Source organism: Streptomyces sp. H39-S7 (assembly GCF_027158205.1).
Classification (GTDB): domain Bacteria; phylum Actinomycetota; class Actinomycetes; order Streptomycetales; family Streptomycetaceae; genus Actinacidiphila.
Map to the genome: position 1 here is coordinate 1,251 of NZ_JAPVLU010000005.1, position 111,778 is coordinate 113,028.

At 65.8% G+C, this 111,778-nt stretch carries 115 protein-coding genes, 17 tRNA genes and 3 pseudogenes (1 of these 135 running past the window's edge); 70 read left to right on the top strand and 65 right to left on the bottom strand.

Annotated elements, in window-relative coordinates:
• A partial coding sequence (locus O3X23_RS06115; protein WP_269270109.1) for an acetate--CoA ligase family protein occupies window positions 1–1,395 on the top strand: 1,395 nt, incomplete at its 5' end.
• Window positions 1,396–1,498: 103 nt separating this feature from the next.
• Here O3X23_RS06115 and mgtA read toward each other — a convergent pair.
• From mgtA to O3X23_RS06140, 6 genes and pseudogenes are all read right to left on the bottom strand, one after another.
• Window positions 1,499–4,168 (bottom strand): magnesium-translocating P-type ATPase, encoded by a 2,670-nt coding sequence (gene mgtA, locus O3X23_RS06120; RefSeq protein ID WP_269270110.1) that lies wholly within the window; start codon window positions 4,166–4,168, stop codon window positions 1,499–1,501.
• Entirely contained in the window at window positions 4,165–4,827 is a 663-nt protein-coding gene (locus O3X23_RS06125) for a CBS domain-containing protein (protein WP_331283880.1), read from the bottom strand. Before O3X23_RS06125 ends, mgtA begins: the two co-directional genes overlap by 4 nt.
• 128 nt (window positions 4,828–4,955) lie before the next feature.
• Window positions 4,956–5,447 (bottom strand): hypothetical protein, encoded by a 492-nt coding sequence (locus tag O3X23_RS06130; protein WP_269270112.1) that lies wholly within the window; start codon window positions 5,445–5,447, stop codon window positions 4,956–4,958.
• A 138-nt stretch (window positions 5,448–5,585) separates the two neighbouring features.
• Window positions 5,586–5,758, bottom strand: a pseudogene (locus O3X23_RS43925) (IS5 family transposase); the annotation flags it as partial.
• A 138-nt stretch (window positions 5,759–5,896) separates the two neighbouring features.
• A complete protein-coding gene (locus tag O3X23_RS06135; protein ID WP_198358243.1) occupies window positions 5,897–6,292 on the bottom strand; it encodes a hypothetical protein in 396 nt (131 codons plus the stop codon).
• Window positions 6,293–6,381: 89 nt separating this feature from the next.
• Window positions 6,382–6,617 (bottom strand): annotated as a pseudogene (locus O3X23_RS06140) (transposase family protein); the annotation flags it as partial.
• Between the two features lie 45 nt (window positions 6,618–6,662).
• Here O3X23_RS06140 and O3X23_RS44085 point away from each other — a divergent pair.
• Both O3X23_RS44085 and O3X23_RS06145 read left to right on the top strand, forming a co-directional pair.
• Entirely contained in the window at window positions 6,663–8,252 is a 1,590-nt protein-coding gene (locus O3X23_RS44085; RefSeq protein ID WP_443047785.1) for an NACHT domain-containing protein, read from the top strand.
• Window positions 8,203–9,759, top strand: coding sequence for a hypothetical protein (locus tag O3X23_RS06145; RefSeq protein WP_269270113.1), 1,557 nt, complete (start codon window positions 8,203–8,205; stop codon window positions 9,757–9,759). Before O3X23_RS44085 ends, O3X23_RS06145 begins: the two co-directional genes overlap by 50 nt.
• Window positions 9,760–11,612: 1,853 nt before the next feature.
• On the opposite strand, the gene O3X23_RS06155 is transcribed toward O3X23_RS06145, so the two are convergent.
• From O3X23_RS06155 to O3X23_RS06200, 10 genes are all read right to left on the bottom strand, one after another.
• A complete protein-coding gene (locus O3X23_RS06155) occupies window positions 11,613–11,873 on the bottom strand; it encodes a DUF7660 family protein (RefSeq protein ID WP_269270114.1) in 261 nt (86 codons plus the stop codon).
• 132 nt (window positions 11,874–12,005) lie between these two features.
• The gene (locus O3X23_RS06160) at window positions 12,006–12,197 is read right to left on the bottom strand and encodes a hypothetical protein (protein ID WP_269270115.1); all 192 of its coding nucleotides are present in this window, start codon (window positions 12,195–12,197) and stop codon (window positions 12,006–12,008) included.
• Between the two features lie 9 nt (window positions 12,198–12,206).
• Window positions 12,207–12,485, bottom strand: coding sequence for a hypothetical protein (locus O3X23_RS06165; protein WP_269270116.1), 279 nt, complete (start codon window positions 12,483–12,485; stop codon window positions 12,207–12,209).
• A gap of 202 nt (window positions 12,486–12,687) precedes the next feature.
• Entirely contained in the window at window positions 12,688–13,035 is a 348-nt protein-coding gene (locus O3X23_RS06170) for a hypothetical protein (protein ID WP_269270117.1), read from the bottom strand.
• 217 nt (window positions 13,036–13,252) lie between these two features.
• A complete protein-coding gene (locus O3X23_RS06175) occupies window positions 13,253–13,624 on the bottom strand; it encodes a hypothetical protein (protein WP_269270119.1) in 372 nt (123 codons plus the stop codon).
• A gap of 239 nt (window positions 13,625–13,863) precedes the next feature.
• Window positions 13,864–14,265, bottom strand: a complete 402-nt coding sequence (locus O3X23_RS06180; RefSeq protein ID WP_269270120.1) for a hypothetical protein — start codon at window positions 14,263–14,265, stop codon at window positions 13,864–13,866.
• 54 nt (window positions 14,266–14,319) lie between these two features.
• Window positions 14,320–14,787: a hypothetical protein gene (locus O3X23_RS06185; RefSeq protein WP_269270121.1), complete on the bottom strand. Its 468-nt coding sequence runs from the start codon at window positions 14,785–14,787 to the stop codon at window positions 14,320–14,322.
• Window positions 14,788–15,182: 395 nt separating this feature from the next.
• Window positions 15,183–15,347, bottom strand: a complete 165-nt coding sequence (locus O3X23_RS06190; RefSeq protein ID WP_269270122.1) for a hypothetical protein — start codon at window positions 15,345–15,347, stop codon at window positions 15,183–15,185.
• A 216-nt stretch (window positions 15,348–15,563) separates the two neighbouring features.
• Complete coding sequence (locus tag O3X23_RS06195; RefSeq protein WP_269270123.1) at window positions 15,564–16,124, bottom strand: hypothetical protein; 561 nt, start codon at window positions 16,122–16,124, stop codon at window positions 15,564–15,566.
• A 159-nt stretch (window positions 16,125–16,283) separates the two neighbouring features.
• On the bottom strand, window positions 16,284–16,502 hold the full coding sequence (locus O3X23_RS06200; protein ID WP_269270124.1) for a hypothetical protein: 219 nt from the start codon (window positions 16,500–16,502) through the stop codon (window positions 16,284–16,286).
• Window positions 16,503–16,656: 154 nt separating this feature from the next.
• Between O3X23_RS06200 and O3X23_RS06205 the strand changes: the two genes are divergently transcribed.
• Window positions 16,657–17,370, top strand: a complete 714-nt coding sequence (locus O3X23_RS06205; protein ID WP_269270125.1) for a hypothetical protein — start codon at window positions 16,657–16,659, stop codon at window positions 17,368–17,370.
• Between the two features lie 1,333 nt (window positions 17,371–18,703).
• A complete protein-coding gene (locus tag O3X23_RS06210) occupies window positions 18,704–19,141 on the top strand; it encodes a hypothetical protein (protein ID WP_269270126.1) in 438 nt (145 codons plus the stop codon).
• A gap of 529 nt (window positions 19,142–19,670) precedes the next feature.
• Here the strand turns inward: O3X23_RS06210 and O3X23_RS06215 are convergent.
• Window positions 19,671–20,015, bottom strand: coding sequence for a DUF1330 domain-containing protein (locus tag O3X23_RS06215; RefSeq protein ID WP_269270368.1), 345 nt, complete (start codon window positions 20,013–20,015; stop codon window positions 19,671–19,673).
• 479 nt (window positions 20,016–20,494) lie between these two features.
• Between O3X23_RS06215 and O3X23_RS06220 the strand changes: the two genes are divergently transcribed.
• Window positions 20,495–20,695 carry a hypothetical protein gene (locus O3X23_RS06220; RefSeq protein ID WP_269270127.1) on the top strand — a complete coding sequence of 67 codons (201 nt, stop codon included), beginning with the start codon at window positions 20,495–20,497 and terminating at the stop codon, window positions 20,693–20,695.
• 25 nt (window positions 20,696–20,720) lie between these two features.
• On the opposite strand, the gene O3X23_RS06225 is transcribed toward O3X23_RS06220, so the two are convergent.
• Entirely contained in the window at window positions 20,721–20,948 is a 228-nt protein-coding gene (locus O3X23_RS06225) for a hypothetical protein (RefSeq protein ID WP_269270128.1), read from the bottom strand.
• Window positions 20,949–21,056: 108 nt separating this feature from the next.
• On the opposite strand from O3X23_RS06225, the gene O3X23_RS06230 reads away from it, so the two are divergent.
• Complete coding sequence (locus tag O3X23_RS06230; protein WP_269270130.1) at window positions 21,057–22,139, top strand: tyrosine-type recombinase/integrase; 1,083 nt, start codon at window positions 21,057–21,059, stop codon at window positions 22,137–22,139.
• Window positions 22,140–22,268: 129 nt separating this feature from the next.
• On the opposite strand, the gene O3X23_RS06235 is transcribed toward O3X23_RS06230, so the two are convergent.
• Window positions 22,269–22,345: transfer RNA gene (locus tag O3X23_RS06235), tRNA-Pro, on the bottom strand.
• Between the two features lie 183 nt (window positions 22,346–22,528).
• Between O3X23_RS06235 and O3X23_RS06240 the strand changes: the two genes are divergently transcribed.
• From O3X23_RS06240 to O3X23_RS06250, 3 genes are all read left to right on the top strand, one after another.
• Window positions 22,529–22,819, top strand: coding sequence for a YiaA/YiaB family inner membrane protein (locus O3X23_RS06240; RefSeq protein ID WP_269270131.1), 291 nt, complete (start codon window positions 22,529–22,531; stop codon window positions 22,817–22,819).
• 78 nt (window positions 22,820–22,897) lie between these two features.
• The gene (locus O3X23_RS06245) at window positions 22,898–23,743 is read left to right on the top strand and encodes a DUF1206 domain-containing protein (RefSeq protein ID WP_269270132.1); all 846 of its coding nucleotides are present in this window, start codon (window positions 22,898–22,900) and stop codon (window positions 23,741–23,743) included.
• Between the two features lie 190 nt (window positions 23,744–23,933).
• A complete protein-coding gene (locus O3X23_RS06250; RefSeq protein ID WP_269270133.1) occupies window positions 23,934–24,395 on the top strand; it encodes a hypothetical protein in 462 nt (153 codons plus the stop codon).
• A 21-nt stretch (window positions 24,396–24,416) separates the two neighbouring features.
• Here O3X23_RS06250 and O3X23_RS06255 read toward each other — a convergent pair whose 3' ends face one another.
• On the bottom strand, window positions 24,417–25,028 hold the full coding sequence (locus O3X23_RS06255) for a hypothetical protein (protein ID WP_269270134.1): 612 nt from the start codon (window positions 25,026–25,028) through the stop codon (window positions 24,417–24,419).
• 96 nt (window positions 25,029–25,124) lie between these two features.
• The gene (locus tag O3X23_RS06260; RefSeq protein WP_269270135.1) at window positions 25,125–26,399 is read right to left on the bottom strand and encodes a Gfo/Idh/MocA family protein; all 1,275 of its coding nucleotides are present in this window, start codon (window positions 26,397–26,399) and stop codon (window positions 25,125–25,127) included.
• Between the two features lie 209 nt (window positions 26,400–26,608).
• Between O3X23_RS06260 and O3X23_RS06265 the strand changes: the two genes are divergently transcribed.
• The 3 genes from O3X23_RS06265 to O3X23_RS06275 all read left to right on the top strand — a co-directional run bounded on the left by O3X23_RS06265 (window position 26,609) and on the right by O3X23_RS06275 (window position 32,238).
• Entirely contained in the window at window positions 26,609–28,570 is a 1,962-nt protein-coding gene (locus tag O3X23_RS06265) for a DUF2264 domain-containing protein (protein WP_269270136.1), read from the top strand.
• 141 nt (window positions 28,571–28,711) lie between these two features.
• Window positions 28,712–31,636: a glycoside hydrolase family 2 TIM barrel-domain containing protein gene (locus O3X23_RS06270; protein ID WP_269270137.1), complete on the top strand. Its 2,925-nt coding sequence runs from the start codon at window positions 28,712–28,714 to the stop codon at window positions 31,634–31,636.
• Complete coding sequence (locus tag O3X23_RS06275) at window positions 31,633–32,238, top strand: GNAT family N-acetyltransferase (protein WP_269270138.1); 606 nt, start codon at window positions 31,633–31,635, stop codon at window positions 32,236–32,238. Before O3X23_RS06270 ends, O3X23_RS06275 begins: the two co-directional genes overlap by 4 nt.
• Here the strand turns inward: O3X23_RS06275 and O3X23_RS06280 are convergent.
• Entirely contained in the window at window positions 32,214–32,672 is a 459-nt protein-coding gene (locus tag O3X23_RS06280) for a hypothetical protein (protein WP_443047779.1), read from the bottom strand. The two genes, O3X23_RS06275 and O3X23_RS06280, sit on opposite strands and share 25 nt — an antisense overlap.
• A gap of 128 nt (window positions 32,673–32,800) precedes the next feature.
• Here O3X23_RS06280 and O3X23_RS06285 point away from each other — a divergent pair, with 128 nt between their 5' ends.
• Window positions 32,801–34,432, top strand: coding sequence for a recombinase family protein (locus O3X23_RS06285; RefSeq protein WP_269270139.1), 1,632 nt, complete (start codon window positions 32,801–32,803; stop codon window positions 34,430–34,432).
• Window positions 34,433–34,621: 189 nt separating this feature from the next.
• On the opposite strand, the gene O3X23_RS06290 is transcribed toward O3X23_RS06285, so the two are convergent.
• From O3X23_RS06290 to O3X23_RS06385, 21 genes and pseudogenes are all read right to left on the bottom strand, one after another.
• On the bottom strand, window positions 34,622–35,584 hold the full coding sequence (locus O3X23_RS06290; RefSeq protein ID WP_269270140.1) for a hypothetical protein: 963 nt from the start codon (window positions 35,582–35,584) through the stop codon (window positions 34,622–34,624).
• A gap of 61 nt (window positions 35,585–35,645) precedes the next feature.
• Window positions 35,646–36,068, bottom strand: coding sequence for a deoxycytidylate deaminase (locus O3X23_RS06295; RefSeq protein WP_269270369.1), 423 nt, complete (start codon window positions 36,066–36,068; stop codon window positions 35,646–35,648).
• Entirely contained in the window at window positions 36,065–36,322 is a 258-nt protein-coding gene (locus O3X23_RS06300) for a hypothetical protein (protein WP_269270141.1), read from the bottom strand. The genes O3X23_RS06295 and O3X23_RS06300 overlap by 4 nt, the downstream gene beginning before the upstream one ends.
• Complete coding sequence (locus O3X23_RS06305) at window positions 36,319–36,567, bottom strand: hypothetical protein (protein WP_269270142.1); 249 nt, start codon at window positions 36,565–36,567, stop codon at window positions 36,319–36,321. The genes O3X23_RS06300 and O3X23_RS06305 overlap by 4 nt, the downstream gene beginning before the upstream one ends.
• Window positions 36,564–36,797 carry a hypothetical protein gene (locus tag O3X23_RS06310; RefSeq protein WP_269270143.1) on the bottom strand — a complete coding sequence of 78 codons (234 nt, stop codon included), beginning with the start codon at window positions 36,795–36,797 and terminating at the stop codon, window positions 36,564–36,566. Before O3X23_RS06310 ends, O3X23_RS06305 begins: the two co-directional genes overlap by 4 nt.
• Window positions 36,798–36,945: 148 nt before the next feature.
• The gene (locus O3X23_RS06315) at window positions 36,946–38,772 is read right to left on the bottom strand and encodes a DNA polymerase (RefSeq protein ID WP_269270144.1); all 1,827 of its coding nucleotides are present in this window, start codon (window positions 38,770–38,772) and stop codon (window positions 36,946–36,948) included.
• A 279-nt stretch (window positions 38,773–39,051) separates the two neighbouring features.
• Entirely contained in the window at window positions 39,052–39,576 is a 525-nt protein-coding gene (locus O3X23_RS06320) for a hypothetical protein (protein WP_443047780.1), read from the bottom strand.
• Between the two features lie 75 nt (window positions 39,577–39,651).
• Window positions 39,652–41,682, bottom strand: a complete 2,031-nt coding sequence (nrdJ, locus tag O3X23_RS06325; RefSeq protein ID WP_269270147.1) for a ribonucleoside-triphosphate reductase, adenosylcobalamin-dependent — start codon at window positions 41,680–41,682, stop codon at window positions 39,652–39,654.
• A gap of 15 nt (window positions 41,683–41,697) precedes the next feature.
• Window positions 41,698–41,919 carry a hypothetical protein gene (locus tag O3X23_RS06330; RefSeq protein WP_269270148.1) on the bottom strand — a complete coding sequence of 74 codons (222 nt, stop codon included), beginning with the start codon at window positions 41,917–41,919 and terminating at the stop codon, window positions 41,698–41,700.
• Entirely contained in the window at window positions 41,903–42,463 is a 561-nt protein-coding gene (locus O3X23_RS06335; protein WP_269270370.1) for a hypothetical protein, read from the bottom strand. The genes O3X23_RS06330 and O3X23_RS06335 overlap by 17 nt, the downstream gene beginning before the upstream one ends.
• Before the next feature lie 5 nt (window positions 42,464–42,468).
• Complete coding sequence (locus tag O3X23_RS06340; protein WP_269270149.1) at window positions 42,469–43,263, bottom strand: metallophosphoesterase; 795 nt, start codon at window positions 43,261–43,263, stop codon at window positions 42,469–42,471.
• A 217-nt stretch (window positions 43,264–43,480) separates the two neighbouring features.
• On the bottom strand, window positions 43,481–43,735 hold the full coding sequence (locus O3X23_RS06345; RefSeq protein WP_269270150.1) for a DUF3310 domain-containing protein: 255 nt from the start codon (window positions 43,733–43,735) through the stop codon (window positions 43,481–43,483).
• Entirely contained in the window at window positions 43,732–43,965 is a 234-nt protein-coding gene (locus tag O3X23_RS06350) for a hypothetical protein (RefSeq protein WP_269270151.1), read from the bottom strand. Before O3X23_RS06350 ends, O3X23_RS06345 begins: the two co-directional genes overlap by 4 nt.
• The gene (locus O3X23_RS06355) at window positions 43,962–44,657 is read right to left on the bottom strand and encodes a topoisomerase (RefSeq protein ID WP_269270152.1); all 696 of its coding nucleotides are present in this window, start codon (window positions 44,655–44,657) and stop codon (window positions 43,962–43,964) included. Before O3X23_RS06355 ends, O3X23_RS06350 begins: the two co-directional genes overlap by 4 nt.
• 19 nt (window positions 44,658–44,676) lie before the next feature.
• Window positions 44,677–44,874, bottom strand: a pseudogene (locus O3X23_RS44090) (CHC2 zinc finger domain-containing protein); the annotation flags it as partial.
• Between the two features lie 121 nt (window positions 44,875–44,995).
• Window positions 44,996–45,421: an endonuclease domain-containing protein gene (locus O3X23_RS06360; RefSeq protein WP_331283881.1), complete on the bottom strand. Its 426-nt coding sequence runs from the start codon at window positions 45,419–45,421 to the stop codon at window positions 44,996–44,998.
• Window positions 45,414–45,719, bottom strand: a complete 306-nt coding sequence (locus O3X23_RS06365; RefSeq protein ID WP_269270153.1) for a hypothetical protein — start codon at window positions 45,717–45,719, stop codon at window positions 45,414–45,416. Before O3X23_RS06365 ends, O3X23_RS06360 begins: the two co-directional genes overlap by 8 nt.
• Before the next feature lie 66 nt (window positions 45,720–45,785).
• Window positions 45,786–46,586, bottom strand: a complete 801-nt coding sequence (locus O3X23_RS06370; protein WP_269270154.1) for an AAA family ATPase — start codon at window positions 46,584–46,586, stop codon at window positions 45,786–45,788.
• A 108-nt stretch (window positions 46,587–46,694) separates the two neighbouring features.
• Window positions 46,695–47,483, bottom strand: coding sequence for a RecB family exonuclease (locus O3X23_RS06375; protein WP_269270155.1), 789 nt, complete (start codon window positions 47,481–47,483; stop codon window positions 46,695–46,697).
• Entirely contained in the window at window positions 47,480–47,815 is a 336-nt protein-coding gene (locus O3X23_RS06380; protein WP_269270156.1) for a hypothetical protein, read from the bottom strand. Before O3X23_RS06380 ends, O3X23_RS06375 begins: the two co-directional genes overlap by 4 nt.
• Window positions 47,816–48,030: 215 nt before the next feature.
• Complete coding sequence (locus O3X23_RS06385) at window positions 48,031–48,522, bottom strand: hypothetical protein (RefSeq protein ID WP_269270157.1); 492 nt, start codon at window positions 48,520–48,522, stop codon at window positions 48,031–48,033.
• 549 nt (window positions 48,523–49,071) lie between these two features.
• Here O3X23_RS06385 and O3X23_RS44095 point away from each other — a divergent pair.
• The 40 genes from O3X23_RS44095 to O3X23_RS06580 all read left to right on the top strand — a co-directional run bounded on the left by O3X23_RS44095 (window position 49,072) and on the right by O3X23_RS06580 (window position 72,898).
• On the top strand, window positions 49,072–49,236 hold the full coding sequence (locus tag O3X23_RS44095) for an HNH endonuclease (RefSeq protein WP_443047786.1): 165 nt from the start codon (window positions 49,072–49,074) through the stop codon (window positions 49,234–49,236).
• Between the two features lie 4 nt (window positions 49,237–49,240).
• A tRNA-Gln gene (locus tag O3X23_RS06390) sits at window positions 49,241–49,312 on the top strand.
• Between the two features lie 76 nt (window positions 49,313–49,388).
• Window positions 49,389–49,461 (top strand) — tRNA-Asn (locus O3X23_RS06395).
• A 2-nt stretch (window positions 49,462–49,463) separates the two neighbouring features.
• Window positions 49,464–49,541, top strand: a tRNA-Ile gene (locus tag O3X23_RS06400).
• Between the two features lie 55 nt (window positions 49,542–49,596).
• Window positions 49,597–49,667 (top strand) — tRNA-Gly (locus O3X23_RS06405).
• 64 nt (window positions 49,668–49,731) lie between these two features.
• Window positions 49,732–49,804: transfer RNA gene (locus O3X23_RS06410), tRNA-Pro, on the top strand.
• A gap of 94 nt (window positions 49,805–49,898) precedes the next feature.
• Window positions 49,899–49,972 (top strand) — tRNA-Val (locus tag O3X23_RS06415).
• Window positions 49,973–49,998: 26 nt separating this feature from the next.
• A tRNA-Trp gene (locus O3X23_RS06420) sits at window positions 49,999–50,069 on the top strand.
• A gap of 4 nt (window positions 50,070–50,073) precedes the next feature.
• Window positions 50,074–50,147 (top strand) — tRNA-Glu (locus O3X23_RS06425).
• 60 nt (window positions 50,148–50,207) lie between these two features.
• Window positions 50,208–50,278 (top strand) — tRNA-Gly (locus O3X23_RS06430).
• Window positions 50,279–50,287: 9 nt separating this feature from the next.
• Window positions 50,288–50,361 (top strand) — tRNA-Leu (locus O3X23_RS06435).
• Window positions 50,362–50,363: 2 nt separating this feature from the next.
• A tRNA-His gene (locus O3X23_RS06440) sits at window positions 50,364–50,434 on the top strand.
• Between the two features lie 248 nt (window positions 50,435–50,682).
• Window positions 50,683–50,759: transfer RNA gene (locus O3X23_RS06445), tRNA-Thr, on the top strand.
• A gap of 1 nt (window position 50,760) precedes the next feature.
• A tRNA-Phe gene (locus tag O3X23_RS06450) sits at window positions 50,761–50,833 on the top strand.
• A 2-nt stretch (window positions 50,834–50,835) separates the two neighbouring features.
• Window positions 50,836–50,907: transfer RNA gene (locus tag O3X23_RS06455), tRNA-Met, on the top strand.
• A 1-nt stretch (window position 50,908) separates the two neighbouring features.
• Window positions 50,909–50,981 (top strand) — tRNA-Lys (locus O3X23_RS06460).
• Window positions 50,982–50,985: 4 nt separating this feature from the next.
• Window positions 50,986–51,059, top strand: a tRNA-Asp gene (locus tag O3X23_RS06465).
• 340 nt (window positions 51,060–51,399) lie between these two features.
• Complete coding sequence (locus tag O3X23_RS06470) at window positions 51,400–51,822, top strand: phage terminase small subunit (protein ID WP_269270158.1); 423 nt, start codon at window positions 51,400–51,402, stop codon at window positions 51,820–51,822.
• Between the two features lie 15 nt (window positions 51,823–51,837).
• Complete coding sequence (locus O3X23_RS06475; RefSeq protein WP_269270159.1) at window positions 51,838–53,409, top strand: terminase large subunit; 1,572 nt, start codon at window positions 51,838–51,840, stop codon at window positions 53,407–53,409.
• Between the two features lie 4 nt (window positions 53,410–53,413).
• Window positions 53,414–54,865, top strand: a complete 1,452-nt coding sequence (locus O3X23_RS06480; protein WP_269270160.1) for a phage portal protein — start codon at window positions 53,414–53,416, stop codon at window positions 54,863–54,865.
• 77 nt (window positions 54,866–54,942) lie between these two features.
• Window positions 54,943–55,500, top strand: coding sequence for a hypothetical protein (locus O3X23_RS06485; protein ID WP_269270161.1), 558 nt, complete (start codon window positions 54,943–54,945; stop codon window positions 55,498–55,500).
• Between the two features lie 20 nt (window positions 55,501–55,520).
• Window positions 55,521–56,588, top strand: coding sequence for a hypothetical protein (locus O3X23_RS06490; protein WP_269270162.1), 1,068 nt, complete (start codon window positions 55,521–55,523; stop codon window positions 56,586–56,588).
• Between the two features lie 565 nt (window positions 56,589–57,153).
• Window positions 57,154–57,516 (top strand): hypothetical protein, encoded by a 363-nt coding sequence (locus O3X23_RS06495; protein ID WP_269270163.1) that lies wholly within the window; start codon window positions 57,154–57,156, stop codon window positions 57,514–57,516.
• Window positions 57,517–57,866: 350 nt separating this feature from the next.
• Window positions 57,867–58,214: a hypothetical protein gene (locus tag O3X23_RS06500; protein WP_269270164.1), complete on the top strand. Its 348-nt coding sequence runs from the start codon at window positions 57,867–57,869 to the stop codon at window positions 58,212–58,214.
• The gene (locus O3X23_RS06505) at window positions 58,211–58,600 is read left to right on the top strand and encodes a hypothetical protein (protein WP_269270165.1); all 390 of its coding nucleotides are present in this window, start codon (window positions 58,211–58,213) and stop codon (window positions 58,598–58,600) included. Before O3X23_RS06500 ends, O3X23_RS06505 begins: the two co-directional genes overlap by 4 nt.
• A gap of 79 nt (window positions 58,601–58,679) precedes the next feature.
• The gene (locus O3X23_RS06510; RefSeq protein WP_269270166.1) at window positions 58,680–59,606 is read left to right on the top strand and encodes a phage tail tube protein; all 927 of its coding nucleotides are present in this window, start codon (window positions 58,680–58,682) and stop codon (window positions 59,604–59,606) included.
• A gap of 77 nt (window positions 59,607–59,683) precedes the next feature.
• Window positions 59,684–59,977, top strand: a complete 294-nt coding sequence (locus tag O3X23_RS06515) for a hypothetical protein (RefSeq protein WP_269270167.1) — start codon at window positions 59,684–59,686, stop codon at window positions 59,975–59,977.
• Window positions 59,977–60,396, top strand: a complete 420-nt coding sequence (locus O3X23_RS06520) for a hypothetical protein (protein WP_269270168.1) — start codon at window positions 59,977–59,979, stop codon at window positions 60,394–60,396. The genes O3X23_RS06515 and O3X23_RS06520 overlap by 1 nt, the downstream gene beginning before the upstream one ends.
• Window positions 60,397–60,407: 11 nt before the next feature.
• A complete protein-coding gene (locus O3X23_RS06525) occupies window positions 60,408–64,820 on the top strand; it encodes a transglycosylase SLT domain-containing protein (protein WP_269270169.1) in 4,413 nt (1,470 codons plus the stop codon).
• 9 nt (window positions 64,821–64,829) lie between these two features.
• Entirely contained in the window at window positions 64,830–65,822 is a 993-nt protein-coding gene (locus O3X23_RS06530; protein ID WP_269270170.1) for a phage tail domain-containing protein, read from the top strand.
• Window positions 65,823–65,828: 6 nt separating this feature from the next.
• Window positions 65,829–67,061, top strand: a complete 1,233-nt coding sequence (locus O3X23_RS06535; protein WP_269270171.1) for a siphovirus ReqiPepy6 Gp37-like family protein — start codon at window positions 65,829–65,831, stop codon at window positions 67,059–67,061.
• A gap of 3 nt (window positions 67,062–67,064) precedes the next feature.
• Window positions 67,065–68,132, top strand: coding sequence for a hypothetical protein (locus O3X23_RS06540; protein ID WP_269270172.1), 1,068 nt, complete (start codon window positions 67,065–67,067; stop codon window positions 68,130–68,132).
• Between the two features lie 15 nt (window positions 68,133–68,147).
• Entirely contained in the window at window positions 68,148–68,927 is a 780-nt protein-coding gene (locus tag O3X23_RS06545) for a hypothetical protein (RefSeq protein WP_269270173.1), read from the top strand.
• A gap of 4 nt (window positions 68,928–68,931) precedes the next feature.
• Window positions 68,932–69,759, top strand: a complete 828-nt coding sequence (locus tag O3X23_RS06550) for a hypothetical protein (RefSeq protein ID WP_269270175.1) — start codon at window positions 68,932–68,934, stop codon at window positions 69,757–69,759.
• 2 nt (window positions 69,760–69,761) lie between these two features.
• Window positions 69,762–70,337 (top strand): hypothetical protein, encoded by a 576-nt coding sequence (locus O3X23_RS06555; protein WP_269270177.1) that lies wholly within the window; start codon window positions 69,762–69,764, stop codon window positions 70,335–70,337.
• Window positions 70,334–70,978, top strand: coding sequence for a hypothetical protein (locus O3X23_RS06560; protein WP_269270178.1), 645 nt, complete (start codon window positions 70,334–70,336; stop codon window positions 70,976–70,978). The genes O3X23_RS06555 and O3X23_RS06560 overlap by 4 nt, the downstream gene beginning before the upstream one ends.
• A 22-nt stretch (window positions 70,979–71,000) precedes the next feature.
• Entirely contained in the window at window positions 71,001–71,567 is a 567-nt protein-coding gene (locus O3X23_RS06565) for a hypothetical protein (RefSeq protein WP_269270179.1), read from the top strand.
• A complete protein-coding gene (locus tag O3X23_RS06570) occupies window positions 71,564–71,824 on the top strand; it encodes a hypothetical protein (RefSeq protein WP_269270181.1) in 261 nt (86 codons plus the stop codon). Before O3X23_RS06565 ends, O3X23_RS06570 begins: the two co-directional genes overlap by 4 nt.
• Entirely contained in the window at window positions 71,821–72,654 is an 834-nt protein-coding gene (locus O3X23_RS06575) for a GH25 family lysozyme (RefSeq protein ID WP_269270182.1), read from the top strand. The genes O3X23_RS06570 and O3X23_RS06575 overlap by 4 nt, the downstream gene beginning before the upstream one ends.
• Before the next feature lie 22 nt (window positions 72,655–72,676).
• The gene (locus O3X23_RS06580) at window positions 72,677–72,898 is read left to right on the top strand and encodes a hypothetical protein (RefSeq protein ID WP_269270183.1); all 222 of its coding nucleotides are present in this window, start codon (window positions 72,677–72,679) and stop codon (window positions 72,896–72,898) included.
• Window positions 72,899–73,891: 993 nt separating this feature from the next.
• Here O3X23_RS06580 and O3X23_RS06585 read toward each other — a convergent pair.
• From O3X23_RS06585 to O3X23_RS06630, 11 genes are all read right to left on the bottom strand, one after another.
• Window positions 73,892–75,361: an Lsr2 family DNA-binding protein gene (locus O3X23_RS06585; RefSeq protein ID WP_269270184.1), complete on the bottom strand. Its 1,470-nt coding sequence runs from the start codon at window positions 75,359–75,361 to the stop codon at window positions 73,892–73,894.
• Complete coding sequence (locus O3X23_RS06590; RefSeq protein ID WP_269270186.1) at window positions 75,362–76,780, bottom strand: hypothetical protein; 1,419 nt, start codon at window positions 76,778–76,780, stop codon at window positions 75,362–75,364.
• Window positions 76,777–76,968 (bottom strand): hypothetical protein, encoded by a 192-nt coding sequence (locus O3X23_RS06595; protein ID WP_269270188.1) that lies wholly within the window; start codon window positions 76,966–76,968, stop codon window positions 76,777–76,779. Before O3X23_RS06595 ends, O3X23_RS06590 begins: the two co-directional genes overlap by 4 nt.
• A gap of 587 nt (window positions 76,969–77,555) precedes the next feature.
• Window positions 77,556–77,783 (bottom strand): hypothetical protein, encoded by a 228-nt coding sequence (locus tag O3X23_RS06600; RefSeq protein ID WP_269270189.1) that lies wholly within the window; start codon window positions 77,781–77,783, stop codon window positions 77,556–77,558.
• A gap of 17 nt (window positions 77,784–77,800) precedes the next feature.
• Window positions 77,801–78,139, bottom strand: a complete 339-nt coding sequence (locus O3X23_RS44100; RefSeq protein WP_443047781.1) for an Lsr2 family DNA-binding protein — start codon at window positions 78,137–78,139, stop codon at window positions 77,801–77,803.
• Window positions 78,140–78,567: 428 nt separating this feature from the next.
• A complete protein-coding gene (locus O3X23_RS06605; RefSeq protein ID WP_269270191.1) occupies window positions 78,568–79,140 on the bottom strand; it encodes an antirestriction protein ArdA in 573 nt (190 codons plus the stop codon).
• Between the two features lie 311 nt (window positions 79,141–79,451).
• Window positions 79,452–79,760, bottom strand: coding sequence for a hypothetical protein (locus tag O3X23_RS06610; protein ID WP_269270192.1), 309 nt, complete (start codon window positions 79,758–79,760; stop codon window positions 79,452–79,454).
• Between the two features lie 85 nt (window positions 79,761–79,845).
• Window positions 79,846–80,217 (bottom strand): hypothetical protein, encoded by a 372-nt coding sequence (locus O3X23_RS06615; protein WP_269270194.1) that lies wholly within the window; start codon window positions 80,215–80,217, stop codon window positions 79,846–79,848.
• 366 nt (window positions 80,218–80,583) lie between these two features.
• Window positions 80,584–80,892 (bottom strand): hypothetical protein, encoded by a 309-nt coding sequence (locus tag O3X23_RS06620; protein ID WP_269270195.1) that lies wholly within the window; start codon window positions 80,890–80,892, stop codon window positions 80,584–80,586.
• A 98-nt stretch (window positions 80,893–80,990) separates the two neighbouring features.
• Window positions 80,991–81,677 carry a hypothetical protein gene (locus O3X23_RS06625; protein WP_269270197.1) on the bottom strand — a complete coding sequence of 229 codons (687 nt, stop codon included), beginning with the start codon at window positions 81,675–81,677 and terminating at the stop codon, window positions 80,991–80,993.
• Window positions 81,678–83,594: 1,917 nt separating this feature from the next.
• A complete protein-coding gene (locus O3X23_RS06630; RefSeq protein ID WP_269270372.1) occupies window positions 83,595–84,875 on the bottom strand; it encodes a tetratricopeptide repeat protein in 1,281 nt (426 codons plus the stop codon).
• A 197-nt stretch (window positions 84,876–85,072) separates the two neighbouring features.
• On the opposite strand from O3X23_RS06630, the gene O3X23_RS44105 reads away from it, so the two are divergent.
• The 3 genes from O3X23_RS44105 to O3X23_RS06640 all read left to right on the top strand — a co-directional run bounded on the left by O3X23_RS44105 (window position 85,073) and on the right by O3X23_RS06640 (window position 87,952).
• Entirely contained in the window at window positions 85,073–85,579 is a 507-nt protein-coding gene (locus O3X23_RS44105; RefSeq protein WP_443047782.1) for an ATP-binding protein, read from the top strand.
• A 1,223-nt stretch (window positions 85,580–86,802) separates the two neighbouring features.
• A complete protein-coding gene (locus O3X23_RS06635; RefSeq protein ID WP_269270199.1) occupies window positions 86,803–86,979 on the top strand; it encodes a hypothetical protein in 177 nt (58 codons plus the stop codon).
• 100 nt (window positions 86,980–87,079) lie between these two features.
• Window positions 87,080–87,952 (top strand): aKG-HExxH-type peptide beta-hydroxylase, encoded by an 873-nt coding sequence (locus tag O3X23_RS06640; protein WP_269270373.1) that lies wholly within the window; start codon window positions 87,080–87,082, stop codon window positions 87,950–87,952.
• A 12-nt stretch (window positions 87,953–87,964) separates the two neighbouring features.
• Here O3X23_RS06640 and O3X23_RS06645 read toward each other — a convergent pair whose 3' ends face one another.
• The 5 genes from O3X23_RS06645 to O3X23_RS06665 all read right to left on the bottom strand — a co-directional run bounded on the left by O3X23_RS06645 (window position 87,965) and on the right by O3X23_RS06665 (window position 92,481).
• The gene (locus O3X23_RS06645) at window positions 87,965–88,558 is read right to left on the bottom strand and encodes a pentapeptide repeat-containing protein (protein ID WP_269270200.1); all 594 of its coding nucleotides are present in this window, start codon (window positions 88,556–88,558) and stop codon (window positions 87,965–87,967) included.
• A 485-nt stretch (window positions 88,559–89,043) separates the two neighbouring features.
• Window positions 89,044–90,276: an MBL fold metallo-hydrolase gene (locus O3X23_RS06650; protein WP_269270202.1), complete on the bottom strand. Its 1,233-nt coding sequence runs from the start codon at window positions 90,274–90,276 to the stop codon at window positions 89,044–89,046.
• Between the two features lie 54 nt (window positions 90,277–90,330).
• Window positions 90,331–90,825 carry a nuclear transport factor 2 family protein gene (locus tag O3X23_RS06655; protein ID WP_269270204.1) on the bottom strand — a complete coding sequence of 165 codons (495 nt, stop codon included), beginning with the start codon at window positions 90,823–90,825 and terminating at the stop codon, window positions 90,331–90,333.
• Between the two features lie 67 nt (window positions 90,826–90,892).
• Window positions 90,893–91,624, bottom strand: coding sequence for a helix-turn-helix transcriptional regulator (locus O3X23_RS06660; protein WP_269270206.1), 732 nt, complete (start codon window positions 91,622–91,624; stop codon window positions 90,893–90,895).
• A complete protein-coding gene (locus O3X23_RS06665; RefSeq protein WP_269270207.1) occupies window positions 91,621–92,481 on the bottom strand; it encodes a GNAT family N-acetyltransferase in 861 nt (286 codons plus the stop codon). The genes O3X23_RS06660 and O3X23_RS06665 overlap by 4 nt, the downstream gene beginning before the upstream one ends.
• A 289-nt stretch (window positions 92,482–92,770) precedes the next feature.
• Here O3X23_RS06665 and O3X23_RS06670 point away from each other — a divergent pair, with 289 nt between their 5' ends.
• From O3X23_RS06670 to O3X23_RS06695, 6 genes are all read left to right on the top strand, one after another.
• The gene (locus O3X23_RS06670; RefSeq protein ID WP_269270208.1) at window positions 92,771–93,544 is read left to right on the top strand and encodes a GntR family transcriptional regulator; all 774 of its coding nucleotides are present in this window, start codon (window positions 92,771–92,773) and stop codon (window positions 93,542–93,544) included.
• Between the two features lie 48 nt (window positions 93,545–93,592).
• Window positions 93,593–93,820, top strand: coding sequence for a 4Fe-4S dicluster domain-containing protein (locus O3X23_RS06675; protein WP_250978538.1), 228 nt, complete (start codon window positions 93,593–93,595; stop codon window positions 93,818–93,820).
• A 17-nt stretch (window positions 93,821–93,837) separates the two neighbouring features.
• The gene (locus O3X23_RS06680) at window positions 93,838–95,298 is read left to right on the top strand and encodes an ABC transporter substrate-binding protein (RefSeq protein ID WP_269270374.1); all 1,461 of its coding nucleotides are present in this window, start codon (window positions 93,838–93,840) and stop codon (window positions 95,296–95,298) included.
• A 65-nt stretch (window positions 95,299–95,363) separates the two neighbouring features.
• A complete protein-coding gene (locus tag O3X23_RS06685) occupies window positions 95,364–96,248 on the top strand; it encodes an ABC transporter permease (protein ID WP_269270375.1) in 885 nt (294 codons plus the stop codon).
• Window positions 96,245–97,048 (top strand): ABC transporter ATP-binding protein, encoded by an 804-nt coding sequence (locus tag O3X23_RS06690; RefSeq protein ID WP_443047783.1) that lies wholly within the window; start codon window positions 96,245–96,247, stop codon window positions 97,046–97,048. The genes O3X23_RS06685 and O3X23_RS06690 overlap by 4 nt, the downstream gene beginning before the upstream one ends.
• 55 nt (window positions 97,049–97,103) lie before the next feature.
• Window positions 97,104–99,839 (top strand): fumarate reductase/succinate dehydrogenase flavoprotein subunit, encoded by a 2,736-nt coding sequence (locus tag O3X23_RS06695; protein WP_269270211.1) that lies wholly within the window; start codon window positions 97,104–97,106, stop codon window positions 99,837–99,839.
• 63 nt (window positions 99,840–99,902) lie between these two features.
• Here O3X23_RS06695 and O3X23_RS06700 read toward each other — a convergent pair whose 3' ends face one another.
• On the bottom strand, window positions 99,903–101,924 hold the full coding sequence (locus tag O3X23_RS06700; protein ID WP_269270213.1) for a M3 family metallopeptidase: 2,022 nt from the start codon (window positions 101,922–101,924) through the stop codon (window positions 99,903–99,905).
• A 154-nt stretch (window positions 101,925–102,078) separates the two neighbouring features.
• Window positions 102,079–102,327 (bottom strand): DUF5302 domain-containing protein, encoded by a 249-nt coding sequence (locus O3X23_RS06705; RefSeq protein ID WP_269270214.1) that lies wholly within the window; start codon window positions 102,325–102,327, stop codon window positions 102,079–102,081.
• 114 nt (window positions 102,328–102,441) lie between these two features.
• Here O3X23_RS06705 and O3X23_RS06710 point away from each other — a divergent pair, with 114 nt between their 5' ends.
• Entirely contained in the window at window positions 102,442–103,479 is a 1,038-nt protein-coding gene (locus tag O3X23_RS06710) for a saccharopine dehydrogenase family protein (RefSeq protein WP_269270215.1), read from the top strand.
• A gap of 19 nt (window positions 103,480–103,498) precedes the next feature.
• On the opposite strand, the gene O3X23_RS06715 is transcribed toward O3X23_RS06710, so the two are convergent.
• The 4 genes from O3X23_RS06715 to O3X23_RS06730 all read right to left on the bottom strand — a co-directional run bounded on the left by O3X23_RS06715 (window position 103,499) and on the right by O3X23_RS06730 (window position 105,839).
• Entirely contained in the window at window positions 103,499–103,714 is a 216-nt protein-coding gene (locus tag O3X23_RS06715) for a DUF6126 family protein (RefSeq protein ID WP_269270217.1), read from the bottom strand.
• Entirely contained in the window at window positions 103,711–104,337 is a 627-nt protein-coding gene (locus O3X23_RS06720) for a helix-turn-helix domain-containing protein (protein WP_269270218.1), read from the bottom strand. The genes O3X23_RS06715 and O3X23_RS06720 overlap by 4 nt, the downstream gene beginning before the upstream one ends.
• Before the next feature lie 76 nt (window positions 104,338–104,413).
• Entirely contained in the window at window positions 104,414–105,436 is a 1,023-nt protein-coding gene (locus O3X23_RS06725) for a DUF6745 domain-containing protein (protein ID WP_269270220.1), read from the bottom strand.
• Between the two features lie 76 nt (window positions 105,437–105,512).
• Window positions 105,513–105,839 carry a hypothetical protein gene (locus O3X23_RS06730; protein WP_269270221.1) on the bottom strand — a complete coding sequence of 109 codons (327 nt, stop codon included), beginning with the start codon at window positions 105,837–105,839 and terminating at the stop codon, window positions 105,513–105,515.
• Window positions 105,840–105,998: 159 nt separating this feature from the next.
• Here O3X23_RS06730 and O3X23_RS06735 point away from each other — a divergent pair, with 159 nt between their 5' ends.
• The 6 genes in view from O3X23_RS06735 to O3X23_RS06760 are tightly spaced (at most 38 nt apart) and all read left to right on the top strand, a layout consistent with a single transcriptional unit that may run on beyond the window.
• Entirely contained in the window at window positions 105,999–106,955 is a 957-nt protein-coding gene (locus O3X23_RS06735; RefSeq protein ID WP_269270223.1) for an STM4015 family protein, read from the top strand.
• Entirely contained in the window at window positions 106,952–107,908 is a 957-nt protein-coding gene (locus O3X23_RS06740; protein ID WP_269270224.1) for an STM4015 family protein, read from the top strand. Before O3X23_RS06735 ends, O3X23_RS06740 begins: the two co-directional genes overlap by 4 nt.
• Complete coding sequence (locus O3X23_RS06745; RefSeq protein ID WP_269270226.1) at window positions 107,889–109,016, top strand: STM4014 family protein; 1,128 nt, start codon at window positions 107,889–107,891, stop codon at window positions 109,014–109,016. Before O3X23_RS06740 ends, O3X23_RS06745 begins: the two co-directional genes overlap by 20 nt.
• A 19-nt stretch (window positions 109,017–109,035) precedes the next feature.
• Complete coding sequence (locus O3X23_RS06750; protein ID WP_269270377.1) at window positions 109,036–109,848, top strand: STM4013/SEN3800 family hydrolase; 813 nt, start codon at window positions 109,036–109,038, stop codon at window positions 109,846–109,848.
• A gap of 20 nt (window positions 109,849–109,868) precedes the next feature.
• Window positions 109,869–111,254: an STM4012 family radical SAM protein gene (locus tag O3X23_RS06755; RefSeq protein ID WP_269270228.1), complete on the top strand. Its 1,386-nt coding sequence runs from the start codon at window positions 109,869–109,871 to the stop codon at window positions 111,252–111,254.
• A gap of 38 nt (window positions 111,255–111,292) precedes the next feature.
• Window positions 111,293–111,778: the 5' portion of an STM4011 family radical SAM protein gene (locus O3X23_RS06760; protein ID WP_269270378.1), read on the top strand. The gene runs 411 nt beyond the window's last position; 486 of the gene's 897 nt are visible here — the first part of the coding sequence; it begins with the start codon at window positions 111,293–111,295; its stop codon lies beyond the right edge, outside the window.

The following is a 111,778-nucleotide window of genomic DNA, read 5'->3' on the forward strand; positions in this document are numbered from 1 at the left end:
CGGCGTCCGGACGCCGCCGGCAGCGCGGACCATGACGTCCCGGCCACGACCCGGCAGGCGCTGTTCACCCAAGCCGGAGTCATCGCCACCCGCACCCTTGGCGAACTCCTCGACACCGCGGCCATGCTCCACTCCCAACCACTGCCGCCCGGCACCAACGTCGCCGTGGTGTCGAACTCACGCGGCGCGGGCACCATGGCAGCCGACGCCTGCCAAGCGGCCGGACTGACCGTCCTCGAACTCCCCGCCGCTTTGACCGCCGAGCTTGTCGGACTGCTTCCACACGGCGCGCAGGCCACCAATCCCGTCGACGTGACCGTCGCCGTGAGCGAGCCCGCGCTCCGTGCGTGCGTCGACCGACTCGCCGCACACGGCGCCCTGGACGCCGTCATGGTGGTCCTGGTGCCCACCGCGCTGTCCGAGGCGACCGGCGACGACCTCGTCAGAGCACTGACGCAGTCCACGACGATCCGACGCTCGCGGACCGTTACCGCCGTCCTCCTCGACCAGCCGGAGCCCGTCCGCCTGTTGCACGCGACCGGCGGAGCGGTGCCCGCGTACTCCGCCCCGCACTCCGCCGCCCGAGCACTGGCACACGCCGCGGCCCGCGGCCGCTGGCTCGCGCAACCGTCCGGCACGACGCCGGAGCTCCCGGACATCGACACCGCCGGAGCGCACGCACTCGTCGACGCCTTCCTGGCCGTCAACCCGCACGGCGGCCGGCTCGATCCGGAAGCCTGTTCGGAGCTGCTGGACCGCTACGGAATCCCGCGTCCGCCCGAGGCCCGGGCGGACGGCGAGCAGTCGGCCGCCGAGGCGGCCGTCCGGCTCACCGGGCCCCGCGGACACGTCGCACTGACGGCGTACGGTCCCGGTCTTCCGCCCGGGAGCGGCCACGACGCTGTCCTGCTCGGCCTGGTGGGCGAGACAGAAGTGCGGGCCGCGTACCGAGAGCTCAAGAGCCGCTTCGGTGACGCCATGACCGGTGTCCTCGTCCGCCCCATGGTCGAACGCGGGATCGAGCTGATCTCCGGAATCAAACAGGACGACGTCTTCGGTCCCCTGATCCTGTGCGGGCCCGGTGGTATCACCTGCGATCCGCCCGCCGAACCGGCCGCCCAGCTCGCCCCACTCACCGAGCGTGACGCGCGAGCGATGCTCGCCGACCCGCGCTGCTCCTCGCTGCTCCTCGGGCGCCACGGCGGTAGCGCGGACATCGAGGGGCTGAAGACGCTACTGCTGCGATTGTCCCGGATGGCCGAAGACCTGCCACAACTCGCGGAAGCCGCCCTTGTGACGGTCGTCGCCGGGCCCAGCGGCGTCACCGCGCTCGACGCCCGCATCCGCCTGCTGCCCCATCTCGTCCACGATCCGTACCTGCGCCGGCTGCGCTGAATCCGGGTCCACGAAAAGGCACTCCACGGACCTGAGGAGTGTGGCCGGTCAACTTGTGCGGATGAGCCCCGGGGCTCATCCGCACAGGTCCGACCTTCCCTGTTCAGCCGCCCCGTACGAGGTGCCGGCGATGGCTCAACCGGCCGGGAACACTGAAGCCGGCCCCACGACGCCGCAGATGCCGCCAGGGGTCCCGCTTGCGGATCGGATCGGCCGGAGCGGTCGGAGCGGCGGACTCCTGCCGGTAGAAGAGCCGTTTCCCGATCTCGATGAGACCCAGATAGCAGACCACCATGGCCACCAGTGCGGCGAAGAAGCCCAGCGGAAGCGGCGCGAAGCCGAGTGTGTGTGCCAGGGGTGTTGCCGGCAGTACCGCTCCCACCGCGACCACCCCGAAGGCGGCCATTGTCAGCGGCAGGCTGGGACGGCTGCGCCAGAACGGGCTGCGACGGGTGCGGATCGCGAAGATCACCAACGCCTGGGTGGCCAAGGACTCCACGAACCAGCCGGTGCGGAACTGGACCGGTCCGGAGTGGAAGACCCACAGCATGACGCCGAACGTGGCGAAGTCGAACACCGAGCTGATCGGACCGAAGCAGACCATGAAGCGGCGGATGAACCCGATGTCCCAGTGCGAGGGCCTGCGCAGCTGCTCCTCGTCGACATGGTCGGTGGGGATCGCCAGCTGGCTGGTGTCGTAGAGCAGGTTGTTGAGCAGGATCTGGGACGGCAGCATCGGCAGGAAGCCCAGGAACAACGACGCACCGGCCGCGCTGAACATGTTGCCGAAGTTGCTGGACGTGCCCATGAGGACGTACTTGATGGTGTTGGCGAAGATTCGCCGCCCCTCCACCACACCGTCCGCGAGCACGTCCAAGTCCTTCTCCAGCAGGATCACGTCCGCGGCGTCCTTCGCCACATCGGTGCCGGACTCCACGGAGATGCCCACGTCGGCGGCGTGCAGAGCCAGCGCGTCGTTGACACCGTCGCCCAGGAACGCGACGTCACCGCCGGTCGTCCGCTGGATCCGGACGATACGTGCCTTGTGCTCAGGGCTGACCCGGGCGAAGACGGTGGTGCGCACGATCGCCGCGGCGAGTTCGGCGTCGTCCAGCGCGTCGAGATCCACACCGGTCAGCCCCCGTCCGGCCGGCAGTCCGAGGTCGTCGCAGACCTTGACCGCGACCGCGGGATTGTCCCCCGTGACGACTTTGACCGTGATCCCGAGACCGGCCAGCCTCAGCAGCGCCGCGGCCGCGTCGGGTTTGGGCGGGTCGAGGAAGACCAACAGGCCGGCGAGACGCAGGCCTCGTTCATCCACGGCAGTGGGCCGTTCCTCACCCACCGGGGTACGAGTGGCCACGGCGACCACGCGGTTCCCTGCGGCGAACTCGGCGGCCAGCGCTTCGCGGGCCGCGTCGGGTACGTCCACGCAGCGCTCCAGCACGCTCTCAGGAGCGCCCTTGGTGACCAGCGTCGTCACACCCGCGCTGTCACGCACCACGGCGGAGACCATGCGCCGGTCGTGGTCGAACGGCAGCAAACCGAGCCGAGTACTGCCCGCCAGGGTCCCGCGCAGGCTCTGCGACGCGGCCGACTCCCACAGGGCCGCGTCCAGCGGATTGCCTCCCACCGCCGGACCGCCCGCACCGCCGCTCTCCGTGCACAACAGTCCCCAGCGCAGCAACTCGTCCGCCGTGGAGCCGTCGGCGGGCAGCGCCCGCATGAAGTCGATCCGGCCTTCGGTCAGCGTGCCCGTCTTGTCGGTGAACAGCACATCGACGTCCCCGAGGTCCTCGATGCACACCAGCCGCTTGACCAGCACCTTCCGTCGGCTCATCCGCCGGGACCCGGCGGCCAGACTCGTCGACACCACGGCCGGCAGCAACTGCGGCGTGATCCCGACGGCGATCGCCAGCGAGAACAACAGCGCTTCCAGAAGCGGTTTGTGCAGCAGGACGTTGACGGCGAAGATCGACGTGGTCAGCGCACCCGCGACGTAGACCAACAACATCGAGAACCGGCGCAGTCCGACTTGGAACTCGGTCTCCAACTGGTGCGTGCCCAGGCCCGCCGCGATCTTCCCGAACTCCGTAGCGGCGCCGGTGGTCACCACCACTCCCCGGCCGCTGCCGGCATGCACGACCGTGCCCATCAGAGCGCAGCCCGACAACTCGGCCAGCGGAGTACCGGACGGCACCGCAGACGTGCCCTTGGGCAGCGGAAGCGACTCACCCGTCAGGACCGACTCGTCGCACTCCAGACTGACGACGTCAAGAAGCCGGATGTCGGCCGGAACGATCTCCCCGAGCCTCAGCTCGACCACATCGCCCGGCACCAGCTCGGTGACGTCGACCTTGCAGGGGTTTCCGTCCCGCAGCGCCACCGCCTGGTGGTGGATCTGGCCGTGCAGCGCCTCGGCGGCCTTCTCCGCGCGGTACTCGTTCACGAAGCCGAGCCCCACCGACAGGGCCACGATGGCGCCGATGATCACGGCATCACCGCGTTGCCCGACGAAGTAGGAGGCCGTCGCCGCCGCGAGCAGCAGCCCCAGCAAGGGAGAGCGCAGCTGACGCCACAGCACCGCCGGCAGCCTGGCCCGGTGGGAGGTGACCGCATTCGGCCCCCAGGTGCGCAGCCGTTCGGCCGCCTCGCGCGCCGACAGACCGTCGCGCGTCGTATCCGCCGCCCGGAGGGCGTCGTCGCCGGACCGGCCGGCCGCCGCGGTGATTCCGGAACCGGTGGCCCGCGGTGCGGATGCGAGAACGGTCACGGGGTCGCCGGCAGCGCGGCCGACGGTTCCAGGGGGGCCGGGGCGTCGTCGACGTCGAAGAGCATCAGATCGTGGACGTTCACCACCCCGTCGACGCTCTCCGAGAGCCGGACCACGAGCAGGCCCAGGCTGCGCAGGCCGAGCGTTCCGCGGAGGGTGACCACGCCCTCCTGCACCTGGACCTGGACCGCGCCCTCGGCGATCTGCAGCGTTCTGCCGAGGACATCGCTGACGATCTCCTCCCGGATGAAGCGGTCGGTGCGCAGGAAGACACGCAGTAGGTCGCTCCGGCTCACGATGCCCGCCAGTCGCCCGATCTCGTTGACAACCACGAGGCGCTTCACTCCGTCACGCTCCATCGCGCGGGCGGCCTCGACGACCGACCATTCCGGCCGGGCGGTGAGCGCAGGGCCGGTCATCAGGCCGACGGCGGTCTCGGGCTGGACACCTGTCCGGCCCGAGGGGCCGGCGAGCTGCCCGTGCCCCAGCGGGTCCGGCCGGGAGGCCTGATTCTGCAGCAGATCCCCCTCGGAGACGACACCGACCGGCCTGCCCTGGCCATCGACCACCGGCACAGCGCTGATGTCGTTGTCGGCCAGCATGCCGACAAGCTCCTTGACGGAACACTCTGCGTCGGCGCTCACAACCTGGTGGGTCATGACATCTCGTACGGTGCGGTGCTGCACGGTCTCACGTCTTCTCGGCAGATGGATCAGGGGGCGACACGACCCGGCGGGAACCGGTCCCACCTTCCACATTGAGGCAGCCGGAGTGGGCGCAGCAGGGCCTACCAGGACCCTCCGGAGGTCCGACCGACCCCATCGACGGACGGTAGGGTGTTCACCCCACTCCACAAGCCGCCGCGCCGTCCGACCCGCACCGGCAGCGGCAGCGGCAGCACCGGCAAGGGATCAGATGGACGGTCGGGTCCTTCAACCGACTTCGGGTGTTTGCGGGTCTTGCTCGTACGTCGCCGGTCGCGGTGCCTCTTCCAGGCCAGGGCGCGCTGGATTTCCAGGTGGCTGAGGCCGGGGGCCGCCTTCAGGTCATCACGGGTGAGCGCCTGGGGCTGAAGTGCCAGTGCGCGGTCGATCTGCCCGGCCCACAGCTCCTCGGGCACATACGGACGGTTGCGGTACTCCTGCCGCAGGACGGCCAGGTGCTCGGGGGAGCAGGCGACGACCAGTCGCCGGCCGTCGCGCGCCGGGCTCTGGGCGTGGATCACGGAGGAGTCCGGGACGACGCCCAGCTGGCACCCCTCGGTGAGCCGTCGGCGCACAGGTCGCAGGTGCCCACCGGTGAGCGTCCCTTCGCATGCCCGTACTCCTGCACCTTCCGTGCCCTGACGCACTTTCTGATCGTGCCGGTAGGGAGCAGTATGCCTGCCCCCCATCGGCACGAAAATCTGCCCTGGCCTGCTCTCGCCGGTGAGGCGGCGGACCATGAGGTCGGCCATGGCAGGTGGATCACGGCTTCGCAGCGGTGGGAAGGGTTTCGTAGTCACGCGCGAGACGCCGGTGGAGCATGGGCCTTCCATAGGTCTACTCGACAGCCCACCGTTTTCGGGATCGGGGCGAAGCCCCTGGTCCCGGCTCGGCCTGGAGTTCAGGATCTCTGAAAGGTTCTCCGTGGGAACTCGGGCTGTTACCTGCCGTTGTGCCGGGTTGTGACTTTCGGTTCGGCTCCTGATCGGTTCGAAGAGGAGTTACCGGGCGGGGATCGCGTACTTCACGGCGTGGTCTCGGAGAGGTCGAACAGCGTGCTCAGGTGGACTGGGTCGGCTCCGGTGGCGAGAGCCTCGCTGAGGACACGGTCGGCGCGGACCCGGTCGAAGCTGACACCGTGCAGGGTCAGTTGGCGTTTGAGGAAGTAGGTGCTGACCGGGAGTGCCGTTCGCGCAGCCGCCTCGTCGTACATCACCGACCACGCCGACGCCATCCGCTGGCCAGCCGCAGGCGAGGCACGCCTAGAGGAGTACCTCGCCCGCATCGATGACTCCCTGAACTCTACGTGCGGGATCAGATCGAGCGAGTGGCCCGCCTCGAGCGCGAGCGTGACGAACTGACCAGCCGGATGGAACGCACCCACCACAGCGACGTCGGCGTGGCGACTCGCCTCAATCACCTGTACACCACGACCCCTGGCCCCGCTCTGAAGCGCGTTGCAGATCTCCGCGTATGGACAGGTCAGGGCTCATTTGCGGAGGGTCTTGGTCAAGCGGCGAGGGCGAGGTTGTGCATGGGGCTACGGCTTGTACAGCGTGGTGGAGTCCGTCGCCGCGCTGTCGGCAGTCCCGGAGGATCTTGTAGTTCTTCATGCGGGCGAAGGCGTGCTCGACGCGGGCGCGGAGTTTTCGGTGCTCAGCATTGTCGGTCTCCTCACCCGGCAACAGCGCCCGGCCCGGCCGTTTGCGATGTGGGACGACGAGTCCGGTGTTGATGTACGCGCCGGGGTATGGATGAGGCGGGATACGCGTGAATTGGGGGATGATGGGATGTCCAGACCGCTGCGATACGCCGACGCCGTCCGACTGCTCGGGGGTAGCGGGCCGGTGGCGGCCGCTCTGGAAGGGGCGGTCGGAGAGGCGCTGACCATTACCGCAGGGCCCGTACCGGGCCTGGTTCTTGGCTTGTTCGGGGCTGAATCGCAGATCATTTCACTCAGCAGATCGCTGGTCAGCGGGCTTGGCGAGCGCTTGAGCGGTCTGGGCCGGTTCGGCCGCACCGAGCGCCTCGCCGCCGCGCACGCGGTGATCGTCGTGGCGGCGTACGGCGAGGCGCTTGCGGAGACCCCCTTCCCCTTCGACGTCGGCCAACTCACCGTCGGCCGGTTGGACGCGGTGCGGCTGGCAACAGGCGACGCACCACTGGACAGGCGGCTGGTAGACGTGGCCGACCACTTGTTGCGCACCGGGGTGCCGTTACCTGCCCCCCACCAGCCCTATGAGTCCACACTCCTTGCCCTCCGCGACTTCTACCACGCGGCATCCCGGCGGATGAGCGCCTTCGTGGCCGGCTGCGCGGTCTGGGACACCCTGAACGCAGCGGACCGGCAGCGGACCCAGGACCTGTTCGAGGGCCAGGTGCTGGACAGAGCGCTGGTCCGCTATGAGGAGCTGTACCGCCAACTGGCGGCACAATTCACTGAGCTGACGTTTTGGACGGACCGCACGGATCACCGGGCGACCCGCGAGAGCGTGCGGAGCCTGACCGACATCGTCACCCGCCTCGCCGAGGGCGGCGTTCCGCCCGCACGGCTCGCGGGACTGGGCCATGCCGGCGCCGCTGCGCTGGATGCTCCGGTGCTGGGCGTTGAGGAGGGCGCCGATGGGATGGCCATCCCCACCCTGCGCGAGGCCTATCTGAGTCCAGACTTCCGGATCCGTGAGTTCACCACAGGCGACGACCTGACAGTCGAGGAGGAGTGGGCGGCCCGTGACGTTCGACCGGGGCTCGACGCCTTCCTTGCTGATTTCCTCACCGCGCCCCAGGCCGTCGCCGCACCTGTACTCCTGCTGGGACAGCCCGGCGCTGGCAAGTCCCTCCTGACGAAGGTCCTGGCCGCCAGTTTGCCCGCTGCCGACTTCCTCGTGGTCCGGGTCACTCTGCGCGCGGTCCCTGCGGACGCCGACATCCAGCGGCAGATCGAAACAGCAGTGCGACAGTCCACCGGCGAGCGCCTCGACTGGCCGGACCTGGTGCGTGCCGCCGGGAACGCGCTGCCTGTGGTGCTGCTCGACGGCTTCGACGAACTCCTGCAGGCGACCGGCCTGAACCAGTCCGACTACATGGAACGAGTCGCCGACTTCCAGCGCCGGGAGGTCGGCTGCGGCCGGCCGCTCGCCGTCCTGGTCACCAGTCGGACAGCGGTCGCGGACCGGGCCCGGCTGACTCCCGACGGCGTCGCCATCCGAATCGAGCCCTTCACCCCCCGCCAGACCACCCAATGGTTGCAGATCTGGAACGGCCGCAACGCCGCCTACTTCGCCGATCGCGGTCTGCTGCCGCTGACACCACGCCCTCGTCCAACCCGACTTGGCCAGTCAACCACTACTGCTGCTGCTGCTCGCCCTCTACGATGCTGAGGACAACGCGTTCCAGGGACAGACCCACCATCACCTGGCCAGTTACGAGCTCTACGAAAGGCTCCTCGCGCGCTTCGCCCGGCGCGAGGTCATCAAGCACGGGCCATCGCTTTCGGAGCAAGCGATAGCGAAGGCGGTCGAACTCGAACTGCTGCGGCTGTCGGTGGCCGCGCTGGCCATGGCCAACCGCGGACGCCAATGGGTCACGGGTGACGAACTCGACACCGACCTGAAGGCGCTGCTGCCAGAGGAGTCGCTCCCCGCGGCGGACGCGGGGCTGCGAGCAGGCCTCAGCCGCGGCCAAGTGACCGTCGGACGCTTCTTCTTCGTCCACCGGACCGAGGCCCTTCGCGATGCCGAGACACTGCACTCCTACGAGTTCCTGCATGCCACCTTCGGCGAGTACCTTGCAGCCCGGCTCATCGTCAGCGAGCTGACCGCCTTGGCGGAATCGGAGCGGGCGCAGGCTGGCCGCGTCCGAAAGCCGGCACTCGACGACACCTTCCTGCATGCGTTGTTGTCGTTCTCCGCGCTGTGTACCGGCCGTTACCTCCTCGGCTTCCTCGAGCAGGGGCTGCACGACCGTGCGGGCCACGTGGCGGACGAGACGCTGTCGCTGCTCCTGTCCTTGTTCAGGGAAGCGATGCAGGAACGCATAGCGGATGTCTACACCGACTACCGTCCGGCCCCACGCACCATTCCCGCACGGCATGCGCTGTACGCCGCGAACCTCCTCCTGCTGGTGCACGCCTTGGACAGGCATGTAACGGGGTGCGATCTCTTCCCGGACGCCCGCGACCCGGTGGCCGCGTGGCGCGGCATCGCTTTGCTGTTCAAGTCTCAGATGCTGCCGTCGGAGTGGACCGCGTTCGCCGGCCTGGTAGACGTGCGGCGGGTGTGGCAGGGCGAGCGCCGTGAGATCCAGGTGCGGCGCCTCGACCCCGCTGACGACGAGCGGCCTCTGACCGACTGTGCGGATCCGGTCACCCGCACACCCCCTTCCGCCCCGGATGTGTACTGGAGCCAGGGCTGGGGACCCTCCCACCGCTACCGTGACTTCTGCGGTTGGCGTCACCGCGACCACAGCCGTCTGGTTCACGACGCCGACCTGCTGTGTGACGAGGACACAGACGCGCTGCTGAACTTCGCCCGGGGCCTGGTGGACGCCGGTGACGGAGTCCTCCTCACCAGTTTCGCCGGGGTGAAAAGCGGCCGGGCACGCTCCGCCGCACAGGTACTGGTGGAGTTGTGGGAGACGGGCGAGTCGTTCTCCGCCTGCCACAGCGAGGCACTGTGGATCTGCCTGCACAGCCTCAGCCCACGCTCGCCGGGCACCCGCCATCGCTACCTCGACGTGGTCGGACAGCAATGGCGTAGGGCGGGTCGACCGCTGGACCCGCACTGGCTCGAAACGGCCCACTCCGTGATCGAGGCGGACGGCCGCACCGCGCGGCCGCGGCATGACCACGAAGCCATGACCCTGCTATACGAGCAGGCCCTTCAATAGAGGTCCAGCGCCGACCCGTCCCACTGCCTCAAGCGGCTGACGGCAGCATGATCAGGGAGCGGGTGATGCGGAGGAAATGCGTCGCAAGGCCGATACCCTCCCGCCGTCTTGCCCGACTGCGGCCGTAGGCTCCGGATCTCATTTCCGGCCACCGGTTTCCCAGCGAAGTGCAGCAACTGTGATCACACGATGCCGACCTCCGCGCACGTGTCGGGCTCGTAAAGTCATCGCTGCAGGTGGGCGCTGCTCTGAGCTAGTGGTGGGAGCTAGGATGCTGCGCTGGTGATCATCGCGCTGCTGTACGAGCTGCCCGGGGTCGCCATCCGGGTTTCCGCCATCCCAGGGTCTGAGCACCCCCACCGGAGGGCATCGTCTGGGCGTTCACGCCCTGCAATCACGTCCCCGCTCCTGACCCTGCCCCGGACCTGTTTTTCCCCCACCTTGTCGGCGCAGACGGCGACCGGCGCGGTCCGCCGGTGGCGCAGACATGGCGGCGAAGACTGCCTTGCAGACCCTGAGAGGTTCGGAGCTACGGGCCTGCGGCGAGCGGAGCGAGACGCCCTGATCTAGTAGAGAAACTCTGTCCCAAAGCCAACGGGCTTCCTAGCGGGAGCCGTTGAGAGCGTCCACGGCTTGGATCGCCACCCGGTGGTTACCTGCAACGAATCAAGTGAATCCCCACCCGAAGGGGCCCTGACCTGCGGAAAGACGGCAGCACACCGCGCCTCTCACAAGCTCTCACATTTGAGATCCGACAATACAGACATCAGAGGCCGCCTCCGCAATGCGGAGACGGCCTCTGACCTGCGCAAACACCGTCGGGACGACAGGATTTGAACCTGCGACCCCTTGACCCCCAGCGTTCGACCGAGCTTGACGGTCTGTCATTGCCGGTCCCGTGCAGTCCAGGTAACCCAGGTCAGGTCCCGTTCTACGAGGACCACCATGACGACCATTCCGGATCCATGACGACTCGTCCGTGAGACGCCTGTGAGATCCAGGCGGATGCAACCCCGGATGGAGACCCGAGCCCGCTCCGCTCAAGGCCGCGTGCCTACATCAGACAACATGACCGGTCGGCAACCGTGCTCCGAGGCGTCTGGACGTTGATGTCAGGAGCAGCCTGCCGGTCTCGGCTCGCACAGCCGAAATCCTCGGCGATCAGTCGCACCGGCCGCACAAGTATTCGCGCGGCAAGGAGGACCGCGGATTGGCCACCCCCGGCACGGGGGCCCACCGGCCGCGGTGCGCCCGGTGCGACGGTGGACCGTACGGCGACTGCCACGCCGGCCGGTCACCTCGACCCGAGAAACCCAGGCCGCGGCGCCGCACGACCGGGTCCTGGAGCGGTTCGGCTGCCAGGCTGGGGAGCCAGGCGTCGAAGAGCTTGTGGTTGGCGTTGACGCGGAAAGTGCCGTGCGCCCGGAAGCGCCCGGAGGGGCACCTGTGGCAACGGCGGAGAACAATCGGCAGGCAGGTGGGAACTACCACCCAGGTTCTGGACATGGAGATACACCGGTTCCAGTGAGAAGACCACAGCGAAAAGGAGCACGGCGCACAGGTGCGACGCGCGACGGTTTCAGCGCTCGGGGTGTCTCACTTGGTGTACATTGCCACGTCCTTGCCAGGGGCGACTGCGGGCGGGAGCACGCTAACCGCCCACGGGAGTACAGGTCCACTGAATTCCGGGCGCGGGCGGCGACGCCCCCGCGGCGAGCGACCGTGAGCGGCACTCACATCGGGGCCTCAGTCATAGCGGCAGGCTACGACCAGGCCCAGCCCACCACCTCGCAGGGTCCTCGAAGAGGAAATCCGGGTGCGCTGACCGGGCACGCAACGGGCACGGTGTTCGGCTACTCGTAGATCTCCGCGGCGCTCAATGCCCGTGCGAAGAAAGTCCAATCGCCGTCGACCGGCATCTCCTGGCCGAAGTTCCGATACCAGTTCGGCGAGGACCTGATCCAGGGCGCCAGCGCTTCCAGGTACTGCTCAAGCGTGGGGTTCTCCCACTCGTCGCCGCGGCGGAGGAAATCCGCCCGCAGGTCGAGGATGTGCGCCACCAGAGCTTCCCTGCTGTCGACTTCATTGGCCGGATTCGCTGGCAGCTCCATCATGTCGGCACCGTACCGTGCTGTCGGCATAAGCGCCTGCGGCTCCGGAGGCAGGAGGGGTTCCAGACATCCCCGCTGGTCACCGCGATGCTGACGCGCCAAGTTCATGTGCCATCCCGCAAATACGCCGTGAGGCTACGAGTAGGGATGCCCCTTGCCGAGGGCGTCTGCCAATGACCGAATGATCTGGGCAAGCCGATCGCTGGTCTGGTTTGGCATAGCTGGGATGGGCGCGCCGGCTGCGATATGTTCGCCTACGAGCCAGAGAACTTCGTGAAGATCCTCGGCGCTGGCGTGATCCAGGTGCAGAACGATGTCGTTGGTCATGGCCGCAACCTAGCTGCCCTGACTGCGCGACGGCCCGTCATCCGCGTCGGCCATGGTCTCGATCAACCGTTGTCGCGCCTGCTCCAGCCGTCCGTTGTAGTCCGGCATGAGGACCTCGGGCAGTGTCGTTTCCAACGTGCCAGAGATCGCATGGATTCCGGACCAGACCGCACGATCGGGCACGATGGCATCCAGCTTGTCCGACCGCATCATGACCTCGTACAACCAGTCGGACAGGACGAACGCCTGGTCGTGTGTGAGCTTGATGATCACCGGTTCCTCGTCCACGCGGTCACGGTACAGCGGAGGCCGGCTTTGCGGCTTCGGGATAGTCATCTGAAAGAGCTGCCATGCGCTGCCCCGACCCCCTCGATGCCGAACTACCGGCGCGACGGTCGCTGAGGTCTGCCGGGCGGTCAGCCGGTCGTCTGAGGTGGTGACGGCCGGCTGTGGTCGGCGTGGTTGCTGTACGGAGGCGGGCGAGGATCGCTTACAGCTCTACCCGTTCCTCAGCGACCGTGGGATCCGATGCGGATCCGTAGCGCAGAACGACGTGCGCCGGCCGAAACGGAAGCCCGCGCAAGGTCGGCTCCATGACACCGAAGAGCGCTCCAGCATCGGGACCGTAGGCATAAAGGACCACCTCGCCGCCCCCGAACTCGTTCCCGTCAAACTCACCGACTCCCGCGCGCTCGATAGCCTCGGTCAGCATGCCCTGGGCCTCTCGGACGGTCACTCGATCACCCAGCGCACCAAACCCATCGTCAGCAAGCCGAAACCGCGCGATGACCGCCTGCTCAGCGTCGCCATCCTCAAGGGCGCTATCCACGTCAGCCATACGAGAACCATCCCATCAGGGACTGACATCGTCGCCAAGGGTCACCTCTGCTTTAGGAGCACAGGCGTCGATGATCCGCGCTGACCTGCGCTAGGCGGGCGCTGGGCACGATCTGGCTCCGGCGCCGCCCTCTACCGCGATTCCCCGTGAGTCCCCGCCCGATCAGGCACGGCTGTGGCACGGCGACATTCTGATCCGTAGCTCTTGGCCAGACCAGTCACCAGTCGCGCCAGCAGTCCGTGATCTCCAATCGATTGATGCTCTGCCTCGCAGCCAGCATGGCCACGTCCACACCGAGCTCACTCAGGGTGAGGTCGATGTACTGGCACAGCTGCTCCCGCTCCTCCGTGCAAAAGCCAGCGCCGCCATGCTGGCCGTCCCCGTCGATCGCGTTGGGTGCCAGAACCACCCTTTCGACAGTTCCGAAGACAGCTTCGTCGGACGGCTCCCGCAGCGCGTGCGCCTCCCTTTCAAACGCCTCCAGGGCGGCGTCTGTCGCCCGCAGCAACGACTCGGGGTAGAGATCCGCGACGCTGGCGCACTCCGGGGCCAAGGTCCCGGCCGCCACCTCGCGGGCTGTCTCGGCCATATAGGCACGCCAGTTGTCAGAGGGTCTATTCGCCATGGGCCAGACGGTATGCCCGAGCACTGACAGCCCACCGTCCCGCACGCCTTTCAAGTCTGTTTGCCCTGGTCAGGGGCCGATCCACCTGCGTTCACCAGCGTTCAGACCGATCCTGGGCCCCAGTCGCGACGGCGATCCGTACGCCCCTGAACCGAGCCGTACGGCAGCGAATGAGACGGAGACTGAGACGGCCAGGGAGTCGCTCACCAGTCCCGCCACTGGTCCGTGACCGCGTACCGGTCGAGCCCATGCCTGGCGGTCAGGGCTGCGACGTCGACTCCTTGCTCGGTGAGGGCCTCATCGATGTAGGCACACAACCGCTCGCGCTCATCGGTCTCGAAGGCGCCTTCGTCGTGCGCCTCGTTCACGGAGTTCAGGGCTCGGACGACGCGCTCCACCACGGCGAAGATCTGCGCGTCGCCTCCTCCGGCGACCGCGGTCAACTCGGCCTCGAACGTGTCGAGGACGGCATCGGTCTCTAGCAAAAGTCCTTCGGGGAAGAGTTCGGCCATGCACGCGCAGTCGGGATCCAGGGTGCCGGTGGCAAGTTCTGCGGCCTCCTCGGCTACGCCCCTGCGCCAGTGCGTCGTTGGTCTCTCCGTCATGGAGCGGACCGTATAGCGCACGTCTGACAGCGAAGCCCGCTCCCGCAGCTCAGCTCATGGCTGCGGCGCGCCGGCCGCGATCTCGAACCCGGAGGACTCGTCCCACGGAACGGCCTTCCAGATGCTGACCGCTGCGGCCCATATTCGATTCACCAGGGGCCAATCCGGCTTGTCTCCGCTGAGGGTGACGATGGCTAGCAGGTCGCATCCCCAGATGCCATGCTCATCGTTGGGGGACGTGTCGATCACCGACTCTGCGATCTCCGCAACGCCCACGTGTACTTCAAGCATCAGCAAGTCCGCGACTGACCAGTCGGTGGTACTGCTCTTAGTTCCGAGTCTGAACGCGGCCACCGAATCATCGAACGGGCCTAGCGACTCGCCTACCAGAGGTTCGCCGGTATCCAGCAGGTAGTCCAGCAGGCGATCAAGTGCCTCGTCTCCTCTCGCTTCTCCAGAGCGGCAGAAAAAGCTGAGCTGGTAGGCCACGGGTCCCCCGTCGTCCGACGAATGCTCGCGCATCGTAGTCTCCGCTCCATGGCACTGAACGACCGGTGGCTGCTTTCGGCAACCACAACGATGTCTGCACTGCACCCGACATCGGGGTACCCAGGGGGCGTTTCCGCGGCATATGGCTGGAGACACGCGGAGGCCCCGTTCCCAGCGTTTCGCTGGTGGCGTGGTCCTCTGACACCTTTGCCAAGGTGCCCCAGGCAGGATTCGAACCTGCGACACCAGATCTTTAGGAGCACGGGTGTCGATGATCCGCGCTGACCTGCGTGGGGCGGGTGCGGGGCATCGCCCGGTTCAGGCGCCGTCCGCTACCGCGATTCCCCGTCCGATGTGGCACGGCTGTGGCACGCCCGTCGCACCGATCAGCCCCCTTTGGTCGAGCCGTCATGTCCGTCTGTGCGGACTCATCGAATGTCGCGGTCCGTTCGCTGGTCCGCGATCGCTGCCGCGAGTGCGAGAAGCGCCTCGACCTGCGCGGCCGCAATGCCCCACTCTGAGTGGGCGCGGCTGAATTTCATTCCTGCGAGCAGCTCTCGGGCCTTGTTTGCGTGCGTGTCGTAGTCCGCCATGCAGCCCCCGGTGTCTGTGGTCCGTACGTGGCCCAATAGCTCTGTGGAGCTGGCATGAGGCGAGACCAAGCCGCCCGCGGCGACGTGAGGCCCGAAGACACGCGGTTCCGGAGGGCCCTTCGCTCCCAGACGTGCGTGCAGGTCACGGGCACATAACCGACCTGCGAGCGAGTGCTCGTCCACAGATGGTCCATGAACTGCCTTCTGATCTATTGTCTACCTGCGACGCCAAGGCCCTACGCGTCTTGGCCGGGGAGCCGTCCATATCACCTCCCGTGTCACGGCTAGGAACCCCCGTCGGGCCGTGTCCATGAAGCCCTTCGCTGTTCGGTACAGCTCGAGGTTCGGCCAGGGAGCATCGCCCTCGTGGAAGCACACCACCGTTTTGACGTCGGCGAGTCGGTTATCCACCTCAACGGCAGCCGCGTTCACTTTTTCCGGACCGAGCAGGTAGACGCGCTCGAGTGGCTTGCGAACCAAATCCCAGGCCTCTTCCCCGCGAGTATCGATGCTCTCGTAGATCTCGTACCACTCGTGCCCCTCGTTGGCGGCCTCGTCGTAGCGGTCCGCACTGTTGATGATGTCGGCGAGCTGCGTCAGCCCTTGATCGACCGCATCTAGATACGTGACGTACGCCTCTTGGCGTTGCCCGCGGAGCCACTGCTCGTGTTCCACTTGCGCCTCGTCCGTGACCTGTCGGCGGCCCATGAGTACGCCTGCTAAGGCAGCGGCTGCTGCGATGAGTGCCGCGACAACCGTCCCCCACTGTTCGGTCATAGCGACCATCATGCTCAACGCTCGGCTCCGCCAACGCCTCCACGGGCCTTTCAACTGCCAGACCTCTCGATGCGAACTACCGGCGCGACGGTCGCTGAGGTCTGTTGGGCTGGTCAAGCTCGGCGTAGTCGCTCCAACAGACGATGCTGCCGTCATCGTTCAGACTGCCCTGTACCAGTCGTCGTCACCGATGGCCTTGACGATGGCGAGGCCGTGGAACCCGAGAACGATCTCAGGCACGAGCACCTCTTCGGGAAGATCGCCGACCGGGCAGTGGATCACTCTGCGGTCCGTACTGAGCGCTGTGGCTTGCAGGTCGCCGGAACGATCGCGAATCTGCTGAAGGCTCCATCCGGCTGGCAACTGCGCGTCTTCCATGCGGCTATCGTCGCACCCCGTGCCGGCCAGTACCTCAACGCTGCTGTACTGCAAAGGCTCCGGAGGCCGGAGGCGTCCTATCTGTTTGCACAGGGCAGACCTCATGCCCTACGTCCTGCGCCCCGGTGTCAGTCCCTCGTGTCATCATCCTCCCGTGCTGAAGATCCCCGGATACGAAGACGGCCCTCTGGCCCAGGGCAGCGCCTACTTGGACGATCCGCTGTTCTGGCCGGTACACCTAGGAAGCTGCTTGCGCGGTGAGGACGCGCAGCGCGCCGCGTTCGGTGCCGACTGGGACGCGGCCATGCAGCTCTATCGCGTGTTGTCCTCAGAGCGTGAGTGGCCGGTGTTCAGCGTGCCTTTGTCCTCCGGGCACACCATCCACGTCGTCTACCGCAACATCGAGGGCGACCGCGGGGTGGACTACCTGATACATGACCCGGCGTGGTCCGCAGCGGAAATCCTTGCCGTGGATGACGGTCACTTCATGGGGCCCGGCATGGCCTGGCCGGAGTTGCTGTCCGCTGCTCGACAGCCGGCAACAGAGGGCGTTGACGACGCCGACGCCCGTCTCTTGCTGCTTTTCCCGACACTCGGCGACGCGGGACTGCCCGACGACGCGGCCGCCGCTACCATCACTGCCGCGCTCACCGCTCTCACGTTGATCGAAGAGCCCGCTGAAGTGGCGAACACGCTCCTTGAGAACCAGGGCCAATGGGCTCCTGCTCACTGGAGGCAGGCGGACGGCATCTACATCAACGACGGCGGGCACTCATACCGAAACCCCAGCAACGCCTTTGCTCTGCCCGAGGAACATCTTCGAGAGATCAGTAAGGCACTGAACGGCGGGCAAGCGACCGCGCACTAGACATCCGGCTGAAGCCCTGAGCTTGGGAATCACGGGTCTATCACCAAGGAATACCACCTCTGACCTATGGGAACAGGTCATGTCATGTGCTGGATAGCTGACCGCTGACCTCCTCTGTTCCGCGTCATTGCCCGCCGTATCGGGCACGCATCGGGCACGGTTGGTCTTCCGTATTGACGGCGACGGCGCGGAGGGCCTCATCCCCAACAGCGTCGTACCCACCACCCGTCGTCGGGCGAGGCGAACGGGTCGGGCCAGGTGCGGGCAATGTAGAGGTCATCGAGCGGGACCACCAGGTGGCGAAGTTCCCGCGCGGCCCGTGGCGGAAGGGCATGGATGGCCATTTCTAGGACAGCGCGCTCGTCCGTTGTGTAGAAGGGATTGCACAACGGGCAACCACAGCCGCCTGACAGGGCCTGCTTGGGTTGGTGGGCCGTTCGCGACCACTGCTGCAGGGCGTGGGCTATCGCACCAGGCCAGAGTCGGTCATGTTCGAGGCGCGAGACCGCTCCGGCGAGCTTTCCGGAGCCACGGGGTAGCCCAGGCAACCGCATTTCATGCGGCTGCCGCCTGGGATGACTTCCGGCTACGCGGACTTGGGACGGCCGATTACGCGGCATTGTCCTTCCTGATTTGGCTGTTCACGGGCTCAGCATGCCAGATCAGGGATTTCCTCGCGCCCCTGATTCCGCGTGCGATGTGCCCGCGCCCTCGCCACGATGCTCCTGGCTGCCATCCCGTCTGCCGTCGTCCCGCACACCGTGGAGCGGGCGTGGTTCGGGGCGTCAAGGTGGAGCGCGCCACTGTACGAACGGCCTTGACGCCCTGGGCCGCGACTGCTCGGCTCTGCCGGGAACGACGGTGGACGGGACGGCAGCTCCCACCTCCACCACGAACTGCCCGCGGTCGCCATTCGGGTTTCCGCCATCCCAGAGTCTGAGCGCCCCCGCCGGAGGCTGTCTGTGCCTGCTCGGCTGGCAATCCGCGCAACCGCCCCTGGCCCAGCCCGGACCTGTGATTCCCCCACCTTGTGGGCGCGGACGGCGACCGGCGCGGCCAGCCGGTGGCGCAGACCGCGCCGGGCGACGGCCGGCACCGCCGCGCTGTGCGCGGCCCTTTCCCTCTGAGGAAGACTGCCCTGCCGACCCTGAGAAGCCCGGAGCTACGGGCCAGCGGCGAGCGCAGCGAGTCGCCTTGATCTAGTAAGAAACTCTGTCCCCAAGGTCGCTGAGGCGCCGAGGAACTGCGGTCCTGTACCGATCCGAAGGATGAGCGGCGTACCGGTACTCCACGGGCTACGATCCAGCAGCGACGACGGGGTGAACGGAACATCATGGCGAGTACCAAGGCAGGCCGGACCCGGTGGCGGATCGTCACTGCCATCACTGCGGTGCCCCTGGGCCTGACAGGCCTTCTCATGGCATGGTTCATCACAGACAGTGCAGGGCACGAGGAGCCCACCGACATCAGTTGCGCTGCGGCCATGACGTTCGCGCACGGCACCCTCCCCACAGGAACGACGAACGAGCACTGCCAGTCGTTCTACTGGCAGGAAACCGAAGTCAACGGCACCTTCCACATGCCCCGGGCCGACGTCGAACCCTGGCTCAGCGCCACGTACCCGCAGTTCGAACCCGACGCCGACTGCGCCGAAGACAGGTGCCTGACCTACGCGTTCGGAACATCAGACCTGGCCGACACCGTCAAGCTGTCCATACGGTTCGAACCTGGGACAAGCGCCCGAATCACCCTGCTCGCCCGACAGAGCTAATCCCCCCGGCAACGATGAAGCGTGAGATTCGACAGACCGACCGAACCTCCACCACTCGGTAGAACCGACACCCCACATGCCCTGTCAGAGCCGGATCCCACCTACCGGGTCACGGCCAGCGAGGCAATCGTTCACAGAACTCCGGTGAGAGCCGATTTCAGAGATCCCCATCAACCCGACCAGGAAGGACTGCCCATGCTCCCCTTACCCTCCCCCGCTCTGGCGGACGAGGACCGCCCAACGCGGCTGACCGACCCCGAACTTGCCGCGCTGCGGCACCGCGCCCGCCGTGAGGCCGGGCCGTTCGTGGACCCGAAGGCTCACAGACGGTCGGACCTATTGCTCCCAACAGGTCCGACTCGGTCGGACCCCGGTGAGGGCGCCCGCACGCACTTCCTTCATGCACCCGCTTTGCGGGCGGCGGCCGCCGCGGTGCAGGCGAGCAAGTCGGCGGGTTCGGCCGGCAGCCTGGCGGCTTTGCAGTGAGCGCGCTCCCCGATCGCGGGGCCTTCGAACAGAGAGCCCTGCGTCAGAGCCCTGCTGCTTCGCGCAGACCGGCCGCCGTCTGCGAGGAGTCGTAGTCGGCGGGGACGCCCTCGACCAGAATGACCTCGCCCGCGATGTGGCGGGTGCGCAGCGGGAGTATGGCCTGGTAGGCGTCGGAGGCGTACCAGGCACGAGCCCGCTCGATGTCCGGGAAGCCGATCACGACGACGGTGCCGGGGAAGGGGCCCTCCACCACCTCGACCTCCTTGCCGTGTACGAGGAAGCGGCCCTCGTAGGCGTCCATGGTCGACTGGATCCGCTCGATGTATTCGAGGATGTCCTCGTTCATCGTTTCGGGGCGGATGTGGGCGATGGCGTACGCGGTCATGGTCTGCTCCCCGTTCGGCGGCCCGTCGGTCCGGGCCCGTTGATCCAATTCTGTCAGCGCGGCCGCGGCGATTACCTCCGGGGTCATGGCACCACGGGATGGAAGATGCGCCGGTAGGCGATCGTTCCGATGTTCCCCGACCCTCTAAGGGCCCTCGGCGCGGTGGCCTTCCGGTTCCTGGCCGGTATCGACAAGGGGCCCGGGGATCAGCGGATGAGCCTGCGCCGGCAGGAATGGAACGGCTAGCGTGTCTGGCGGCTGCGGGAACACCGCCCGCAGCGCCCGCCATCGCAACCCCGCGGACGCCGCAAGCCCGGGTCAGTCACCCGCGGCCCATTCACTGGGCTGGGCTGCAACTGTGCACGCGTGGTGAAACCACGGACCAAGCCAACAGCTCCTTCTCCAGACCCAGCATCCGAGTCGAACAAACGCCGCGGCTGCCGTCCCAGCGACCACGGACCAGGCGAGTCTCTCCTCTCATGGGCAAGGAGCAATACTCGGTCGCCATCGACGACTACCAGCGGACGGCTCCATCCCCGCAGCCGGGGACACACGCGCGCAGCGATCACCGCGGCCAGTTCACTTTCCATGAGGCCGACCAGTTCAGCCTCGGAGTGCGCGAGCTGTCTGGGCAGCGCTACCAAGTCGTGGCGCCCGGCAAATGCGACCAGTGCACTTGACGCCCCGCCAAGGGATCCCCGCAGGTCAGCACTCGCTGAGCGTGGTGGTGAGAGCAGGATGAGTGCAGATTGCTCGCTTTTCGTGGCCTTTCACCGAATGATAGGAATGCCAGTTCCATTCTCGGCTTTGGAAGCGATCATCATGCGCTCCGCAGCCCGTCGCGGGCACACCTACCGACGGTGCGGCTGTCGCGATCATCACGGCAAGCAGCTGGGGGCTCGCTGCCCCCAGCTCGATGCCGATCCCGGTCACGGCAGCTGGACCTTCTCTCTCGACCTCCGCTCCCCCGATCACCGACGCCAGGTGGTGCGCCGAGGAGGCTTTCGCGATCAGGAAGCCGCCCGAGCCTCCCTGTACCGGATGCTCGAAGGCCAGGCCGCCGGCTTCACCGCCGACCCCAACGAGACCGTCGCCGACTACCTCACCGCCTGGCTTGAGGACAAGCAGCTCGTCTTCAAGCCCACCACCTACGTCCGCTACCGCGACTACATCGCCCACGACCTGATCCCAGCCCTGGGACAGGTGAAACTCGACGACCTCGCCTACTCCCACATCGCCGCGTTCGCCCACACCCAACTCGACGCCGGACGCGGCAAGGTGACCGTCCACCGCTGCCTCGCTACGCTCTCCAGCGCCCTGGGTGAAGCCGTCCGCCACCACCGCCTCCCCGGCAACCCGGCCCGCCCCACCGTCATCCCCCGCCCGGCAGCAACCGAACGTCACATCTGGACCGTGGCGGACGCCGTCCACTTCCTGTCCTGCTGCCGCACCGCGGATCCCGCCTTCGCGGACTTCATCGAAGTCCTGATCGGCTCGGGGCTGCGCAAAGGAGAGGCTCTCGCCCTGCACTGGGACGACATCCACCTCGACGAACGCGTCCTCTATGTCCGCTACACGCTCTCCGCAGTCGACAACAACCGCCTCGCCATCACCGCACCTAAGACCCGCAGCAGCAAAGATTGGGTCGCCATCTCCCGACGCGTCGCCGACGCCCTGCAACACCGCGCTTACGACAAAGGTTCCGCAGCCACTCGCGCGCCGCACGGCGGCTTCGTGTTCCACCGCCCCGACGGCCAGCCCCTCCACCCGCAATACGCGCTGAACCACTTCCACGACCTCTGCCGGGCGTTCGGCGCGCCCCGCACCACACTCCACGACCTGCGTCACCTCGCCGCCACGATCTCCATCAACGCCGGCGTGCCCCTGACCGTCGTCTCCAAGACCCTGCGCCACTCAACGCTCTCCACCACCGCCAACATCTACAGCCACCTCACCGCCCCCGCAGCCCTCGACGCCGTCAACACCATCGACCGTGCCCTCACCACAGCAAGCGACGCCCCGGCCCAGGGCCCCCACCGGCCATCGATCTCACCAGCCGACCACACACCCCGCAGCCACAATCAACTCACCGTCACCAACACCCCACTGCAGAACGCCGCGTGACCCCACGACGCCGGCGACCCCGGAGGCCGGCACTCACCACCGATATCACCCCGCCCTCACCGGACGCAGAAACGCGGAAAAGGCCGTCTTCGCATTTCTGCGAAAACGGCCTCCGACCTGCGAAAACGCTGGTCGGGACGACAGGATTTGAACCTGCGACCCCTTGACCCCCAGTCAAGTGCGCTACCAAGCTGCGCCACGTCCCGGTGCTCGGTCGTTCTGGGGTTTTTTTTCCCCGGACTGACCGCGCATGAGAACAATACCGCACTTGGGGCGGTGCCTGCTCACGCCTTTGGGTCGGCGGGGCGATCTTGGTGAGTAGGGGGGTGGGGGGAAGTTTGAGTAGGTGTACTCATGTGGCGTGGGCCACAGTTGTTCAGGCTGGGGGCATGACGAATCCGATACAGCAGCAGACGACGGCCGCGTACTTCGCGCAGGCGGCGATCTCGTTCGCGATCGCCCTGGGCAGCATGGCGGTGGGGGTGGCGTATCTGCCGGTGGGGGCGTGGGTGCGAGCGTTTCTGGGGGTGGGGTTGCTGTACCTCGTGACCTCGGCGTTCACGCTGGCCAAGTGCGTGCGGGACCGGCAGGAGGTGGGGCAGGTGGTGAGCCGGGTGGATCAGGCGCGGCTGGACAAGCTGCTCGCGGAGCATGATCCGTTCCGGGTGGACGGGGTCTGAGACCGGGCCGCGGCGGCCGGGCGGGCGTTTCCGGGGTTGGGGCCGGGGCAGACGCCCGTCCGACGAGGGAGGTCGGGCGTGGATGCTTCGATAGGGCGGGCTCGGGCAGCAGGCCGGGGCGCCGCGAACGGTAGTGCGGTCGAGTGGGCGGCACGATGGGGGATCGCCACCCGCGGGGTGATCTACCTGCTGGTCGGCGCGCTGGCGATCCAGGTCGCCGTGGGCGGCAGCGGGAAGCAGGCCGACCGTGGCGGCGCCGTGGAGCAGATCGCCGGGCAGCCGTTCGGCAGGGTCATGGTGTGGGTGGTCGGGCTCGGGCTCGTGGGCATGGCGCTGTGGCGGCTGTCCGAGGCGCTCTTCGGGGCTGCCGGGGCCGACGGGCACAAGGCCACGAAGCGGCTGGCCTCCGGTGGCCGGTTCGTGTTCTACACGTTCGCCGCCTATTCGGTGATCGCTTTCGCGCTGGCGAAGTCCGCCTCCGAGGGCGCCAGCCAGGGTGGGTCGAGCGACAAGCAGTCCAAGGACTGGACGGCGAAGGTACTGGACTGGCCCATGGGCCAGTGGCTGGTGGGAGCCGCGGGCGTGGCACTCGCCGCGGCCGGTCTGTGGATCGCGGTCCGGGCGGTGCAGCGGAAGTTCCGCAAGCACCTGAAGCTGGGCGAGATGTCCCAGCGCACCCGCCAGGTGGTCGAGGTCCTGGGTGTGGCCGGTGGGGTCTGCCGGGGCATCGTCTTCGCCACGGCCGGCGGGTTCGCCGTGGCAGCGGCCGTGAAGTACGACCCGAACCAGGCCAAGGGGCTCGACGACACCCTTCGGACCTTCCGGGAGACACCGGCCGGGCCCTGGCTCCTGGTGGCCATCGCGGTGGGGCTGGTGCTGTTCGGCGTGTTCTCCTTCGCCATGGCACGGTGGCGCAAGATCTGACGCAGTGTGGGTCGGGACGATCCGGTGGCGGTTTCCGCGCCGGGTCGTTCTGCGTTCGCCGTACCTCTTGTGGCTGACGGGCGTCCGTCTCAAGAGGGGGGCCTCAACCGTTCTCGCGGGCGATCCCCTGGGCCCTCGCGGCGTTCAGGATGGGCGGAAAGAGTTCGCTCACCCGGAAGGACACCTCCGCATGCCCACCAAGAAGCCCGTCGTCCTCGGACTCGCCGTCGGCGGTGTCGGACTGGTCGTGGCGGCGGCACTCACCGTGCCGCAGGTTGTGGACTGGTACCAGGGGCGCCACCTGGCGGAGGCCGAGTACTCCTCCGGCGGCGAGGCGAAGAAGGCCCGGGACTCGGTGCCGCGCTGGCTGCCCGACGAGGCCACGGCCGTGAAGTACCGGATGTCGACCACGGGCGGCGACCGGCTGCTGAAGGCGACGCTCGCCGACGGAAAGCTGCCGGCCGGGTGCAGGGAGGGCGCGGGCGGCGGGCGGGCCCACCTCCGGGCCGACTGGTTCCCGAAGGGGACGGATCGGGAGGGAACCGCGGCGTGCGGGGCCTACAACGTGGTGCTCAAGGGCAACGATCTGTACGCCTGGCAGGACCATGCCGACTGGGTCAAGGCGAACCAGGCCGGTTCCGACGCGCCCTGAAGGCTCGCCCCATGGGGCCCGTCAGGCCTGACCGCGGGGAGACGGGAGCGGCGGGCTTTCCGGGGCCGGCGGCGTCTTCGCGTCGGGTGCCACCGGCGGATCCGGCGCCGGGGGGCGGACGTCGTCGCCGGCCTGGGGGCCCGCCGGGTCCGCGGCCCGGGCGCGGGTGCGGTTGGCGCGGCGGACGGCGTCGTCGGCGCTGTTCTGGGCGCCGAGCGAGCCGAAGTAGAAGCCGGCGACGGTGGCGAGCACCGTCATCAGCGACGTGACGATGGTCTTGCGCAGGTCGCCCGCGTCGCCGCCCGAGGAGAGCATCGCGACGGCCAGGGCGAAGCTGACGAGGGCGAGGATCAGTACCGCGATGATGCTGCGGGTCAGACCGCGAATCCCGCGCGGTTCGCGCATGTCCCGCAGCAGTTCGCGGACGTCGCTGTTGGTGGCCGCCTGGCCGATCAGTTCGTCGGTGAGCTGGCGGCGCCATGCGGTGGCCTGGCGGATGTCGATGATCAGGGGCAGCACCGCGATCACGGCGATGACGATGACGACCACCGCGATGAGGACGAATGCCCACGGCCCCTTGAGGCCCGGAATCGGTTCGGCCGCGATCATCCCCGCGTCCGCCAATTCATCCATGCGCATACCTGTCGCCCCCATACCCACTGTGACCGAGCCTTCACCCCTGGTTCCCGAGTGGGGGATGATCCCAGCGCTGGACGTCAATCGTCAAGCTCAGAGGGGGAGTTGGTGCGCGGCGAAGTAGGCGACCAGCTCGGCGGCGGGCGGCTGCACAGTGCGCGGGGTGCCCCCGTCGCGCAGCGAGGCGGTCGCCTGGGCTCCGGCGGCGACCGCCATGCGGGCAGCGATGGGTGAGGTGTCGGTGGGACCGCCGTCGCGGGCGAAGCGCAGGAACTCGTCGATGAGGAGCGGGTCGGCGCCGCCGTGGAAGGCGTTGTCCTGGAGGTCGGGTACGGGGTGCACGGCGTCGGCCTCCGGGCGGTAGTCCGAGCGGCGGGTGTTCCAGACCTTGACGACGGCCCCGGGCCCGTCGCCGAAGTTCTCCAGGCGGCCGGCATCCCCGATGACGGTGTAGTTGCGCCAGTAGTCGGGGGTGAAGTGGCACTGCTGGTAGGCAGCGAGGACGCCGTTGTCGAGGCGCAGGTTGACGAGCGAGACGTCCTCGACGTCGATCACGGGATTGAGGTCCCGCTGGGCGCGCGGCGGCCAGTTGTCGTCGCCGAGCCAGTCGGCGGCCTTGGGCTCGCCCAGTGCCCGGCGGTCGGCGTCCGGCCCGCCGTAGACCATGAGGTCGCCCAGCGCCTGGACCTGGCGGGTGTAGCCGCCGGCGAGCCAGTGCAGGACGTCGAGGTCGTGCGCGGCCTTCTGCAGCAGCAGACCGTTGGTGTACTGGCGCTCGGCGTGCCAGTCCTTGAAGTAGAAGTCGCCGCCGTGCCCGACGAAGTGCCGCACCCAGACGGTCTTGACCTCCCCGATGTCCCCGCGGGCGATGAGGTCGCGCATCAGCCGGACGACGGGCATGTGGCGCATGTTGTGACCGACGTAGAGGCGGGTGCCCGTCTCGTACGCCGTCCGCAGGATCTCGTCGCAGCGCTCGACGGTGATGTCCAGCGGCTTCTCGACGAAGACGGGCTTTCCGGCGCGCAGCGCCTGGCAGGCGAGGTCGGCGTGGGTGTGGTCGGGCGTGAGGATCAGGACGGCGTCGATGTCGGGCGAGCCGAGGATCGTACGGTGGTCGTCGGTCACGACCGCGCCCGGGAAGCGGGCTGCCGCCCCGGCGCGGACGGCGGGGTCGAGGTCCGCGACGGCGGTGACGCGCGCTCCGGCGTCGGGGCGGTGCGCGGTCTCGGCGAGGCTGCCGCGCAGGCCCAGCCCGATGACGCCGATCCGGAGGTCGCTGGAGGGGCTCGAAACCGACCGGGCCGAACGGTCCTGGGCCGCGAGGGGGGCGTGGGAAGCGTTGGCGTCCTTCGTACCTGCTTCGGTCATGGGCGGGTCCCTTTCGGAGAGAGCCCCGCGTGAGCCGGGCCGGAGCGGCGGCGGGGGAACGGCGTCGGCGCGGAGCTGCGGCGGGACACACCCGGCGCCCCGCCGCTCCCCCGCCCTCCGACAAGCCGCGATCCACAGTCGGAAATAACGCTTGGCCTCAACCTAGTAACCGCTTACTATCACGGTCAACACCTCACCCGGGAGCTGATGTGACCTTGCCGCCCTTCCTCACGCTGCCCCCCACCGACCGCGTGCAGTCGCCCCGCACCGGTTGGACCCGCGCGCACTGGGAGGCGGTGGCGGACCGGATGCTCGACGGGCTGGTGCCGTATGCCTCCCCCGGCTTCGCCCAGTACCGACTGCCGGGTCGTAACAGCTGGTCGGGGGTGGTGTCCGACGGGCTGGAGGGGTACGCGCGCTCCTTCCTGCTGGCCGCGTTCCGGATCGCGGGGGCGGGCGGCGAGGTGGACGCGCGGCTCATCGAGCGGTACGCCGCCGGGCTCGCGGCCGGCACCGATCCGGACAGCGGTGAGGCGTGGCCCGCGCTGACCGACTGCTCGCAGCAGATGGTCGAGGCGGCGTCGGTGGCGATCGCGCTGCACGAGACGCGCCCGTGGATCTGGGACCGGCTCGACGCACGGGTCCAGGCGCGGGTGGCCGACTGGTTCTCCGGGTTCGTCGGGCACCGCACCCACGACAACAACTGGCGGCTGTTCCAGGTGGTGTCCGAGCAGTTCCTGGCCTCGGTCGGGGCGCCGTTCAGCCAGGCCGACATCGACGGCGGCCTGGACCGTATCGAGGACTGGTACGTCGGCGACGGCTGGTACACCGACGGGGACGGCCGCAACTTCGACTACTACATCGGCTGGGCGATGCATCTGTACCCGCTGCTGTGGGCGCGGATAGCGGGCGACCCGGACGGGGAGCGCGCCAAGGTCTACAAGGAGCGGCTCTCCCAGTACCTGACCACCTATCCGCACTTCTTCAGCGGCGACGGCGCCCCGGTCCACCAGGGGCGTTCCCTGACGTACCGCTTCGCCGCCGTCGCCCCGGTATGGATGGGGGCGCTCACCGACGCGACCCCGCTCCGGCCGGGAGCGACGCGGCGGCTCGCCTCCGGGGTGCTGCGGCACTTCGTGGAGCGCGGGGTGCCCGACGAGCGCGGGCTGCTGTCGCTCGGCTGGCACGAGCCGTTCCTCCCCACCACGCAGGGGTATTCGGGCCCCGGGTCCCCGTACTGGGCGAGCAAGGGCTTCCTCGGTCTGCTGCTCCCCGCCGACCACCCCGTATGGACCGAGCGCGAGGTCGCGCTCCCGGTGGAGGAGGCCGACCAGTACACAGCGCTGCCCGCGCCCGGCTGGCTGCTGCACGGCACGAAGCACGACGGGATCGTCCGGCTGGTCAACCACGGCAGCGACCACTACGGTTTCGAGCCGTCCGGCGGCGCGGATGACCCGCACTACGCGCAGCTCGGCTACACCACCCACACCGCCCCGAACGCGGCCCCGCACGCCTGGCGACACCGCGTCGACAGCCACCTGGCCCTGGTCGGCGCCGACGGCACGCCGTCGCGGCGCGGCCGCATCCACCCGCTCACGGCGACGGGCAGAACCGCGTCCTCCTGGCACGCCGTCACCTTCCCGGAGCCCGCGGAGCCCGCGGAGCCCGCGGAGCCCGCGGAGCCCGCAAGTGACGCGCAACCCGCAGGATCCGCGGAACCCGCCGAGTACCGGATGGAGACGACGAGTCTCCTGCACGGGCCGTGGGAGGTACGGGTGCACCGGGTCGAAGCTCCGGCCGGAGTGACGGTCCGGGAGGGTGGTTACGCGGTCGCTGGGGCGGAGCCGCCGCGGGGCGAGAGCGGCCGGGGGTGGGCGATGGCCCGTACCGCGGCCGGTCTCTCCAGCGCGCTGGTCGGCCTGTTCGGCTGGGATGACGCGAGCGGCTTCGTTCACCGGGAGGTGGAGGCCAACGCGTTCGGGCCGCACTCGGCCACCCCGTGTCTGAGCTCCGGTCCGCACCCCGGCGGGAAGAGCGTCCATGTCACCCTCGTCGCACTCGCGGGCGACACCGTCCATCCTCGGGCGTTGCGCGACGCGATCACGGCGACGGTGACGGAGCCCGCCGACGTGCGCGTCTCGTTCCCCGACGGAACCGTCCTCACCGTCTGACGGACACGCCCACCCATCGCCGATTCCACGATCGGGTTCCGCACCGCCGGTCGAACAGGCAGGCTTGCCCTGTGCCCTCGATCGGCGGGCAGCCCAGGGGCCCGCCCCGAAGTCCGTTGTCGCCAGATGAGGAGCAACCCCATGCACGAGGCGCGGCGTCCCGCGGCCGTCCCCTACTACGAGGACCCCTCCCCCGGCAGCGGCGCGTTGCCACCGCGCGCCTGGTGGAGCACGTCGGACGCGCGCTACGTGAGCCTGAACGGGGCATGGCGGTTCCGGCTGGCGCCGACCGCCGACGCGCACGACGACGGCTTCGCCCGGCCGGAGTTCGACGCCACCCGCTGGGATCTGCTGCCGGTGCCCGCGCACTGGCCGCTGCAGGGCCACGGCTCCCCCGCGTACACGAACGTCGTCTACCCCTTCCCCGTCGATCCGCCGCGCGTTCCGACCGAGAACCCGACGGGTGACCACCGGCGCGCCTTCGACCTGCCGGACGACTGGCCGGGTGGGGCGGCGCTGCTGCGCTTCGACGGCGTGGAGTCGTGCGCGCGGGTGTGGCTCAACGGGATGGAGCTGGGCACGTTCCAGGGCAGCCGGCTGCCGGTGGAGTTCGAGGTCGGGGAGCTGCTGCGGCCGCGGGGCAACGTGCTGGCGGTGCGCGTCCACCAGTGGTCGTCCGGCAGTTACCTGGAGGACCAGGACATGTGGTGGCTCCCGGGGATCTTCCGGGAGGTGACGCTGATCGAACGGCCGGAGGGATCGGTCGCGGACTTCTTCGTGCACGCCGGCTACGACCACGTCACGGGCACCGGCACGCTGCGCGTCGACTGCGAGCCCGCCGGCAGCGTCAGCGTCCCGGAGTTGGACCTGGACCTGGCGACCGGGGAGAGCGCGACCGTGCCCGTCGAGCCGTGGTCCGCCGAGATCCCGCGCCTGTACGACGCCGAACTGGCCACGGAGGGCGAGCGGATCCCGCTCCGGATCGGCTTCCGGACGGTGGCCGTCGAGGACGGCGTGTTCAAGGTCAACGGCCGGCGGATCCTGCTGCGGGGCGTCAACCGGCACGAGTTCCATCCCGACCACGGCCGGGTGCTGGATCTGGAGACGATGCGGCAGGACCTGCTGCTGATGAAGCGTCACAACATCAACGCCGTTCGCACCAGCCACTATCCGCCGCATCCGGCCTTTCTCGACCTCTGCGACGAGTTGGGTATGTGGACCGTCGACGAGTGCGATCTGGAGACGCACGGTTTCGAGAAGGTGGGCTGGCGCGGCAACCCGGTCGACGACGAGCGCTGGACCCCCGCGCTGCTGGACCGGGCAGCGCGCATGGTCGAGCGCGACAAGAACCATCCGTCCGTCGTGATGTGGTCGCTCGGAAACGAATGCGGGACCGGTCGGGGGCTGTCGGCGATGGCGTCGTGGATCCGCGACCGCGACCCGGACCGCCCGATCCACTACGAGGGCGATCCGTCGTGCGCGGACACCGACGTGTACTCGCGGATGTACGCCGACCACGCCGAGGTCGCGCTCATCGGGCGGCGGAATGAACTCCCCCTCGCCGATGCCGAGTCGGACGCGAAGCGACGCACCCTGCCTTTCATCCTGTGCGAGTACGCGCACGCCATGGGCAACGGGCCCGGCGGGCTGAGTGAGTACCAGAAGCTCTTCGAGACCTACGAGCGGTGCCAGGGCGGCTTCGTCTGGGAGTGGATCGACCACGGGTTGCGGCAGCGCACCGGCTCCGGGGTGGAGTTCTTCGCCTACGGCGGCGACTTCGGCGAGGAGCTGCACGACGGCAACTTCGTCTGCGACGGGCTGGTCTTCCCCGACCGCACGCCGTCGCCCGGCCTGATCGAGTACAAGAAGGTCATCGAGCCGGTCAGGATCGACGGCGACAGCGCGGCCGGCACCGTGCGGATCACCAACGGGTACGACTTCGCCGACCTGTCGTCGCTGTCGTTCCGCTGGGCGTACGAGGTGGAGGGTGAGGCCGTCGACCACGGCGAGCTGGACGTCCCGGCTCTGGCGGCCGGCGCTGCCGTCGAACTGGAGCTTCCACCGGTGCCGGAAGGCAAGGGGGACGGGGAGGCCTGGTGGACGGTGCGGGCGACCCTCGCCGACGACACCGGGTGGGCGCCGGCCGGGCATGAGGTGGCCTGGGGGCAGTTCGCCGCGGCGCCGACCGCGCGCGCTGCCGTGTCGGCTGCGCCGCGGGCCCCGCGCCGCGCCGAGGGCGGCGTCGTCCTGCTCGGGCCCGGCACGTTCGACGCCGTCACCGGCGCGCTCAAGTACCTGGGCCACTTCGAGATCGCCGGACCGCCGCGGCTCGACGTGTGGCGCGCGCCGACCGACAACGACGCGGGTTCCGGACGGCACCCCGGCATTCAGCTGGACCGGCGGTGGCGGGAGGCCGGACTGCACCGGATGCGGCACCGCCTCGACGGGGTCGAGCTCGGCGCCGACACGCTGACCGTCGCCACCCGTGTCGCGCCGGCGGCCGAGGACCTCGCCCTGCGGACCGTCTACACCTGGACCGCGACCGGCGAACGGCTGCGACTCACCGTGGACGTCACCCCGGAGGGCGACTGGGCCGTCCCGCTGCCGCGGATCGGGTTGCGGCTGGGCGTCTGCGGGAGCCTGGACGGCGTCGAGTGGTGGGGCGGCGGTCCCGGCGAGGCGTACCCCGACTCGCGGGCAGCGTCCCGGATCGGGCGGTACAAGAGCACGGTCGACGCGCTGCAGACGCCCTACGTCAGGCCGCAGGAGAACGGCGCGCGGGCCGACGTCCGCTGGGCACGGCTTCGTCGCGAGGACGGGCAGGGCGTGCAGGTCACCGGCGACCCGGACTTCTGGTTCACCGCGCGGCGCTGGACCGGGGAGCAGCTCGACGCGGCCGGCCACACCTACGACCTCGCGCCGTCCGGGACGATCTGGCTCAACCTGGACCACGGCCAGCAGGGCATCGGCAGCGGCTCCTGCGGGCCCGGGGCCCTGCCGCAGTACTGGCTCACCGCCGCCCCGATGACGTTTTCCTTCACGTTCGGCATTCTGGAGACCCCATGATCCGCCCCTACCGCCCCGCGGACCTTCCCGCGCTCTACGACATCTGTGTCCGCACCGGCCAGGAGGGCGGGGACGCGCGGCCGTTCTACGACGACCACGACCTGCTGGGAACGCTCTTCGCGGCGCCGTACGCGCGGCTGGAGCCGGAGCTGACCTTCGTCATGGACGACGGGCAGGGCAACGCGGTCGGCTACGTCCTGGGGACGGCCGACACTGCCACCTTCGTGAAGCGGTTCCGCGGCGAGTGGCTGCCCGAGGTGGCGGACCGTTACCCGGCACCCGCCACCCTGGAGCCGACCACCCCGCACGAGATCATGGTGGACCTGCTGCACCGGCCGGAGCGGATGCTCGTGCCCGAGTTGACCTCGTATCCGGCGCATCTGCACATCGACCTGCTCCCCGGCTACCAGGGAGCGGGCCACGGGCGGGCGCTGATGGAGGCCTTCCTCGCGGCGCTGGCCGCCGCGGGCGTCGCCTCGGTCCACCTGGGGATGGTCACGGCGAACGTCCGGGCCCGGCACTTCTACGACCGCATGGGCTTCCATGAGATCGCGGTGGCGGACCCGGGACCGCTCACCTACCTGGGGCGCGCCACCTCGTAGTCCTCCGCGCCGTCGGAACCGTCCGTATTGTCCGCAGCGTCCGCAGTGTCGACGCCCGCCGTGCTCTCCCCGGTGGCCGGGGCTTCGGGCGCGCCATCCGGTACGGCGGCGTCGGAGGCCACGGGTGCGTACTGCGGCCAGCCGCCCGCCGGCGGCACGGCGACCGCGCGCCACCACCAGTCGTCGGCGAGATCGGCCGAGGGCTCGAAGGGGGCTCCCGGGCGTGGGGTGGCGATCTTCGCGCCCAGTTCCCTCGCCGCCGCGAGAGTGCCCTCGGCCGGGTCGGCCCACGGGTGCGGGGCGAGGTTGAACGTGCCCCAGTGGATCGGCAGCATCGCGCCGTGGGGTGTGCCGCCGGACAGGTCGACGTGCGCCCGCACGCCTTCCTCGGGCGTCATGTGGATGTCGGGCCAGATCCACACGTGTGGGGACACAACTCTGTCCGCGTACAGATGTCGGAGGTCCAGAACCACGCTCGTAACCGTCCGTAGCGACGCGTGCGCGCGTATGTGGCTTTGATCCCAGATCCACACCCTCTGGAACCAACGGTTAGGATTCGACAATGTTCGAACAGGAGTCCCAGAGCGAGGCCGCGGTCTTGCTTGAAGACAACCCGGGGTATCCCGTTCTCGGCCTGGAATGGTCCGTAGCCGAGCGCACAGAGCTTGATGACCTCATGCGGCGCATGGCGGCGCTGCCCGCCGAGGCCCCCAGGGCGTTGCTATCCATCCGCCTGTCAGTGCTGACCGACGAAACCACGTCCCCGATCCGGCAGGAACTCGACCTCTACCGGTTCGCTCTAAACCGTGGTTGCCGTGTCGTCGGTGTCGCACGGGACCTGAACGTCAGCGCCACCAAGGTCCCGCCGTGGAAGCGTCCAGAGCTGGGCGATTGGATCAACAACCGCGCGCCCGAGTTCGACCAGATTCTGTTCTGGAAGCTGGATCGCTTCGTCCGGCGCATCTCCGATCTGCACCTGATGATCGAGTGGTGCAAGGAGTACAGCAAGGTTCTTGCGGCCGACAAGGACCCCATCGACCTTGACAGCGCCTACGGCGAAATGATGGTCACGATGATTGCGGGTATGGCCCGCATTGAGGCCGCGAACACCGGCGTTCGTCTTGAGTCGCTGTGGAAGTACGCCCGCACCACCGAACGTTGGCTCATCGGCAAGCCGGTCTACGGCTACACCACCGAGGAAACCCCACAGGGCCGCAGGCTCGTCCAGGACCCACAGAAGGTCAGAGTTCTCCGCTGGATCTTCGCCATGCTCAAGCGCGGCAGGTCCATGTACCGGATCACCCAGATAGTGAACCGCGCTGGCATACCCGCGCCGAGCGGCGGCAAGTGGTATGCGCGCAACCTGATGTCAATCCTGACGAACCCGGCCCTGAAAGGTGTGCGGACGATCCGGCCCCCCAAGGCCAAGAGCAAGGACATCTCGCGCATCGTCTACGGCACCGACGGCAAGCCCTTGCAGCTTGCCCCGCCAATCTTCACTGACGACGAGTTCAACGAGATGCAGGCGATCCACGCGCACAACAGCAAGCACGGTAGCCGTGAGTCCAAGAAGAAACTGTCCCGCTTCCTCGGTGTCGTGAAGCACGGCCACTGTGGCGAGAACATGTACAAGCACACCACCCGGAAAAAGCGCAAATCCGGCAAGATCGACGTGTACAACACTCTGCGTTGCTCGTCCTACACGCGGGAACCGTGCGGCGGCCCCACTCACCCGGACGCTGACGCTGTGTACGCCAGCCTCGCCGATACCGTCCTTGAGCAGTTGGGTGACTACGAAGTCATCCACCGCCAGTACACCCGTGGTGCGGAGAACCTGGCACGGGTCAGTGACCTTGAGGCGTCGATCAAGCACTACATGGATGGCCTCGAACCTGGGGGGTCGTTCGCAGTGGGCGGCTTCATCCAGAGGCAGGCGACAGAGACGCTTCAGCAGCTCGGTGCCGAGCTGTCGGCGATCGACCCTGACACCACCCAAGACCGGTGGGAGTACAAATCCAAGGGTGTGACCTACGGGGAGCACTGGGCGACCATGGGCATGGACCAGATGGAAGACGATCTGGTTCGGGCCGGCATCACGTTCGTGGTCTACGCGGAACATGCGGACCTGCTGATACCTGACGACGTGAAGACACGCCTGGTGGTGCGGGACGACTACTTCAAGAAGCGCCTATAACAAGAGGAACCCCCCGCGCCTCTCGGCGCGGGGGGTTCCTGCTTAGCGTTCCTTGATCGTGATCAGCTCGCGCTCTCCATTGGAGCTGACTCGGTATACGAATATTCTCATCAGTTCACCAACCAGGCTCAACGGCGGTACCCGCCGGATCGGTTGCGCACTTTGGCCCGGCGTCTCCGCCGGGGGCGCTCAAAAGGAAGCGGATCGGTAGGGCGTCAAATCGACAGGAGCCGCCTGCTTGGCCTTGTCCTTGCTGCGGATGCTGGATACGTACGCTGCATGGGTCTCGACTCCGTTCTGCATGAGCACCTGGACCACCTCCGCGTGACTCATCTCGGGCTGGCGGGAAATCACCAGTCGGATAGCCGACGAGACAGGCAGAGCCGACAGCGGCGGTTCCCAGTAGGAATCTGCGGCCGAGTCGGGCACCGGGAACATGGGGGCCGGCCCATCGGGCAGCACACCCCACTCATGGTCACCGTCGATGGACGCTAGGCCGGCGACACTCTTGCGCCGCTTCAACCGCTCCACAAGGTGGGCCTCAGCCTTGACGGCCTCAGGCCCTTCAAGGCCGTGCTGTGCGGCGTCCACGGCCTTGGAGAGTCGCAAGGACAGACGCGCTGCCTTCCGGTTCGAGGTAACCCGAGACAGCTCATCAGCAAGGCGTACAGCCCTGTCAGTTGCACGATTCCGAGCGATAGCCGCGGAGTCCGCGCCCCGCGTGCCCAGGCCGAGCCGTGAAACCATCCGCTCCCGGATCTCGACCCAGGCCCGCTTGAGAAGCCCATCCGCCTTCGTCTCGTGGAGAGCGTCCAACGACAGAAGGAAGTGCAGCAGGACGCCGGCCAGGCCCGGCCCGAGTGCTACCCGCATGATGCCTCCCCCGCCTCCTGAAACCGAGAACGCGGGGATCGCTTGTAGGGCGACCAGGCCGTAGCTGAACAGAAGTGAAGCCTTGGTTCGAGTAGCCCAGGCATGCAGTACCAGGGCGACCACGGCCAGTTCTGCGACTCCGGTGAGAACGCCTCGCTCTGTGGTGTCGGTAATGCCCAGATGGCCCCCGACGTAGCGGTAGCTGGTGTTAGCGCTCATCGCCAGCGCGATCAGTGCTGGGAGTACCAGGCCGGCGGTTGCGACCCTCTCCTTGCTCACGTTTCCCCCATGGAAAAGGGCCGGTGAGGATGTCCCACCGGCCCTGCTGTCGTCGTCTTTCCTACTCGTCCCAGCTCAGGATCTTGGCTTCCATGCCGGTTTCGGTTCTCCAAACGATGCGGTGCACTCCTGCCGCCTCAAGACGAGGCAAACACCGGTAGCAGGGTGCTCGGGTGACGTAGACCGTTCCCCCTGCCAAGTCCTCCCGGCGCGCGTGGATCAACAAATTCTCTTCGGCATGCAGTGCTACGCAGTTGCCGTAGTCGGCCCCGGCCGGTATTTGGTCGTAGGTCAGCCGACCCCGAGGACAGAAGCCTTCAAGGCAGCCGGCCTTGCCCGGCACCGTGCCGTTGTAGCCGGTCATGACCACGCGGTGTTTCGTGTCCAGCAGGACCGCCCCGACCTGAGACCGGGTGCAGTCCCCCCGAGTTGCTACGGCGTCGGCTATCCCGAGTGCCCAGTCATCCCAGCGTGGACGGCTCAGAACGGCGGCACCTCGGGATCTATGTGATCAGCAGCCGCTGAGGCTGCCCAGTCCCGATCCGGCTCCAGCACCCCGTTCAGCTTGAGAGAAGCGATCTCCGATCGGATCTCCTCGGCCAGACAGTGAGCGATGGCGTCCCATGCCACGGCAACTATCTCGGCAAGCTGGTTCTGACTCAGGGCTGGTAGGCCCAACCAGTCCGGGATGCTGTAGACCGTCTGGGTAACGCTGGTGGGTACATGCTCCGCTCTCACGCTGCCCCCTTTTCGATCTCCTCGGCTGCGTCGTTCAGCGCCTCCCAGGTCCAAAAGCATGCATCGCAGCACTTCGGCGGCTCTGGCTGCGGGCGAACCTTGTGTACGGCGTCACGCGTGGCTACCTGACTGATGAAAGTGAGTAGGTCGATCACCAGGTCAGCCGCCAAGACCTCCAGTTCCGGCCGGAAGCACAGTTTCAGGAGACGGAGGGATGCAACGTAGTCCTCTTCGGATTCGATCATTCGTCGTCGCCCTCATCGTTCTCGAACGGAATAGGGGAAATCTCAAGCGTCCAGTACTCAGCCGCAAAGGTTTTGGCGAGATCGGCCGGTACACCGTTGACGATCGCTTGTGTGTAGACAAGGCCGGCAACCTGGGCTACGAGTACAGCCGCCTGTGCCCGCTGTTTCGTCAGTGCGTCATTGAAATCCTGATTGAGGCCCTGGATCATCTCTTCGAATCCCTCGTCCATCACAGCACCCTCTTTGCGTCGTTGTCCTCTGCGCACTCGAAACACATGCCGGTTTCAGCGCCATCTAGGTCGTATAGCCCGTTAGCATCGTTTTGTTCGCACCATTCACAGTCCAGAGGCCCGTCCGCGTCGTCGTACTCTTCATCCATCAGTGCTTCGATTCCTCCAGGTCCAATATTGACCCCCACGAACGCTTACCGATCTCACCGTCAGCAGGCACGAGCAAACCCTTGAAGGTGAATTCCATGATCTGGGCGGCTTGCTCGGTCAGTTCCGCTGCGCGTTCTTTCGGGAAGCTGAAGACAATTTCGTCGTGAATGACCAGACGCATATGAGGAGTGAACCCAGCGGCGTCGAGAAGTAGCACTGCCCGAGCGGTGATGTCCCGGGCCGATGACTGGATGTAGTAGTTCAGGGCCGCGTACGGGCGATCCTTGTCCACCGGCAGGCGTCGGCCGGTGGCCGTGTAGATGTAGCCGGTCCGCCTGGCCTCATCCATGAGCCTGTTCGACAAGGTCTTGGTGCCGGGGTACGCCTCCCAGAAAGCCTTCACGGCCTTCTTGGCGTCGTCCTCGGGGATGTCCCATTGGGTAGACACGGCGTTCCAGCCTCCGCCAAAGCAGACCGTGAAGTTCGTTCCCTTCCCAGCCTTTCGCTTGGGGTGCTTCTCGACTCCTTCAGGCATTGGCCCGAAGGCCGCTATAGCCGTAAGGTTGTGCAGATCCTTGTCGTGGTAGAAGGCGTCCAACATCGTCGGGTCACCGGATGCCGCAGCCAGTACGCGGAGTTCCATGTTTCCGAAGTCGATGGAAGCCGAGACGTGCTCAATTTCTGCCAGGCAGGACGATCGGACGTATCCGGTGCCGGCCGGAAGGGTCTGAGCTGCCAAGCTCCCGTTGATAGTCCAGCGCGCAGTTCTGGCCTGAAGAGGGTTCACCGAAGGATGGATGCGGTTCTGCGAGTCCATCCCGTTGATGATGTTCTCAAACCACGTCTTCCGCTTCTTCGTCGCGGATTTGGCTTTCAGAATCGCATCGGCCAGCGGGTGATCAATCTTGGCAAGGATCTCCTCACCGGTCTTGATTACGCCTTTGGCTGTCTTCTCGGTGAGCCGAATACCCTCCCTGGCGAAGGCTTCCACGATCTGAGCACCAGATCCCAGAAGTTCAATGCCGAAGGAGCGGACAACCGCCATCCATTTGGACTCTTCGATTTTCAGCTCGGCGATCCGAGCCTCTACGTACTCGACGTCCACCAGGTAGCCGGCCCGCTCCATCCTGGCCGTGACGTGCGCCAAGCGGTGTTCCCATGCGAACAGACCCCTCTGCCGGGAACGGGCCGGGATCTTCGGAAAGGTGATGCGGAACAGCCGGAAGGCGAAAATCGGGTCCATGCCCGCGTACAGCAGATACTCGCGGTCGAACGTCTCGACAGTTGGCCAGATCTCTTCCTTCTTGACCTTGTAGCGCTTGGCTATTTTGGTCATGGATCCCTTGACCTCTTCGGCCAGGGTCCGGTCAATGTAGAACTTGACCAGCTCTTCCAGCTTGAGCCCCGGACCGGCCTCCTTGACCTGCCGAGGGTCAACGAGGTGGGCTGAAATTTTGGTGTCCAGCATCTTGGGCGCAAGCTCTTCCAGCGTGACGCCAAGGGTGGACTCGACCACATGCTGATCGAACGTGCCATTGTGCGCTACAAGGCGTTGTGCGTACCGCAGTGCCCACTTGACGGCTTCGCCGAACTCGGGGTTGATCTCAACCGGGAGCACCCAAGCCTCGGTGGCGTTGCCGAACTGTGCGAGGCGGATTCGGAACCCCCGGTCCGCGTTCCACCAATCAAGACCGGTGGTCTCCGTGTCGAACCCCATGACAGGGTTGGTTTCTACGAAGTCGATGAACGGGCCCAGGTCCCAAGTCGTCTCGCAGACGTGGATCTTGACTATCTGATTCTTGATTTTGCATTCAAGGTCGATCATGGGCACCTCCCCCGGGTCATACGTGAATTAAAGGCCCACCTCGCAGAGGTGATCGCGCGTAGCTTGAATCAAATCAGTGATGGTCACTTCGTTGCCGAGGCAGCAGCCGCACCCACCTGTAGCGATCAGGGCGCCACAAAGTAGGCATTGAAGGTCGACCGCTCCGCCCTCCATGCCGATTACTTGTGCGTGGTCGGGGTTCAGGGGAATCCCTCCTGTTGGACGGGGGCCAGGCCGAAGCCTGGCCCCTAGTAGCAAGTTTCACCTGAAAAAAAGGGCTTACTTGGCCTTGTAGGAGCCGTCCTTCTGGCGCCACAGGGGTTCGCACTGGTCCGACTTCTCACGGGCCTGGCAGAACAGGGCCGCCCAGTCGCTCTTCTCGACCAGCTTGCGGCCGTGCTCGCAGTCGTCTGCCTCGCCGGCCGGAGTTGACTTGGTGGTCACCTTGCCGTTTTCGAACCGCTTGGGGGCCGAGCCAGCCGCAGCAGAGCCGCCCTTGTACTGGGTCCGGGTGTACTCGGCCGCCTTCGCGGTCAGGTCGATCAGGCCGACGCTCTTCATCGCGGTCAGCAGCTCGGCACCGCGCTGGGCAGTCTCCTCGGCGCTATGGCCGTAGACCCTCGGAGTCAGCCACTCGGCATCGAATCCGTTTCCCGCCTTGAGGGTGAAACCGATGACGAATGGAGCCGGGCCAAGCAGGGTGCTCTCAACGGTGGGGGTGGTCACAGGCGCCTCCAGGGCAGTCGGGGTCTTCTCGGGCTCATCCCATGGAGAACGAGAATCGAACGGGTCGGGGTAAGTCATCCGTGCTTCCTTCCCTCTGTTAATCAGTGTGACAGCATTTCGCCCTAGTAACAAGTGGTGGCGTGGTGAAACAAATCACACGGGGCATCCACCGCGTGCACAGAATTCCTCGTAAGAGGTGTCGGTCACGTTGATTCCGAGAGCAAATGCCTTCTCCAGGTACACATCCTTGGAGATACGCTCATATGGAGCTTGGTCCCGGCTCATCTCCGGAAAGATGGTGGACCCCTTGAGGACCGGCATGTAGTCGAGAAGGGCTTCCGCTACCTGCTCCACGGTGTACTTGGCGGGGTCCACCGAGGCCGTATACGAGACGGCTTGGTCCGCCCAGTACTCCTGATAGAGAGCCTGGACAGACAGCATGTCCCGAAGGTCGAGCTGTCCGGTGTGCTGTACGTACTCGTCGTCCAGTACCTGACTGACCAACGGGTCCATGGTGGGGATTGAGACAACCATGGTGTTGGCCGCGTACATGCACGGCTCCACCTCGTAGCCCTTAGCCCGGTACTCCTCGACCTGCTCCACCTCCCCCGGCTCCAGCATGGAGAAGCGGAGACGGCGGACGAAGTAGTCCGCGAACGGCGCGTGGATACCTTCTCCCGAGGCGCCGGCCAACTTGGAAATCGTCCCGGTGGGGGCGATGACCCGTGTCTTGATTGGCCGGGGAATCCGTAGCTCGTTGGCGTACTCTGCGGACGCCTGGTCCACGATCACCGCCAGCTCCACCAGGTCCAAGATGACGCCTCGGTCAGTCGGGGCGTCGGCGTACCTGATCCCCTGCTTGGCGAGGTAGTCAGCGAAACCGAAGTGGCCGACACCGATCCGGCGATACCTGGCGATGGCATCGGCAGACTTCGTGTCGGCGACGGCCGCGAACGTGCCGCGGATCAGGTACCGCGTCATCAGCCGGTGAGCTTCGTGAAGTGCCTCGTAGTCCACCACCCCCGAGATGTCTACGAAGGCACCGAGGTTCACGCTGCCAAGGTTGCACGGCTCCCACGGAGTCAGCGTTGCTTCGCCGCAGGGGTTCGTAGTGAAGGTGCCGTCGACTTCGCCGTCAGCCGTCAGACTGCTGTTCCAGAAGCCCGGCTCGCCGTTGCGCAGAGCGCCTTGGGCCAGCTTGCCCAGGACCATTTGGGCCTGTGCGGCCTTCCAGCTCTCCTTGGTCTCCTGGCCGGTCGCGTAGGCGATGAACTCGGTGTCCACCTCCACGCTGAGGTTGGTGGTCCAGTGCTTAGACATGTCCTGCTTGGAGTACAGGAAGTCTTCGATCTGGGCGTCAGCCCAATGCATGATCGACATGCGGGCGGAGCGGCGGACGCCGCCGGACACGATGCACTGGGCGATCTCGTGGTCAATCTCCATGGCATCCACGCCAGACAGAGGGAAGGGCGCCGCCTGGGTCAAAATCCACCCCACCCGGATGAGCATCTGGGCAAAGGGTGCCGGCCCGCTGGCTGTGCCACCGAAGGCCCGCAGCGGAGCACCCTTCCGTCGGACGCGGGTCACGTCGTACACCCGGTCCTCGTGCTGGGTACGCGGATCGTGGGCCGTGGTGATCAGGTCACCGAGGGCTGAGGCCCAACCGTCCCTGGAGTCCTCCACGCCGAAGGCGCCGAACCAGGTGTGCGCGTACTCCGAGCTGAGGAGGCCCGCGGCCTTCATGTCCTCGTAGTCGGGGTGGTCTGGATCGCACACGATGTGGACGCGAACCGCGTTCTCGACCTCGGGGAAGTCGCGGAGATAGCTGTTGCTGTAGTTCGAGCCGACACCGCCACCCTCCGCAAGCCGCAGCAGCGTGAAGGTGAAGTGTTCCGCGGGGCTGGCCGCGTCCCACCCGGCGGCCCAGCAGTTGTTCAGGGCGTAGTCGTTCACACCTGAACTCTTGAGGTGGCGACCAGCAGGCAGCGCCTTGAACGACTCGATCAGGGCGACCAGAGCGTCACGCTCGCCCAGCTCGATGTACCGGGCCGGCACCAACTTGAGGTTGCCATCGACCACGCGGCGCACCGTCTCGGGCCATGTCTCAAGTTCGCCGTTGGGCTTCTCTCGGCGGTAGGTCCGTTCATACACAATGCGTGCGGTGTCAGTGGAGAAAACAGCCATGCGGTATGTGTCTCCTTAGAAGGGGGGAAGAGTCGGCAGCTTGGCGAACATCGCCTCGTTGAGGAAGTCCACAAGGGGCTTCAAATCTGGAGAGGAAAGGAGGAATTCGTAGGAACCAGTGTCGTCGGCGATGTGCACATACGTCTTCGACGTGTCGCAATCGTCGTAGACCACGTCAATCGTGACTTGCTTGTCTACGCCGACTTTGCGCGTGTACTGCTTACGCGTTTCGATCATTCCAACTCCCCTTCCGATGGTTGCGGTTCATGGCGATGGCCAGGGCATCCACAGCCCGGTTGCACATCTTGCGCTCGGCGTCGTTCTTCGGCGGTATGCCATAGACGTGAATGCGCATGAGAACTTCCCGGTACCGGTCGGTGAGCTTTCGCAGGCCGGCCGAAGCGTCGATTCTGGCCGACGTGATGTTGTCGGTGATCCGGCACCGACTCAGGTCGTCTTCTCTGCCGATGACGGAGGAGATCTCCTCATCGGTGTAGATGAAGGACTTGAGAACACCCCGGGCCTCGTCGGGCGTGTAGTAGTACCGGTCGTCTGTGAGGTCCCGGTAGTTCTGCTCCTTTGAGGCGTAACTCTTGCCTGCCTTCCAGCAGACCTTTCGGATGAACTCCTCGTCGCCAGACTTCGGTCCGATGTACTCGGCCTGTTCGGCGATGTGAACCATAATCTCTTGGTGAACGTCGTCAGCCTCAACGACTTCCCATCGGGCGGCTAGCTCCCTCGAAACCTTGTGAGCAATGTCGTTGACACGCTCCCAGTCCATCCCCGTCACTTTGCAAACCTTCCGTTGATTCGTTTGACCTCACCAAAGCGCCTGCCTTCCACGACGAAGGAACCGTCGTCCTCGACCGGAACGGCCTGAGGAGTTGCGCCGTACTTCCCCGCGTAGAGCAGCCCAAATCCCTTCTGCCAGTTAGCTGGGCCACCCTTGAGGTAACTGGCCTTCTTGACGTCCATCAGGTGGCCGACCTCAAACCCGTAGATCGTCTTCAACTTCCCCCCGAACCCCGTGGACTCGGGGGAAACGGCCAGCCGGTGAGTGTGACCCATCACCAGAGACACCCCCGCCTTCTTGGCTTTTGCCGCAGCCGTTCGGCCAGCCACGTTGTTCAGGCCCGGCGACTCGTGGCCGTGGATCGCAACCCAGCCGGGGGCCGGCTGGTAGTAGGGCTCCAGCTTGGTAATGCCGAACCCCTTGAAGTCCAGGAGGTTTTCGAACCGGTAGTGGGTGTCCTCTGCCGACAGAGCCGGGGCACGGCTCGCAAGGTACTTTCGCGGGCGCTCATCATGATTGCCTTCCAGCACGCCAACTGGCCCGTCGTAGACGGCCCGCAGCGGGGCAAGGAAGTTGGCTTTCGTGTACTCGGAGTCCCGTAGCACTCCGTTCTCGAACTCGATCTTTGTCCCGGTGTGCCAGCGGGACGGAGTGGGGTAGTCGACGAGGTCACCAATCTGAATGACTTCGTCCGGCTGGTAGTCACCGATGAATTCAATGACGTTCCGGACTGCCCTCTTGTCCTCGAAAGGCGCCTGCACGTCCGACACCACTACGATGCGTTTCAATTCAGCCTTCCCCCTAAACAAGGGAGGGGCGGCATGTTCCGCCCCTCCCGGACCGACCATCTACTGAGGGATAGTGATGGCCTCGTAGTCGGCCCCGTCCGCACTGTTCAGATCTAGGTACGGTGTTCCGAAGTCCCCGTCATCGAAGGCGAATCCGTCATCGAAAGCGGCCCGCATAGCCGCTTCGATTGCCTTCACGTGTTCTGCAAGAGTCATTTCATCCCCCACTGTTGATTCGTTGGATTTCCCGGGCCAGGTACCACTGCGCCTTTTCCAGATCCAGCACCGCGTCCTCGCTCTTACGGCCAGCGCGGGCGATGTACTTGATGGCGTTGCCTAGGTTGAAGTTCAGGTGCTCCGTCATGTCGATCACCTCGAAGCCGTTCGGCAACCAGGTGTAGTGACTCGGGTGGTTGACTGGGTTGGAGTCCCCAGTAGCAAGTTTCGGCCGAAAAAAAGGGCGTTCCCTCACTCCTCCTCCAGGGCCTCAAGCTCGTAGTCGGCGAACCAGGCGGGGATGCCCTTCGGCTCACCGTCGAAGTAGACGGCCGTCGCCTGGGTCTGCTCGCTGTAGTTCTGTCGCTCGACGGTGCCGGCGTGCCCGAAGCAGTCGCCGTCGGCTACGACTCGGACGCGATCCCCGTCATTCCACTTGCTCTTGCCGCCGGCCAGCACGATGAACAACATCTCAAGGTTCGTCACAGTCCAAGCTTCCTTCTGTACGCGTCCACGCCCTTGGTGTGAACGAATGAATTGATGTCGTGGTCAGCGCCAAGGAGGATTACCTTGCCGTTCGGCATCTCAGCCGCCATCTTGTCGGCCGCCTTGATACCTGGGTCATCGCCGTCAGCGATGATGAACACCACCTCGAACCCGACCAGGGCCGGGTAGAAGTAGTCCCGCCAAGCGGACGTGCCCTGCTTCCCCACGCAGGGGACGCCGGCCAGTTCTGACGCCTGAGTGTCGAACTCGCCTTCGCTCAGGGCGATGTACGGACTGGGCGCAATGAGTGCGGCCGTGTTGTAGATCCGGGGATGGTCACCCGGGAGGCTCTGGTACTTCCCGTGCCCCACGTGGTTTTCCCTGCGAGTCGGGGCCAGGTACTCCCCGTTCTCGTCCTTCACGCACTCGTCAGCGATGCACCGGAACCGGATGGTTGCCACGAACTCTGCGCCGGCCGGGCGTAGATACGGAATGACTAGCATCCCGGTACTGCGCTCATCCCCAGTGAGAGCCGAACCGACGTACCCCATCCCGAACCGGTTCGACACTTCCCCCAAACCGCGGGCGGCTAGGTAGGCTTCGGCGGGGCTGCCCTTGTACTGACTGTGATACGCCTTCGCGGCCTCCGCCGAACCTTTCATTTGCAGATTCTTGGGCTTTTCGGAAGCCAACCTCATCCTCCCTCATGATGACGTCCCACGAATCTTCGGAGATGTCGCAGACGAAACAAGACCAGCGGTTTCGCTGAGTGTTGACCGAGGCACTGGGGTTGGAATCCGGATGAAGTGGGCACATGACCTTCTGCCATCCGTCCCGGCCCCCTAGGTCCAGGCCGTAATAGGCTTGGAAGACCTCAGCGATTGACGGCTTCCATACGGGTTCGCTCACCGTTCGGACCTACCCTGTAGACGGTCACGGGAAAGTCGTAGCGCCGATAGGCACTGAGGTTCGTTGATCGGTTGCCGATCCACTCTCGCGTGTCCATCTTGATCGTCAGACGAGACATTCCCTATTCCTCGCGATTCTCTATGTGATACCTCGGCCCGAGGAACTTGAGGGCCGGCGGGTCTTCTAGATAGCCAGCGGCGCTTCGTAGAACGGTTGGGCTGTTTCGCGCTGCGGGGAGTAGCTTCCGGTTGCACAGGCGGCAGCAGAGCCCGCGTACAAGGCCCGTGATGTGGTCGTGGTCGACATCGAGCCGGGTTCGTCGCGTCTGGCCGCAGATGGCACAGACGCGCCCCTGGGCGTTGAACAGCTCCTCGTACTCACCCGGACCCAGGCCGTAGGTGACTTGGACTCTGCGGTCGTGGGTGGTCTTGCTACGAGACTGCTTGCGGCAGTCCGCACACGTCTTGCCCCGAGGAGCGAAGAACCGTTCCGCCCTGTTCCGCTCGCACTTCACACAGCGCCGCTGGCCCTTACGGGGCTCAGACACGCGCCCCCCGGAGAGCAGTCTCCAGCCGAAGCATCTGCTTCGCGTCGTGCATGCCGGCTACCAGGTTTCGAAGAACCTGGATGGACATCAGCTTGACTTCTCCTCCGAACGAGATAGCCACGGACTTGATCCCCTTGCGGGGCTTCGACAGCTCCCGCAGTAGGGACTTTAGATTGAGCAGTCGAATGCTCGTAATCTCCACTACCAACGAGACGCGCCCGTTTACCCAAGTCTCTTCCTTGCTGACACCCGGAACCATCTCCGTGAAGTCGAGCCCTACCGTGTATCCGTTGTTCATTTCCCCGCCCTCCTGTTTCTAAGCTTACGCCGAGATCTCCCCAGTAACAAGTGTGAAGCCTGTGACCTAGAACTCAGAGAGCGAGTCAAGGTCCGTAAGGCGCATGTTGTCCCGGTTGAAGTCATACGAGGAGAATGTTTCTCCGCTGGAGTCCTCGAACCCTTCCCTATTCTTGACCGGGCTCACGTTGAGAATCCGGCTGTCCATGCCGTCGATCTCTTTGTGGATGGTCAGGATCAGGGACGGGACGCGGCCGATCTTCCCCTTCACGCCGGACAGGGGAATGGGCTTGAGGCCGTCCGAGAACTCACCAACGACATGGTGTAGAGCGGTCACATGGGCCTTGGTCTCCCGGGCCATCTCGCTCAGGTAGTCGCACATGGCTTCGAGGCCGAAGGTGAACCCCTCCGCATCGGTTACCGCCCCGCCGTCCACGTTGGTGATGTTGTCGACCACGATCAGATGCGGAAAGCACCCGAAGACCTCGAAGTAGCAGGCAAGGTCTCGCTCCAGATCCCTCGGCGTGGGACGAGCGTCGAAGTTGAAGCGGACCCACCACCGCTTGCCGAGGTGTGCGTGATAGGACCCGAAGTCCTCAGCGATCAGCTTGCGCTTGATGGTCCTGACGTTCTCCCCCGTGATGATCGCTGTGGCCCGGGTGATCTGAGTAGCCGCCCCGGAGTCGGCCGAGAAGTACAAGCAGGGCAGGTTCCCGTACATCGCGAGATTCAGGGCCAGCAGAGACTTGCCCGTACCCGGGCCGGCCGCGATGAGACTGAACTCCCCCCTTCGGAACTCGACTTCATGACGTGCGAGGCCGTTGAAGGGGTTGGGGATCGGCTCCCCGGCCGCACCCTTGAGACCCACGGACTGAGTAAGGCTGTAGATGGCATCTCCCTAGTAGCAAGTTTGTCCGGCAAAAAAGAGCCCGCACCCGGCGGGCTGACCTACTCGATCGGTGGAGTGTCCCTAGTATCAAGTTTTTGAGGTCGAAAAAGAGCACGCATGCTTCATGTCGCAGAAACGGCAGGAGAACCCTGGGTTCGGCTCGAAGTCCCCTCGTTTGACTCCCGCGTCCATCGCGGCGAAACGCTCTCCGACCTGCTCCTCGGTGACCTCGTCAAGCTTCACCGCTCGGGACAGGCCGCCGTTCTTGGCCAGGTACCAGTCACCGCGGTTGACCGTGACGCCATACTTCTGCGTCACCGCAACCTTGTACGTCTCAAGCTGGAACTTGGACTTCATGGTCCCGGTCTTGAGGTCCCTCACCCTCACCGAAGCTTCGTCCTCGGCGATGAGCTGGTCGATGTAGCCACGGACCTTGACTCCCCCCAGTTCGACCATGAAGTACAGCTCAAGGGCCGGCTGATCGTCCGGGGTCGTCCAGACCTCGGGCTGGGTCTCGTTGACCCACTCCACGTAGTGACGGGTCTGCTCCTGGCCCAGAACGTACCGACGCTCGATGTCGTCACCGCCACTGCCGCTCGCAGACAGCCAGCGGTCAGTGTTGGGCTCCTTGTCCAAGGCCGCGTTGACCAGGAGGCCATAGCGCTCGCTGAACGCCTCTACGGCCTCATCCGCGCCCATGGCCCGGTTCGACCTCTCCACCTGCTCCGCAGCATGGTGAAAGGCCGTGCCGTGGTGGCTCCAGGCGGCTGGCAGGGCGGTCACCCGCTCGATGCGCTGCAACCTGAACCGCTCCCCACACTCCTCCCACTGCTGAGTCTGGGAAACGGAACGCGGCTGTGTAGCTATATCACTCAAAGGGCAACCTTAGGGCAGATGCGGATGAACATGAATGACTTGCTTGTGAGGAAATCGGGGTGGGGGTAGCTGAACTCTTCTCGCTCGACCTCAAGTGTTTCAAGCCCGCAGCCCAACTCACGGCACAGCTCAACAAGCTGCTCCTGCTCATCCCATGACATGTTGTCCCCGAATACGATGTCGAGGTATTTGCCGACCGGTTCGGCCACGTAACGGATGATCAGGAGTTCATCCCAGCAGGTGACTTTCACGCTGAGAATGGTGCTGGCTTCAATCTCGGCTTTCACCGAAGTTGCCTTGGTCGGGCTGGAAAGGCTAAGGGCTTGGTGCATGTCCCCCCCTGTTGGTACACCGCGCGTGGAGCATCAATACGCGGTCAGAGATCCACAATAGCCCACATCAGAGAGGCTGTCTCCCTAATAACAAGTGAGACCTAGATCACTTACGCACGATACAACCCCATTTTTAAGCAAAGGATCTTGACAAACAAAGACCCGCCGGTATACCGGCGGGCCTCGTTGTGGTGCAGCCGTACATGCCAGTCAGATCAAGCAACATCACTGGGGAGCTCCAGCGCCTCCAGCCCCGCCCCTGGCGGCTTGGGATGGCCGCTCGGCCAACGGACGACCAGTCGCCCGTCTGCGGGCAGTCGAGGCACGTAGGAGAAGGGCTTGGGGTCCGTGGACCGATACTGCAACACCGTCCCATCGCGCTGGAGCCGCCGACCGAAGTTCATGGCGTTGTTGAGTTGAGCGGAACTGAGCGTGTCATCCCCCAGGCGGTACCTCACCCAGACACGGAGGTACTGGATCGCACTCAGTCCGTGATGGGCGATGGTGTCCGGAGTTGTCCCAATCTTCCAAACTTTCCCAATCAGTTCGTTCGCTTGGGTAGTGAGCGGCCGGCGCTTGATGCCGAGCTTGTCGAACCGATAGTGAACCGCTTGGGGGGTAACTCCGTACGCGTCAGCAATCTCAACGTTGCCCTTGCCGAGCGCGTACGCCTTCATGAGTTCAGCGTCACTGGGGAGCGTAGCCATCTCTGACCCCTTCCCTGCCTGAGTACATACATCCGTGCGGCAAGAGTAGCCGTACGACCTCCCCTGTAGCAAGTGGGATCGTTCCTGAATTTTGCACTCGGCCTTGATGTGACCTAGGTCTCACTTGTCGTTGGGGAGGGCGTTTGCCCTACCTCAGGACACATAGGACTAGGTTAGAACACCAACAGAAACCAAAAGAACAAATGTTTACGGTTGAAGCAACTTCAGGTGGTTCATGAAGTGTAGTCATTTCCTACCTAAATAAATTTCCTCTTAGTTGATCTCCTTGTTGATGACAGTAGACATCCAAGGATCCGATCCTCTGAGGAGGGTCCTGGCTGCCAGATACGCAGCCAGCCAGGACCCCCAAAACGACGGAGACGGAGTCACACGGTGCCCAGAGCCAAGTCAATCTGCCTGCGAGCCGGTTGTACCTCCGTGACTGTCCGGGATGGCCGCTGCGGCGGCCACCAGGTGGCGAAGAGTTGGGACCGGGTCTCGGCCCGGAACGCCACCAGGCCCCGGGACTGGCTCTCTCGCCGGTCCAAGGTGCTGGCCCGGGATCACTTCGCCTGTGTTCAGTGCGGTACCAGGACCGAGCTGGAGGTTGATCACATCGTCTCGGTGGCCAAGGGCGGTTCCTGGGAGCTGGACAACCTACAGACCCTCTGCCGGCCTCACCACCGGCGGAAGACGTACCACGAAGATCGGTGATCATTCCCCGTTGGTGTAATCGGCAACACGCTGGGCTCTGGACCCGGGGTACGAGGTTCGAATCCTTGGCGGGGAGCGGCGGATGCCTGCGGAAACCCTTACTCCGCTCGGACACCTTCGGGTGTGGTCGTAGTAGGCGGCCCCCGCGTTAATCTCTGATAGCTCAAGCGGCAGAGCAGCGCACTGTTAATGCGTTGGTTCCAGGTTCGAATCCTGGTCGGAGAGCTTTGCCTGTAGCTCAGTCTGGTTAGAGCACGCGCCTGATACGCGCGGTGTCACCGGTTCAAGTCCGGTCAGGCAAACCATGCGGGTCGCACCCGCAGATTCCGAAACTCCCCCTGATCAGGGGACGGAGGGATGGTGTCCTTAGTTTAGTGGCTCAGAACTCCCCCTGCCCGGGGGCGACGCCGGTTTGAATCCGGCAGGACGCACGTTCGCAGGTGCCCCCTCGCTAGGGGCTTGAAGAGGGATTGTCGTAGCCCTCGCCTGCGATAGCTGGTTGTAGCTCAGTGGGGAGAGCGCCGCATTTGGGATGCGGAGGCCGTAGGTTCGAGACCTGCCAATCAGACTTCGACATGGGCACGAGAGACAGCAGCGTGTAAATCCCGTCCACCCGAGGGTGGACGGGTGTCCAGCAGAGCGCCCCGGTCCGTGTCGATCAATGGCGTGTAGCTCAATTCGGTAGAGCAGCGGTCCTACAAACCGCGGGTTGTCGGTTCGAGTCCGACCGGGCCAACTGCGGGACGGCAACGTCTCGCCTTTGGGGTGTCGTCTAATGGTCAAGACTGCGGCTTCCAAACCCGCTGATGGGGGTTCGATTCCTCTCACCTCTGCTTTGTCCCCATGGAGTAATGGCAACTCAGCAGGTTCTCAACCTGTAGTCGCGGGTTCAATTCCCGCTGGGGGTACCAAGGGCCCTGATCCGGCCGGGGATAGGTCATGACTCCGGTTCGATGCCGGCCGGGCCCCACGTCCTCATGGTGTAGCGGATGCACGTCACCCCGCCAAGGTGACAGCGCCGGTTCAAATCCGGCTGGGGACTCTTAACCATGCCCGACTAGGCAAATTGGCAAAGCCGCCTGACTTAGGATCAGGAGTCTCCCGGTTCGATTCCGGGGTTGGGTACTGTGACTGTAGCTCAATGGCAGAGCAACGGAATGTGGCTCCGTTGATGCGGGTTCAACTCCCACCAGTCACCCCGGGCGATGTGATGTAACGGAAGCATTCCTCCCTTGCATGGAGGCCGAGCGGTTCGAATCCGACATTGTCCACGAGTGTTTGAGATAGCAAGAGTACCGGCACCGTGTGCGCACACGACCGGAAGGGTAACTATCGAGCGAGGTACTGCCTCCACGCACACCATTTGTCACGGAAGCGCGAGACCTAGCGCCATCTAGTGAGCCCGCGGTTAGAGGGTGGCGCCTCGCAGCCACGGCCGTGATACATGCCTCGGTAGCTCAACTAGGTAGAGCAACTGTTTCGTAATCAGTGGGTTGCAGGTTCAATTCCTGTCTGAGGCTCCACGCCGATCTAGCTCAGTTGGTAGAGCACCGGAGTGAAATCCCGGAGGTCCCCGGTTCGAACCCTGGGGTCGGCACCGGCCCATAGCTTAATTGGTAGAGCGCCGGCCTCATAAGCCGGAGTGTCCGGGTTCGAGTCCCGGTGGTCCCATAGGTCCGTAGCTCAGTTGGTAGAGCGGGGGACTCTTAATCCCCGCGTCCCGAGTTCGAGTCTCGGTGGACCTACCTTGCTTCACTAGCTCAAGTGGTCAGAGCGTCCGCCTGTCGAGCGGGAGGCTACCGGTTCAAATCCGGTGTGAAGCGCACATGAGGCGGCCCCTCGGTCGTTAATCCGTTTTCTTCTGCTAAGCAAATGAAAACACCGAGGGGCCTACTAACCACGCCATATCGGGCCAGCCCCGCCAGTCTACTTGCTGACCTTCGCCGCCTGCGACTGGGCGTCTTAATTCATTCATTCAGGAGATCCCATGTCCCACGCGTGCTTCGGTGCGTGCCCGCAGTGCCCCTACGACCTCTGTGTGCCAGCCGTGCCGGCCACCAGGCCGAGCAAGGCGGCGGAGCGGCATGGCTGGCGGCAGGAAGCCTTGGTAGAGCTGGAAGACCTCGGAGAGTTCTGGGGGATCGACATGAGTCAGGTGAGGCTGTGACCCGAGGACCCGCACCCAAGGACAACGCTGTACGGCGCAACTCGCACCCCCACGCTACCGAGCTGGTTGCCGGTGCACAGCCCGGCCGGGAACTCCCCCGGGCGCTCGGCATCACCACGGCGGGGGCGAAGCGCTTCTGGAAGACCTGGAGCGCAGCCCCACAGACCGCCACCTGGGTGGAGACCGACTGGGCTGAGCTTGAGGTGACAACGAAGCTCGTGGACGCCCTCTACCTCGGTGACCTCAAGTTGGCATCCGAGATCCGCATGAGGGTCGCCAAGTGGGGCGCCACGGTCGAGGACCGCGCCCGCCTCCGCATGAAGTTCGAGCCTGAGCCCGACGACATCGAGGGCCAGGCCCCCGCTGACTCCGACGAACCCGACCTGGACGAGGAGCTGTACCAGCTACTGAGTGAATGAATGAGGTGAGGGCCCTTGCAGACCGGCAACCTGCCTGCGGGAGTCCCCAGCCCGAGGGAAACCCTCGGCTACCAGATCATTCGCTGGGCCAAGAAGTACCTCGTCACCCCGGACGGCGAAAAGGCCGGTCAACCCTGGGAGTTCACCCCCGAGCAACTGCGCTTCGTCCTCTGGTTCTACGCCATCAATCCTGACGGATCGTGGAAGTACGCCGCTGCGACACTCCGCCGCTCGAAGGGCTGGGGCAAGACACCGCTCCTTGCCGCGTTGGCAATCGTGGAGTTCCTGGGGCCCTGCCGCTTCTCGCACTTCGATGCGTTTGGTCTGCCTGTCGGCAAGCCTGTGCCTCTGCCCGTTGTGCAGATCGGCGCTACCGCGCTTGACCAGACGGATCAGACCATGGAGTTCATCCGTGGTCAGCTCTCGGAGTCTCCCGCTGAGGCCCACTACGGCCTTGAGATCGGTAAGACCACCATCCAGTTCAAGTCCGGCAAGCCTGGTTCGATCAAGCCAAGGGCAACAGCCGGCCGCACCAATGAGGGCAACCGCCCGACTTTCGTCCTCATGGATGAAGTCCATCACTGGGTGGGCTCGAACGGTGGCCCCGACTTCTATCAGGTCCTCAAGCGCAACGTCGAGAAGACGACGAAGGCCGGCTCTCGTTGGGTGACCACCACCAACGCGTACAACCCGAACGAGGACAGCGTTGCCCAGCAGATCCACGAATCAGAGATGGTTCGCATGGGGATCTGGCTGTACGACTGCCTTGAAGGCTCAATCTCCATTGACGATATCCGGGATGAGGCGGAAGTCCGTAAGGCCCTCATAGAGGCGTACGGAGACGCTACTTGGGCTGACATTGACGGTCTGACACGGACGATCCTGTTCGACCGTACGACCCCTGACTCAACGTACTGCCGGTTCTACTTCAACCAGATTGCCGAGTCGTCTAACGGCTGGATGAACAAAGTCGAATGGGATGCCTGCCTCAGCGAGGAAGACCCCATCAAGCCTGGCGACCAGATCGCAATGGGATTTGACGGATCTATCCGAGGTGACGCGACAGGGCTCGTCGGTGCCCGCTTGCGGGACGGCAAACTATTCGTTCTCGGTGTCTGGGAGCGCCCGGAGCACGCCAAGCTCGATTGGGAAGTTGACGTTCTCGCGGTCGAGGCCGCGGTGCTCAATGCATTCAAGACGTACAAGGTCGAGTGGATGTACGGAGACCCGCCCTACTGGCAGGAGGCACTTGGCCGATGGGCTATTGCTCAAGCCAAGGCCGGTACTGACTACGTGTTCGAGTTCTGGACCAACAAGCCGACCCGCATGGTTCAGGCAGTCGAAAGATTTCGTTCTGCGGTCACGGTCAATGACCTGTCGCACGACGGCAATGCTGACCTCTCGCGTCATGTGCTCCAAGCCGTGACCCGAGAGGTCCCTCAAGGTCTCCTCATTCAGAAGGATTCCCCCCGTTCAAAAAGGAAGATCGACCTTGCTGTCTGCGCAATTCTCGCGTTCGAGGCTAGGGCCGACGCGATAGCAGATGGACGCATGAAGGTCCGTCGCTCAAGAGTGATGGGCTGGTGAGTACATGGCAGACGACAAGACCGCGGTAGTTGCATCTATTCCGAGTACCCCGCTGATGTGGGTCGAGTTCCTATTCAGCAAGCTGGCATGGGACAGGGACAAGTACCGCCAGTACACGCAGTACTACGACGGCCAGCACCAGAAGCTTGTGTTCTCTCAGGCCCGCCACAAGGGCCAGTTTGCTCAGATCTTCGAACGGTGGCAGGACAACTTCTGCGGACTGATCATCGACTCTGTCAACGAGCGGCTTGCTATCGACGGTTTCCGAATGACGGAGGAGCCGGAGGCGGACAAGGATGCTCGGGACATTTGGCAGAGAAACTTCATGGACTCCGAATCGAACGCCTCGCATATTGACGCCATGGTGCAAGGCGCTGCCTACGCGATCGTCTGGGGCACCAACGACGGCCAGCCGACCATCAGCATGGAGTCCGCCAACCACGTCGTAATCCAGTACAAGCCTGGCAGCCGCCGGGACATCGAGGCCGGCGCCAAGTTCTTCATTGACGACTGGGGCCGCGACTGGGCAACCCTCTGGTGGGGCGGGCGTGTGTACGTCTTCGCTCAGGGCACCTTCGGCTGGGCCAGCGCGGCTCCCGAGGGTATGCGGAACCCGCTCGATCAGGTTCCCATCGTTCCCCTCAACAACCGCAGTCGTCTGGTAGACCACCCGGTCTCGGACCTCCTGAACGTCATTCCGCTCCAGGACGCAGTCAATAAGACCGTCAGTGACGCCCTGCTTGCCAGTGAGTTTGCGGCCTGGCCTCAGCGGTGGGTCACAGGGCTGGAGATCGTCGAGGACGCTGACGGCCGGCCGATCGAGCCGTTCAAGGTTGCCATTGACAAACTGCTCCAGGCGGAGAACGCCGAGGTCAAGTTCGGTCAGTTCGAGGCCGCGGATCTTTCCAACTATGTCTCGCTGACGGACATGCTTGTCCAGCACCTAGCGAGCACTTCCCGTATCCCCTTCCACTACTTCCTGAATGGTGGAACCGTCCCCTCGGGCGAGTCCATCACGGCTGCGGAAGCCGGTCTGATCGCCAAGACCCGAGAGCGAATGCTCCACTTCGGCGAAGCATGGGAAAGCGTAATGCGCCTGTGCTTCAAGGTCATGGGAGATCCCCGCCAAGAGGCTTGGGGAGCTGAGGTCATCTGGCGCGATCCGGAGAACCGGACCGAGAGCCAGCACATAGACGCTCTACTCAAGCTCAAGATGATCGGTGTCCCAACCGATCAGCTCTTGTCGGACGCGGGTTACACACCACAGCAGATCGCACGATTTGCCGGTATGCGCGAGGACGACGCCAAGGCCGCAATGGAACTGGCGAAGAAGTACCCCGCCCTGCTCTCCGAGCAGAACACGAACGACCAGCAAGCCCAGAAGGCAGCCTCCAAGCTGTCCCAGGGCAATGCAGGTAACACAGCCCGGAAGGCTGTGGACCCGGTGAAGGGCTGATCCCTTCATCCGTTTCTGAGGCTCACCGAAATGGTGGGTCTTTTTTCATGCCCAAAATCCGAAATGGATGGATCAACATGCCCGAAGAGAACACCCCCACTGTCACCCCCGTCACTGCACCGGCCAACGGTCCAACCGTCGAGTCGCTACAGGCTGACGTAGACAAGTGGAAGGCAATGAGCCGCACCAATGAGAAGCGGTACGAGGACGCCTCCGCTGAGCGCGATGCACTTAAGGCAGCAGGTCTCTCCGACTCTGACAAGGCTCTTGAGGCTGCCAAGACGGAAGCGCGTAATGCGGCTTTCTCCGAGTACGGCAGCAAGCTTGCCGAGGCCGAACTACGAGCCAAGGCGGCCACCGAGGGTGTAACCCTTCCCGATTCTCAGTTCATCAACATCGGCCAGTTCCTCGGAGCTGACGGCACGGTGAACACCGAGCTGATCGGGACTTTCGTCTCTTCGCTGCCCCAGCCGGCCACGACCCCTACCTACGCACAGGGGATTGGCCTTGGCCGTCAGGGATCTGGAGCTGTCGGACAGCTCTCCCAGACGGACCTTTCCAACATGTCCGCAAAGGAAATCAACGAGGCCCGCAAGGCGGGAAAGCTCGATCTCCTTCTGCGAGGCACCTCCTGACAAAAACGTGAGGTAATCCCATGGCATTTTACAACTCACCCGGCAACAACGCGGGCGCCGGCCAGCTCCAGCAGGCTACCGGCGGGCAATTCATTCCCGAGATCTGGGAAGCCCAGACCATTCAGGACATTGAGGAGAACCTAGTTCTTGCTCAGTCTCCATTTACCAACCGCACTTACGAGGGTCAGTTCCAGCGTGAGGGCGATGTCGTGCGAATCCCGCACTTCGTTGACGGAACCGTGACTGACAAGGGTCTCGTGAAGGCGTACGGGACTGTCGGTACTCGTGACCGGGCTCAGCTTGAGTACATGAAGATGACCGTGGGCAAGGGGTCGAGCTTCAACCTTGAGATCGACTCGCTTCACCAGCTCCAGACCAAGAGCGGCATCGACCTGATGAGCAACCTGGTTGCCCAGCGGGCCCGTGCTACGGCCCTCGCCATTGACGAGCTGGTAGCGCTCACCGTGCTTGCCGGCCTACAGGGCAAGGACCTGAACGGCGCGGCCGACCGCAACGCGGCAGTTGCCGGCCTGCCTGCTCTGGAACTCGGTGCGATCAGCACTGTCCAGGCGGCTCAGGTGAACCGTCCGGCCACTGAGGTTCTGTCCGTGTACGACTACGTCGTTTCGATGCTTGAGGTGATGGACACCCGGAGTGCTCCGCAGGACCGATGGATCTTCGTCTCGCCGCGGATGCGTTCGCTGCTTCTTCGTGACCCGAAGTTCATCGACGCCAGCCAGCACGGCGGCGGCGGCTCGGTCGTGGCCACCGGCCAGATCGGCACCATCCTCGGCCTACCAGTGCAGATTGCCAACTCGCTTGGTAACCACACCCGGCCGACTTCGCCCGTCATCAAGAAGGGCAACCTCAAGTTCGAGAGCGTTGACATCTTCATGGGCTCGACCGCGGCTGTCTCGGTGGTAATGCCTTTCGCCGAGATGATCCCGTATCAGCCGGAGGAGACTTTCACTTCGGCCATCAAGTCCCGTGTCATCTATGACGCGAAGATCACGCGTCCCGAGCAGCTTCTTATTGCGCAGGGCGTCGAGGCTGAGATCAACACGCACAACGCTGCTGTGGTGGCCTGATCCATTTACTGACTTGGCCAAGCCCCGGAGCCGCCGCTCCGGGGCCCAGCTCAGAGGGTGAGTCCCAACGCCCTAGTGACCTGAAGGAGCACGGTAGCCGCGCTGACGAGAGTCAGCGCCCCTGCCCCAATCACACCTAGAACTGCCACATGAAGCGCAAGCGAAATAGCCACTGCAACTGCTGCAATTGCTACTGCCGCCACGAATACAATGGCCACGGCCCACACCTTGTACGGATGGGATGGTGGTGGTGGTGGAACTGTTGGTGCTAGCGACATTTCCTATCCTCTTCTACGTATCCATATGAGTATCACCTGTTTCGGAAGAATGCTTAGGAGACGGCGGATGGCATTTCCTGCCGCTCCGTGGGGCCACCTTCGTTTATGGACCGTTTATCATCACGGATCTTGCTCCTCTGCGGCGTCGGGCAGTCGTAGTTGCCGCCAGGCGTCGAGGTCCAGTGCTGACTGGTGCCAGCGTTCAATCACCGTAGCGCGCAACCCGTGCGCTGCGTACGAAGAGTGACGAACTGTTACTCAGACCCAAACCTCACCAGGAGGCCCCCGTGTCATTGGCAACCACAGATGACGTGTCGGCCCGCGTGGGACAGTCCTTCACCGCAACCGAACTGCCCCGAGTGCTCGCCTTCCTGGACGACGCCACCGCGCTCGTCACCGACTACTGCACCGGTACGTGGGATCGGACCAACCCGCCAGCCGCCTTCAAAGGGGTCGTGTGTGGCGAGGTAATCCGTTGGTTGTCCATCGCGCCGGGAGTAGTCCTAGAAAGAACCGGCGAGATGGAGACCCAGTACGGCGTCGCTGCCTCCAATCAGGAGTTGTCTCAGGCAGCCAAGAACTCCCTGAGCAAATACCGGCTGAAGGCCGCGACCATCAACATTCGTGAGCCCGACTGCCCGCCAGAATGAGGAGACCCTATGAGTCATATGTCGGATTGGGTTGAAGTGCATCGCGCGCCAATTGTCGCGGATGCCTACTCCAATCACCGTGACTGGGATTCCGCTGTCATCGTGTGGTCCGGCTGGGCTTCTGTCCAGCCGGCCATCACGCAGCCATCTTCTCGGGGCGGTTCGCGCCTTCCGGCCTCAGAGACCGAGGCGGAGCGAGTGAAGGTCTTCCTTCCGCCAACGGCTGACATCCTCGCGAATGATCGAATCTGGGAACGCGACATGGTCTACACCGTGGACTCGATACCCGGTGACTTTCGGAAACGACAGCTCCCTCACATCCGTGTTCTTGCTTGGAGGGCGATCCCCTGATGTCCAAGTTCACGCTCCGACTGGATGTGAACTGGGAGTACGAGGTACTCCGTTCCCCTCAGGCCCGAGAACTCGTCGAGGCAAAGACCGCCGAGGTAACTCACAACGCGATCAAGGAAGCACCTAGGGCCAGTGCCACCAAGGGCAACTGGAACCAGATCAAGAAGAACATTGACGCATTCGTGGCCGAGGACGAAAGGGGCTGGTACGGGAACGTCGTACTGGAAGCTGAAAGCCACGTGCGCCATGCTGTACGGCTCGAACTCGGCTGGAAGGACAAGAAGGGCCGCCGGCATCCCGGCCGGCTATACCTAAAGAAGGCACTTGAGAGGACGCGGATTGAATGAAGGTCGATCCGATAGGCATCCTCTTCCAATACCTCAACTCCCTCCACGAAATCCCGGACGGCGCTCCGACCGGTGACCTGGTGGGTCGCAAGGTCGGCGACACCACCATCTATCTCAACCACAGCGGAGGTTACCGCATGGTTCGAGATCGGCTGGACCGAGTCGACATCGAATACGACGTGTACCACACGGACCGCGCCAAAGCGGCCGGCCTCGCACTGCTCACACGCGAATTCCTCCTTGAGGATCTGCCGGGAAGGACCCTTTTGGGCGTAACGGTTCTGGACGTGGATGACATTTCGATTCCTCGGTACCTGCCCGACGAGGATTCTCGGGAGCACGTGTACGGCGGGGAGGTTGCCATCTTCCTCGTAGAAAGTAAGTAACCCCCACCAGGCACAAAAGACCTGGACCGAAGGCGCCTTCATGGCGCCTTTTTTGTTTCCCCGCTTGAGGAGTTTCCCTATGGCTAACGACCCCCAGAAGATCAGGTTCGCTCCGCATGGCGGCCTCTACATGGCCCCTGCCCCTGACGGCTCGGCTACCGGTACGAAGCTGCCCGAGCTGGTGGGCGACGGTGTCACCGCGCCGGCCGGCTACAAGGCGTTCGGCTACGTGACCGAGGACGGCGTGACGATCACTCCGGCCATCCAGACCAACCCCGTGACCGTGTGGCAGTCAGCTGTGCCGGTCCTCTACAACGTGCAGTCCGCAAGCTTCCAGGTGGCCGCGACCCTCCAGGAGGTCAACCAGCTCACGACCGAGCTGTTCTTCGGCGCAAAGTGGATCGCAGTCGAGGACAAGGACGGCCAGCCGACCGGTAACTACCGGCTTGACCTGTCCAGCTCGCCGGACCTGACTGAGATTTCCCTTGTCGTGGACTGGAGCCAGGGCAACATCCTGTACCGCTCGGTGATCCCCCGCGCGATGGTCTCGGAGCGTGGAGCTATTCAGCTCCAGCGCACCAACAACCAGCAGTACCAACTCACCATTGACGCACTCGACTACAACGGCACCCTTGGCTACGTCCTGACCAACGACGACATCCTTGGGACGAACGGCACTCCGGCGCCGGTCCACAACTTCGCCGCTGATGTCACCGTTCCTAACTCCACGACCAACGACGGCACCGCGGCTGCTTGGACCGTCAAGGTCCAGACCCACAACCAGACCGGTCCCGTGACGGTGTCCCTGCTTCGAGCGGACAACTCGGCCTGGGATGTCGTGGGCTCTCCGCTACAGGCTGACGGCTCTGTCACCGTGACTGTCCCGGTGGGCCGTGAGTCCGCGGAAGTCAAGGTCAACCACGCGGGTCTTGACCTGTGCTACCAGGCCGGCGACAACAGCGCCGTTGCCACCGTCAAGACCTCCTGCACGGTCGCAGGCGCCTGATACTCCGCACCCCTGCCGGGGAGGGTTCGTAGTCCCCGGCCCCACCCTCTACCCCCTTGCCTTCACTGGAGACCTCCATGCCTACTGCCGCTGCCAAGAAGACCGCTGCCCGGAAGCCTGTCACTCCTGCCGTCGAGGCGGAGGCTCTGGAACAGCCAACAACGTTCGAGCACGCGGGTATCACCTTCACCGTCCCGGACCCTCTGAACCTGCCGCTTGCCCTACTGAAGGCCGACGACGAACTTGAGGCCGTGGAACTGGTAGTGGGCGCGGAGACCTGGGCCGCGTACTGGGCCACCAACCCGACCATCGGCAATTTTCAGGAGCTGACCGCCAAGGTCAACGAAGCACAGGCCGGCTCGGGAAACTGATGGAGACCGTCTACGCCATCAGGGAATACCCGGATGAGCTTGAGGCAGACCTCAAGGAATTCTTCGGGGTGGATCTCCTAGACCTATGGCGCGGACGGCTGTCTCTCCGCAGTATCCATGTCTACATCAAGTCCCTCATGCATAAGCCCGGCAGGTCAGTCCTCCTGGCAGTGATGGACGAAACCACTCAGTGGGGTACCACTGAGCACCTACTTGCTCGGGTCTCCGATGCCCTTGAGCTGTCCAACTACCTGTTCCTCAAAGCGAACATGTCCGACGCGGCTGCCTCGGAGCGCGTTCCCCTGCCCGCGCCTATTCCACGTCCCGGAGAGGACGAAACAGCGACGACCGAGCCGGCCCTTGATTTTGCGTCGGGATCGGAGGTGTCGGACTTCTTCGTTCAAATGAGCCAAATTTAGGGAGGCCAGGGATGGCTACTACTGGCCGCGCACCTATCAAGGTTGGCTCTGGCTACATCGAGATCAACACCCAGCTCTCCAAGGAGTCGTTGGCGAAGTTCCGGACCGACATCACCAAGCAGATGGAGAAGACCGGCAGCGAAGCTGGCAAGGCTTTCTCTGCCTCGGTGGAAAAGGGCCTGTCCACTCTCCCTGGCGCAGTTGCCACGATTGCCAGGAAGACCAAGGAGAACTTGGAGGCGGCATCCCAGGATTCCGCCGAGACCATCGCCAAAATTGAAGCCAATCTGACGAAGCAGTTCGGTGCCGAGGCTGCAAAGCGCTTTCAGGAAGCCCGCAAGCTGGAGGAAGAGAAGCAGGCCCTCGCTTCGGAGACCTCCAGCGTCACCATGAAGGCACTGCAAACCACTGTGGCCCAGGAGTCGGCGGCTGCCGCCGCCAGGTCCAAGGCCACCGTGACGGCTGAGCGAGCCATGCAGGCTGCCGCGCGGGAGACCGCCACCGCGCAGGCTCAGGCCGCGCGGGAGGCCGCAGCCCAGCAGCAGGCGGCAATTAGGGAGACCGCCGCCGCACGGCTCACCGCCCAGAAGCGGTTTCTGCAGGACCAGATTGAGCAGCAGGTGGCCGTACGTGCCAGCCTGCGGGCCCAGCTCGCCGAGGCGAACGCCACAGCGGCCGGAATCACTGCGGTGCAGACGACAGCCTTCCGACGGCTCGGCGCCAACGCGGACAAGAGCCTGACCGAAGTTGGCACCCGCATGACTGAGACGGGCGCCCTGATCACGTCCAAGATCACGCTGCCCATGACGATTGCAGCGGGCCTCTTCACGAGTTTCGGCATCAAGTCGGCAGACTCCATGATCCAGGCTCAGAAGTCCCTGGAGTCCATCGGTCTGACGATCAAGGACACAACCAAGCTTCTCAAGGAGATGACTCAGTACGGTATTCAGACCCCGTACTCCGTACAGGATGTCATCACGGCCGGCACTCGTGTCACGCGCTCCGTTGCCTCGCACGATCCGGGGATCAATTCCAAGAATCCCAAGGTGAAGGCCGCCGCCTCCTCTCGCGTCTCGACCAAGTCCCAGCAGATCACACAGATGATCGGTGACCTCGCCGCCTTCGGTGGAATCACTGACCCAACCATCGTGAACAACGGCTACCGCGCCATTGAACTCCTGATGGAGCAGGGCCGCGTAAACACGCGTAACGTCCGGCAGCTCACTCAGTCCACCAACCTTCCAACTCAGGAACTCGCCAACCTCCTTGGCTTCGAGGACACGCCGTACACGAAGAAGGAGATCGAGGAGCTAAAGAAGAACGGCCGCAAGGACCCCCCGAAGGTCAACCAGGCTTCCTCCCAGTTGCTCACCTTCATTGCGGCATCCGCCAAGAACGGCGGCATCTCCGGTGACGAACTGACGGACTCACTTCTCCACCGGTGGGACAAGAACCCCGCCCTCAAGGGCGCCGCGGCACGTATTGGCGCTTCCACGATCAGTGGCCGGCTCGCTCAGTTCAAGGAGCAGTCCCAGTACTCGCTAGGAAAGCTCTTCTACGACAACAAGGGTCCTGGTGGTCAGCTCCAGTATTCCGGCTTCGGAACTGCCATCATGGGAACGCGAAACAAGAAGACTGGTCAGTACGAGGGTGGACTACTCGGACAGCTCGGAGACATCGGTAAGAATTCACTGCCAACCATCCAGAAGCTTCTAAAGGAGTTCATCAGCGGCATCTCCATCTTCGTTGGAGCGCTCGACAAGATCTCCAAGGAACTCAAGGCACACCCCGAGATAGCAAAAATCTTTCTGAGTATTGCCAAGTGGGCTGCCCTACTTGCTCCGATCATGATCGGGCTCGGTGCCCTGGCGAAGATCAGTGGCGGTCTGCTCAAACTCAGCAGGTCGGCTTCCAGGACCGTCACGGCACCTGTCCGGGCTGCCCGAGGTGCGTCCCGAACGGCCTCCCAGGTAAGGGCCGGCCTCGCCAGCCGCCGAGCTGGTGACGGGTTCCGCAGTGGCTACCGCGACCGCCGGACCGTAAACCAGACAGGCTCCAGCCCGATAGCGGCAAACGCCGAGGTTGACCGACTCGCCCACCAAGTCCAAGCCGCTGACGACAACTTGAAGGAACTGCGAGACCGCCTCAAGGAAGTCAACCGAACCAGCCTTGCCGATGTCATCGCACAGATGACGGGCTCTGGGCACAACAGCGTGGCCGCTGCCGCTCAAACAGCACAGAGCCAGGTACAGCAGGTCCAGACCCAGGGCATAGAACCCCTCAACCGGTCGTCTCTCAGTGCCGTTCAGCAGGAGATCGACTCCACCCGCACGAAGGTGGACGCCCTCTGCCTCGCGGTCAGGGATGCGGTAGCCGACCTGGGCAAGCTCGACGCAGCCGAACTGACCAAGCTCAAGTTGACTCTGTCCACCACGCACGGCGTCGTTGATGACCTACAGAACAAGATCAACAACACCGCGTTGTCCGTCGGAGACCTGGACAAGAAGACGCTCGACAACGTCCAGGCACAAGTCAGGGATCTCGGCTCCACCGTGGACGCCACCTCGGGCAAGGTCGGACTCGGCGAGGGTAACCACCTGGCGGGCCGCATCCACGCTCTGAACGGAATCAGCCTGGGGAACATTCGCCAGGAGTTTCAGGTCCTAACCGGGGATGTTAACGACGCCTACAAGGCCGTCGGCGCCACCAAGCTATCCGGAACGTTGGCCGGCCGGATCTATAACCTGAACCGGCTTTCACTCGGCAGCATCAACACCCAGGTCGACAACCTCACCAAGGCACTTGCCAGGGCAGGAGACGCAGCCAAGGCCCTGGGTGATGACCTCACCAAGATCGGCGACAACGTCAATCTACCCAACAGTGGCGGCGGCAGTAACGACAAGGGAAAGAAGAAGAAGCTCTCCACGGGTGGCATCCTGCCCGGCTACTCGCCGGGTATCGACACAATTCCCGCGATCCTGTCGCCAGGCGAGGCCGTTCTTCGCCCCGAAGTGACAAAGGCGCTAGGGCCAGACCGCATCAATGCCTGGAACCACGCGGCGATGTCCGGAAAGATTCAGCGTTTCTCCGGTGGTGGCATTGCCCAGCATTCGGGCCTGGACAAGATCCAGACACTTTTGAAGCTGGAGGACATCTGGCCCCTGGTTCCTCCGACTGTCAGCACCATGGCTATGGACGCCTCATCCGACGGGATTGGCGGACGGACGCAGGACGGCATCCTTGGTACTGGCAGCCGAACGGCTGTGGGCCTCGGAAATAACATCGCAGGTCGGTTCAGCGGAATCTACGACTTCATCACTGACGACATGTGGAAGCTCCTCAAGAAGATTCCCCTTCCGGACGGTCTTTCGCAAGCAGTCGGCATTGTCGGAGGCACATTGGCTCCGACCCTGGCCGAGTACTTCTCTGACGACGTTTGGCACGGGTCCGGAAACATCATCGAACGTGGTGAACGGTTCCTTGCTGACACATTCTCCGTGAAGACCCTGACCTCCTCCGGCAGCAATCTCGTTGGGGGCATATGGGACTCCATCGAGTCCATTTTGGGTGCAGGCAAGGACGTTTTCACGGACCCTCTTGGATCGGCGAAGGCTGCTATTTCAGTACTCTACGATCTCGGAACGGCCAACGTCGATCAGATTGTCGGCATGGTAAAGGCCACCAAGAGCATCCTGGATGCGCCTGGAAAATACGCCGGAAACGTCATCAACGATGAGTGGTCCTCGGCCAAGGCCGCCCTTCCCAACACGAAGGGACTGTTCGACTTCGGCAATGGCGACAGTGTTAAGGGCAAGAAGCCGGACCTGGACTCGATTTTCAGCACCCAGGTACCTGGCGGACCAGCCATCATGCGCTGGCTCCCGGATGTCAAAAGGGTCCTGAACGAACTGCACCTCGACGCGGGATACGCCGATCTCGTTCTCAAGCGAATTACGGTTGAGTCGGGCGGTAACGCGTCGGCAGTCAACAACTGGGATTCCAACGCCAAGGCCGGCCACCCGTCGATGGGTCTTATGCAGACGATCCAGCCCACCTTCGACGCCTACGCAGGGCCCTACAAGCCCCTGGGCATCCTGAACGGTCTGGCCAGCATCTATGCCGGACTCAACTACGCCACGCACCGCTACGGCGCTGGATGGCCAGCAGCCCTATCCGGAACTAAGGGCTACTGGATGGGAACCCGCTCGGCCTCTCCAGGCATGGCCCTGGTAGGAGAACGCGGCCCCGAATTGGTCAACTTCGGAACCGGTGGAGCACAGGTGTACGACAACAAGGACACCATGCAGATGCTCAATAGACCGTCGAAGAACTATGAGATCCACATTCACGAGGCGAAGTCCGAGGACACCACTCAGGCAACCATTCGCGCGCTGAAGTATATGGAGAACCTGTACGGCATCTAAGGAGTTCCCATGCCAATTCCCGCAGTCAAGAGGCTCGGAGATCCGAATGTTCCCGATCCGTCTCCGACCCCGCCTCAGCGGGTCCATTGGCAGAACACCTACGTGTCCATCACGGGTTCAAACGGTCAGGGGGAGGAAATCCCCCTGACCGGCCTCGTGTCCAAGGATTGGCCAGCCATCGTCATGCAACCCGGAGCAACCGGTCTTGACACTCCCCCGTGGGAACTGCACTCCGAGGACTCCCCCAATCTCGACGGCGGAATGTTCCGGGGGGCTAGAACAACACAGCGGGAAATCATGATCCCCGTGTTCATCTACGGGGTTGACCGTAAGACTGTGCTCGACCTAAAGCGCAAGCTGATTGCGTCGCTCAATCCGAGGAACGGGTACTGCCTGCTCAAGTTTCAGGAGTCTGATGGGCAGGCCCGATTCCTGACCTGTTATTACAAGTCGGGCATGGAGGGGAACGAGTCGGAGGACACCGCCGGTTTCAAGTGGGTGAGGTACGGCATTCAAATGACCGCGTTCGATCCGTGGTACTACGCGAAGACACTCCAGGTGGCCGAGTGGACCTTCGGCACTGGCGTCCCGTTCTTCGGACCCGCGAAGTTCCTTCCGTTCCAAATGAGTGTTGGCCTCCCGCAAACGAACATCCTTCCTGTGGTCAATCCTGGAGATATCGAGGCATGGCCCGTGTGGGACATCAAGGGACCGGTTAATTCATTCGCGCTGAGCAACACGGCTGGTAAATCGTTCGGCATCCCAGCACAGGTCGGTGGCGGCCCTGCTGTACCCGCCGGCCGGACTCTCACGATCGACACCCGGCCTGGATTCAAGACCCTCATGGACGAGCAGGGAACGAATTATTACGGCCTGCTCAGCCCTGACCCACAGCTCTGGACCGTGCCTGCCGGCCGTTCAACCATCGAAGTTGACCTGGTCTCGGGAGGCGGGACCGCGGCCGTCCGAATGACTTTGACTCCCCGCTACGACAGTTACTGAGGCGCCATGGGATACCGCATTGAGGTTCGCGACCGGGACCTAAACCGCGTCGGGGAGGTAGACACCTGGATCAAGCTTGACTTCTCCGTAGTCTTCTGTGCCCAAGGTTCATGGCAGCTTCTCATCAAGAACAACACACCGCAGGCCAAGTTGTTTCAGAAGGGCGGCGGCATTGCGATCTATCAAGATGGGGTGTCCACCCCGATCCTGACGGGTGCCATCGAGACCTTTCAGAAATATTGGACGGTAGAGCAGCACACGAACGACGGCTCGGTTTACATCTCCGGCCACTGTGACAACAAGCTTGCCTACAGCCGCCTTGCCTTCCCCGACCCTACGAAATCGGTTGCTGCCCAGTGGTCCAGTGCCGTCAGCACCAGGACGGTGTCCAGTGGTTCGAGTGCAGCTCTGTGGAACGAGGTCAACAGGGCCATGGGGCCCGGTGCCCTCGCTGACCGCAAGGTTCCCGGCCTGGTTCTCGACGGCTCGCTCCCGGAAGGGGCCCCTCTCAGTGACAGCCTCCGGTATGACGTCCTGGGCTCCAAGTTCGAGGAGTGGATCGCCAAGAACCCGGGGACCGGCTACCGGTTCGTCTACGACCCGAACGCCAAGGCGATCGTCCTGCGGGTCTTCCAGCCGCGTGACCTGACACAGAAGGTCCGGTTCTCTCCGGACCTCGGCAACCTTCGCGAATTCGTCTACTCCGTTACGGCCCCCTCGGTTACCCGAGTCATCGTGGCCTGCCAGGGCGAGGGCAACGCACGGTACATCTACCAGCAGGTCAACACGGCGATCGAGCAAGAGTGGGGCATCCAGGTCGAAGCCTTCGTGGACCGGCGAGACCTCGGCATCGTCACCAGCGCGACCGGCCAACCGGCCAAGGCCGTTTCGACCATGACAGACGCAGATTTCAACGCAGCCGTCCAGGCCGTGAAGGACGCCGCGTCCAGTGCTCTCAGCGATGGCGCCCCCAAGGGGAACCTCCAGATCTATCCCATTGACACGCCCCAAATGGCCTTCGGTCGCGACTACTTCGTCGGTGACTTGGTCACCGCCTACATAGATGGCGTCCCGTACTCAGACGTACTCCGCCAGGTAACCGTCAGCGTGGACGACGGTGGGAAGACGCTGTCAGTCGCTCCGGTCATCGGAGACCAGGGCACGGGTAACCCGCTGAATCTCTACTCGGTCGTTTCGGATATGCGAGACCGAGTCCGCAAACTTGAAACGAGGGTGTGACCCATGGCCGAAGTCTCTTATCCGTTCAATGCGTCGAATGCGTCCGGTGGTCAGTCGCAGGTCCAGCAGACCCAATGGCAGAGCATGAGCCACATGTGGGGCGGAGACCGGATCGACTTCCGAGCTACTGCTTCCACCTACGTGGCCGGAACTTTGCCTTTCAGCCTCACCTCTCTGGGTGGGCGAAATTTCGCAATCGTAGCGGGCTCCGCCTGGGTTGGTGGCTTCTACTACACGCTCACCAGCTCCATCACCCTGGCCATCGACCCCAACCTGACGGCCCAGGCCCGCAAAGACACGATCGTCATCCGGGCGGACCTGACACTTGGTTCGGTCAACATCGTGGTGGTGAAGGGGCAGCCCTCTGCCAGCCCGGTTGCTCCACGGCCTCAGCGCAACCCTGGTGGCCAGTGGGAGATGGTCCTCTACGAGATGACCGTGCCGGCCAACAACGGCGCGGTGAGCGCCAACGGCCGCTTTCAGTACGACATGCCTACCGTCTTCGGCTCCCCGTGGGACCTGCGGGAAACCATGGACTACGCGGAAGTTGGCTCGTTCGGCTACGACATGGACTCTGACGGCGGCGACTCCCAGAACGAAGCCTTCAAGAGCCGCGACGGCTACGTGATTACCCGGCACCTCGGAAAGTCCCGTACTTACACTCCCAGCCTGGCCCAGTCGGCGACGCAGCCGGCCACCCGTTCGGGCCGGTGGCGCTGGATCGCCCCCAACACGGTCTGGTTCACCGCCACCCTCCAGAACACTGTCACCTCGGACATCGTCCGTTCCGGTTCCAATTTCCAGTTCGGGGTCAGCCTCCCCGTTCCCGCAAATGGCAAGGAAGCCCAAATACTCACGGGATACGTGAACAACAACCCGCCCCACGCAAAGCTGCCCAACTTCATTTCCCTGACCGTGGTACTGCCCAAGGGCAACCCGAACTCCAACGCGTTCCTTTGGTACCCCAACCCGGGAACGACAGCAGAGGGCCTTGACGGATTCAACATCCTGCCTGGTCTGGCGACCATGACCATTTCCGGAGTGTACGAGGCCAACGCCTTCGCCGAATGATTAGGAGGGTGCCCTATGGCACGAAACTTGTTTGGCGGCACCGCCTCTGACGTGGCCGAGGACGTTGACGGACGACGTATCCCCGGTGCCGTGGGAACCGTGTGGAACGGTCCGTCGGGCGGCGCGACCCAAGTCCTCGACCTGACCGACCAGGACGGCGCCCCCCTCGTCCAGCTCGTCGCCGACAACCGAGGGTTCATCCCGTCCTTCTACGGACCTGATGGCATCGAGCGCCTATGGGCTGACTTCGGTAACGGAAGGGTCGGCCTTCTCAGCGTCACCATCGGAGAGCGCCTGGACGCCCACAAGGCGGCTGGAGACCCCCACGGGGACCGGGCATACGTGGCTGAACAACTGGTCAACTACGTCCCCACCCGGGGCGGCACAGTGACTTCACCCGCGGCCCTGGACTGGCTGACCGCCATGGTCCCGGACCCCGTCGACGCCACCGGCAACGTGCTCAAGCTCGCGGGCCCCGACGGCACTGCATACACCGTCCTCAAGAACACGGGCGCTCTCTACATCAACACCAAGGGCCAGCGGGCCGGCCTCGCAATCGGCGCCCCTGGCTACCCGGCAGGCCAGCCCATCATCAATGTCAGCAACGGGTCGGCTTCTCCCACGTCCACCAACGCCATCTTTCAGGTGATGGGCGACGGGTCGGTAGTCACCAAGGGAAGCCTCACCGCGACCGGGCCTGTGACCGCTTCGAACGTGGGCGGCGCCCGCGTCTTTTCCGGTCCGAACCCGCCTGCTACTCCACAGGCAGGAGATGTGTGGATTCAGTATGGCTAATTCTGTGAACATCTGGGACGGGACTCGATGGGTGCCCAAAGCCCCGAAGGTCTACAACTTCACCACGAAGCAATGGGCGCCCGCGGCTCCCCCGCTGTACTTCGACAACGAGGAATGGATGTCGGAGGCCCCAACGCCCGTAGAGTTTCCCCACTACGTGGACTCCCTTACATCGACATTCGTCGGGGTGGACATCGTCACATGCCCGATTCCGTCCGTTCGGACGAACGATTTTGTCGTGTCGGTCTGTGCTCAGCAGGCCGGCGACTCACAGTCGCCTCGGCTTTTGAACCCTTCCGGAGTCATCCCTACAATCTATCCGCTTGCGTCAGGTGTCCGCCTGCATGTCGCCGTGTGGCCCTGGGAACCCTCCAAGGCCGGTTTAGTCGTTTGGGATGTCACAGGATCAGCCAACACGTCCTGCATGAACCTGGTCTACCGCAACGGAGACGTGTCCAACGCATCGTTGAACCCTGTCGTCTCCATCACCGGAACGAACAACACCACCGCGGCCCCCCTGCCAGCGTCCCAGGACTACACCAACCTGTACGTGGCCCTCACGGTGGCAGACACCCTTACCGGCAACGCTTGGCCTGACGGCGTGGAAGAACTCGACTCTGTCTTCGGCAAGTTCGGCACCAAGTCACTCAGCCTCATGGCTGCTGACACTCCAGGCGCGGGCAACTCGCCCGGAAACCTCGTACTCGACACCCGAGTTGATACCGCTGTCGTGGCCCTCATACAGATCCCAGGAAAGAGCGATGGTCTGCCGACCTGGATTCTCGGCGACATCAAGGGTTCCGTCCTGGGGACCACGACGCGATTGGGATAACCATGCAAATCAAAACCTGGACGGATGCCTACGTATCGACCGACGACCTGAACACTGAGTTGGTGGACAACCTGAACCGGCTGATCGCTCAGCCGGCCTGCCGCCGAACGTTCGCGGCAAACCTTACGGCCAACGCAAGCGGGGCCTGGCTCCTCGTGCCCCTCGACCCTGTAGGAACCGGCGAAGGGCGGTTCAGTTCCTTCGACACCAGCTCGGGGGCGTTCGGAGCGAACTCCAACCGGATGACCGCACCAGAAGACGGCCTCTATGAGATCACCTTTTCAGCAGTCATCCGGGCTGCTGTATCTGCCACGTCCCTGACCTATGGGGCCGCTGCTATCGCCGTCAACCAAGCGACCGCAACCAATGTCGCAGCCAACGCGCTTTGCCGCACAGCCCTTAACCGCTCATGGGGTGAGGAGCGATCCGGAAATGGCTCCGCCACCGTCCCCCTCCTCAAGGGCGACTATGTATCCCTCGCTACTACTGGCATTGGAACCACATGGGTAACCGGCCATGATTCGTTTACGGAGATGACCTCCTTCCTTTGTCTGTCCCGAGTAGGTGAGAAGCCATGACATTCAGCAGCAGCACCCCAACCACGAGTGAATATTGGTCAGACCGCAACGCAATCACGGCGGACGACATGAACAAAAACGTTCGAGACATCCATCGGTTCCTGGTCAACCCCCCAAGCTGCCGCCTTTCGGTGAAGCAGAACGGCAGCGCGACTTCCTACCAGACAACGGCTAGTGGCTGGTCCTCGTTCTACTTCGCCATGCCGAAGGCCGGCCAGAACCCCACTCGCGAATGGGACACCTCGGGCGGGCAGATGGCCACAGCCGACGCCAACGGGTTTGTCCGTGCTATCAAAGCCCCAACTGACGGTATATACGCCATCACTTTTTCCGGCATGTTCTACACCAAGACGGTCTCAGCAAACAACAACTCACGCATCGGCAAGAACATCACCACCGATGCCAACTGGAACAACACCTACGGTCCATTTGCTGCGATGAGCCCGGTCAAAACCCCGCTGACGACATCAAATCAATACGCCGTTTCGCACACCTCAATTGCCCGTCTCTGGAAGGACGATGGGGTGTCCGTAGGAGTTGCGAGCGACAACAGCCAATACACCGGTGATGCAACGACAAAGGGGTTCATCTCAATGACATGGATTGGAGGGATGACGAGTGACTATTACGCCAACGCCTGAGACCTGGGCTCACCGCGAGCTGGTGACCGCAGCAACGATGAACCGTCGAGTCCGGGACGTACACGCCTTCCTGGCCAAGTCCCCCGCTGCCATTCGTGTCGAGGGGTTCTCCCGTACCAACCTGCCTGCTGGGACACCCGCGCTCTGCTACTACACGCCCGTCGGCGCCTCCGCTCACTCCTACGCATCGAACCCGAGCATGGCCATAGTGGGCGGCCCTTCCGGCACGTTCCTAGATGGCGTGAAGGCCCCCGTAGACGGTCGGTACAAGCTCTCCATCGGCGGCGCGGTCACGGCCGTGACCGCCCAGGCCGCTGCCCGCGTGTGCTATCTCCAGGCGGCCGTCAACGCGGCTGCAACAGATACGGCGGTCGGGGTCGGCGCCTTCCTCACCTTCCCCCTTACCAACTTGAGCACCACCGTCCACCAGGGCGCCATGTCCACCGAAGTTGTTTTGCGCACGGCGGACACCGTCCGTGTCGCGTGCCGTATGGATGGTTCGGCCTACAACTGGGCCAGTGGAAGCGACGCCGGTTTCACACAAGGCTCATTCATTGAGCTGCGCTGGATTGGCGAGGTACCCACGTGAGTCCAATAACCGTTTTCGAATATGCAGGTACGGCGGCCTCGGTAGTGGCCGCCTTTGTCATGTTGAGGGCCGCATGGTCCATCAACACCGCACAGGTCTGGAAGGAAGAGGCAGCAGCCCAAAAGGCACGCGCCGACCGCCTCCAAGAGGACATGCGGGAGATCAAGGAACGTCTCACCCGGATTGAAGTCGAGAACATGCGGCTGATTGAACTGCTTACCGCACTCGATCCGAACCGACTAAGGAGCAACATATGACCATCAAGGGCATCGACGTAAGCAACTACCAGGCCGCCACCTGGTCCACGACCGGTCTTGACTTCGTCTTCATCAAGGCAACCGAGGGCCACACACTTACCGACTCTCGAATGACCGCTCACGCTCAGCGCGCCCGAGCTGCTGGGCTACAGGTGGGCTTCTACCACTTCCTATGGCCAGGCAACATCCAGGCTCAGGCCGAGTACTTCACGTCCAAGGCCGCAAGCGTTGCCGGTGACATCCTGGCGGTGGACTGGGAGACGAATTCCAGCGGCACGCACGCAAGCAACGCGGAGAAGGACCAGTTCCTCAAGGCCGTGAAGAAGCTTCGCCCTACCCACAAGGTGATCCTCTACACCAACACGTCCGACTGGAAGTCTCGCGACAAGACCAACTTTGTTCAGGACGGCCTATGGATCGCGCAGTACAACGGGCACGCCGGCCACCCCGACATCAAGGCCCCTTGGCTTTTTCACCAGTACGACGACAAGCCCCTGGATGAGGACGTGGCCGCATTCTCCAGCCGTGCGGCGCTCAAGTCCTGGGCAACCGCTCTGGTGCACCCTGCAACCCCGCCGACGTACGAGCCGTTCCCGGGCGCAAATTGGTTTACGACCGGGCGGAAGTCCCCGATTGTGCTTGCGATGCGTAAGCGCCTTATCGCGGTCGGCTGCAATCGCTACAAGTCCAATGCCAACCCAGACGTGATCGGCGACGGCGACAAGGCTTCCTACGAAGCTTGGCAGCGGAAGTGCGGCTTTACCGGCAAGTCGGCCGAGTGGCCTCCCGGCAAGGCGACCTGGGACAAGCTCCAGGTCCCCAATGTCTAATCTCGACTCTCAAGGAGTTCGTATGAACCCAGTCATGAAGTTCCTCAAGGCGCACGGCGTGCGCGTGTTTGCTGTCCTCGCGGCGGCGGTACCCCTTCTAGTGATTCAGTTCCCTGACTTCCCGGCGGAAGCGTTCCTAGCTCTGGCGGCTGCAACCCTCGGTGTAGGTGAGGTGGCTCAGCGGAACGAGCAGGCGAAGCAGGATGAGGCCCTGGCCACTCCCGTACCGTTCGACAACTCCTGAGGCATGAGCGACATCCCAGTGAGTGAATGAAATAATGTCCATGACAATTCATGGATGCAAAGAAAGGCCCCCGGCCTCTCCTGTGCGGAGAGAACCGGGGGCCTTCTTTTGCGTTGCAGCACACCTTCGTTTTCATTCCACCATTGTGAATACTTTGCCTACTTCGGTGCGTAGCCCTGACTTCGTTGTCACATAAATCTTGAGTGTGTACTGACCTTCATGTATTCCGACCCCGCTCCAACCTTGCTCGACCGTAGCACAATTGTTGGGAGGAGATGCAGCATTCAAGTCCGAGCCATCGGGACCTACCAGCGTGTATCGAATTGTGCAATCAGCCGCATTTTCAACCCTGGAGCCACGAAGGTAGACCTGATACTGCCACCTCACTTCGGAACGGTAGGTATCTCCGTCGACGCGGCCCTTCGGCATCATAATAAGGGTAAGCCGCAAAGGGTCAGAGGTTTGCGAGGGTCTAGCGACCGGTGGTGGCACGGAATTGCTTGAAGGTTTTGACTCTGATTCGCTCGAAGTCCACAGCTCGGGGAGGGACGTCTTCCCCGTGACCCAAGCAATCAGCGTGATCACTGTCACGACAAACGACAGAACGCCCGCTGTCGCCTTGGCTGCTCCAAGTGCAAGCCTCACCCGCTGCTCTCTAACCTCACGGGCTTGTGCTAGGCGTCGTGCTGCGATCTGCCTCGCCATGGCCCGGCCCTGGGGCGTCTCGGATGCAGCACGCCGTGCGTCGCGCCTGAACTCGGACACTTCGCCCCCCACCCTCGCCCTGACTCAAGAGACTAGAGGAGTACCTGATGTGGCGATGTGCTTACAGCTGCCTTGTTGTCGGAGAGGAATGCTTCCGCCCTCTTCTCGCGACCGCCGACACCGAAACCGAGGTCTCGTCCCACGTCCCCGAGTTCCAGCGTGCGACCAGGACTGAGTACCGCCCCTGAACGAACCTCGGCTGACGCGTCAGAGGCATGCTGGCCGGACTCACGCCTTCACCCCATGGCTGTAGCTCTCGACGCGACGCTGCCACCAGGCCCGCGCTGCTGCCGTGTTGGCGTTCTCCGCCATATACAACGTGTTCTCCGGCACTCGACCGACCATCTTCACAGGCTCCGGAGCCAGGATGTCAGCAGTAGGTGTGGTGGAGTGCTTGTCACCGTCTCCGGGGTGCGCCATCTCGAATGCAACCTGCACCTTGGCAGGCACCCTTCCTCGGTCTGAGACCTGGTACCCGTTGGACCGCGCCCACTCGCGTACGTCAGGCAGCTCCGGCGCGGCCTGGCGCTCCGGCTTGGCCTGGTTCTCGTAGTGGTTGGCAGGCATGGCCGCCCACCAGATCCGAGACTGAAGTCGGTGTGTGGCTACCAGTTCACGCGTCTCCAGGTCGCACAGCGCGTACTCTCCGTCCCTCGTGTATCCGAGCGAGACCTTCCGGGCCTGGCTCGGGCCGGGACTGTTCTTCCCGCCCTTGCCCCCATACACGATCACGGCACTGCTGACCGTGTCCCGCAGCTCGGTGTTCTTCCACTCCAGCCCGCTCGGCTCTGTGGTCAGCACTTGGACTGATCCCGTCTCGCCTGCCTGGCCGGGCTCTTCCTCGACCGGAGCGGGCTTCCACCAAACTCGGCCGGCCAGCGCGCACGTGTGCAGCAGGTCCCTGGATTCGGCCACCCATACTTCGTACTTACCATCCCCCGCGTACGTGACCCCAGCCAGCGTACTGATGGACGGCTCAGCCGACCGCTTCCCACCCTTGCCGCCGAACATGATGCGGATGTCGTGGTTTCCGGATCGAACACCCGGAACGTTCCCAAGCGGCTCATTCCTCCACTCGTCGCGGACCTCGACCAGCTCGACCAAGCCGGAGTCAGCAAAGATGGTGACCCACGTACTCCGCGCCGTGGCTTCCTCGCCAGGCATACCGACCGACACCCGAACCGCGGATGTCGGAGTCCCGTTCCTCTGTGCCTTCACGCTCTTGGGCTCGGCCAACAGGACACCTGTCCGCTTCACCGAGTGGCCTCGGGTGTCCACGCCGATTGCGTCGACCGAGGCCCCGACTGCGAACCCGTTCACAAGCTCCAGCAGATTGGCCATGGCGTCTATCTCCGTCCAGTTAGGTGAGAGGGAATGGGCCTTGCGGTCAAGGTTTTCGATCACTGAGCAGAGGTCTTTAGCGATGAGGCGTTCTCCGCAAACATCGCAGTCGCAGTCATGACCGACACAGACACCACAGTTGGCTTCGTCGCAAAGCCGGTCGGGCCCGTGCCCGTCTCCCCGGGTGTAGCTGAACGGATAGAGAACGTGCTCTCGCTCGTAGCGGTGGCCGTGGCAGCGCTCGTACTCCGGGCATGGCTCGGCGGAGCGCCGGACCGACTCCTTCGTCAGGAAAGCGGCCCGGCACAACGTGCACTGAAAGCGGCCCGAGACGTGCTCTCTCAGGGTGTGCTTCACCTACAGCTCCAGTAGGTGAGCGAGCGGGTTAGCGGCAGGCACGGCCGCCGCCTTCTTTGCCGGCCGGGCTCGCTTGGGGGCCGGCGCCGGCCTGGTCTCCGAGGTGACGACCGACAGACGAGCGGGGGCAGCCTTTCGGGGCCTGGCTCGCTTGGGCTTGGCCTCTTGCGCCTGGTGCTCGTGGACCTCGGGCGCCGGGGCCTCCGTCTTGGGCTCGACCTCGGGCTTGTTCAGGCGGTACATGATGGAAGGGGCGCCCCGACCGCCGGACTGTGCCTTGTACGTCTCTACGTCGGGCATCTCCTCTACCGACGCCTTGAGGGCAGCCGCGTTGACCCTGGTTCCAAGCGACCGGAGAAGCATGGTCGATGACGCCTCACCTCCGAGGAAACCCAGCTTCTCCCTGATGAGGTCAGGCAGGGACTTGGCCACCCGCGCGGTACTTGTCTCGGCCTCGTTGACCAACTTCTCGACGCTGACCATGGAGTACGCGACAAACGCCCAAGCTGCCTCAAGGGCCTTCTTGGTGATGACCGTCTTACGCTCGGCCGCCGTAAGGACGGCGGCGACCCTGACCACCTGTTCGGCTGACCGCTCCAGGAAGCAGGACAGCCGCTCGGGCATGTCCGCCATCCGGTCTTCTATCTCGGACCGCAACTCGTCGTACCGCCGCCCGGCCTCGGGGGCGAACGACAGGTACCGCGTTTCCTGCTGGCTCCACCTGTAGGCCGCGGTGAGTGCCTTGGTTTCCTTCACCGTGGCCACGTGGTCATACGGCAAGAGCTTGGATCGCTCGACCACCACGGGGAGTATGCGGTTGTAGCTACCGCCGAGTGCGTCAGCCGTCGAACCCGCAACGTACTTCGACCACTCCCCCGGCGTGATGTGCGCGTGAAAGCCCAACAGCGGAGACGTGACGTACTGCGTCTCTTTCTTGGTGGTGTTGCTGATCGGCTTGCCGTCCCAAGCGGTCCGGAGCTGCTGACTGAAATTGGCGTCGCGCTTGGAGCGTCGGAGCTGTGCCGCCCACTCCTCCTCAACGATGAGTGTCCGACCGTCCGTGCCGGTCTCGCTCCCGGCCGTCTCCATCTCCTGTTGCCACATCATGTTGACCAGGGACGGACCGGACGAGATACCCGAGTAGGTGTGGGTGTCGATGAACGCTCCGATACTCGGATTGAGTATGCGACGCGCCGTGTTGAGCGCGTAGCCCTTCCGACCGAGAGCGCTCTTGCCCGCAAGGACCGTCCAGACGACCACAGGCCGGCCGGAGTCCATCAGGACCCGACCCCCCAGGGAGGCCGAGAACAACGCCAGTGTGGCCGCGTAGATACCGATCGGGTCGGCTTCCGAACCGGGCGCCGCCTTAGCCACAGCGTCGCCGATCGGCCCGTATTTCATCGCGTTGAAAGTGCTCATGCTGCGTTCTCCTTTGCGGCCTTGAACAAGTCGCGGAAGTAGTCACGGAACTTGTCCGCGTGCTTCTCGCACAAGTCGTACTGATCCGGACCGATGGTCATCACGACCGTGGCCGGTTCGTCGTTGGCTCCGCCTGCCTGATGCGCATCACAGGTGACCGTCTCCACCTGGACCACCGTTCTTGCCATGCGTTCTCCTCCATTGCGAGCGTCCATAGCAAAGGCCCGGCCGACAGGCCGGGCCTCACTAAAGCCACTCGTCAGCGCGCTGATTACCTGCCGTAGGCTCCAGCCCGTATTGGCCGCAAGGGGTCGCTCCAGAGCGTGAGAGGCGGGTAGGTGACCGTTCCTCGGGCACGCGCCGTACGTATGCGTGCAGCCCTGACCGTGTATCGCGTGTTCATCCCCGCGCCTCCTTCAACGTCATGAACTCGCTGGGGTGTTCGGGCGTCGCCCAAGCGGAAGCGCATCCCGAGCACGTCACATGCCAGAGATGAGGCTCCAGAACGCGCCTGGTGAAAACCAGCGTTACCGGCTCGCTCCAACCCATGCACTCCATGCCCTCCCGCGTAATTACCTCGGGTTCCGTCATTCTGATACCTCAATCTCCTCAACTCGGGGGGACATGAAATCCACTTCGGGGCGGCCGAGTCGGTTGTGTTGCATCCATGCCATGTGCGCAACCACACGGGGCCGGTGCGGGATAGCTCCCCCGACCTCGTAGGACCAGGTCGTTTCGGTGTCTTCCTCGGTGAACGTCACCAGCCAAGTCACCATCAGACCCCCGCCTCTACCGGGAACGCACGGGCCACCAGACGGGCTGCGTAGAAAGCGTCCGTAGCCTTGCCGACTAGCAAACGGGCAACCGCCATTGGATCGGCGTATGCAGTCGCCATGTCGCCGCAGTCCCTGAACAGGTTCCTAAGGGCGTCGAACCGCTCGGTGTCATCGGCAATCCACCCGAGGACCGAAGCACGGTCCTGGATGTCGTCAGAATCCTGCATGAAACGCATGGTAAGACTCACAGTGTTATCCCCATCGCTTGCTGGTAACCGCTCCACACAACAGCCGCTATCCGGCCGCGCGTTCCTACCGTGAAACTGTTGGCCCGCCCCCACTCCCGGGCCTTACGCATGTGCTCCTTGTGCTCCCACGCTGCCGTTTGGGCCGCTTGGGCACGTTCCCAGCACTCCTCTTGTTCCCGCCGTATTTCTGTCTCTCGTACTTCCCGTGCGTCGTCACGGTGCTTGTAAACGAGGAAGAAGCGGACTTCCGGAGGCGTAACCGCTGAATGGTCGTCCGGCTGCCTCATATCCTTGGCGACCATGTAGGCCCTGACCGCTTCCGGGTCGGGTTCCATGTGCCCTCCTGACCTAGTGACCAAGGAAAGGGCCCGACCGACCGCCAGGGGTCACCCCCAGGCCGGCCGGGCCCCACCCAAGCGACTAGCCGAGTGGCTGCTTAGTGGGCTGCGCGTTGAACAACGCTGACCACTGGTGGTGAAGCATCTGCCGTAGCAGAGCCCTACCGGACTTCGTCATGACCGTTGGGTTTAGCGCCCGCTCATGGAAAATGCGGACTACCCGCCGCGCAAGTGCATCCAGTTCTCCCCTGTCGGCGAGAGCTGCACAGTCAGCGCAGGCGTTCCAGTGCCCGTCGTCCAACTGCTCTATCTGGCCCCCGCCTCCTTGGAGCGGAGGGAGGAAGCCGAGCGGGATCACGTAAACCCATACCGGGTCATCGGCTGAGCAGAAGTCGCAGAGCATACGGAGCCTTTCTGCCGCTAGATCAGGCGCTGTAGTTCAGGACGTGCCAGACTCCGGCGCCCTCGTAGAGGGCTCCGTAATCGCCACCGCACATCCAGTCGTTCGCCATACTGCGAGCGATGGCCATTTGATGTGCCTGGTATTGCTGAGGCAGGTCATCGGATTCTGAGATGTAGTCGTAGGCGACGTTCGCCACTGCTTCTCGTTCGTCCACTTCATCCGTGACCGTCGTAACGAATTGGTCTTCAATTAGCGCAACGACATCGGCCGCGTCCATCTTTGGGTTGTCCGTGAAGTAATGCGCGACAACAACCGCCGGAAACTTGGACAAGGCTTCTGCGATGTCGTGCAGTCGCTCGAACGACTCCCACTCGCCGAGTTCCAGCTCTCCCGGGAATCCGTCGTAGTCGTGGATCGCGTACTCTTCCGCTACCTCACCGAACTTTCCGGTAACCGGAGAGGTTGCAAGCATCGCGGCCACTTCCGCATAGATTTGGTCGGGCTCCTGGTCGGCATCTATCCACGCGCCGTGTAGTACTCCGTTGTTGTAGTCAGACAGGCTTGCCACGTAGATACGCGGGGTGTCCTGGGACATCGCTCTCCCTTGGTTGAACCGGCATTTGATCCGCCCGAGGACGGCATTGGCCTTGACTGGCCATGGAAAAGGGCCCGATCCCGGGCCCTCGACCAAAGCAAGTCAGCGACACAAACGGCAACGGCTCATGTGCGCGTTCAGCTTCCGAGCAATACTTGCCCTCTCGCCCCGTTCCAACCCTTGCGAAACTTTTGCAACTCGGTCATTCGGGCTATGCGTCGCTCGGTTGCGATGGCCGGATATTTGCACCTGCCCAGCCTCATAAATCTTCTTGAACAGATCGCACCGGTACCGCTCCAACGTGGCCTGGCTCATACCGTGATCTCCTCGGTAGCGGTTCGGCAGTAATCGCACGGGCTGTGGTGGGAGTCCTCGCAGTCGCAGTCATATTCGGAATGCCTGTCGATGATCGCTTCAGCGGTTGTCACGTACCCGAACGCGTCAAACAGGGCTGCCAGCGTTTCCGCTTCTTCGCAGTTCAACGTGCATTCGTAGTCATCCGGAAGCGACGGGCCGAGATAGGCCCATGACTCAACGAAGGCAGCCGCCGCTTCTACACAACGACTCTGCTGCGGGTCCGTCTTGGCATATCCGAATCGAGCGAGGATGGAAGTAATCACGCGTTGTCTCCGTTTCTGATCGGCTTGGGTCAAGCACCCATGGAAAAGGCCCGACCACCGGCCGGGCCTAACCAAATGCGCTCGCTCAGATTGCTTCTAGAACTGCCCGCGCGCCTTCTTCCGTGTCGTGTTGCCCCGCCCACCGATGCGTTTCCGTGGTCACGTCCCATGCATAGGCGAACCACTCGACCGGATTTTCATCAGTCACCCGGACCACGTAACCGCGATATCCTGCCGCCCCTTCTTTGCCGAAGTAGGCAAGCCCGTTGTACCCGCTCGGACTCCACTCGGGCAGTTCTTCAGCTTCCGCCTCACAATCGAAACACCCGCATTCCCCACGGCTCATGTCACCGATGGAATGCACGTGGCACGGCACGCAGTAGCCATCCCCCGTGTATTCCTCCGGGGAAGTCATAAAATCCATCTTGCAGCCCTTACAGAGCACCGTCTCGGTCATATCAGTTGCTCCGCTTCCGGTAACGCGTCTTGCTCAGGTTCAACTCAACGAACACGGACGGGAGTCCGTAGGAAGCGGCATAGGCAACCGCTTCTGCGTAGTCGTCAAAGCGCTTGTGCCATTGCGGGCCGATGTGTGCTACGTACATTGCGCCTCAATCCAGGTAGAGGGAATCGGGGTGATGTGCGCGCTTGTGCTCAAAGCACAAGCGGCGGGCAAGCTCTCCCATGAGTTCGACATAGCGCGGGTAGATCCAGCCCTTTTGGTCGGGCAGTGAGTAGAGCGTCCCGTGATTGGCATCCGGCCATGAGATGCCCACCGGCCGACCGCAAGCGGCCACGTACCAGCGGAAGTCAGTAAGGCGCATCAGAAATTCAGCCCCATAAGGTCAATGAGTTCGTCGGTGGTCGGCACGTGGCATGCGTCGCATTCTGTGTGGTGTTCGTCGTCGCAATCGTCGTGAGCCGCGTGGTTGGCCATAAGTTCTTCCGCAGCCGTGGAAGCGTGGAACGTGCGGAGGAGTTCCGCCATTGCCTCCGCCTCAGAGCACGTGAATTCCAACTGAGTGCACCCCGCCAGCAGGATTTCAAGGCTGGTCACGGTGTCGATTGCCGGAGTCGCGGTGGACTTGACGTAACCGAAACGGCCGAGGATAGAGCGAACGAGATTGCGCATTGTAAATCCTTTCAAGCGTCGGATTAGGAGTGAGCGGACATAGCCAGGGACCGGCCGCGCCGGTCCCGACTAAGAGCGTTCAGCCCTAGTAACAAGTTTCAGCGCATGGAGAAGGACAGGACTATTTGCCCCTTTGCCTCCTTGTCCTCGCGGTCAAGCCGCCGAGTAATTGCCGCCATACGCTCCCAGTCGGCAGGAGCTATCTCTATCCACTCCGAGCAGAAATCGCAGAACCACTCACCATCCATGATTTGCACCGGCTCGAACTCGAAAGCGCTTGCCAACTCCTCGGCGTGCTCATGATTACTGGCACGGCATCCGCAGTCCGGATTGTCGGAATAGCACTCAGTCTCGGAAGGGTGGTTCTCCTCGTACTCGATTTCGTCCGCTCGGTCCTCGTTCAGACACCCATCAGATAGGGCACCCTCAATGGATTCGACCGCCTCCACCATGAGTACGTTATTCGCGTCATAGATGAAGCTGGAGCCCGGACCGTACGCATAGCCAGGCTCTCCGACCTTTTCGTCTACCGCGTCCAGTAGCTCAACAATGCGTTCAGCGTTAGCTACGGAACGGGCGTACTCCCACACCGGCCCGTAATAGCTACGAGAGTGCGTCTCGGACGAGACCGGGGAACCCAACAGGTCGACAATCATCCCGATCGAGGACCACCCGTGCTTACCCGCCTCCTCAAAGAAATGCCAATCCCCGTAACTGTAGTTCTGGCTGGTGTAGCTCCTGATTGCCTCAGATAGCGTAATTTCATCTTCCACGGCGACACTCATGGTGCGTTCCCCTCTCACCTGCCATTCGAATGAATGGACTTGACGGCGCCCGGTCGGCAGACCGGCCGGACACCATCAGGCTGACTCATTCCCTAGTAACAAGTTTTAGATCATGCGTCGGGACGGCTGACACACATACGGCATGGATGGGAAGCCTTACAGCACCACTTACGTACGCTTGCATATCCGATTGACTCGAACTGCCAACGGATCACGCGGGTTCCCAGCCGGTTGGACATGATTGCTATTGCCGAGCGCTCCGCGCCCCGATCAGAAAGTGCACTTACGTCCATCAGGTGGACGTGTTCACCGTGTGCGTTATGCACCTCGACGGTATACAAGCGGGTCTCGTAGGTGTGGATGCCACCGCGAATGACGCACCCGCATGCAGCGGTAACAAGCGTGTCAGCCATTGTCGCTACCTCCGAGCCAGTCGCATGCAGGCATAAAGCCCTGCTGGCAGTCGTCTGCCTTACCGTCGGAAAATCCGTCATTGAACGTGCTCACAGTGGCATCGTGAGCCGTGTTGATTGCGTGCCCGATCACGGCTCCCGCACCCATGGCGAGAATGAGCACGAGTACAGCCAATGTCTTTCGCATGTGCTGTGTGCCTCTCTGGTGGCCTATCACTGGGCAGGCAGGGGAACACCCCTGCCCACTCAGCAACGGACGGCCGTCCGGCCGTCTGTGCCTGCCTCACACGCTTAGGTGCGGGAGTTGGGCGGATGAGTATCAGTCACCCGCTCCAGCGCCCACACGGACACGTGATGTTGGCTCATGCACCGGATGCCCCCGATGCTGGCGGTTGGGTCATGTGTTGCTGTGACGCGCGGCTGTAGGTGCGCGTCCCCTTTCCAATCAAGGCCCCGGCATTTCCGCTCGCCGCCGTATTAGGTACGGATCATCGCAGCGCCTTTAGGTCACCCTGGCGAAAGTCCACTATTGAGTTCTCAAGGTTCCTGCCATCCGGGCCGGTTGCTTTCGCTTCCGTCCCGCTCTCCCTGTCACCGGCGAGCCGCTACCCGTTGCCGTTTCCCTGGACTCCCTTTCGGGCGGTACTTCCGGCGGGCCTTGCTGCGTTGCTCGTTCCGACATGGAGAACATTACCCGCCCTCCCCAGTAACAAGTCTGAGCAAAAGGAAAACGCGCCTGATATACAGACTCCCCAGTAGCAAGCAAGAGGGCATATATGGACATAGGCCACGGATTCCCTAGTAACAAGTGCCTTTAATGTGGGCCACGTCACACAGTCTCGGCTTGACAGCATTGGAGCGAGACCCCGCTCGTTACCTTGGCGTTATCATTACGTGCTTGATATGACACTCATTCGCGATCATCGCGTTACTAAGTGACGTGGTGTCAGGCATGTGCTGACAATGTCTCAGGTTGGACGCTTGCACGCTGACCCCAACCAACTGACGGGCCGTCACTCGGCCGAGAGTGCACGAATTAATTCATGCGGCCATGGAATAGGGGTACCCGCGCCTATTCATTCATTCACGTGATTTCTGTGTACACCCGGGGGTAATACATACATACATGCAAGAGCGACCCACAGGGTGTGCCGTTCTTCGGTTGTGTACGGGTATTAAACTTTCACAAGGGGACAAGCCTCCATGCCGAGCCGTGCCGGCCTGGCGGCCCCTTGGCCCTCCAGGAACACCTAGAAGCCCTCTAGGGGCGCCCAACGAGCCATTCTGTGCCAATTTTGGGGCTTCGTCAGCCTCTCGGGCACGCCGTCTAACCTGCTGCAACGCTACGGAAGCTCCCATGGAGTGACTTGAGTCACATTCGCTTGTCCCCTGGACGAGTTCTGCGTCGATGGACACATAGGATATTTATGTAGGGGGGTTATACCCCCCCCTAGCGCGGAGCTAGCACCCTTCTCGAAGAGGGTGCATGAGTGAATGAATGAAATCAGGCTGCCACGTTGACACCTGTAGCTCTGGCCCGCTCGAACAGTGCCTTCACATGAGCGTTTTTCGCATGAGGAGAGAGGCGGGCAACCATGATCCTCATCTTCTCGTCGCATCGTCCCGACTGGACCAACGGGTAGTCGTCCAGGGCTCGGTCCCAAGACGCGCAGGCTGCTTCAAGGTGTCCGATGTCGAGCTGACGTTCAGCGGCCAGGCTGTTGTGCCGCACTCGGGTGCGCCGGTAGTGCGGGTAGGCAAGTTGGGTGGACTCCTGCATGGCTTTAACGGCTCCGGCACTGTCCTTCAGCTCATGCCGCACCTGTGAGAGGTGGTACATCAGTGCAGCAGGGTCATAGGACCCGAAGGCTTTGGACTGCGACTCGGCTACCTCCATCGCCTTCTCGGCCTCGCTCATGTAACGCAGGGCCTCAGCAGCGTTTCCGAGCTGCGCCGCGGAATGTGCTTGCTGTCCTGCCAGGAAGGCCCGCATCCGAGGGCCCGCCTGAGGCGAGGCGGCTGCCGCCGCGTCTGCAAGTCTCATGGCGTGACGCCCGTGCCCAAGGTCAACGGCTTGGACGGACATGCCTCGGAGCGTTGTGCAGTAAGTCAGGTGGTCTTCAGCGGCTCCGGCCAGTTCTAGGGCCTTGAGGTAGTAACGCTGAGCCAGGCCGTGAACTCCTTCGTCCACTGCCATGTATCCCGTGAGGTAGCAAAGATCCGCAGCGGCGGACATCATCGCCATGCGAACGTGCTCGGGAGCCTCGGCGTTCAGGTAGCCGGCCACGGTGTTCACCAAGAACGCGGCAGCCATGGGGCGGGCGTGCCGACCGCCGAACTGGTCGTCCAGGTCGCTGACGCGCTCCGTCATCTGCTGAACCATGTCGACCTCGCCCATACCGATACGGATGGTCTTGCCGGCCGCGAAGGCTTCCGCTCGGCCCACTACGTCTGGCCAGTCCGGGATGGTCAAGGCAACAGAGAACAGAGCAGCGCCCAGGACACTTCTACGGGACGGGTCCATGTCTTGCCTCCCCAGGTCGATCAGACCTTCAACCGTACCTGGGAAGGTAAGGGCAGGTCCGAGGGCGGGGAAGCCAGCCTCTTCGTGGGTCACGGGCCGGAAGAGCTTGCGTGACAGGGCCTCAATGATCGCCGCGCGGGCTTCCTTGCGCGGAGTGGTGCCGCTCAACCAGTGGGACACGGTGGAGTGGTCGTACTTGGTCGGTGTGCCCAGTTCCGACCCGACGCGGTTCACTTCCATGGCGAACCGCGCGTGCTTCATGTCTGCCTCGTAGAGCAGCCCCGTAAGACGCTCGTTCGGTCGCTTCTCCTGAGTCACAGCCAACTCCCGCGAACTTTCACGTGATTCACGCTCTCGCACTGCACACACCGTACCGCTCTGCGTGTTCATGCGGTTGCTTAGTGCGTAGCAGCAGACGCGGGGCCTTGGGCTCCACAACCACGTTGGGAGGTGCAGCGATGGCCGCGGGGGGACAGTTCTTTCAGAGCAGGCTCGACCTAGCGTGCGAACCCACCGCTGTCCACTTCGCCCGGAGTCACACCGAGGACGTTCTACAGAAGTGGCAGATGCCTGCGGAGGTGTCCTTTGACGCGGCGGTCGTCGTCGTTGAGCTGACGAGCAACGCGGTACGCCATGCCGGCCAGGACGCCATACCGTTCAAGCAGGACCAGGGTCAGCCGCCCGTCCCTCAGTGCACCCTGTCTTTGTGGGTGACGAACACCCGGTTACACATTGGGGTGTGGGATCAGAGTTTGCGGCGTCCGGCTCTTCAGCCGATCTCCTATGACGCTGAGGGGGGCCGTGGTCTGCAAGTGGTGGCCGGCTTGTCTGAAGGACAGTGGGGCGCTGCTCCGACCCAGCCCAGGGGGAAGATCGTCTGGGCTGCTCTGCCCTTGCCTGCCGAGTACCGCCGTCGGCTGTCCTACATCAGCTCGTTATCCCGCCCTCAGGCGGTGAGCGCATGACGACGTACGCCCCTTCCATAGGTGTTGCATGCATTGAATCCAGGACCTTGTTCCGGCTGGGGGAAGCTCTACGTTCGAGCCTGAGCGAGGACATCCTTGATGACCTCGAAGAGGTGTTAGGTGAGGACGCTGTGCTGACGGCACAAGGCGCCAAGGCGCTTGCTAGCCAGTTGCATGCATCACTTCGCAGGATGTTGTGTTTCGTATCCCCAAGTCCTTCGCAAGTTCACTTCACCCGTGCCCTGCTGTTCGAGCGATGTCCCGCTGACGAGTTTGACGCTGTGAGCTACGTGCGTCGGCTGGCTGTGGCTGTGCTTGACCTAGCAGATGAAGCAGCTAAAACCGCTGTTCCCTCCCAGCCACCGCCGTAGCGGCTTCTAGTGACTCTGGACATCGCGGCCCCTAATAGACCCCGCTCCGGTCACGAGAGCCCAAGAGGAAGGTTCCCGCCGACCTGACGGGGATGGGCTCCCCGGCTCCCCCGCGTGACCGGAGCGGGCACCACTTGAATTAGTCAAAGAACTGCAAGTGAGCCGTGAGAGAGCATCAATCATGACAGCACTGCCCGACCCCATGCGACACGTGTGCAATCAGGAAGCGAAGGTTCCTGACAAATTCGCAGACCTGGTCCTCAGCAAAGTACCCGGGGGCAAATACTCTGCGAGTGACGTGGAGCGGACCGTTCGGTGCACCCTGGAAGAGCACACCATCCCTGTTCACTACGGCCTCATCCTCGAACTCAGCGAGCCGAAATCCGGGGCTGTGTGGGCGGTGTGGGACAGCACTGACGGACTCTTCTCTCTACAAACCAGGGCCGATTGCCTCGCCCAGCCGACCAACGGGTCATCAATATGCACCGAGTTCTCTCAGCACCCCGGTGGCCATACCTGGGAACTGACAGATGACTAGCCCGTAGCTCCCCGCTACGGTCCCTTGTAACTCAATACGGAAGAGTCCGGAATGCCCACCCCATAGACGGTCGTACGGCATTTCGGTGACCCCGGTTCGAGTCCGGGCAAGGGACTACGGCTGCCGTCAGGCGGTCGGATGCAAGCAATCGGAAACCGAGGAGAAGCATTACGCGGCAAGGAGCCGATTCCTCGCATGCCAGCCCGTTCAGGGCTGGCCTGATACTCCCACCCCGGCCGCCACTGTGGAGACGGTCCGGCTGGGGTGGGTTGCAAGGTCCGTGCACAACCATCCGAGTTGGAAGAGGTACGCACATGCCCGTGAAGACCGTGGTGCCGACCACCGAACCGGCCATCTCCGATGACACCCTCAGCGACCTGGTTGCCGCCATCAAGGGCGACCCGACCGCTGTCGTGTCCGGCGTGAAGGCGCGCGTGGCCGCGTCCCAGAGTGACGCGAACAACTGCATGATGGGCGGCTGGACCGCCTGATCCGCAGCCTGACGCGCTGACTCTCAAGTGCGCCCGGGGCGGGTACCCGCCCCGGGCGTGCGCCAGGCTACATACAAGGAGGACACTCCTCGTGCACTTCATGAACCTCGGCCACAGCTACGAGAACACCGCGCGGATGGTCACCGCGCTGAGCAACGAATTCCCCACGGCAGAGGATCTGCCCGTCGCGTACAGGAAGGCGATCAGCACCCTTCGCCCTCTGCCGGCCCACTACGACGAAGACAAGAACAACAACTACGCCGCCATCACGTTCGAGGACGGTGATTGGTCGGACTACTGCCTGAACCACGGCATCTTCGCCCACATTTTCGACGGTGCCACGCCGAGCGACGCGGTCACGCGTGACCGCTGGAAGGCGAACATCGCGTCGGCGCTCCGTTACCTCCAGGAGATGAGTCCGGGCCTCTACCGCATGGTCCGGTTGCTGGTGACGGACATCGTGGTCCTGAACTCGGGAGCGGATGGAGGCGGCTCGGCTTCCCAGATGCCCGGCGTCGTGGTCATGAGCCCCGGGCCCAAGTGGGAGGTGCCGCAGTACACCGAGTGCCTGACGCATGAGGCGATGCACCTCAACCTGTTCGTCGCGGACACGGTGTACGGCACGTTCACCCTGCCGTCCGTCGAGTTGGAGGCCGACGAGCACCGCGCTCTGTCGGCTGTCAAGATCGGCCAGCGGAGGCCGCTGGACAAGGCGTTTCACGCGGCGGCCGTGACGGTCCCACTGATGTACCTGCAACACCAGCGCGGCACCACAACCCTGATCGACCTTTACACGGAGTCGCTGCGCGACGCGTGCGCGGACCTCGCCACCCACCGGGAGGTCTTCACCGAGTACGGCGCGATGCTTCTGGACGAGCTGTGCGGCTTCGCGGCCAGCATCGACTTCGCGCACGTGGCCCAGACAATTACTGACCCCACGTACGCGGGGTACCGGCCGGCGGTGGCCGCCTAGGCGGTCATCCCGCTACTCGAAGTTGATACCCACCTCACGTGCCAGGCTCAGGGCCAGTTCCATCGACCCTGGGCCTTGCACCGTTGCGCCTTTGAAATGTGCCACCCCGCCCACGTCGAGCAGCGTTGAGTTTTCGAATCGCACTGTGCCCATCTTCACGTTGCCGAACTGAGCGCCAGTAAGGTCGCAGTTCACGAAGCGCACGTTGTGCAGCTCGGAGAACTGGAAGTCCACCCCGATCATTCGGCAATCCATGAAGGCCACGGCGTAGATTTTTGAGTTTCGGAACATGGCTGGAGCGCTGACGCAGTTTTCAAAGGTCACGTCCCGAAACGTGCTGGCCTTCCACGATGAACCAGTCATGCGACTGCCGGTCACACGGCAACGCAAGAGGGACACGTCCTGGGCGCTGACCTCGGCGAAGTCGCATGTGTCGAAGTGCGCGTCACTGATCTGAGTCTGTCGCAACCGGGTACCGGTGAACCGCAGGTTGCCGAAGTAGCATCCTTCTGCCTCCAGGGCCTCGACATCCCGCCCAATCAGATGTTCGCCGTCGTAACGAACGTTGCGAATGACCGCGTCATCCGCAAAGTCGTCCCGGGACATCTCCGCGTCCCGCAAGTTTGCAGGAAGACGCGGAGCCTCTGGGTTTTTGACTCGGCTGATTTTACTGCCTTGTTGAGCAAGTCGGGGCATGTCTGCGTCATCCGTTCACCGAGGGGTGCGACTGGAGACCCCAAAGTCTACGAGAAGTTGACCCCCGAGACGGACACTTGCGGGGCACCAAAAGGTGCCTCCGTGTCGCAGTGCTTGAGTGAATTAATTGATCGGTAGACTGGTGCAGGCCCGGTCGTCGCCCACCCCCCCCCGGCGACGGCCGGGTCTCTGGACGCGCTACGCGCCGTTCTGGGTATGGACGACTCGGACCTTGAGCCGAGACGTATCGCGCCCTGTAGGTAGCGGTGCGAAGCCCCTGTTCTCCTCCTGACGCTCACGCCGGGGAGGGCCGTCTATGGCGGCCATGAGCCGCTGTCGTTCATCGGCCGGCATGCTGGAGAACGCATCCGTGATCTGACGCAAGTCGGCATCCATCATGCCTCCACAGCTACGTCGGGAAGCTGTCCGGAGTCAGCCGTGATACGGGGCCAGACGGCCCAGCCGCTGTCTGGCACCACGGCTACGTTCCGCCACCACGGGTCAGGAGCGGGACAGGTAGCGGGCTCGAACGGCTGCCCAACCAAGGGCGTTGCAGCCTGCTGTCCAGCCCGGTCCGAAGCGAGCATCGTGCGTTCACCCGGCTCCGCCCACGGGTGCATTGCCAAGTTGAACGTTCCCCAGTGGATCGGCAGAAGGATTCCGCCCGGCTTGCCTCCTTGCAAGTCAAGGTGTGCGCGCAAGCCTTCGTCAGGTGTCATGTGGATGTCTGGCCAAAGGCCCGGATCGGGCTTGCAATCGCAGGGCTCACCTGGCGTACAGTTGGTGTGGATCTCCGGCCAGAACTCGCTGTAGGCGCCGATCTGGATCATCGTCGCGTCGAACGGGCCGTGCCGCTCGCCGATCTCGGCGAAGCCGGGGAAGTACCCCGTGTCGCCACTGTGGTAGATCCGGTGGTCACCGCCGGTCACCACCCAGGACGCCCACAGGGTCTGCTGGCGGCCGCGCAGGCCGCGGCCGCAGAAGTGCCGGGCCGGGGTTGCGGTCAGCGTCAGCCCGCCCACCTCGGTCGACTCGTTCCAGTCCAGCTCGTGCAGCCGCGCGGGGTCGATGCCCCAGTGCTCCAGGTGGGCACCGACGCCGAGCGGAACGGCGAAAACGGTGTCGGTGCCGACCAGCGCCTGGATGGTGGGCATGTCGAGATGGTCGTAGTGGTCGTGCGAGATGACCACCACGTCCACCGTGCCGAGCGTCTTCAACGGGACCGGCACCGGGTGCACCCGCTTGGGCCCGGCGAAGGCGAACGGCGAGCAGCGGTCGCCCCACACCGGGTCGAAGAGCACCCGGCGGCCGCCGATCTCGGCGAGCACGGTCGAGTGGCCCATCCACGTCAGCCGCAGCCCGGACGCCGGCGCCGCCGCCAGGTCGGCGAGCGTCGTCGGATGGACGGGCACCGGGGCGACGGGCCGGCGCCGTGCCCGCGCGTCCTTGCGCAGGTTGCCGGGCAGCGCCTTGAGCAGGCCCCCGCTGGGCACGGAGCGCGCACCCACCGGGTTCTGGAAGACGCCGTCGGCGTAGTTGGGTGACGCGAGGATCCGCTCCAGTCGCGCGCCGACGGGGTCGGCGCCGAAAGCGGCAGGTCGCAGTGCGGTGAGACGGGAACCGGTCACGGCACCTCCAGCAGGGGGGCGGTCAGTCGATGTCACACTCGCAATTCTGCCTTGTCAGTCGTCGGTACCGAAGCGGCGGCTCCCGGTCAGCGACCAGACATCGGTGATCAGGCCGTTCGCCACGGCCAGAACGTCGATTCCGCTCGCCGTGAGCTCACCGGCGCCGTCCGGGTCGGGGCGGGTGGCGCTCCAGCGGCAGCAGGCCTGACCCGCGGGACCGGCCTGGCCCGCCGGAGCGGCACCGGCCGCGACGGCGAGGTCCACGAGCGGAACGCCGTGCATGCGGTAGACCAGGCCCGGCTTGGCGCGGCGGTGGGCGGCGATGAACGAGGCCAGGCCACCGGGGCCGCGCAGGGCGTCGGTGTCCACGGTGGGGATGGTGTTGCCGAAGTGGATCCGGAATCCGGGGGTGAGGATGCGGTCGGCGAGAGCGAGGTCTCCGTTCCACAGCGCCGTCCAGTCCTGGAACAGCCCGGTGCCGAGCTGACGGAGTTCGGAGTCGGTGCCAGTGCCGGTGCCGGTGGTGCTCGTGTGCAGGTCGACAGTCATGTCCGTGCCTTTCTTCGCGGTGTGGACACCATCTTCGGAAGGGCCGGCGACACCGTCCTGTCGGTGTTTACGAAACCGTCCGCCCACTGGTGTCGATCAGATCCGCGACGCACTCGAGACCGATCAGCTCCCGGCCCAGCGCGTCCAGCTCGCCGCGGGCGACGCGGCGCGGCGGCACCGTCTCGTCCAGGGCCGTGACCCCCTGGATCCGGTCCAGCCGGAACCCGCGCACCGCTCCGCGCAGCCGGCACCAGGCGATGAGGTACCACCGCTCGCCACCGAGGAACCCGAGCGGTTCCACCAGCCGCTCGCTGGCCACGCCCTCCCGGTCCTCGTACGCGAGCCGCAGCACGCGGCGGCCGGCGAGCGCGTCCTGCAGGACGCGCGGGACGGTGGGGCGCTCCTCGTCCGGGGCGAGCAGGTGCACCCGGTCGGCGAACTCGGCGGTCGCGCCGCGCTCGCGGGCGGGCATGACGGCCAGCACCTTCCGCAGCGCGCCGCGCGCGGCTTCGGCGAACGGCGTGCCGTCCAGCGCGTGCAGCCCGACCGCGAGAGCGGTCGCCTCCGCCGGGGTGATGGTCAGCGGCGGGAGCGTCTGCTGCTTGTCCAGGGTGTATCCGCCCGTGCGGCCCGGCTCCGCGTAGACCGGCACACCGGACTGCTGCAACGCGTTCAGGTCGCGTTCGACGGTGCGCGTGCTGACCTCGAAGCGCTGCGCGAGCCATCGGGCGCTGCGCGGGCGCGGCGCGACCGCGCGCAACTCCTCGACGAGGGCGTACAGCCGGTCGGTCCGGTTCACCGTCCGCCGGCCGGGCTGTAGGTCACCGCGGCGTGGTCCTGGACCGGCCGGTATCCCAGGCGCCGGTAGAGGGCGTTGCTGGTGGGGTTGGCGAGGTCGGTGAAGAGCACCACCTCGGCCGTTCCGGCGTCGCGTGCGGCGCGGCTGACCACGGCGGTCGCCGCGCCCGCGTAGCCGCGGCCGCGGTGGGCGGGCGGGGTGTAGACGGCGACGACGCGGACCATGCCCGCGAGCGCGCGGGTGTTCCCCGCCATCGACACGGGCACGCCGTCGACCTCCCACAGCGTGAGGCCGCCGTGGCCGAGCCGGTCGTCGACGAACGCGCCGGCGTTCGGGCTCGGCTCCCCGATCTCCCCGGCGAACGCCTCGTGCCACTCCACCAGCAGCTCCCGGTCGTCCGCCCGGGCGGTTCTGGCGCGGCCGGCCGGAGCGGGCTCCGGCGGCGTCAGTTCTCCGAGCCGGAACAGCCGGATGCCCTTGCCGGGCTCGGCCGCCACCCCGGTGCGGGAGCGCCAGGCGTCGGCGAAGGCCTCGACCGTGGCCCGCTCCCCCCGGACGCCGAGCAGCGGGTCCTCCCTCGAGCCCCATACGTCCGCCAGCTCGGCGACGGCCTCGACCGGCGCCTGGGTCAGGAGTGGCGGCCAGGGTGGCGTCTCCAGGAAGGCGGCGCCGACGGTCCCTTCGGCGTCATGCCACCAGCCGAACCGCGGCGGGGTGTCCCCGTACACGTCGAGGGCGCGCAGGCGCAGCCCATCCGCGACGGTGATCAGTACGGTGTTCTCCACCGCGCGTGCCCGCAGGAAGCCGCTCGCGGCCGTCAGGAACGCGTCGAGGTCCTTCGTCGTGTGCCAGCCCATGCCGCATCCTGTCGCGCGCGCCACCGCTCGCGCACCACCTTTTCCGCCGCGCCGGGACCGGAGTGCGTCGATTGGTGGCGGCTAGTGGCAGATCTTGCGATGTGGACAGCAAACGTGCAGGTCAGGGCTGTTCACACAGTCCCTTTGGTGGCGCAACACTTCGGCAACACCACTTCGCTCCGACCCTCGGTAGGGTCCCCCGGGGAACGCGGCGCACGACGTCGCGACCGTTGAACCGCAGAGCGCGGACCCCCGCCCACCGACGCGACATCCCAGACCGGAGAACCCGATGCCCGCCGAGCGCACCCGTGAGCACACCGCACCGGTGGCCGCCGCGCGCCGCCGCCGGCTACGGGCGGACCAGGCGCGGCAACTCGCCGACCTGCTGCGGCGGCAGGTGCTCCTGCGGGGGTTCCCGGCCGGGCTGCTGCCGCACGAGGACGCGCTCGGCGCCGACTACGGCGTCTCCCGCAACACCGTCCGCCAGGCGCTCGACCTGCTGCGCGCCGAGCAGTTGGTGGAACGGGTGCCGGGAGTCGGCACCGTCGTGGTCGGCGCCAAGTACCCGCACGGCCTGGACCGGCTGATGGGCCTGGCGGAGACGCTGCACGAGCACGGGCGGGTCACCAACGAGGTGCGCACCATGGCGCCGGTCCCGGCGCCCACGCCCGTCGCGGAACGGCTGCGCCTGGAGGGCCCGGACACCGATGTGCTGTACATCGAACGGCTGCGGCGGCTCGACGGGCTGCCGCTCTCCCTGGACCTGACCTACATCCCGATGGACGTCGGCATCGAACTGCTCAGTGCCGACCTGGAGAACACCGACATCTTCCGGCTGCTCGAAGAGATCACCGGCCAGCCGCTGGGCACCGCCGAGATCACCCTGGAGGCCGTCAGCGCCGACGCGCACTCCGCCGCCGTGCTCCAGGCCCCGCGCGGCGCCGCCGTGCTGATGCTGGAACGGCTCACCCACCTGTCCGACGGCCGCCCGGTGGACCTGGAGTTCATCCGGTTCCGCGGCGACCGCATCACCATGCGCGGAGAGCTGCACCGGTCCGTCTGACCGTTCGCGTACCGCACCCTTCACCCGCAGTCCTACGAGGAGACAGCCATGCCTGTCGTACCCCAGCGCGCCGACGTACCGGTGACGATCGACGAGTCCCGGTGCATCGACGGCTGCACGCTCTGTGTCGACATGTGCCCGCTCGACTCACTCGCCATCAACCCGGACACCAACAAGGCGTTCATGCACGTCGACGAGTGCTGGTACTGCGGCCCCTGCGCCGCCCGCTGCCCCACGGACGCGGTCACCGTCAACATGCCCTACCTGCTGCGATGAAAGGTCTCGCCATGACGATGAGAGGTGTCACGTCGGCGGGGTCCGCCCGGTGCGGACGCGTCCGCACCTGCGTGGTCGCGGTGGCCGGCGCCGGCCTGCTGCTGCCGCTGGCCGGCTGCGGCGGGGACGCGGGCGCGGAGGGCGGCAAGACCGTCACGGTCTCCGTCGGCTACCAGTCGAAGACGATCAACACGGTGACGGCGGGGACGCTGCTGCGTTCGCTGGGGTACTTCGAGCGCACGTTGGGCGAGCTGGGCAAGCGCGACGGCGTGACGTACAAGGTCGACTGGCAGGACTACGCGACCGGCGCGCCGATCACCGCGCAGATGATGGCGCGGAAGGTCGACATCGGGTCGATGGGCGACTATCCGCTGCTGATCAACGCGGCACGCGGCCAGCAGATGAAGGCGCCGACCAAGCTGGTCTCCGTCACCGGGTACAACCTGCGCGGCGGCCTCAACATGGTCGTCACCAAGCCGGATTCGACGCTTTCCTCGCTGGCGGACCTGCGCGGGAAGAAGGTCTCGACGAGTGTCGGCTCCGCCGCCGACGGCACCCTCGTACGGGCACTGCAGAAGGTCGGCATCGACGCGAACAAGGATCTGCACAAGCTCAACCAGCAGCCCGCCGTCGGTGCGTCCGCCCTGCAGTCCGGCAGCGCGGACGCGCTGTCGCAGTTCGTCGCCTGGCCGGGCCTGCTGGTCTTCCAGGGCAAGGCGAAGCCGCTGTACGACGGTGCGGCGCTGGACGTGCCGACGCTGCACGGTGTGACGGTGCGCGCGGCCTTCGCCGGCCAACGGCCGGCCGTCGTCGACGCGTTCCTCACCGCGCAGATCCAGGCCACCCGGTACCTGCACCAGCACCCGCTGGACGCCGCGCAGCAGGTGGCGAAGGCGACTGGGCTGCCGCCCGAGGTCGTGTACCTCTACAACGGCGCCGGCGGCATCGCCGCCTTCGATACGACGCTGAAGCCGCGCCTTCTGAACGCCCTGAAGCAGGACGTGCCGGTGCTCTCCTCCGCCAAGCTCGTCGACTCGGTCGACGTGGACGCCTTCACCGACGACCGCTACCTGAAGCGGGTCTACGGCGCCGGGTACGCCAAGGACCTGGCGTCCACCGTCAATCCGGCACCCGTCACCGGCACCGACCCGGTGTGCGGGGGCCGGGCGACCGATCCGGCGACGGCGAGCGAGAGCTGGCTGTCGGGCGAGGACCGGACGACGGCGTTCACCACGCCGAGCTGCCTGCTGCGGTACGTCAAGCAGCACCCGGGCAAGGTGCGGGTCGGCTACGTTCCCGACGCACTGACCGGCACCCGCTGGTTCGCCGGCTCGTCGGTGTGGGTCGAGGACCCGGCCGCCGCTCCCACGGCCCGCTTCCAGCCCTTCACCACCCCCGCCAACGCCCGCGACTGGATCGCGCGCCACCCGGGCGCCCGGCTCATCGGCTACGACGCCGCGCTGCGGGAGTCGCCGTGACCACGACGACCACGACCGGTACAACCGGCACGACGGCCGCCGCGACGCGACCGCGCTTCGCCCGTCTGCCGTGGGGCCGTTACTGCGTGCGCGCGGCGTCCCTGGCCGCGTTCCTCGGCCTGTGGCAGTTCCTCACCGCCCGGCGCGTGAACCTCTGGGTTCGCTTCGAGCAGTTGCCGACCGTCGTCCAGGTCGGCCGGGAGTTCGGCACCCGCCTGACGGGCGGCCCGTACTGGCAGGACCTCGGCGACAGCCTCGTGCGGATCGTCACCGGCTTCGCCCTCGCCGCCGTGCTCGGCGTGACGGTCGGCACCGCGATCGCCCGCTCGCGGGTCGCCCGCGACATCCTCGGCCCGGTGCTGGAGGTGCTGCGGCCGATCCCGGCGATCGCGCTGGTGCCCGTCGCGATCCTGCTGTTCCCGACCAACGAGCAGGGCATCGTCTTCATCACCTTCGCCGCCGCTTTCTTCCCGATCATGGTCAGCACCCGGCACGCGGTGCGGGCGCTGACCCCGGTGTGGGAGGAGGCCGTGCTCACCATGGGCGGCAGCCGGTGGCGGGTGCTCGCACAGGTGGTGCTCCCCGGGGCGCTGCCGGGCATTCTCGGGGGCCTGTCGGTGGGCATCGGGGTGTCGTGGATCTGCGTGATCTCCGCCGAGATGATCTCCGGCGAGTACGGGGTCGGCTACCGCACATGGCAGGACTACACGGTCGTGGACTACCCGGGCGTGCTGGTCGGCATGGCCACCATCGGCGTCCTGGGGTGGATCACCTCCGCCGCCGTGGAACTGCTCGGAAGGCGCGTCACGCGCTGGCTTCCGCGGACCGCGTCGGGTGACCGGGACCGGGCGGGCTACCGAACCCCCGGCGCGCCGAGGCGGGCGGTCCGAGCCGACCCCGCACCGCCGCAGCCCGAGCCCGAGCCCGCGAGCAGGAAGGTGCACCCGTGACCAGCACCCGCGTCACCCCCGTCGGCGCGCCCTCGCCGGCCGCACCGACCGTTCCGGCGCCGCCCGGGGTCCGGCTGACCCTCGACGACGCCACCATCGGCCGCTCCGGCCGGCCCGTCCTGGCCGGGCTCGACCTGGACATCGCCCCGGGCGAACTGCTCACGGTGGTCGGCCCGTCCGGCTGCGGCAAGTCCACGCTGCTGCGCACGCTCGCGGGCCTGCTGCCCGCCCTGGGCGGTCAGGTGGCGCAGGACGGCGTGCCGATCGGCCGGCCCGGCGCCGACCGGGCGCTGGTCTTCCAGGAGGACGGCCTGCTGCCCTGGCGGACGGTCCGCCGCAATGTCGAACTGCCGCTCGCGATCCGGCGGGTGGGGCGGGCGGAACGCCGTACCCGGGCGGCCGGCTGGCTCGAGCGCGTCGGGCTCACCGGCCGGGAGCAGGAGCTGCCCCACCGGCTCTCCGGCGGGCAGCGGCAGCGCGTCCAGCTGGCCCGCGCGCTGGCGGGCGAGCCGCGGGCGCTGCTGATGGACGAGCCGTTCGGCGCGCTGGACGCGCAGACCCGTTCCGGGATGCAGCAGTTGCTCGTCGAGGTGCTGCGCTCGTCGCGCGCCACCGTCGTCTTCGTCACGCACGACGTGGACGAGGCGGTGTTCCTCGGCGACCGGATCGCCCTGCTCGGGACGGACGCCGACCGTGCGGTCCGGCTCCTGGACGTCCCGCACCCGCGCGAACGTGCCGCCCACGGCGAGCCGGAAACCGTCGCGCTGCGCCGCGAGGTCCTGCAGTCCCTGGGCACCTGAACCGACGACCCCGCCGTACCCGAACCGCACCCGAACCGGCATGTGAAAGGCCCCCATGGACATCCCCGCACTCCACGACGCCGAGGAACTCCGCTGCGACGTCCTCGTCATCGGCGGTGGCACGGCCGGCACCATGGCGGCCCTGACCGCCGCAGAGAACGGCGCGTCCGTGCTGCTGCTGGAGAAGGCGCACGTCCGGCACTCGGGCGCGCTGGCGATGGGCATGGACGGCGTCAACAACGCCGTCATCCCGGGCAGCGCGGAACCCGACGACTACGTCGCGGAGATCACCCGCGCCAACGACGGCATCGTCAACCAGATCACCGTCCGCCAGACCGCCACCCTCGGCTTCGCCATGGTGCAGCGCCTCGAGCGCTACGGCGTGAAGTTCGAGAAGGACGAGCACGGCGAGTACGCGGTCCGGCAGGTGCACCGGTCGGGGAAGTACGTGCTGCCGATGCCCGAGGGCAAGGACGTCAAGAAGGTCCTGTACCGGGTGCTGCGGAGGCGCGAGATGCGCGAGCGGATCCGGATCGAGAACCGCGTCATGCCGGTGCGGGTGCTGACGTCCGGCGGGCGGGCGGTCGGGGCCGCCGGGTTCAACACCCGTACCGGGCAGTTCGTGACGGTCAGGGCGGGCGCGGTCATCCTGGCGACGGGCGCGTGCGGCCGGCTCGGCCTGCCCGCCAGCGGCTACTTGTACGGCACCTACGAGAACCCGACGAACGCGGGTGACGGCCACTCCATGGCGTACCACGCGGGCGCCGAGCTCAGCGGGATCGAGTGCTTCCAGATCAACCCGCTGATCAAGGACTACAACGGGCCGGCCTGCGCCTATGTCGCCAATCCGTTCGGCGGCTACCAGGTCAACCGGCACGGTGAGCGCTTCGTCGACTCCGACTACTGGTCGGGCCAGATGATGTCCGAGTTCGCCCGCGAGGTCGCCTCGGAGCGCGGGCCCGTCTACCTCAAGCTCAGTCATCTGCCCGAGGAGTCCGTGGCCGCGCTGGAGACGATCCTGCACACCACGGAACGGCCGACCCGCGGCACCTTCCACGCCGGGCGCGGACACGACTACCGCACCCATGACGTGGAGATGCACATCTCCGAGATCGGGCTGTGCGGCGGGCACTCCGCCTCCGGGGTGTGGGTCGACGAGCACGCCCGCACCACCGTCCCCGGGCTGTACGCGGCCGGTGACCTGGCCTGCGTGCCGCACAACTACATGATCGGGGCGTTCGTCTACGGCGATCTGGCCGGCGCCGACGCCGCCACCGCGCACGAGGTCTTCGAGGGCGAGCTGCCGGCCGGCCAGCTGCGGGACGCGCACGAGCTGGTCTACCGTCCGCTGCGCCACCCCGAGGGCCCGCCGCAGCCGCAGGTCGAGTACAAGCTGCGCCGGTTCGTCAACGATTACGTCGCCCCGCCCAAGAGCGGCGCGCGGCTGTCGCTCGCGGTGGAGACGTTCCAGCGGATGCGCGGTGACATCGCGTCGATGGGGGCCCGCACCCCGCACGAGCTGATGCGCTGCGTGGAGGTGTCGTTCATCCGCGACTGCGCGGAGATGGCGGCCCGCTCCTCGCTGGCGCGCACCGAGAGCCGCTGGGGGCTCTACCACGAGCGCACCGACCATCCCGTGCGCGACGACGCCGACTGGCTGCACCACCTCAACCTGCGCAAGGGCACACGCGGCGAGATGGAGTTCCTGACCCGGCCGGTCGCCCCCTACCTCGTGCCGGTGGACGGCTTCGAGCCGGACGGCGACCGGGCGGTGAGGGTGATCGGCGAGGTGCACCCGGAGCAGGTGGCCACGGCGGGACCGCGCGACGTGGCACCGGTCGGCTCGGGGGCCGAGCTCTTCCGCCCCACCGGGACGGCAGCCGTCACCCCGGCGGCCGGCGCAGGGTCGCCGCGGATCCTGGACCTGCTCGCGCTGGCCGAGGCGCAGCCCGGCCTGTCCGACATCGAGCCGTATCTGGTGGACCCCGATCCCGCCGTGCGGCGGACGGCCGTCACCACGCTGACCGAGACGTCGCCCGACGGCACCGGACCCGCTCTGGCGCGTGCGCTGGCCGACCCCGACGCGGGGGTGCGGGAGGCGGCCGCCGCGTCGCTGCTGGAACTGGTCGAGGTGCTGCCGGGCGACGAAGCCCTGCGGACACCGCTGGTGGACGCCCTGGGCGTGGATGATCCGCGGGCGAGGGCGGCCGCCCTGTACGTCCTGCGGGCGCTGCGGCTGGGCGACGCGGCGCTGTTCGGCGGCACGCTGGACGATCCGGACATCGAGGTGCGGATCGAGACCGTCCGTGCCCTGCTGTCGGTCGACGCCGTCGACCTCCTGGCGCGGGCCGCCGCCGACCCCTCCCGCGAGGTGCGGGTCGCGGTGGCCAAGGGGCTGGGGACGGTCGACGGCGGGCTGCCCGCGCTGAAGGGGCTGATCCAGGACGGGGACGTGCTGGTGCGGGCCGCCGCGCTGGAGGCGCTGGCGGGCGCCGGCTGCCCGCCGCCGCTGGACTCCGCGGCGGCCGCCGCCCTCGACGACCCGGCCTGGCAGGTCCGCCGGGGCGCCGCCGCCGCGCTGGGCGCCGCGGATCCCGGGTTCGCGCTGCCCGCCCTGCTGGCCGCCGTGCGCGACCCGCACGCCGACGTCCGCAAGGCCGTCGTCCTCGCGCTGCTCCCGCACGGCGGCGCGTCGGGGCCGGTCCGTGAGGCGCTGGCCGCCGCCGCGGACGACACCGACGCCGACGTCCGCGCCTACGCCCGGCGGGCGCTGGAACCGGCGGCCGGCTGAGCGCGTGGCCCTTCCCCGGGGTGGCCGGCTGTCCCGGGGAAGGGCCGCGGCCGCCTGCCGGGGTCAGCCCTGCGTCAGTCCCCGGCGCTCCAGCAGCGGCTCGATCCGCGGTTCGCGGCCGCGGAAGTTGCGGTAGGTGGTGAGCGCGTCCACGCTGCCGCCCTTCGAGAGCAGTTCCCGCCGGAACGTGTCGCCGTTGGCCCGGCGCATGCCGCCGTTCTCCTCGAACCAGTCCACGGTGTCGGCGTCCAGGACCTCGCTCCAGATGTAGGAGTAGTAGCCCGCGCTGTAGCCGTTCGCGAAGTCGTGGGAGAAGTAGGCGGTGCGGTAGCGCGGCGGGATCGCGGGGACGTCGATCCCCGCCGCCTTGAGCGCGTCGGCCTCGAACGCCTGGGCGTCGCCCGGCTCGGTGCCGGCCCCGATGGTGTGCCAGGCCCAGTCGAGCAGGGTCGCACCGAGGTACTCGACGGTCCGGAAGCCCTGGCCGAACGTGTCGGCCTCCGCCATCCGCTCGACGAGCTCGGCGGGCATCGGCTCGCCCGTCTCGTGGTGCTTGGCGTAGTTGGCGAGCACCTCGGGCCGCAGCGCCCACATCTCGTTGACCTGCGACGGGTACTCGACGAAGTCCCTGGGCACCGCGGTCCCGGCGAAGAACGGGTAGCGGACGTCGGAGAACAGCCCGTGCAGGGCGTGCCCGAACTCGTGGAAGAGCGTGTTGACCTCGGCGAAGGTCAGCAGCGCCGGCTCGCCGGGGGCGGGCTTGGCGATGTTGAGGTTGTTCACCACGACCGGGCGGGTGCCGAGCAGTCCCGACTGGCCGACCAGCGCGTTCATCCAGGCCCCGCCGCGCTTGGAACCGCGGGCGAAGAGGTCGGCGAGGTACAGGCCCAGCGGCGTCCCGTCCTCCTCGAACACCTCGAAGACCCGCACGTCGGGGTGGTAGCCGACGAGGTCGGTGCGCTCCGTGAACCGCAGACCGTAGACCTGCTCCGCGGCGAAGAACACACCGTCGTGCAGGACCCGGTCCGCCTCGAAGTACGGGCGCATGACAGCGGCGTCGAAGTCGTACCGCTCCTTGCGCACCTGCTGCGAGCGGTACGCCCAGTCCCAGGCCTCGATGGCCCCGGTGTCGCTGACCTCGGCCAGCGTGGCGGCCTCCCGCTCCGCCATGGCGACGGCGGGCGGGACGAGCCGTCGCAGCATGCCGGTGACGGCCTCGGTGGTCCGCGCCGTCTGGTCGGCGACGACATAGGCGGCGTGGCTGTCGTACCCGAGCAGCGCGGCCCGCTCGGCGCGGAGCTTCGCCATGCGGACGGCGAGCTCGCCGTTGCTGTCGGCGGCGCGGCCCAGCGAGCGCTCCAGGAGCCGCTCGCGCACTTCGCGGTTGTCGAGGGAGGCGAGTTCGGACTGGTTGGAGAAGTTCTTCAGGCTGATGACGTACTTGCCGTCGTATCCGCGGGCCCGGCCGTTCTCGGCGGCGGCCGAGATGGCGTCCGGCGAGAGTCCGGCGAGGTCCTCCGGACCGTTCAGCACCAGGGCGGCGGCGCGGGTCTCGTCGAAGACGTTCTGCTGGAACGAGGTGGCGGCGCCGGCGAGCTCGGCGTTCAGCTCGCGCAGCCGCTGCTGATCCTGCGCGGAGAGCTGGGCGCCGGCGCGCAGGAAGGTGGTGTGGTACCGCTCCAGCAGCCGCAACGACTCGGCGTCCAGACCGAGTTCCGCACGGGCGTCGTACAGCGCCGCGACCCGCGCGAACAGCCCGGCGTCAAGGTGGATCGCGTCGCTGTGCGCGGCGAGCCGCGGAGTGAGCTGTGCTTCCAGTTCCTGCACGGCCGGGTTGGTGTCGGCCGAGGACTGGTTGAAGAACACGTTCCTGACGCGCCGCAGCAGGGCCCCGGAACGTTCCAGCGCCACGATGGTGTTCTCGAAGGTGGGCGGCTCCTGGCCGCTCGCCACCGCCGCGACCTCTTCGAGCTGCTCCGCGAGACCTCGCTCGAACGCCGGCAGGTAGTGCTCGTCGCGTATCTCGGCGAACGGCGGCAGCTCGTACGGAAGCGGGCTCGGGCTGAAGAATGGATTCGTCGTCACCCGCTCGACCCTACGCCGCGCCCCCTGGTCATCGCGGGGAACGAGGGGGATCGTCCGGACAGCCCTGTCAGGCACATCCCCGACAGCCGCCGGGCGGGCTCGGGACCACGAGCCCGCCCGGCGGCCGGGGACAAGGGGATACGGGTCGTACGGATCAGCCGCCGCTCTTGCGGCGGAACTCGCGCTGTCCGCCGGCTCGCCCGTGGGCACCGTGGATCTTCGAGCTGTCCGGTCCGCCGCCGGCGGCGGCAGCGCTCTTGTTGCCGCCGCGCTTGCGCTCCAGGGCTTCACGGAACTTGCGCTTGACCTCGTCCTCGGCCGGCTCGGCCGTGGCGGACGCGTCCGCAGTGTCGGGCACCTCGGTCGCCTCGGTCGCCTCGTGGTCTGATGCCTCGGCAGTCATGGGGGCCTCCTGGTCTCGTTCGGTTACGGGCCAAGCCTCGCATGCCCGGCCGGGTACGACACACTGCAATACCGGCGGCGCGACGCCGGACCGCTCTCCGGAAGGACGTGTTCGATGACCTGGATGCTGTACGGCGCCACCGGATATACCGGACGCCTGATCGCCCGGCGGGCGGCGGCTCGCGGTGAACGGGTCGTTCTGGCAGGTCGCAGCATCGCCAAGGTAGCGCCGCTGGCGGCGGAACTCGGCCTCGAACACCGGATTTTCGGCCTCTCCGACCCGGTCGCGCTGCGTCGCGGCCTGGAGGGCGTCGAGGCGGTCGCCCACTGCGCGGGACCGTTCTCGGCCACCGCCCTTCCCATGGCGCTCGCCTGCATCGAGACCGGCACGCACTACCTGGACATCACGGGCGAGATCGACGTCTTCGAGCAGCTCCACGGCCTCGACGAGCAGGCCCGCGCCGCCAAGGTCGTCCTGCTGCCGGGCGCCGGCTTCGATGTCGTGCCGACGGACTGCCTGGCTGCCACCGTCGCCGCAGCCCTGCCCGGCGCGAACCGTCTCGACCTGGCGATCCTGGTCGGCGGGAGCGCCAGTCCCGGCACCGCCAGGACCGCGCTCGAGGGGCTGCTCGACGGCGGGCGGGCCAGGATCAATGGCGCGATCAGCCCGGTGCCGATGGGCTGGCGACGGATCCGGGCGGCGTTCCCGTCGGGGCCGCGGATGGTCACCTCCATCCCGTGGGGTGACGTGAGCACCGCCTTCCATTCGACGGACATCCCCAACGTCACCACCTATATGCCGCTGCCGCCCGGCGCTGCCGCCTTCAGCAAGGTGATGCGGCTGCGACCGGTGCAGGCCCTGGCGCACGCCGCCGTCGGTGCCCTGGTGCGCGGGCCGGGCGAGAAGGCTTTGGCCGGAACGCGTTCCGAGGCATGGGCTCGGGCCAGTGATCCGGAGGGGCGCAGCGCACAGGCGACACTGACCCTGCCGAACAGCTACGAGCTGACCGTCGAGTCGGTGCTGCGGATCATGCCGCGGCTCTCCGGCCTGCCGCACGGGGCGCAGACGCCCTCCCGGGCCCTCGGCGCCGGCTTCATCACCGAGTTCAGCGGGGTCACGCTCACGGAGTCGGGGGCCAAGCGCGGCTGGTGACGCGGGAGGGACCGTCCCCTCAGTTGCCCTGCGCGCCCAGCACGAACAACAGCCAGATGAACGCGGCCAGCAGGTGGGCGACGACGACGTAGACCATGACCCGTAGGACCACGGCCCGCTCCTTGCGTCGCTCGGTGCCCTCGCTGGTGCGCAGCTCCGGGGCGAGCGGTTCGTGGCGCGGGCGGCCGGTGGCGCTGTTGATACCGGTGGCCTCAGGGCCGGCGGTGTCGGTCATGTCAGGCTCTCCGCTCTTTTCGTGGCCTTCGCGTCCTGCGGGGTGATGCAGAGGTTGGCTGCCTCGCTCTGCATGAGGGTGTGCAGAAAGAGCAGATCGACCCCTCCGGGGGAGGCGGCCGCGAGCCGGTGCGGCACCAGCGAGTCGAAGTGCGCCGCGTCCCCGGGATCCAGCACGTGCACGTTCTCCCCGAGGGAGAGCCGCAGCCGGCCCCCGGTGACGTACAGCCACTCCTCGCCGGGATGCACCCGGACCAGCCGGTCCTGCGCCTCGGGCGGTACGTGGACGCGCAGTGCCTGCATGGCCCGGCCGGTGCCGCCCGCCCGCCAGTACGTCCAGCCCCCGGCGGGCACCGGCTCCATACTGTCCGCGCGTACAATCGGTACGGGTTCGGCGGTCGTCTCCCCCAGCAGGTCCGAGACGGTCGTGCCGTACAGCCGGGCCAGCCCGAGCAGTACCGGAAGTGACGGTTGCCGGAGCCCGGTTTCCATCCGCGACAGGTGCGCGGGGGAGAGTTCGAGCCGCCGGGCGGCGGCTTCCAGCGTGAGGCCGGAACGGCGACGCTGTTCCTTGAGCCGAGGGGCCAGGACCAGCGCCTCTGCGGACGCGGTGTCGGTGTCCATGCCTCAAGAGAACCGCATCCTTGCCTCTCGGGCAATTAATTTGCCCGAGAGGCAAATCATCCGCGATTCTGCGGGCTCAGGTCTGCCGCTCGGGCGCGTAGCCCTCGGCGTCCAGACCGAAGGTCCAGGCCACGCCCTCCCGAGCCGTCCTGGTCCGCGGCGGGACCCGCAGCCAGTACGTCCGGTGGGTGCCGTCCGGCTCCGGGGTGGAATTGACCACCTCGACCATCACCACCGCCTCGTCGTCGGCCAGCTCGATCCGCCACAGGATCCCGGTCTCGTCGCGGGCCACCGGTCGGGCGCCGGACTCCGCCAGGTAGCGGTCGTACCCGTAGTACTCCAGCATCACCCGGCGCAGCTCGGCGTTCTCCTCGCTTCGTATCCGGGCCGGGGTGAGGCCCGCGAGGCCGGCGAGGAACGCGGCGGGCACCGGCATCCCACGCCAGGCATACAGGGCGAAGCCGTCGGGGAAGGCGAGGGCCGGCCCGTCACCCCGGTCCAGCCGGCCCGCCTCGTCCCGGTGCAGCTCCACCGGCCGCTCCGCTATCACCACCACCCGCTCGTAAGGCCACCACCAGCCGGCGGAGCGGGCCACCGCCGAGACGCCCTCCAGCGTCCCGGCCTCCTCGTCGAAAGCCGCCAGCCAGGCCGCGTCCTGCTGCCCGAGCACCGCGTCCAGCAGCACCAGGCGGACGGCCGCCGCGTCCTCGGGCTCCTCGGCGAGCGCCTCCACCACACCCGCGCGGATCCGGTCGGCGAGCGAAGCCGTCGAGTCCCACAGCTGTCCCCCGGTCAGCGCCCACCGCTCGGCCCAGCCCGCGGGGCCGAGCGCGGCGTGGCGGCGCTGCCGCTCCGCGGCCCACGGCCGCGTCCGCACCGCGTCCCGGACGCAGCGCCCCGTGCCGTCCGCCGCCGCCAGCCGCATCGCGGTCGCGGCGGCCTCCAGCGGCGAACCGGTCCACACGATGCGCTCCGGCGCCGGCAGCCCGGCCTGCCAGTACGCGAGCTGTATCCCCGCCTCCGCCGCGGCGCGGTCCGCCGCCCCGGTCTCCGCCGCGACCGCCCGCCACCGCGCCGCCGTCTCCAATGCCGTCGTCATCTCGTCCGTCCCCGCCCCTCGTCCCCGGTCACTTGTCCGTCCCCCCGCCGCTCGCACGGCGCCGTTCCGCCCACCGTCAGTCCGCCACGACACGCACGGCGCCCGGCGCGTACTCGCGCTGACGCACCACCCGGAACCAGCCCTTGGGCAGCGGTATCGCGGCGTGCTCCTCGTGCACCACCCGCCCGCCGTCCGGGAGGTGCAGGAACGCGTCGCCGAACGGGCCCGGCTCACGGACCAGCGTGCCGGGCCCGACCACCGCGTGCGCGTGACCGGTCACCTCACCGAGCGCGAGCACCAGCCGCCCCCGTCCGTCCCGCGGCTGGCGCGCCAACGCCTCGACTCCGCGCGGCGGTTCCCCCGCCCCCAACGGCATGATCAACACGTCCCCCTGCCGGTACACAGCACGCTCCCCTCCGCCGTCCGCACCCTGCGGTCGCCGATGTCCAGAAGCTACGCCGCCGGTCTGACAACGCCCGCCGACCGCGATGTCAGAGCGGCTTGGTAGAACTCTTCTCAGATCAGCCGCCCGACCAGCCCGCCCGTGTCAGGAGACCGCGTCATGTCAGCCGTAGAGCATCTGCAGGAGTTGCACGGCCTGCCCGCCTTCGACTTCCCCGGGCCGGACAGCAAGGACGAGCTGCCCGCACCGGACGCCGTCGCCTGGCGGCTCACCGCGGACCCCTACGACGACGACTCCGACGAGGAGTTCGGGGATGTCTGGGACCGGTTCCTGGACACGGTCGACCCCTCCCGGGTGCGGGCGATCATCATCGGCCAGTGGGGCGAGGCCTACGAGGACGACTCGACGGGCATCGTCGAGGACCTCGTCGACGCCAAGGACCGGCTGACCGCGCTGGAGGCCGTGTTCATCGGCGACCTGGAACAGGAGCAGGCCGAGATCTCCTGGATCGAGCAGTCCGACGTCACCCCCGTCCTGGCCGCCTATCCGGAGCTGCGGGAATTCGGCGCCCGCGGCGGCACCGGCCTGCAGTTCCCCGCGGTGCGGCACGAGCACCTGCGCACCCTGACGTTCGAGGCCGGCGGGCTGCCCGCCGAGGTCGTCCGCGGCGTCGCGGCGAGTGAGCTGCCCGCGCTGGAATACCTGGAACTGTGGCTCGGCGTCGAGGAGTACAGCGGCACCGCCACCGTCGCCGACCTCGCCCCGATACTCGCCGGCGGCCGCTTCCCCGCCCTGCGCCACCTGGGCCTGCGCAACAGCGAGATCCAGGACGAGATCGCCGCCGCGATCGCCGCCGCCCCCGTCGTGGCCCGGCTCACCTCCCTGGACCTGTCCCTGGGCGTCCTCACCGACGAGGGTGCCACCGCGCTGCTGGAGGGCCAGCCGCTCACCCATCTGCAGTGGCTGGACCTGCACCACCACTTCGTCAGCGACCCGATCGCCCAGCGCCTGCAGGACACCCTGGTGCCCGCCGGCGTCGAGGTCGACCTGTCGGAACCGGGCCGCAGTTGGAACAACGACGGTGTCGTGCACCGCTTCACGGCGGTGGCGGAATGAGGGACACCTTCGCCGGTCTGCCGGTCCACACCCTGAGCCGGCAGAACGCCAAGGCCGGTGCGCCTTCTGCCCTGCCGGCCGCGGACAGCGTCGCCTGGGGGCTGGACCTCGGCTACGGCAGTGAGGTCACGTTCCCCGAGCTGTGGCGCACGTTCCTGGACACGGTCGACACCGAGCACGTCACCGCCCTGGTGATCGGCGCCTGGTGGGAGAGCGACTACTCGAGCCTGGGCCCGGTGGTGGAGCTGATCACCGCCGACGCGGCCCGGCTGCCCGGCCTGCGCGCGCTGTTCCTCGCCGACGTCGAAGGCGAGTCCTGCGAGATCTCCTGGCTGATGATGGCCGACGTCACCCCCGTGCTGAAGGCCTTCCCGCTCCTGGAGGAACTGGGGGTGCGCGGCGGCAACACCCGGGAGGACGCCCTGGTCCTGGCGCCGGTGCGGCACACGGCGCTGCGCGTGCTGCGGTTCGAGTCCGGTGGCCTGCCGGGCGGCGTCGTGCGCGCCGTGGCCACGAGTGAACTCCCCGCCCTGGAACACCTGGAGCTGTGGCTGGGGGTGGAAGGGTACGGCGGGGACTCCACGGTCGCCGACCTCGCCCCGATCCTGGCCGGCGGCCGCTTCCCCGCCCTGCGCCACCTCGGTCTGCAGAACAGCGAACTGCAGGACGAGATCGCCGCGGCCGTGGCCACCGCCCCGGTCGTCGCCCAGCTCACGTCCCTCGACCTCTCCATGGGCATACTCAGCGACGTGGGCGCCGCCGCCCTGCTCGGCGGCCAGCCGCTCACCCACCTGACCCGTCTCGACCTGAGCCACCACTACCTCAGTGACGCGTTCATGGCGCGGATCAGCGAGGAACTGGGCGCCGCCGGGGTGCTCGTGGACGTCTCCGATCAGGAGAGTCCCGATGTGGACGAGGACGAGGAGTGGCGCTATGTCGCCGTCTCCGAGTAGCGCCGCCGTCCGCTTCGCCGTCGTCGGCAATCCCGGCAACCGCCGGGTGACGATGTTCACCGACGCCGTCCTCGCCGCCGGACTGCCCGCGCCCCGCATCGTGGCCTGGCGCGACGCGCTCCGCGGGACGTACGGGTTCGCCCCCGGCGAGCTCGTGCGCGTGGACTCCCCCGGTGAGGACCCGGAGGTCGACCGGGCGCTGCGCGGCGGCGGCGATCCGACCCGCGTCGAGGGCAGCGCCCTATGGTACCGGCGGTTCACCGACGCGGTCCTGGAGGTGGCACGGGCCGCGGCGGACGCCGGCGCGACGCTGCTCGGCGATCCGCGGGACATCGCCGTGCTGTTCGACAAACGGCGCTGCCACGCCCGGCTGCTGGCAGCCGGCGTTCCCGTACCGCCCGCGCTCACCGCGCCCGTGCGCGGCTGGGACGACCTCAAGGAGCGGTTGCGCGCGGCGCGCATGCCGCGCGCCTTCATCAAGCCCGCACACGGCTCCTCCGCGTCGGGCGTGATCGCCCTGGAGTTCGGCAGGCCCGGCCGGCTGCGGGCGACGACGTCGGTGGAGACGACCGCCGACGGCCGGCTGTTCAATTCGCTGCGCGTCCGGCGCTACGAGGTCGAGCGCGAGGTCGCCGCCCTGGTGGACGCGCTGGCCGGCGACGGGCTGCACGTGGAGCGCTGGCTGCCCAAGGCCGCACAGGCCGGCCGGGCCGCCGACCTGCGGGTCGTCGTCGTGGACGGCAGGGCGACCCACGCGGTGGTGCGCACCAGCCGCTCCCCGATGACCAACCTCCACCTCGGCGGCGCCCGTGGGGACCTCGCCGCGGCGCGCGCCGCCACCGAAGCGGCCGGACTGGGCTGGGACGCGGTGACGGGGATCGCCGAGCAGGCCGCGGCCTGCTTCCCCCGGACGCTCTGCGTCGGGGTCGACGTGCTGCCCGGCACCGGCTGGCGGCGCGTCGCGGTCGGCGAGGTCAACGCCTTCGGCGACCTGCTGCCGCGCCTGACCGGACTGCCGGGCAGCGGGGCCGAGGAGCAGGACACCTACGCCGCCCAGGTCGCCGCCGTACTACGCAGGGAGCGCCACCGTGCCGCCGCAGCCGCTTGAGACGCTCGAGACGCTCGGGATGAACGAGATCGTGGGCAGCCACGACCTGCTGCTCGTCACCCTGGACACGCTGCGCTACGACGTGGCCCAGGAACTGGCGGCCGTGGGCCGGATACCGCACCTCGCCGCCCACCTGCCCGGCGGGGCCTGGGAGCGGCGGCATGCGCCGGGCAGCTTCACCTACGCCTCCCACCAGGCGATCTTCGCCGGTTTCCTGCCGACTCCGGCCACCCCGGGACCACACCCGCGGCTCTTCGCGGCCCGCTTCGCCGGCAGCGAGACGACGGCGGACGGCACCTACGTGTTCGACACCCCGGACCTGGTGTCCGGGCTCGCGGCGGACGGGTACCGGACGGTCTGCATCGGCGGCGTCGGCTTCTTCAACCAGCAGGCGCCGCTGGGTTCCGTGCTGCCCGGGATGTTCCAGGAGAGCCACTGGGAGCCGGAGTTCGGCGTGCCCTCCCCCACCTCCTTCGAGGCGCAGATCGACCGGGCCGAACAGGTCGTCGCCGGGCTCCCCGACGAGCAGCGGCTCTTCCTGTTCGTGAATGTCTCGGCCCTGCACCAGCCCAACTGGTTCCATCTGCCCGGCGCCACCCGCGAGGCGGGCGACTCCCGTGAGACGCACGCCGCCGCGCTGGAGTACGTGGACCGGCACATCGGCCGGCTGTTCGCGGCGGCGAGCAGCCGCCGGCCCTGCTTCGCGATCGTCTGCTCCGACCACGGCACCACGTACGGCGACGACGGCTTCACCGGCCACCGGCTCGGCCATGAGGCCGTCTGGACGGTCCCCTACGCCCACTTCTTCCTTGAGGCCGAGGCACAGCGATGAGCACGCCCACCCTGAGCACAATGACCATCGGGTCCGCGGCCGCAGCCGGCTCGCGCCCCTACGAGAGCTACGTCTACGCCTATCCGCACAAGACCGCGTACCGGGCGCTGGAGCCCCGCCCGCCGCTGCGTGACCTGTGGGCGGGGGAACCGGTGGGCGCGCTCTCCCTCTACGCCCACATACCGTTCTGCGAGGTGCGGTGCGGCTTCTGCAACCTCTTCACCCGCATCGGCGCCCCAGAAGGGCTGACCACCGCCTATCTCGACGCTCTGGAGCGCCAGGCGGGCGCGGTCCGCGAAGCGCTCGACGCGTCCGGCGGCGAACCGCGCTTCGCGGCAGCGGCCTTCGGCGGCGGGACGCCGACATTCCTGACCGCCGCCGAGCTGGAGCGGCTCTGCGACATCGCCGAGCTGCGCATGGGCGCGGACCTGCGGGCGATCCCGCTGTCGGTCGAGGCGTCGCCCGCCACGGCGACCGCCGACCGGCTGAAGGTCCTCGCCGACCGCGGCACCACCCGCCTCAGCCTGGGCGTGCAGAGCTTCGACGACACCGAGGCGCGCGCGGCGGTCCGCCCGCAGCGGCGCGCGGACGTCGAGGCGGCGCTGTCCCGGATCCGCGACGCCCGCATCCCCGTCCTCAACATCGACCTGATCTACGGCATCGACGGCCAGAGCGAGCGCAGTTGGCAGCGGTCGCTGGACGCGGCCCTGGCCTGGCAGCCGGAGGAGCTGTACCTCTACCCGCTCTACGTCCGCCCCCTGACCGGCCTCGGCCGCCTCGGCGCACACGCGGACCCGGCCGACGCCGACCGAACGGACACCGACGCGGCGTGGGACGAGCAGCGGCTGCGCCTCTACCGCTTCGGCCGGGACCACCTCCTGGCCCAGGGCTACGAGCAGGTGTCGATGCGGATGTTCCGGCGCCCGGGCGCCCCCGCCACCGGCGGGGAGGACTACGTGTGCCAGACCGACGGCATGATCGGCCTCGGCTGCGGCGCCCGCTCGTATACCTCCGCGCTGCACTACTCGTTCGACTACGCGGTGGGCATGAGCGAGATCCGGTCGATCATCGACGACTACACCGCCCGCTCCGCCCGGGAGTTCGCGTTCGCCGACTTCGGCCGGTGGATGGACGGGGACGAGCCCCGCCGCCGCCATCTGCTGCAGTCGCTGCTCCAGGCCGAGGGCATGCCGGTGGCGGAGTACCGGGCCCGCTTCGGCGCCGGACCCGAGCAGGACTTCCCCGTCGTCCTGCGCCGGTTCGCCGACGCGGGGTGGCTCGACGGGGCGGCCGGCCCCGAGCGGCTGCGGCTGTCCGCGGAAGGCCTGGCGCACTCCGACGCGGTCGGCCCCGCCCTGTTCTCGGACCCCGTCCGCGCCCTCATGGCCGAATACGACGCGAAATGAGCACGCCCCCGGACCACCGGAACACCGCGCAGTCCCCGATGGACCTGTCGATCCTCTACCGCGGCCCGCTCGCGAGCTGCGACTACGACTGCCCCTACTGCCCGTTCGCCAAGCGGCGTGACAGCCGCGAGCAGTTGCGGGCCGACCGCGCCGCCCTGGAGCGGTTCGCCGGCTGGGCCGCGGAGCAGACCGGCGACCGGCTGTCGCTGCTCTTCACGCCCTGGGGTGAGGGCCTGGTGCGCTCCTGGTACCGGCGCACCCTCGCGGAGCTGAGTCAGCTGCCGCACATCCGGCGGGTGGCGATCCAGACCAACCTCAGCTGCCGCACCGACTGGCTCGAAGGGGCCGACCCCGGCACGCTCGCCCTCTGGTGCACCTACCACCCCGGTCAGACCCCGTACGAACGCTTCCTCGCCAAGTGCCGTGACCTGGCGGACCGTTCGATCCGGTTCAGCGTGGGTGTCGTCGGCCTCCCCGGCCACCTCGCGGAGGCCCGGCGGCTGCGCGCCGACCTCCCCGCCCAC

What these genes read in the sequence shown, in the direction of transcription:
- O3X23_RS06725 (WP_269270220.1), bottom strand. Translation starts at nt 105,436, where the DNA reads ATGACGACGGCATTGGAGACGGCGGCGCGGTGGCGGGCGGTCGCGGCG.
- O3X23_RS06535 (WP_269270171.1), top strand. Translation starts at nt 65,829, where the DNA reads ATGGGATACCGCATTGAGGTTCGCGACCGGGACCTAAACCGCGTCGGG.
- O3X23_RS06270 (WP_269270137.1), top strand. Translation starts at nt 28,712, where the DNA reads ATGCACGAGGCGCGGCGTCCCGCGGCCGTCCCCTACTACGAGGACCCC.
- O3X23_RS06750 (WP_269270377.1), top strand. Translation starts at nt 109,036, where the DNA reads ATGAACGAGATCGTGGGCAGCCACGACCTGCTGCTCGTCACCCTGGAC.
- O3X23_RS06665 (WP_269270207.1), bottom strand. Translation starts at nt 92,481, where the DNA reads ATGGGCTGGCACACGACGAAGGACCTCGACGCGTTCCTGACGGCCGCG.
- O3X23_RS06620 (WP_269270195.1), bottom strand. Translation starts at nt 80,892, where the DNA reads ATGCGCAATCTCGTTCGCTCTATCCTCGGCCGTTTCGGTTACGTCAAG.
- O3X23_RS44085 (WP_443047785.1), top strand. Translation starts at nt 6,663, where the DNA reads ATGTCCAGACCGCTGCGATACGCCGACGCCGTCCGACTGCTCGGGGGT.
- O3X23_RS06305 (WP_269270142.1), bottom strand. Translation starts at nt 36,567, where the DNA reads ATGATCGAATCCGAAGAGGACTACGTTGCATCCCTCCGTCTCCTGAAA.
- O3X23_RS06380 (WP_269270156.1), bottom strand. Translation starts at nt 47,815, where the DNA reads ATGCACCAAGCCCTTAGCCTTTCCAGCCCGACCAAGGCAACTTCGGTG.
- O3X23_RS06575 (WP_269270182.1), top strand. Translation starts at nt 71,821, where the DNA reads ATGACCATCAAGGGCATCGACGTAAGCAACTACCAGGCCGCCACCTGG.
- O3X23_RS06510 (WP_269270166.1), top strand. Translation starts at nt 58,680, where the DNA reads ATGGCTAACGACCCCCAGAAGATCAGGTTCGCTCCGCATGGCGGCCTC.
- O3X23_RS06285 (WP_269270139.1), top strand. Translation starts at nt 32,801, where the DNA reads ATGTTCGAACAGGAGTCCCAGAGCGAGGCCGCGGTCTTGCTTGAAGAC.
- O3X23_RS06125 (WP_331283880.1), bottom strand. Translation starts at nt 4,827, where the DNA reads ATGACCCACCAGGTTGTGAGCGCCGACGCAGAGTGTTCCGTCAAGGAG.
- O3X23_RS06540 (WP_269270172.1), top strand. Translation starts at nt 67,065, where the DNA reads ATGGCCGAAGTCTCTTATCCGTTCAATGCGTCGAATGCGTCCGGTGGT.
- O3X23_RS06185 (WP_269270121.1), bottom strand. Translation starts at nt 14,787, where the DNA reads ATGCGCGAGCATTCGTCGGACGACGGGGGACCCGTGGCCTACCAGCTC.
- O3X23_RS06745 (WP_269270226.1), top strand. Translation starts at nt 107,889, where the DNA reads ATGTCGCCGTCTCCGAGTAGCGCCGCCGTCCGCTTCGCCGTCGTCGGC.
- O3X23_RS06315 (WP_269270144.1), bottom strand. Translation starts at nt 38,772, where the DNA reads ATGATCGACCTTGAATGCAAAATCAAGAATCAGATAGTCAAGATCCAC.
- O3X23_RS06480 (WP_269270160.1), top strand. Translation starts at nt 53,414, where the DNA reads ATGGCAGACGACAAGACCGCGGTAGTTGCATCTATTCCGAGTACCCCG.
- O3X23_RS06595 (WP_269270188.1), bottom strand. Translation starts at nt 76,968, where the DNA reads ATGGCAAGAACGGTGGTCCAGGTGGAGACGGTCACCTGTGATGCGCAT.
- O3X23_RS06715 (WP_269270217.1), bottom strand. Translation starts at nt 103,714, where the DNA reads ATGACCGACACCGCCGGCCCTGAGGCCACCGGTATCAACAGCGCCACC.
- O3X23_RS44100 (WP_443047781.1), bottom strand. Translation starts at nt 78,139, where the DNA reads ATGGAACCCGACCCGGAAGCGGTCAGGGCCTACATGGTCGCCAAGGAT.
- O3X23_RS06720 (WP_269270218.1), bottom strand. Translation starts at nt 104,337, where the DNA reads ATGGACACCGACACCGCGTCCGCAGAGGCGCTGGTCCTGGCCCCTCGG.
- O3X23_RS44105 (WP_443047782.1), top strand. Translation starts at nt 85,073, where the DNA reads ATGGCCGCGGGGGGACAGTTCTTTCAGAGCAGGCTCGACCTAGCGTGC.
- O3X23_RS06680 (WP_269270374.1), top strand. Translation starts at nt 93,838, where the DNA reads ATGAGAGGTGTCACGTCGGCGGGGTCCGCCCGGTGCGGACGCGTCCGC.
- O3X23_RS06255 (WP_269270134.1), bottom strand. Translation starts at nt 25,028, where the DNA reads ATGGATGAATTGGCGGACGCGGGGATGATCGCGGCCGAACCGATTCCG.
- O3X23_RS06710 (WP_269270215.1), top strand. Translation starts at nt 102,442, where the DNA reads ATGACCTGGATGCTGTACGGCGCCACCGGATATACCGGACGCCTGATC.
- O3X23_RS06600 (WP_269270189.1), bottom strand. Translation starts at nt 77,783, where the DNA reads ATGCAGGATTCTGACGACATCCAGGACCGTGCTTCGGTCCTCGGGTGG.
- O3X23_RS06215 (WP_269270368.1), bottom strand. Translation starts at nt 20,015, where the DNA reads ATGACCGCGTACGCCATCGCCCACATCCGCCCCGAAACGATGAACGAG.
- O3X23_RS06520 (WP_269270168.1), top strand. Translation starts at nt 59,977, where the DNA reads ATGGAGACCGTCTACGCCATCAGGGAATACCCGGATGAGCTTGAGGCA.
- O3X23_RS06210 (WP_269270126.1), top strand. Translation starts at nt 18,704, where the DNA reads ATGGCGAGTACCAAGGCAGGCCGGACCCGGTGGCGGATCGTCACTGCC.
- O3X23_RS06530 (WP_269270170.1), top strand. Translation starts at nt 64,830, where the DNA reads ATGCCAATTCCCGCAGTCAAGAGGCTCGGAGATCCGAATGTTCCCGAT.
- O3X23_RS06675 (WP_250978538.1), top strand. Translation starts at nt 93,593, where the DNA reads ATGCCTGTCGTACCCCAGCGCGCCGACGTACCGGTGACGATCGACGAG.
- O3X23_RS06385 (WP_269270157.1), bottom strand. Translation starts at nt 48,522, where the DNA reads ATGGCTACGCTCCCCAGTGACGCTGAACTCATGAAGGCGTACGCGCTC.
- O3X23_RS06645 (WP_269270200.1), bottom strand. Translation starts at nt 88,558, where the DNA reads ATGTCCCGGGACGACTTTGCGGATGACGCGGTCATTCGCAACGTTCGT.
- O3X23_RS06195 (WP_269270123.1), bottom strand. Translation starts at nt 16,124, where the DNA reads ATGACCGAACAGTGGGGGACGGTTGTCGCGGCACTCATCGCAGCAGCC.
- O3X23_RS06190 (WP_269270122.1), bottom strand. Translation starts at nt 15,347, where the DNA reads ATGGCGGACTACGACACGCACGCAAACAAGGCCCGAGAGCTGCTCGCA.
- O3X23_RS06655 (WP_269270204.1), bottom strand. Translation starts at nt 90,825, where the DNA reads ATGACTGTCGACCTGCACACGAGCACCACCGGCACCGGCACTGGCACC.
- O3X23_RS06500 (WP_269270164.1), top strand. Translation starts at nt 57,867, where the DNA reads ATGTCCAAGTTCACGCTCCGACTGGATGTGAACTGGGAGTACGAGGTA.
- O3X23_RS06755 (WP_269270228.1), top strand. Translation starts at nt 109,869, where the DNA reads ATGACCATCGGGTCCGCGGCCGCAGCCGGCTCGCGCCCCTACGAGAGC.
- O3X23_RS06230 (WP_269270130.1), top strand. Translation starts at nt 21,057, where the DNA reads ATGCTCGAAGGCCAGGCCGCCGGCTTCACCGCCGACCCCAACGAGACC.
- O3X23_RS06735 (WP_269270223.1), top strand. Translation starts at nt 105,999, where the DNA reads ATGTCAGCCGTAGAGCATCTGCAGGAGTTGCACGGCCTGCCCGCCTTC.
- O3X23_RS06695 (WP_269270211.1), top strand. Translation starts at nt 97,104, where the DNA reads ATGGACATCCCCGCACTCCACGACGCCGAGGAACTCCGCTGCGACGTC.
- O3X23_RS06615 (WP_269270194.1), bottom strand. Translation starts at nt 80,217, where the DNA reads ATGACCGAGACGGTGCTCTGTAAGGGCTGCAAGATGGATTTTATGACT.
- O3X23_RS06525 (WP_269270169.1), top strand. Translation starts at nt 60,408, where the DNA reads ATGGCTACTACTGGCCGCGCACCTATCAAGGTTGGCTCTGGCTACATC.
- O3X23_RS06170 (WP_269270117.1), bottom strand. Translation starts at nt 13,035, where the DNA reads ATGGCTGACGTGGATAGCGCCCTTGAGGATGGCGACGCTGAGCAGGCG.
- O3X23_RS06580 (WP_269270183.1), top strand. Translation starts at nt 72,677, where the DNA reads ATGAACCCAGTCATGAAGTTCCTCAAGGCGCACGGCGTGCGCGTGTTT.
- O3X23_RS06515 (WP_269270167.1), top strand. Translation starts at nt 59,684, where the DNA reads ATGCCTACTGCCGCTGCCAAGAAGACCGCTGCCCGGAAGCCTGTCACT.
- O3X23_RS06505 (WP_269270165.1), top strand. Translation starts at nt 58,211, where the DNA reads ATGAAGGTCGATCCGATAGGCATCCTCTTCCAATACCTCAACTCCCTC.
- O3X23_RS06220 (WP_269270127.1), top strand. Translation starts at nt 20,495, where the DNA reads ATGGGCAAGGAGCAATACTCGGTCGCCATCGACGACTACCAGCGGACG.
- O3X23_RS06310 (WP_269270143.1), bottom strand. Translation starts at nt 36,797, where the DNA reads ATGGACGAGGGATTCGAAGAGATGATCCAGGGCCTCAATCAGGATTTC.
- O3X23_RS06740 (WP_269270224.1), top strand. Translation starts at nt 106,952, where the DNA reads ATGAGGGACACCTTCGCCGGTCTGCCGGTCCACACCCTGAGCCGGCAG.
- O3X23_RS06320 (WP_443047780.1), bottom strand. Translation starts at nt 39,576, where the DNA reads ATGACTTACCCCGACCCGTTCGATTCTCGTTCTCCATGGGATGAGCCC.
- O3X23_RS06625 (WP_269270197.1), bottom strand. Translation starts at nt 81,677, where the DNA reads ATGAGTGTCGCCGTGGAAGATGAAATTACGCTATCTGAGGCAATCAGG.
- O3X23_RS06175 (WP_269270119.1), bottom strand. Translation starts at nt 13,624, where the DNA reads ATGGCCGAGACAGCCCGCGAGGTGGCGGCCGGGACCTTGGCCCCGGAG.
- O3X23_RS06640 (WP_269270373.1), top strand. Translation starts at nt 87,080, where the DNA reads ATGAACCTCGGCCACAGCTACGAGAACACCGCGCGGATGGTCACCGCG.
- O3X23_RS06705 (WP_269270214.1), bottom strand. Translation starts at nt 102,327, where the DNA reads ATGACTGCCGAGGCATCAGACCACGAGGCGACCGAGGCGACCGAGGTG.
- O3X23_RS06635 (WP_269270199.1), top strand. Translation starts at nt 86,803, where the DNA reads ATGCCCGTGAAGACCGTGGTGCCGACCACCGAACCGGCCATCTCCGAT.
- O3X23_RS06330 (WP_269270148.1), bottom strand. Translation starts at nt 41,919, where the DNA reads ATGATCGAAACGCGTAAGCAGTACACGCGCAAAGTCGGCGTAGACAAG.
- O3X23_RS06155 (WP_269270114.1), bottom strand. Translation starts at nt 11,873, where the DNA reads ATGATGGAGCTGCCAGCGAATCCGGCCAATGAAGTCGACAGCAGGGAA.
- O3X23_RS06560 (WP_269270178.1), top strand. Translation starts at nt 70,334, where the DNA reads ATGACATTCAGCAGCAGCACCCCAACCACGAGTGAATATTGGTCAGAC.
- O3X23_RS06545 (WP_269270173.1), top strand. Translation starts at nt 68,148, where the DNA reads ATGGCACGAAACTTGTTTGGCGGCACCGCCTCTGACGTGGCCGAGGAC.
- O3X23_RS06555 (WP_269270177.1), top strand. Translation starts at nt 69,762, where the DNA reads ATGCAAATCAAAACCTGGACGGATGCCTACGTATCGACCGACGACCTG.
- O3X23_RS06490 (WP_269270162.1), top strand. Translation starts at nt 55,521, where the DNA reads ATGGCATTTTACAACTCACCCGGCAACAACGCGGGCGCCGGCCAGCTC.
- O3X23_RS06240 (WP_269270131.1), top strand. Translation starts at nt 22,529, where the DNA reads ATGACGAATCCGATACAGCAGCAGACGACGGCCGCGTACTTCGCGCAG.
- O3X23_RS06200 (WP_269270124.1), bottom strand. Translation starts at nt 16,502, where the DNA reads ATGGAAGACGCGCAGTTGCCAGCCGGATGGAGCCTTCAGCAGATTCGC.
- O3X23_RS06275 (WP_269270138.1), top strand. Translation starts at nt 31,633, where the DNA reads ATGATCCGCCCCTACCGCCCCGCGGACCTTCCCGCGCTCTACGACATC.
- O3X23_RS06335 (WP_269270370.1), bottom strand. Translation starts at nt 42,463, where the DNA reads ATGGACTGGGAGCGTGTCAACGACATTGCTCACAAGGTTTCGAGGGAG.
- O3X23_RS06605 (WP_269270191.1), bottom strand. Translation starts at nt 79,140, where the DNA reads ATGTCCCAGGACACCCCGCGTATCTACGTGGCAAGCCTGTCTGACTAC.
- O3X23_RS06630 (WP_269270372.1), bottom strand. Translation starts at nt 84,875, where the DNA reads ATGAAGCACGCGCGGTTCGCCATGGAAGTGAACCGCGTCGGGTCGGAA.
- O3X23_RS06160 (WP_269270115.1), bottom strand. Translation starts at nt 12,197, where the DNA reads ATGACCAACGACATCGTTCTGCACCTGGATCACGCCAGCGCCGAGGAT.
- O3X23_RS06485 (WP_269270161.1), top strand. Translation starts at nt 54,943, where the DNA reads ATGCCCGAAGAGAACACCCCCACTGTCACCCCCGTCACTGCACCGGCC.
- O3X23_RS06670 (WP_269270208.1), top strand. Translation starts at nt 92,771, where the DNA reads ATGCCCGCCGAGCGCACCCGTGAGCACACCGCACCGGTGGCCGCCGCG.
- O3X23_RS06180 (WP_269270120.1), bottom strand. Translation starts at nt 14,265, where the DNA reads ATGACGGAGAGACCAACGACGCACTGGCGCAGGGGCGTAGCCGAGGAG.
- O3X23_RS06590 (WP_269270186.1), bottom strand. Translation starts at nt 76,780, where the DNA reads ATGAGCACTTTCAACGCGATGAAATACGGGCCGATCGGCGACGCTGTG.
- O3X23_RS06365 (WP_269270153.1), bottom strand. Translation starts at nt 45,719, where the DNA reads ATGAACAACGGATACACGGTAGGGCTCGACTTCACGGAGATGGTTCCG.
- O3X23_RS06260 (WP_269270135.1), bottom strand. Translation starts at nt 26,399, where the DNA reads ATGACCGAAGCAGGTACGAAGGACGCCAACGCTTCCCACGCCCCCCTC.
- O3X23_RS06250 (WP_269270133.1), top strand. Translation starts at nt 23,934, where the DNA reads ATGCCCACCAAGAAGCCCGTCGTCCTCGGACTCGCCGTCGGCGGTGTC.
- nrdJ (WP_269270147.1), bottom strand. Translation starts at nt 41,682, where the DNA reads ATGGCTGTTTTCTCCACTGACACCGCACGCATTGTGTATGAACGGACC.